At 72.8% G+C, this 113052-nt stretch carries 101 protein-coding genes and 2 tRNA genes (2 of these 103 cut by a window edge); 50 read left to right on the forward strand and 53 right to left on the reverse strand.

All coding sequences use genetic code 11. The features are described 5' to 3' along the window. Window positions 1-682: the 5' portion of an aldo/keto reductase gene (locus tag FGD68_RS14080; RefSeq protein WP_119372383.1), read on the reverse strand. It extends 1352 nt beyond the left edge of the window; 682 of the gene's 2034 nt are visible here — the first part of the coding sequence; it begins with the start codon at window positions 680-682; its stop codon lies beyond the left edge, outside the window. 254 nt (window positions 683-936) lie between these two features. On the opposite strand from FGD68_RS14080, the gene FGD68_RS14085 reads away from it, so the two are divergent. Continuing rightward, on the forward strand, window positions 937-1413 hold the full coding sequence (locus FGD68_RS14085) for an OsmC family protein (protein WP_119372380.1): 477 nt from the start codon (window positions 937-939) through the stop codon (window positions 1411-1413). A 54-nt stretch (window positions 1414-1467) separates the two neighbouring features. Here the strand turns inward: FGD68_RS14085 and FGD68_RS14090 are convergent, their stop codons facing one another. Beyond that, a complete protein-coding gene (locus FGD68_RS14090) occupies window positions 1468-1974 on the reverse strand; it encodes a MarR family winged helix-turn-helix transcriptional regulator (RefSeq protein WP_119372379.1) in 507 nt (168 codons plus the stop codon). Between the two features lie 108 nt (window positions 1975-2082). On the opposite strand from FGD68_RS14090, the gene FGD68_RS14095 reads away from it, so the two are divergent. Next, complete coding sequence (locus FGD68_RS14095) at window positions 2083-2580, forward strand: general stress protein (protein ID WP_104235009.1); 498 nt, start codon at window positions 2083-2085, stop codon at window positions 2578-2580. 52 nt (window positions 2581-2632) lie between these two features. Here the strand turns inward: FGD68_RS14095 and FGD68_RS14100 are convergent, their stop codons facing one another. The 5 genes from FGD68_RS14100 to FGD68_RS14120 form a co-directional block, all read right to left on the reverse strand. Beyond that, complete coding sequence (locus tag FGD68_RS14100; RefSeq protein WP_119372378.1) at window positions 2633-3244, reverse strand: GNAT family N-acetyltransferase; 612 nt, start codon at window positions 3242-3244, stop codon at window positions 2633-2635. Window positions 3245-3384: 140 nt separating this feature from the next. After that, window positions 3385-4845 carry a hypothetical protein gene (locus FGD68_RS14105; protein ID WP_220452700.1) on the reverse strand — a complete coding sequence of 487 codons (1461 nt, stop codon included), beginning with the start codon at window positions 4843-4845 and terminating at the stop codon, window positions 3385-3387. Beyond that, window positions 4838-5812 carry a hypothetical protein gene (locus FGD68_RS14110; RefSeq protein ID WP_220452699.1) on the reverse strand — a complete coding sequence of 325 codons (975 nt, stop codon included), beginning with the start codon at window positions 5810-5812 and terminating at the stop codon, window positions 4838-4840. The genes FGD68_RS14105 and FGD68_RS14110 overlap by 8 nt, the downstream gene beginning before the upstream one ends. 110 nt (window positions 5813-5922) lie before the next feature. Continuing rightward, entirely contained in the window at window positions 5923-6756 is an 834-nt protein-coding gene (locus FGD68_RS14115; protein WP_220452698.1) for a nucleotidyltransferase family protein, read from the reverse strand. Then, window positions 6729-7778: a ThiF family adenylyltransferase gene (locus FGD68_RS14120; RefSeq protein ID WP_237609586.1), complete on the reverse strand. Its 1050-nt coding sequence runs from the start codon at window positions 7776-7778 to the stop codon at window positions 6729-6731. The genes FGD68_RS14115 and FGD68_RS14120 overlap by 28 nt, the downstream gene beginning before the upstream one ends. 136 nt (window positions 7779-7914) lie before the next feature. Here FGD68_RS14120 and FGD68_RS14125 point away from each other — a divergent pair, with 136 nt between their 5' ends. Continuing rightward, window positions 7915-9621, forward strand: coding sequence for a glycosyltransferase family 39 protein (locus FGD68_RS14125; RefSeq protein WP_119372375.1), 1707 nt, complete (start codon window positions 7915-7917; stop codon window positions 9619-9621). A 12-nt stretch (window positions 9622-9633) separates the two neighbouring features. Here the strand turns inward: FGD68_RS14125 and FGD68_RS14130 are convergent, their stop codons facing one another. Further along, window positions 9634-10527 (reverse strand): alpha/beta fold hydrolase, encoded by an 894-nt coding sequence (locus tag FGD68_RS14130; protein ID WP_119372374.1) that lies wholly within the window; start codon window positions 10525-10527, stop codon window positions 9634-9636. An 87-nt stretch (window positions 10528-10614) separates the two neighbouring features. Here FGD68_RS14130 and FGD68_RS14135 point away from each other — a divergent pair, with 87 nt between their 5' ends. Continuing rightward, window positions 10615-11118, forward strand: coding sequence for a CGNR zinc finger domain-containing protein (locus FGD68_RS14135; RefSeq protein WP_119372373.1), 504 nt, complete (start codon window positions 10615-10617; stop codon window positions 11116-11118). 50 nt (window positions 11119-11168) lie between these two features. Here FGD68_RS14135 and FGD68_RS14140 read toward each other — a convergent pair whose 3' ends face one another. The 6 genes from FGD68_RS14140 to FGD68_RS14165 all read right to left on the reverse strand — a co-directional run bounded on the left by FGD68_RS14140 (window position 11169) and on the right by FGD68_RS14165 (window position 17769). Beyond that, window positions 11169-12047, reverse strand: a complete 879-nt coding sequence (locus tag FGD68_RS14140) for a DMT family transporter (RefSeq protein WP_237609587.1) — start codon at window positions 12045-12047, stop codon at window positions 11169-11171. A gap of 27 nt (window positions 12048-12074) precedes the next feature. Then, window positions 12075-13013, reverse strand: coding sequence for a 4-(cytidine 5'-diphospho)-2-C-methyl-D-erythritol kinase (locus FGD68_RS14145; RefSeq protein WP_012039056.1), 939 nt, complete (start codon window positions 13011-13013; stop codon window positions 12075-12077). 10 nt (window positions 13014-13023) lie between these two features. Then, the gene (gene rsmA, locus FGD68_RS14150) at window positions 13024-13938 is read right to left on the reverse strand and encodes a 16S rRNA (adenine(1518)-N(6)/adenine(1519)-N(6))-dimethyltransferase RsmA (protein WP_119372371.1); all 915 of its coding nucleotides are present in this window, start codon (window positions 13936-13938) and stop codon (window positions 13024-13026) included. Beyond that, complete coding sequence (locus FGD68_RS14155; RefSeq protein WP_119372370.1) at window positions 13935-14885, reverse strand: TatD family hydrolase; 951 nt, start codon at window positions 14883-14885, stop codon at window positions 13935-13937. The genes rsmA and FGD68_RS14155 overlap by 4 nt, the downstream gene beginning before the upstream one ends. Window positions 14886-14977: 92 nt before the next feature. Next, on the reverse strand, window positions 14978-16555 hold the full coding sequence (gene metG, locus FGD68_RS14160) for a methionine--tRNA ligase (protein WP_119372369.1): 1578 nt from the start codon (window positions 16553-16555) through the stop codon (window positions 14978-14980). Between the two features lie 62 nt (window positions 16556-16617). Then, window positions 16618-17769, reverse strand: coding sequence for a bifunctional 2-methylcitrate synthase/citrate synthase (locus FGD68_RS14165; RefSeq protein ID WP_119372368.1), 1152 nt, complete (start codon window positions 17767-17769; stop codon window positions 16618-16620). 255 nt (window positions 17770-18024) lie between these two features. Between FGD68_RS14165 and FGD68_RS14170 the strand changes: the two genes are divergently transcribed. The 3 genes from FGD68_RS14170 (at window position 18025) to FGD68_RS14180 (ending at window position 21492) form a co-directional block, all read left to right on the forward strand. Next, window positions 18025-19488 (forward strand): dihydrolipoyl dehydrogenase family protein, encoded by a 1464-nt coding sequence (locus FGD68_RS14170; RefSeq protein ID WP_237609588.1) that lies wholly within the window; start codon window positions 18025-18027, stop codon window positions 19486-19488. A 148-nt stretch (window positions 19489-19636) separates the two neighbouring features. After that, the gene (locus tag FGD68_RS14175; protein WP_147361716.1) at window positions 19637-20746 is read left to right on the forward strand and encodes a PIN domain-containing protein; all 1110 of its coding nucleotides are present in this window, start codon (window positions 19637-19639) and stop codon (window positions 20744-20746) included. 137 nt (window positions 20747-20883) lie between these two features. Beyond that, on the forward strand, window positions 20884-21492 hold the full coding sequence (locus FGD68_RS14180; protein ID WP_119373543.1) for an NAD(P)H-dependent oxidoreductase: 609 nt from the start codon (window positions 20884-20886) through the stop codon (window positions 21490-21492). Window positions 21493-21512: 20 nt separating this feature from the next. On the opposite strand, the gene FGD68_RS14185 is transcribed toward FGD68_RS14180, so the two are convergent. Next, window positions 21513-22556: an NAD(P)-dependent alcohol dehydrogenase gene (locus FGD68_RS14185; protein WP_237609589.1), complete on the reverse strand. Its 1044-nt coding sequence runs from the start codon at window positions 22554-22556 to the stop codon at window positions 21513-21515. A 44-nt stretch (window positions 22557-22600) separates the two neighbouring features. On the opposite strand from FGD68_RS14185, the gene FGD68_RS14190 reads away from it, so the two are divergent. Beyond that, on the forward strand, window positions 22601-23191 hold the full coding sequence (locus FGD68_RS14190; RefSeq protein WP_237609590.1) for a TetR family transcriptional regulator: 591 nt from the start codon (window positions 22601-22603) through the stop codon (window positions 23189-23191). A 23-nt stretch (window positions 23192-23214) separates the two neighbouring features. Here the strand turns inward: FGD68_RS14190 and FGD68_RS14195 are convergent, their stop codons facing one another. After that, entirely contained in the window at window positions 23215-23682 is a 468-nt protein-coding gene (locus FGD68_RS14195; RefSeq protein ID WP_237609591.1) for a DUF3021 domain-containing protein, read from the reverse strand. Window positions 23683-23834: 152 nt separating this feature from the next. Between FGD68_RS14195 and FGD68_RS14200 the strand changes: the two genes are divergently transcribed. The 3 genes from FGD68_RS14200 to FGD68_RS14210 are packed head-to-tail and all read left to right on the forward strand — an operon-like array spanning window position 23835 to window position 28104. Continuing rightward, window positions 23835-25232 (forward strand): 3' terminal RNA ribose 2'-O-methyltransferase Hen1, encoded by a 1398-nt coding sequence (locus FGD68_RS14200; RefSeq protein ID WP_119372933.1) that lies wholly within the window; start codon window positions 23835-23837, stop codon window positions 25230-25232. Next, on the forward strand, window positions 25229-27823 hold the full coding sequence (locus tag FGD68_RS14205) for a polynucleotide kinase-phosphatase (RefSeq protein ID WP_119372932.1): 2595 nt from the start codon (window positions 25229-25231) through the stop codon (window positions 27821-27823). The genes FGD68_RS14200 and FGD68_RS14205 overlap by 4 nt, the downstream gene beginning before the upstream one ends. Window positions 27824-27882: 59 nt before the next feature. Then, window positions 27883-28104 carry a hypothetical protein gene (locus tag FGD68_RS14210; RefSeq protein ID WP_147361648.1) on the forward strand — a complete coding sequence of 74 codons (222 nt, stop codon included), beginning with the start codon at window positions 27883-27885 and terminating at the stop codon, window positions 28102-28104. Here FGD68_RS14210 and prpB read toward each other — a convergent pair. Continuing rightward, window positions 28041-28955 carry a methylisocitrate lyase gene (gene prpB, locus FGD68_RS14215; protein ID WP_119372931.1) on the reverse strand — a complete coding sequence of 305 codons (915 nt, stop codon included), beginning with the start codon at window positions 28953-28955 and terminating at the stop codon, window positions 28041-28043. The genes FGD68_RS14210 and prpB overlap by 64 nt on opposite strands. Then, a complete protein-coding gene (locus tag FGD68_RS14220; RefSeq protein WP_119372930.1) occupies window positions 28955-30505 on the reverse strand; it encodes an MmgE/PrpD family protein in 1551 nt (516 codons plus the stop codon). The genes prpB and FGD68_RS14220 overlap by 1 nt, the downstream gene beginning before the upstream one ends. A gap of 101 nt (window positions 30506-30606) precedes the next feature. Here FGD68_RS14220 and FGD68_RS15565 point away from each other — a divergent pair, with 101 nt between their 5' ends. Next, a complete protein-coding gene (locus tag FGD68_RS15565; RefSeq protein WP_119372929.1) occupies window positions 30607-31515 on the forward strand; it encodes a GNAT family N-acetyltransferase in 909 nt (302 codons plus the stop codon). Window positions 31516-31523: 8 nt separating this feature from the next. On the opposite strand, the gene FGD68_RS14235 is transcribed toward FGD68_RS15565, so the two are convergent. Then, entirely contained in the window at window positions 31524-31979 is a 456-nt protein-coding gene (locus FGD68_RS14235) for a VOC family protein (protein ID WP_182480910.1), read from the reverse strand. 393 nt (window positions 31980-32372) lie between these two features. On the opposite strand from FGD68_RS14235, the gene FGD68_RS14240 reads away from it, so the two are divergent. From FGD68_RS14240 to FGD68_RS14250, 3 genes are all read left to right on the forward strand, one after another. Continuing rightward, window positions 32373-33905 (forward strand): tyrosine-protein phosphatase, encoded by a 1533-nt coding sequence (locus FGD68_RS14240; RefSeq protein ID WP_237609592.1) that lies wholly within the window; start codon window positions 32373-32375, stop codon window positions 33903-33905. Next, window positions 33902-34549 (forward strand): class F sortase, encoded by a 648-nt coding sequence (locus FGD68_RS14245; protein ID WP_237609593.1) that lies wholly within the window; start codon window positions 33902-33904, stop codon window positions 34547-34549. The genes FGD68_RS14240 and FGD68_RS14245 overlap by 4 nt, the downstream gene beginning before the upstream one ends. 63 nt (window positions 34550-34612) lie before the next feature. After that, window positions 34613-35716: an FUSC family protein gene (locus FGD68_RS14250; protein WP_104290041.1), complete on the forward strand. Its 1104-nt coding sequence runs from the start codon at window positions 34613-34615 to the stop codon at window positions 35714-35716. A gap of 62 nt (window positions 35717-35778) precedes the next feature. Here FGD68_RS14250 and FGD68_RS14255 read toward each other — a convergent pair whose 3' ends face one another. Together FGD68_RS14255 and FGD68_RS14260 are read right to left on the reverse strand one after the other, a co-directional pair. After that, window positions 35779-36531 carry a class I SAM-dependent methyltransferase gene (locus tag FGD68_RS14255; protein ID WP_104235035.1) on the reverse strand — a complete coding sequence of 251 codons (753 nt, stop codon included), beginning with the start codon at window positions 36529-36531 and terminating at the stop codon, window positions 35779-35781. Between the two features lie 135 nt (window positions 36532-36666). Then, window positions 36667-37632, reverse strand: coding sequence for an EamA family transporter (locus FGD68_RS14260; protein ID WP_237609594.1), 966 nt, complete (start codon window positions 37630-37632; stop codon window positions 36667-36669). Between the two features lie 73 nt (window positions 37633-37705). On the opposite strand from FGD68_RS14260, the gene FGD68_RS14265 reads away from it, so the two are divergent. After that, entirely contained in the window at window positions 37706-38266 is a 561-nt protein-coding gene (locus tag FGD68_RS14265) for a CGNR zinc finger domain-containing protein (protein WP_181036624.1), read from the forward strand. Between the two features lie 19 nt (window positions 38267-38285). Here FGD68_RS14265 and rsmI read toward each other — a convergent pair whose 3' ends face one another. Further along, on the reverse strand, window positions 38286-39101 hold the full coding sequence (rsmI, locus tag FGD68_RS14270; RefSeq protein ID WP_119373355.1) for a 16S rRNA (cytidine(1402)-2'-O)-methyltransferase: 816 nt from the start codon (window positions 39099-39101) through the stop codon (window positions 38286-38288). Beyond that, the gene (locus FGD68_RS14275) at window positions 39098-39424 is read right to left on the reverse strand and encodes a hypothetical protein (RefSeq protein ID WP_119373354.1); all 327 of its coding nucleotides are present in this window, start codon (window positions 39422-39424) and stop codon (window positions 39098-39100) included. Before FGD68_RS14275 ends, rsmI begins: the two co-directional genes overlap by 4 nt. 205 nt (window positions 39425-39629) lie before the next feature. On the opposite strand from FGD68_RS14275, the gene treS reads away from it, so the two are divergent. Further along, window positions 39630-41876: a maltose alpha-D-glucosyltransferase gene (treS, locus tag FGD68_RS14280; RefSeq protein ID WP_104235040.1), complete on the forward strand. Its 2247-nt coding sequence runs from the start codon at window positions 39630-39632 to the stop codon at window positions 41874-41876. 40 nt (window positions 41877-41916) lie between these two features. Here treS and FGD68_RS14285 read toward each other — a convergent pair whose 3' ends face one another. Both FGD68_RS14285 and FGD68_RS14290 read right to left on the reverse strand, forming a co-directional pair. Further along, entirely contained in the window at window positions 41917-42453 is a 537-nt protein-coding gene (locus tag FGD68_RS14285; protein WP_237609595.1) for a hypothetical protein, read from the reverse strand. A 1-nt stretch (window position 42454) separates the two neighbouring features. After that, complete coding sequence (locus FGD68_RS14290) at window positions 42455-43006, reverse strand: hypothetical protein (RefSeq protein WP_237609596.1); 552 nt, start codon at window positions 43004-43006, stop codon at window positions 42455-42457. Between the two features lie 230 nt (window positions 43007-43236). Between FGD68_RS14290 and FGD68_RS14295 the strand changes: the two genes are divergently transcribed. The 4 genes from FGD68_RS14295 to FGD68_RS14310 all read left to right on the forward strand — a co-directional run bounded on the left by FGD68_RS14295 (window position 43237) and on the right by FGD68_RS14310 (window position 48141). Further along, window positions 43237-44979, forward strand: coding sequence for a dolichyl-phosphate-mannose--protein mannosyltransferase (locus tag FGD68_RS14295; protein WP_237609597.1), 1743 nt, complete (start codon window positions 43237-43239; stop codon window positions 44977-44979). Then, entirely contained in the window at window positions 44979-45983 is a 1005-nt protein-coding gene (locus tag FGD68_RS14300; RefSeq protein WP_237609598.1) for a YeiH family protein, read from the forward strand. Before FGD68_RS14295 ends, FGD68_RS14300 begins: the two co-directional genes overlap by 1 nt. Before the next feature lie 98 nt (window positions 45984-46081). Beyond that, window positions 46082-47377, forward strand: coding sequence for an O-acetylhomoserine aminocarboxypropyltransferase/cysteine synthase family protein (locus FGD68_RS14305; RefSeq protein ID WP_119372496.1), 1296 nt, complete (start codon window positions 46082-46084; stop codon window positions 47375-47377). Between the two features lie 245 nt (window positions 47378-47622). Then, complete coding sequence (locus FGD68_RS14310; protein ID WP_181036633.1) at window positions 47623-48141, forward strand: CoA-binding protein; 519 nt, start codon at window positions 47623-47625, stop codon at window positions 48139-48141. Window positions 48142-48159: 18 nt separating this feature from the next. Here FGD68_RS14310 and FGD68_RS14315 read toward each other — a convergent pair whose 3' ends face one another. Continuing rightward, window positions 48160-48669, reverse strand: a complete 510-nt coding sequence (locus tag FGD68_RS14315) for a DUF427 domain-containing protein (RefSeq protein ID WP_104235046.1) — start codon at window positions 48667-48669, stop codon at window positions 48160-48162. A 186-nt stretch (window positions 48670-48855) separates the two neighbouring features. Between FGD68_RS14315 and FGD68_RS14320 the strand changes: the two genes are divergently transcribed. The 5 genes from FGD68_RS14320 (at window position 48856) to FGD68_RS14340 (ending at window position 52205) form a co-directional block, all read left to right on the forward strand. Next, on the forward strand, window positions 48856-49116 hold the full coding sequence (locus FGD68_RS14320; RefSeq protein ID WP_043583378.1) for a GlsB/YeaQ/YmgE family stress response membrane protein: 261 nt from the start codon (window positions 48856-48858) through the stop codon (window positions 49114-49116). A 174-nt stretch (window positions 49117-49290) separates the two neighbouring features. Then, window positions 49291-49959, forward strand: a complete 669-nt coding sequence (locus tag FGD68_RS14325) for a hypothetical protein (RefSeq protein ID WP_119372497.1) — start codon at window positions 49291-49293, stop codon at window positions 49957-49959. 9 nt (window positions 49960-49968) lie between these two features. Then, a complete protein-coding gene (locus FGD68_RS14330; protein ID WP_119372498.1) occupies window positions 49969-51336 on the forward strand; it encodes an L-serine ammonia-lyase in 1368 nt (455 codons plus the stop codon). A gap of 37 nt (window positions 51337-51373) precedes the next feature. Beyond that, entirely contained in the window at window positions 51374-51769 is a 396-nt protein-coding gene (locus tag FGD68_RS14335) for an SdpI family protein (protein WP_104235049.1), read from the forward strand. A gap of 64 nt (window positions 51770-51833) precedes the next feature. Further along, on the forward strand, window positions 51834-52205 hold the full coding sequence (locus tag FGD68_RS14340) for a hypothetical protein (protein ID WP_119372499.1): 372 nt from the start codon (window positions 51834-51836) through the stop codon (window positions 52203-52205). Window positions 52206-52339: 134 nt separating this feature from the next. Here the strand turns inward: FGD68_RS14340 and FGD68_RS14345 are convergent, their stop codons facing one another. Both FGD68_RS14345 and FGD68_RS14355 read right to left on the reverse strand, forming a co-directional pair. After that, window positions 52340-53785, reverse strand: a complete 1446-nt coding sequence (locus tag FGD68_RS14345) for a glycoside hydrolase family 43 protein (RefSeq protein WP_119372500.1) — start codon at window positions 53783-53785, stop codon at window positions 52340-52342. Window positions 53786-55006: 1221 nt separating this feature from the next. Then, entirely contained in the window at window positions 55007-55162 is a 156-nt protein-coding gene (locus FGD68_RS14355) for a hypothetical protein (protein WP_182480882.1), read from the reverse strand. A 364-nt stretch (window positions 55163-55526) separates the two neighbouring features. Here FGD68_RS14355 and FGD68_RS14360 point away from each other — a divergent pair, with 364 nt between their 5' ends. Beyond that, window positions 55527-57716 (forward strand): discoidin domain-containing protein, encoded by a 2190-nt coding sequence (locus FGD68_RS14360; RefSeq protein WP_119372502.1) that lies wholly within the window; start codon window positions 55527-55529, stop codon window positions 57714-57716. A 201-nt stretch (window positions 57717-57917) separates the two neighbouring features. On the opposite strand, the gene FGD68_RS14365 is transcribed toward FGD68_RS14360, so the two are convergent. Then, the gene (locus FGD68_RS14365; RefSeq protein WP_104235054.1) at window positions 57918-58514 is read right to left on the reverse strand and encodes a hypothetical protein; all 597 of its coding nucleotides are present in this window, start codon (window positions 58512-58514) and stop codon (window positions 57918-57920) included. 411 nt (window positions 58515-58925) lie between these two features. Between FGD68_RS14365 and FGD68_RS14370 the strand changes: the two genes are divergently transcribed. From FGD68_RS14370 to FGD68_RS14380, 3 genes are all read left to right on the forward strand, one after another. Beyond that, on the forward strand, window positions 58926-59246 hold the full coding sequence (locus FGD68_RS14370) for a hypothetical protein (RefSeq protein WP_119372503.1): 321 nt from the start codon (window positions 58926-58928) through the stop codon (window positions 59244-59246). 178 nt (window positions 59247-59424) lie between these two features. Beyond that, a complete protein-coding gene (locus FGD68_RS14375) occupies window positions 59425-60360 on the forward strand; it encodes a hypothetical protein (RefSeq protein ID WP_119372504.1) in 936 nt (311 codons plus the stop codon). 22 nt (window positions 60361-60382) lie between these two features. Then, window positions 60383-60739 carry a GntR family transcriptional regulator gene (locus FGD68_RS14380; RefSeq protein WP_181036629.1) on the forward strand — a complete coding sequence of 119 codons (357 nt, stop codon included), beginning with the start codon at window positions 60383-60385 and terminating at the stop codon, window positions 60737-60739. A gap of 668 nt (window positions 60740-61407) precedes the next feature. Here the strand turns inward: FGD68_RS14380 and FGD68_RS14385 are convergent. The 4 genes from FGD68_RS14385 to FGD68_RS14400 are packed head-to-tail and all read right to left on the reverse strand — an operon-like array spanning window position 61408 to window position 67005. Next, window positions 61408-63309: a thioredoxin domain-containing protein gene (locus FGD68_RS14385; RefSeq protein WP_237609599.1), complete on the reverse strand. Its 1902-nt coding sequence runs from the start codon at window positions 63307-63309 to the stop codon at window positions 61408-61410. A gap of 56 nt (window positions 63310-63365) precedes the next feature. Beyond that, entirely contained in the window at window positions 63366-64532 is a 1167-nt protein-coding gene (locus FGD68_RS14390; protein WP_104235069.1) for a magnesium and cobalt transport protein CorA, read from the reverse strand. Between the two features lie 47 nt (window positions 64533-64579). Next, the gene (locus tag FGD68_RS14395) at window positions 64580-65422 is read right to left on the reverse strand and encodes an aldo/keto reductase (protein ID WP_119372800.1); all 843 of its coding nucleotides are present in this window, start codon (window positions 65420-65422) and stop codon (window positions 64580-64582) included. After that, window positions 65419-67005, reverse strand: coding sequence for a long-chain-fatty-acid--CoA ligase (locus tag FGD68_RS14400; RefSeq protein WP_119372799.1), 1587 nt, complete (start codon window positions 67003-67005; stop codon window positions 65419-65421). The genes FGD68_RS14395 and FGD68_RS14400 overlap by 4 nt, the downstream gene beginning before the upstream one ends. Before the next feature lie 140 nt (window positions 67006-67145). Between FGD68_RS14400 and hrpA the strand changes: the two genes are divergently transcribed. The 6 genes from hrpA (at window position 67146) to FGD68_RS14430 (ending at window position 77255) form a co-directional block, all read left to right on the forward strand. Then, window positions 67146-70964 carry an ATP-dependent RNA helicase HrpA gene (hrpA, locus tag FGD68_RS14405; protein ID WP_119372798.1) on the forward strand — a complete coding sequence of 1273 codons (3819 nt, stop codon included), beginning with the start codon at window positions 67146-67148 and terminating at the stop codon, window positions 70962-70964. A 122-nt stretch (window positions 70965-71086) separates the two neighbouring features. Continuing rightward, entirely contained in the window at window positions 71087-72256 is a 1170-nt protein-coding gene (locus FGD68_RS14410; RefSeq protein WP_119372797.1) for a PP2C family protein-serine/threonine phosphatase, read from the forward strand. Window positions 72257-72407: 151 nt separating this feature from the next. Further along, window positions 72408-73934, forward strand: coding sequence for an ABC transporter substrate-binding protein (locus FGD68_RS14415; protein WP_119372796.1), 1527 nt, complete (start codon window positions 72408-72410; stop codon window positions 73932-73934). Continuing rightward, complete coding sequence (locus tag FGD68_RS14420) at window positions 73931-74905, forward strand: ABC transporter permease (RefSeq protein ID WP_237609600.1); 975 nt, start codon at window positions 73931-73933, stop codon at window positions 74903-74905. The genes FGD68_RS14415 and FGD68_RS14420 overlap by 4 nt, the downstream gene beginning before the upstream one ends. Further along, window positions 74902-75816: an ABC transporter permease subunit gene (locus tag FGD68_RS14425; protein WP_237609601.1), complete on the forward strand. Its 915-nt coding sequence runs from the start codon at window positions 74902-74904 to the stop codon at window positions 75814-75816. Before FGD68_RS14420 ends, FGD68_RS14425 begins: the two co-directional genes overlap by 4 nt. Further along, window positions 75813-77255 (forward strand): ABC transporter ATP-binding protein, encoded by a 1443-nt coding sequence (locus FGD68_RS14430; RefSeq protein WP_237609602.1) that lies wholly within the window; start codon window positions 75813-75815, stop codon window positions 77253-77255. Before FGD68_RS14425 ends, FGD68_RS14430 begins: the two co-directional genes overlap by 4 nt. Before the next feature lie 7 nt (window positions 77256-77262). Here FGD68_RS14430 and FGD68_RS14435 read toward each other — a convergent pair whose 3' ends face one another. The 4 genes from FGD68_RS14435 to FGD68_RS14450 all read right to left on the reverse strand — a co-directional run bounded on the left by FGD68_RS14435 (window position 77263) and on the right by FGD68_RS14450 (window position 82465). Continuing rightward, on the reverse strand, window positions 77263-78108 hold the full coding sequence (locus FGD68_RS14435; protein ID WP_237609603.1) for a sulfurtransferase: 846 nt from the start codon (window positions 78106-78108) through the stop codon (window positions 77263-77265). Between the two features lie 28 nt (window positions 78109-78136). Next, window positions 78137-78670, reverse strand: a complete 534-nt coding sequence (locus FGD68_RS14440) for a GNAT family N-acetyltransferase (RefSeq protein ID WP_119373129.1) — start codon at window positions 78668-78670, stop codon at window positions 78137-78139. 134 nt (window positions 78671-78804) lie between these two features. Then, window positions 78805-79800, reverse strand: coding sequence for a ribonucleotide-diphosphate reductase subunit beta (locus tag FGD68_RS14445; RefSeq protein WP_012039117.1), 996 nt, complete (start codon window positions 79798-79800; stop codon window positions 78805-78807). 160 nt (window positions 79801-79960) lie between these two features. Continuing rightward, a complete protein-coding gene (locus tag FGD68_RS14450) occupies window positions 79961-82465 on the reverse strand; it encodes a ribonucleoside-diphosphate reductase subunit alpha (protein WP_119373130.1) in 2505 nt (834 codons plus the stop codon). 375 nt (window positions 82466-82840) lie between these two features. On the opposite strand from FGD68_RS14450, the gene FGD68_RS14455 reads away from it, so the two are divergent. Together FGD68_RS14455 and FGD68_RS14460 are read left to right on the forward strand one after the other, a co-directional pair. Then, window positions 82841-84052, forward strand: a complete 1212-nt coding sequence (locus FGD68_RS14455) for an MFS transporter (protein WP_012039119.1) — start codon at window positions 82841-82843, stop codon at window positions 84050-84052. A gap of 69 nt (window positions 84053-84121) precedes the next feature. Then, the gene (locus tag FGD68_RS14460) at window positions 84122-84601 is read left to right on the forward strand and encodes a hypothetical protein (protein WP_237609604.1); all 480 of its coding nucleotides are present in this window, start codon (window positions 84122-84124) and stop codon (window positions 84599-84601) included. A 66-nt stretch (window positions 84602-84667) separates the two neighbouring features. Here FGD68_RS14460 and FGD68_RS14465 read toward each other — a convergent pair whose 3' ends face one another. Together FGD68_RS14465 and FGD68_RS14470 are read right to left on the reverse strand one after the other, a co-directional pair. Beyond that, the gene (locus tag FGD68_RS14465) at window positions 84668-85660 is read right to left on the reverse strand and encodes an aldo/keto reductase (RefSeq protein WP_119373750.1); all 993 of its coding nucleotides are present in this window, start codon (window positions 85658-85660) and stop codon (window positions 84668-84670) included. 9 nt (window positions 85661-85669) lie between these two features. Further along, complete coding sequence (locus FGD68_RS14470) at window positions 85670-86182, reverse strand: hypothetical protein (protein ID WP_237609605.1); 513 nt, start codon at window positions 86180-86182, stop codon at window positions 85670-85672. A gap of 135 nt (window positions 86183-86317) precedes the next feature. Here FGD68_RS14470 and FGD68_RS14475 point away from each other — a divergent pair, with 135 nt between their 5' ends. After that, on the forward strand, window positions 86318-87952 hold the full coding sequence (locus FGD68_RS14475; protein WP_237609606.1) for a S1C family serine protease: 1635 nt from the start codon (window positions 86318-86320) through the stop codon (window positions 87950-87952). A gap of 65 nt (window positions 87953-88017) precedes the next feature. Here the strand turns inward: FGD68_RS14475 and arfA are convergent, their stop codons facing one another. The 5 genes from arfA to FGD68_RS14500 form a co-directional block, all read right to left on the reverse strand. Beyond that, window positions 88018-89556 carry an arabinosylfuranosidase ArfA gene (gene arfA, locus FGD68_RS14480; RefSeq protein WP_119372869.1) on the reverse strand — a complete coding sequence of 513 codons (1539 nt, stop codon included), beginning with the start codon at window positions 89554-89556 and terminating at the stop codon, window positions 88018-88020. A gap of 82 nt (window positions 89557-89638) precedes the next feature. Continuing rightward, entirely contained in the window at window positions 89639-90559 is a 921-nt protein-coding gene (locus FGD68_RS14485; RefSeq protein ID WP_119372868.1) for a carbohydrate ABC transporter permease, read from the reverse strand. Then, a complete protein-coding gene (locus FGD68_RS14490; RefSeq protein WP_104235084.1) occupies window positions 90556-91500 on the reverse strand; it encodes a carbohydrate ABC transporter permease in 945 nt (314 codons plus the stop codon). The genes FGD68_RS14485 and FGD68_RS14490 overlap by 4 nt, the downstream gene beginning before the upstream one ends. Before the next feature lie 95 nt (window positions 91501-91595). Next, the gene (locus FGD68_RS14495) at window positions 91596-92945 is read right to left on the reverse strand and encodes an extracellular solute-binding protein (protein ID WP_119372867.1); all 1350 of its coding nucleotides are present in this window, start codon (window positions 92943-92945) and stop codon (window positions 91596-91598) included. 103 nt (window positions 92946-93048) lie between these two features. Further along, window positions 93049-94050, reverse strand: coding sequence for a LacI family DNA-binding transcriptional regulator (locus tag FGD68_RS14500; RefSeq protein WP_119372866.1), 1002 nt, complete (start codon window positions 94048-94050; stop codon window positions 93049-93051). Between the two features lie 120 nt (window positions 94051-94170). Here FGD68_RS14500 and FGD68_RS14505 point away from each other — a divergent pair, with 120 nt between their 5' ends. Beyond that, entirely contained in the window at window positions 94171-94608 is a 438-nt protein-coding gene (locus tag FGD68_RS14505) for a pilus assembly protein CpaE (protein WP_119372865.1), read from the forward strand. A gap of 19 nt (window positions 94609-94627) precedes the next feature. Here FGD68_RS14505 and FGD68_RS14510 read toward each other — a convergent pair whose 3' ends face one another. From FGD68_RS14510 to galU, 6 genes are all read right to left on the reverse strand, one after another. Then, window positions 94628-95023, reverse strand: a complete 396-nt coding sequence (locus FGD68_RS14510) for a DUF3054 domain-containing protein (RefSeq protein ID WP_119372864.1) — start codon at window positions 95021-95023, stop codon at window positions 94628-94630. Window positions 95024-95032: 9 nt separating this feature from the next. Then, on the reverse strand, window positions 95033-96658 hold the full coding sequence (locus FGD68_RS14515; RefSeq protein WP_237609607.1) for a DUF7059 domain-containing protein: 1626 nt from the start codon (window positions 96656-96658) through the stop codon (window positions 95033-95035). An 89-nt stretch (window positions 96659-96747) separates the two neighbouring features. Next, window positions 96748-96820: transfer RNA gene (locus FGD68_RS14520), tRNA-Ala, on the reverse strand. Window positions 96821-97071: 251 nt separating this feature from the next. Next, window positions 97072-98037 (reverse strand): hypothetical protein, encoded by a 966-nt coding sequence (locus tag FGD68_RS14525; protein WP_104235090.1) that lies wholly within the window; start codon window positions 98035-98037, stop codon window positions 97072-97074. A gap of 98 nt (window positions 98038-98135) precedes the next feature. Then, a complete protein-coding gene (locus FGD68_RS14530; RefSeq protein ID WP_079534860.1) occupies window positions 98136-98804 on the reverse strand; it encodes a GNAT family N-acetyltransferase in 669 nt (222 codons plus the stop codon). 57 nt (window positions 98805-98861) lie between these two features. Next, on the reverse strand, window positions 98862-99758 hold the full coding sequence (gene galU / locus FGD68_RS14535) for a UTP--glucose-1-phosphate uridylyltransferase GalU (protein WP_045529068.1): 897 nt from the start codon (window positions 99756-99758) through the stop codon (window positions 98862-98864). A 40-nt stretch (window positions 99759-99798) separates the two neighbouring features. Between galU and FGD68_RS14540 the strand changes: the two genes are divergently transcribed. The 3 genes from FGD68_RS14540 to mscL are packed head-to-tail and all read left to right on the forward strand — an operon-like array spanning window position 99799 to window position 101311. Next, the gene (locus FGD68_RS14540) at window positions 99799-100374 is read left to right on the forward strand and encodes a 5-formyltetrahydrofolate cyclo-ligase (RefSeq protein ID WP_094116487.1); all 576 of its coding nucleotides are present in this window, start codon (window positions 99799-99801) and stop codon (window positions 100372-100374) included. Window positions 100375-100380: 6 nt separating this feature from the next. Further along, complete coding sequence (locus tag FGD68_RS14545; RefSeq protein WP_119373494.1) at window positions 100381-100800, forward strand: FmdB family zinc ribbon protein; 420 nt, start codon at window positions 100381-100383, stop codon at window positions 100798-100800. Between the two features lie 28 nt (window positions 100801-100828). Next, window positions 100829-101311, forward strand: a complete 483-nt coding sequence (gene mscL, locus FGD68_RS14550) for a large conductance mechanosensitive channel protein MscL (protein ID WP_119373495.1) — start codon at window positions 100829-100831, stop codon at window positions 101309-101311. Window positions 101312-101357: 46 nt separating this feature from the next. On the opposite strand, the gene FGD68_RS14555 is transcribed toward mscL, so the two are convergent. Together FGD68_RS14555 and FGD68_RS14560 are read right to left on the reverse strand one after the other, a co-directional pair. After that, window positions 101358-101606 (reverse strand): hypothetical protein, encoded by a 249-nt coding sequence (locus FGD68_RS14555; RefSeq protein ID WP_237609608.1) that lies wholly within the window; start codon window positions 101604-101606, stop codon window positions 101358-101360. After that, window positions 101606-105412 (reverse strand): DUF4011 domain-containing protein, encoded by a 3807-nt coding sequence (locus FGD68_RS14560; RefSeq protein ID WP_394803884.1) that lies wholly within the window; start codon window positions 105410-105412, stop codon window positions 101606-101608. Before FGD68_RS14560 ends, FGD68_RS14555 begins: the two co-directional genes overlap by 1 nt. A gap of 153 nt (window positions 105413-105565) precedes the next feature. On the opposite strand from FGD68_RS14560, the gene FGD68_RS14565 reads away from it, so the two are divergent. From FGD68_RS14565 to FGD68_RS14580, 3 genes are all read left to right on the forward strand, one after another. Beyond that, window positions 105566-105637 (forward strand) — tRNA-Arg (locus FGD68_RS14565). Window positions 105638-106049: 412 nt separating this feature from the next. Further along, window positions 106050-106334, forward strand: coding sequence for a HepT-like ribonuclease domain-containing protein (locus FGD68_RS14575; protein ID WP_182480987.1), 285 nt, complete (start codon window positions 106050-106052; stop codon window positions 106332-106334). 206 nt (window positions 106335-106540) lie between these two features. Further along, window positions 106541-107692, forward strand: a complete 1152-nt coding sequence (locus tag FGD68_RS14580; protein ID WP_119373801.1) for an LLM class flavin-dependent oxidoreductase — start codon at window positions 106541-106543, stop codon at window positions 107690-107692. Here the strand turns inward: FGD68_RS14580 and FGD68_RS14585 are convergent. Further along, entirely contained in the window at window positions 107650-108987 is a 1338-nt protein-coding gene (locus FGD68_RS14585) for a DUF4041 domain-containing protein (RefSeq protein WP_237609609.1), read from the reverse strand. The two genes, FGD68_RS14580 and FGD68_RS14585, sit on opposite strands and share 43 nt — an antisense overlap. Window positions 108988-109197: 210 nt before the next feature. On the opposite strand from FGD68_RS14585, the gene FGD68_RS14590 reads away from it, so the two are divergent. From FGD68_RS14590 to FGD68_RS14605, 4 genes are all read left to right on the forward strand, one after another. Further along, a complete protein-coding gene (locus FGD68_RS14590; protein ID WP_119373807.1) occupies window positions 109198-109980 on the forward strand; it encodes an L-threonylcarbamoyladenylate synthase in 783 nt (260 codons plus the stop codon). 353 nt (window positions 109981-110333) lie between these two features. Then, entirely contained in the window at window positions 110334-110684 is a 351-nt protein-coding gene (locus FGD68_RS14595; protein WP_104235106.1) for a histone-like nucleoid-structuring protein Lsr2, read from the forward strand. A 220-nt stretch (window positions 110685-110904) separates the two neighbouring features. Continuing rightward, complete coding sequence (locus FGD68_RS14600; RefSeq protein ID WP_237609610.1) at window positions 110905-112314, forward strand: hypothetical protein; 1410 nt, start codon at window positions 110905-110907, stop codon at window positions 112312-112314. A 233-nt stretch (window positions 112315-112547) separates the two neighbouring features. Continuing rightward, a protein-coding gene (locus FGD68_RS14605) for an AfsR/SARP family transcriptional regulator (RefSeq protein WP_104235107.1) crosses the window boundary here: on the forward strand, window positions 112548-113052 show its 5' portion. 260 nt of this gene lie beyond the right edge of the window; 505 of the gene's 765 nt are visible here — the first part of the coding sequence; its start codon is at window positions 112548-112550; the stop codon falls past the right edge of the window.

Below are 113052 nucleotides of genomic sequence, written 5' to 3' on the forward strand. Positions count from 1 at the left end.
CGACGCCGGTCGGGCCGACCGTTCCGTCCACCTCCAGGGTGAGCGGCTCGGCGACGGCGATCCCGGTCGCGGCCTGCACCACGGCGGCCGCGGCGGTGACCGTGTAGCCGCCGACGTCGAGGATCCCGCCGCCCGCGGTCGCGGTGTCGTAGAGGCGCCCGGTGCGGGATCCGGTGCGGAAGGAGAAGGACGCGTCGACGTGGGCGACGTCGCCGATCACGCCCTCGCGCAGCAGGTCGAGGAGCGCCGCGGTCTGCGGGTGGAAGCGGTACATGTACGCCTCGACGAGCGGGACGCCCGCCGTGCGGGCCGCGTCGACGAGCGCCATCGCGGTGCCGTGGTTGACGGCGAGCGGCTTCTCGCAGAGGACGGCCTTGCCGGCCTCGAGCGCGCGGATGACGAGGTCGGCGTGGCCGGTGTGCACGGTGGAGATGTAGACGGCGTCGACGGCCGGATCCGCGAGGACGGCGTCGTAGTCGGCGCCCGTGACGTCGGCGAAGCCGTGGTCGGCCGCCTCCGCCGCGAAGGCGCCGGCGCGCTCGACGCTCGAGCTGCCGGCGGCGACGAGGCGGGCGGCGCGCTCGCTCGCGGGGAGCTGGGAGAGGAAGCGGCGGGCGATGCTGCCCGGGCCGAGGACCGCCCAGCCGGGTGCGGTCGTGGTGGTCGGGGTGGGATCGGTCATGGTGGAGCCCTTCGCGGCGTCATCGGCGTGAACGTTCACGACGACGCTACGGGCGGGGATCCGGTCACGTCAAGAGCGGCCGACCATCGGGCACGTGAACGTTCACGGTCACCTCATCGACCGTTCCCGCCGGAGATGCCGCCGCCGTCGCGTCACGTTCCGTCACGCGGGCCCCGGATCGCAGCCGGGCTGCCTATCGTCGAGCACACCACGGCCCGCCGGCCGACCCGACCCGCACGACGAAGGAGCGCACCATGCCGCAGCACCCCAAGGGATCCGTCCTCGAGTTCGACCTCCTCGGGACGGGATCCGGCGTCCTCCAGGAGGTGTCCATCGCGGGAAGCGAGCACACCGTCCGCGCCGAGGGCCACCCCGCGTTCGGCGGCACGGACAGCGCGCCCAGCCCGCTCGACCTCGTGCTCTCCGCGTACGTCTCGTGCAACCAGGTGACGGCGACGATCATCGCGCTCGGCCAGGGCATCACCCTCGGCGCCTTCGAGGGCCGCGTGCAGGCCGAGCTCGACAACTCCGTCCTCGTCTTCGGCGCCGAGGGCGACGGCACGTTCCAGCGCCTGACCCTCACGGTCGACCTCGAGACCGAGCTCGACGACGCCGCCTTCGACGCGTTCGTCGCCGAGGTCGCGCGCCGCTGCCCGCTCACGCAGCTCTTCGAGCGGGCCGGGGTGCAGATCACGAACGCCTGGACGAACCGGGCGCTCGCGCGGGTCTGATCACCCCACCGGAGACGGCCTGCGGCGGAGGCGTCCGCCGCCGGACCGCGCTGCTCACCGGGCGGCGCGGTCCGCGGCATCGGCCGTACGACCTCCGCCCGCCTCCTCGATCTCGTCGACGAGCCGCCCGAGCAGCCGGGTCAGCTCGGTGCGCTCCCGGGCCGTCCACTCCCCCACGAGCTCGCCGAGGAGCGCGCGGGCCGTGGCGGAGTTCCGGTCGAGCACCCGCTCGGCCTCGGGCGTCGCGCGCACGAGGACGGCGCGACGGTCATCGGGGTCGGGCTCGCGGATCACGAGGCCCCGCTCCTCGAGGCGCCGCACGTGCGCGGTCATCGTCGACTTGTCGACGCCCTGCCAGTCGGCGAGCACGCGCATCCGGGTCGCGCCGCACTCGGCGAGGTGGGCGAGGAGCCACGTGTCGGTGGACGAGAACGCCCCGCCCTCGTCCGCGAGCATCCCGCGGCGCACGTCGGGCCGCGAGGCCCAGCGGGTGATCGCGAGGACCGCCCGCTCCATCGCCGCACCGACGGATGCGCCGTCCTCGCCTGGGAGCTCGCTCACCGTTGGATCCCCGTCCCCTCCGTGCTCGCCGATCGTTGGTATCCTCAAACCATATCGTCCGTACCCGGACGGAACGCACGCCCCGCACGATCCGAGAGGAAGCACCCCATGTCCACCCCGAGCACCGACCCCCGCGCGCACGCCGTCCCGGCCACGCCCCGCGAGGTGATCGCGAGCTACACCGAGTACGCCGACGCGCAGGCCGCCGTCGACACGCTGTCCGACAAGGAGTTCCCGGTCGCCTCGACGCAGATCGTGGGCCACGACGTCCGCACCGTCGAGACCGTCACCGGCCGGGTCACAAACGGCAGCGCCGCTGTGCGCGGAGCCGCGGGCGGCGCCTGGTTCGGACTCATGCTCGGCGTGCTGTTCGGGATCTTCACCCCCGGCGTCGCGTTCCTCGGCGTCCTCCTCGTAGCCGTCGGCATCGGCGCGCTCTGGGGCGCGCTGTTCGGCTTCGTCGGCCACTACGCCACGCGTGGCAAGCGCGACTTCGCCTCGATCCAGACGCTGACCGCCGGCCGCTACGACGTGCTGGTCGACAGCGCGCGGGCCGCCGAGGCGTCGCGGATCCTGTTCGACACGACGGGCGCGCCGCGCGCCTGACCCGACGCATCACCCCGACGCGGACGGGCGGCCCAGCCGCCCGTCCGCGTCGTCATGTCCGGGGTGCGACCTGCGGGGCCTCGAGCGTGAGCCACTCCTCGTCGATGCGGTAGCCGAGCGCCGCGCCGGCCGCGATGATGGCCGCGTTCTCGCTCGATCCGCCGGTGCGGAACGACGTCACGCCCGCCCCGAGGAGCGCCAGCACGCAGGCCGCCTTCACGGCCGCGCCGAGGCCGCGACCGCGGTGGGCGGCCTCGACGACCGTCACGTCGGTCTCCGCGGCGCGGCCCGTGGGATCCAGGTCGACGAACGTCATCGCGAGGAGCGCACCCGCGACGTCGAAGGCGCCGTAGCCGCGGCGGCCGGGCGCCGGGACGCGGGCCGAGACCGGCGTGAGACCAGCGTGCCGCGTGGCGGGGCCGCCCGGGTAGTCGTCGAGCGTGGCGGCGTCGAGCGCGAGGATCCGCGGGACGTCCTCCGGGGCGAGCTCCCGGAGCACCGCGTCCGGGCCGACGCGGTCGATGAGCGCCCGCAACCTGGCCGGATCCGCGTCGGCCGCGTCGAGCTGCGCGCCCCACGACCGGGCGTTCACGATCCAGCCCTCCTCCCGGAGGCGGGCGACCCGCGGGTCGTCGGATCGGGCGATGACGGGCTCAGCGCTCATCCCGCGAGCCTGGCATGGCACGGCCGCCCAGGACAGGCAGCCGACCCGCGCCGCCGACCGCAGCACGGAGAGCCACGGGATGCTGCGGCTGTTCGCGGTGGTCGGGCGCGGCGGCGGAGTGAGGTGCCCCGCGGTCCTCGTCAGCCGAGGAAGTAGTCGCGGACCTTCTCGTCGGAGTCCAGGATCCGCTCCGTCTCCACCCCGACCGAGCGCGCGAGGTCGACCGACCCCAGGAGGGCCGCCTCGACGTCCGGCGAGAAGGCCCTCTCGAGCACCTCGAGGCAGGTGGCCATGCTCGCGTCGAGCTCGTCGATCAGCGCCTGGTCCTCGGCGGCGAGCTGCTCGTCCAGCTCGCGCTGGTCGCGCAGGTAGCCCTCGACGAGGGCTGCCTCCCGCCGGGAGAGCGCGTCCGAGACGGCCGAGTGCATGATCATGCCCACCGTGTTCCCGATGACCGCCCCGAGCACCGGTACCGGGATGAGCGCCTGGCCCACGAAGGACGACAGCGCGCCGACGGCCGCCTCCAGGCAGACCAGCTCGGCGTTCTCGAGGAACTCCGCCTCGGCGATCTCGCCCGTCCGGAGCCGGTGCGCCTGCTCAGCGACGCCGAACGCCGCGGTCACCATGGCGCTTGCCACGGCTGCGGACGTGGCGGTGAAGTTGGTGAGCGCGTAGATGCTGAGGCCGCGGATCCCGCCCGTCAGGAAGCCTCGGCCGGAGTCGCCCGCGATCTCGGTCCAGTCCTCCTCGGTGAAGTCCTGGAGCCGCGTGCCGGCACGGCGCTTCCGCACCACGGCGAGCACGAATGCCGTCGCCCCCTCGACCCCCGCGGCGACCAGGGTCGCCTTCGCGCCCTCCCGGGCCGTCGGCCTGCTCGCGCGGTGGGCATCGTCCCGGCGGCCCTGGTCGGTCGCGCGCAGCGAGTCCTTCTCCCCCTCCAGCGTCGCCTCGTACACGCCGCGCTGCACCTCGTCGTAGCGGAGGTGCGAGGCCTCGAGCGACTCGATCCCCAGGTCGCGGGTCGCGAAGAAGGTCTGGACGGCCTTCCAGTCGCGGAAGGACGGGCCATCGCCCCCGCGGGTGAGCAGGCGGCCCGCCTCCTCGCGACTCATGCCGTGCAGCGCCTGGATCACCTCGAAGTGGTCGCTCGGGATCTGGTACCTGCCGCCGCCGCTCACGAAGTCCGGGTACCTCTCGAGGTGCTCGGCGATGGCACCGAGCCCGAATCGACCGCCCGCCGCTACGAACTTCTGCTGGATCTCGACGCCGCCGCGCATCAGGTCGACCGGTCCGTTGTCGTTCACCCACTCGTAGACCCGCCCCGCGCCCAGGATCTGGCTCCGCGCGTCCCCGATCCCGCTCTCGGCCGCCTCGGCGATGAAGCCGTGCATCCCCTTCGTCCCGCCCCGGTTGCGCCCGACCACCTCGAGGTCGATGGTGCGGATGGCCGCGTCGACCCGTGCCAATGCGTCGCGGAGGTTCCCGTCCTGGCGCCGGAGCGCGGCGAGCAGCCCGTCGAGGCGCACCTGGTTGAGGTGGTTCACCCATGCCGCGACCGCCTGCTCCTGGTTGCGCGCGGCGAGCTCCGGCACGTCAACCACGGTCGGCGTCCCCCTCGACCCGCTCGCTCAGCAGCGCCGCGCAGGCTTGCGTGCTGTTGACCAGAGCGGCCAGGCGCGACCGGTCGCTCGCAGGGAGAGCCGCGAAGTCGGCGCCGAAGGAGCGCATCGCCTCGCGGTAGCTCGTCGTGAGCGATATCCGGAGCTCGTCAGTGCGTCGGAGGAGGGCGTCGACCCTGGTGGCCAGCTCCTCCACGCGGGCGGTGTTGCGCATGACCGCGCCGAGAGCCTCCTGCTTCTCCTCGCGGGTCTCGCCCTTCTTCCACGCGAACAGGGCGACCGAGGTGAGGATCGCCGCTCCCGCGACGCTCCAGCCCACCGGACCGGACAGGGCGAGGATGGCCCCGCCCATGGCCGTCCCGCCGCCGCCGGCCGCCAGAGCGCCGCCGCCGAGCCAGGCGAGGGCCGCGTTCGTGGCCGCAGCGCCGGACAGGGCGGAGATCGCCGTGCCGGTCGACGCGGCGCCGAAGGTGGTCGCGACCCACATGGCCGCGCTCGGCGCCACGCTCGCGACCGCGGCCCCGGCGGCGAACCCGGCACCGCCTCCGGCCGCGGACCGCCGGACGGCCTCGAGGTCCCGCCGGGCGAACTCCTCGACGTCCAGGAACTCCGCCTTGTCGACGTCGATCCGGCCGATGGCCGCGTCGAAGGACTTCGGGGTGTTGGCGATGCTGTTGACCAGCGCCTCCACGTGCTCGATCAGGTCGGTCGACCGCTCGCGCTGGCGCAGGAGCGCGAGTCCCGCGTCGTTCATCCTCGTGTACGCGATGTTGTACGCGGCGACGGCGTCCTCGTAGGGATCCGGCTTCCTGGCAGCGAGCTTCTCGACGGTCTCCTTCGTCGTGTCCCGGAGATCCCCCACGCGCTCGCCCACCTGCGTGGACGCGGCGCGCGCCATCCGGGCAGCCTCGTCCATCGCCTTCGCGATGCCGTCCCTGGCTTTGCCCAACCCGCGCTGCTCGTCCATCGCACGCCACCGATCCCCGTCGAAGTCATTTCCTCACTGGAGGATATAGACGACCGGCGACGTCGTCGCGGGAGGCGGATGCACCACCGCGGTCACACCCCGCCCGCGACCCCCTCCCGCCGCATCGCCTCGACGAGAAGGACCTCGACCGCGTCGACCGCGCGCACCAGCTCCGCGGGCTCGGCACCCATGCGCCCCACGACCGCGTCGACCCCGCGGAGCCCCGCGCGCGTCAGGAGCTGCTTCTCGTTCGTGATCCACTCGCCGCGGTGGGCGAGGATCGCGTGCGCCGCGGAGCACGCGGCCTCGGAGAGGAGCCCGGCGCACTGCGCGACCCGGCCGTGGCGGGCGTGGCCCTCGCGGGCGTAGTGCAGCGTCAGCTCGGCGCGCTGCCACCAGATCCCGGGCGCGGACTCACGGAGGGCCGGCGGGTACGCGAACTCCGGCACCTCGCCGCGGAGGGTGCGATTCACGCCCACCTCGGCCAGCAGGATCGTGCTCGGCAGGCCCGCCTGATGGAAGAGGAGCGTCTCGATGGTGAAGCGGCCGGCGAGCGCCTCCTCGTGGACGGCCTCGATCGCGTCGAGGTCGCGGTAGTGGACGTCGACCGTGCGGCCGTCGACGTGGAGCGCACCGCCGCCGTCGAAGACCGGGCCCCAGCCGCCGCGCGGGCTGAGCCCGCCGGGCCAGCCGAGCGCGCGCAGGTCGTCGGGTTCGAATGCCCCGCGGTAGTAGACGGCCACGTCCCAGTCGCTGTCGGGCCGGGCGACACCCTGGGCGCGGGATCCGCCGAGCGCGACGCCGCGCACGCCGGGCACGGACGCCAGCGCGTCGGCGGCCAACTCGAGGAACGCGTCGTCGTCGAGCCCGAGGATCGGACCCGCGTCGACGCCGCCCGTCACGCCCGCCCCGCCACGCTCCGCCACGACTGGATCCCGCCGCGGAGGCTCACCGCATCCCGGCCCGCCTCGCGCAGGGCCGCCGCGGCAGCCCGCGAGCGCACGCCCGAGGCGCAGTAGACGATCACGCGGTCGGTGATCTCGCCGGGCACCGCGCCCGGATCCACCGTGACGATGCGCACGGGCACCGCGACGTGGCCGGGGATGGAGTCGGCCAGGCGCTCGTCGGGCTCGCGCACGTCGAGGAGCACGACGGACTCGTCCGAGGCGAGGATCCGCTCCACGGCCTCCGCGTCGAGCTCGGTGCCGTCGCTGGCCGCGCCCACGCCGCAGAACAGGTCGTAGTCGGCGAGCGCCGTGACCCGCTGGCGGCCCTTCGCGCGCTTCACGCCGATGGTGCGGCTGGTGCCGGCGAGCGCGTCGAGCACGACGACCCGGCCGATCAGCGGCGTCCCCGCGCCCGTCACGAGCTTGATGACCTCGGTCGCCATGAGCGCACCGACCGTGCCGCACACCGCGCCGAACACGCCCGCCTCCTCGCAGGAGAGGACGGCGCCGTCGGCGGGCGGCTCGGGGAACACGTCGCGGTAGTCGATGCCGCGGCCGTCGGGCGCCGCGTCCCAGAAGACGGTGACCTGCGCGTCCCACCGGTACACGGATCCCCACACGCACGGCACGCCGACCAGGGCCGCCGCGTCGCTGATGAGGTAGCGGGTGGCGAAGTTGTCGGTGGCGTCGACGACCACGTCGTATCCGCTGAGGATCCGGATGGCGTTGTCGTCCGTCAGCCGCTCGGCGTGCTCCACGACCTCGACGCCGGGGTCGGTGCGGTGCACGGAATCCGCCGCTGACGTGGTCTTCGGCCGGCCGACGTCCGGCGTGCCGTGGATGGTCTGGCGCTGGAGGTTGGAGAGGTCCACAGCATCGTCGTCTACGATTCCGAGGGTCCCGATCCCCGCCGCGGCCAGGTACTGCAGCACGGGGGAACCGAGGCCGCCCGCGCCGATCACGAGCACGCGCGCCTGGTCGATGCGGGACTGACCCCCCATCCCGATGCCGGGAAGGGCGAGGTGCCGGGAGTGGCGTTCGCGCCTCTCGTGCGCATCCTGCCCGGAGCCATGACCACCGAGGCCCCGCCCCCCGGGGTGCGTGCCGTCCAGATCGACGAGCGGCAGAGACGACCCCATGACAGACCTCCGTACGGACGGCGGACGCGGACGCGCGTCGACCGGACCCAGCGTACGACGGCCCGCCGACGGTCCCCGCGGCGGCCGCCCGTCCGGTCCCCTCGGCCGGTTCCACCACCGTCGCTGGGGCGACGCCTGGCTCATCGGCCTCCTCGGCTTCCTGCTCGCGCTCCCCCTCGCGGGCGCCCCGTCGGTCTGGTACGACGAGGCCGCCACCGTGATCTCGGCCACGCGCGGCTGGGACGATCTCCTCCGCGAGCTCAGCACGGTCGACGCCGTCCACGGCCTCTACTACGCGGGCATGAAGGTGTGGTTCGAGCTGGTCGGCTACTCCCCCACGTCGCTGCGCTTCCCGAGCGCGGTGTTCATCGGCCTGGCCGCCGCGGGCGTCGTGCTGCTCACCCGCACGATCTCCACGCGCGCGACCGGCATCGTCGCGGGGCTGGTCTTCGTCGTGATCCCCCGCTCGGCGTGGATGGGCACGGAAGGACGCTCGTTCGCGCTCGGCACCCTCATCGCGGTCGCGCTCACCGTCGCGTTCGTGCTCGCAGCCCGCCGCGCCGGAACCCGCTGGCAGGTGCAGGCCAGGTGGTGGGCGCTGTACGGGCTGCTCGCGTGGCTCGGCGCATCCACCTTCGTGTACCTCGCGTTGCTCGTGGGTGCGCACGGGGTCGTGATCCTGTGGGCCATCGCGTCCGCGCGCGTCGGCCGCCGCAGCCGCCGGCCCATGGTCGTGTCGCTGCTCGGCTGGGCCCTCGCCTCCATCACGGCGGGGCTCCTGTCCCTGCCGCTCGTGCGCGTGGTGACGGAGCAGTCGGGCCAGGTCGGCTGGATCAAGCCCATCGGCCCGAACACGATCACGCAGGTGATCTCGACGCAGCTCTTCTACCAGAACGACGTCTTCGGCTTCCTCGCCTGGGCGCTCGCGCTCGTGGGCCTCGCGCTGCTGGTGCGCCGCGGGATCCGCCTGGTGCGCGCCCGCCGCGCGTCACGCCTCGAGCCCGAGGGCGCCCTCGCCGAGTTCGAGTCGGCGTACCTGCACGCCGGGTGGTCGCCGACGATCCTGCAGCTCGCGGTCGTGTGGTTCGCCGTGCCGACGCTGCTGCTCATCGGCGCGTCCACCCTCATGTCGCCGCTCTACTCGCCGCGCTACATGGCGTACACGGCGCCCGCGTTCGCGATGCTCATGGCGGTCGGGATCCTCGCGCTGAAGTGGAAGCCGCTCGTCGCCGCGGTGACGGCCGTGCTGGTGGCGCTGTCGCTCATGCAGCTCGTGCACGACCGCACGACCACCGTGAAGGCCGACTCCGACTGGGCCGCCATCGCGCGCATCGTCTCCGAGGAGCGCGCGCAGGAGACCCCCGGCACGAGCGAGGCCGTGATCTTCGGCCCGGTCCGGCGCCACCCGAAGGCGACCTCGCGCATCGTCGCGTACTCGTACCCGGACGCCTTCCGCGGCATGGACGACATCCTGCTGCGCACCCCGCCGGGCGACACCGACGGCCTCTGGGAGGAGACCTACCCGCTCGCCGACCGGGTCGACGAGGTCGACGGCGCCGACGTCGTGTGGCTGGTCACGAGCGACAAGCAGGACATCCGCGACGACGTGGCCGAGGCGCTCACCCCGCGCGGCTTCGCCAAGACCGACGACTGGCACGTGATGAACGCGAACGTCGAGCGCTACGAGCGGGTCGCGGCAGGCTGATCCCGCGGCACCTCACGCGACGGGGTGCCACTCCCCGATCGCCGCCACGACGCGGTCGAGGTGCGACTCGAGCAGGAAGTGCCCGCCGTCGACGAGCTCGATCCGCGCATGCGGGGCGTCGCGGCGGAAGGCCTCGGCACCGGCCGCCGCGAAGATCTCGTCGTTCCCTCCCCAGATCGCGAGCACCGGCACGCGGGACTCGCGGAGCCAGGCGTGCACCGCCGGGTACAGCTCGCGGTTGGTGGCGTAGTCGCGGAAGAGCGCGAGCTGCACGTCGTCCTGGCCGGGGCGAGCGAGGAGCGCGAGGTCGTGCTCCCAGGCGTCCGGATCTACGACCGACGGATCCGCCACGCCGTGCGTGTACTGCCACTCCACGGCCTCGCGACCGAGGGCCGGGCGGAGGGCGTCGCGCGTGGCGGCGGTGCGTTCGGCGGCGTCGGCCCAGATCGGATCCCAGAACGACGGCACGAACCCCTCCTCGTAGGCGTTGCCGTTCTGCGTGATGACGCCCGTGACCGCGGACGGGTCGGCGAGCGCCAGGCGCCATCCGACGGGTGCGCCGTAGTCCTGCACGTAGATCGCGTAGCGCTCGACCCCGATCGCGGCGAGGAAGCGGGCGGTCACCTCGGCGAGCGCGGCGAACGTGTAGTCGAACTCGTCGACCGACGGCGCGGACGACCGGCCGAAGCCGACGAGGTCCGGCGCGATGACGCGGAAGCGGCCCGCGAGCGCGGGGATCAGGTGCCGGAACATGTGCGAGCTCGACGGGTACCCGTGGAGCAGCAGGAGCACGGGGGCGTCGGCGGGCCCGGCCTCGCGCCAGAAGACGTCGAGGCCGTCGAGGCCGTCGAGCCCGTCGAGCCCGTCGATGGAGACCGAGACGGTGCGGTGATGGACGGTGACCATGGCTAACCCCTTTGAGTTGTCTTACCGGTTAGCAGGACGGTAGCATGGATCCATCGCGCCACCCGAGCGCGCAGGAGGCGAGGACCCATGGACCCGGACGAGGAGCTGCTGCTGGCACTGCTGAACAGCGCGCCCGTGGTCGACGGCCGTCGGGACGACCGGCTCGCCGGCGCATCCGGCCGCCAGCTCGCCCGCACGTGGGGCGGCACCGGCACCACGGCCGAGCTCGAGCGCCTCCGCCGCACCCGCGACGCCCTGCACACCGTGATCCGCGGCGATGCCGCAGCGCCCGCCGCCGTCGCGGAGCTCGCGGCCGTGGTCGACGGCGCGGTGCGCACGCCGCGCGTCACCGCCGACGGCATCGTGTGGGAGCTGCGCGTGCCGCGCGACGACCGTCTCCCGGTGGACGCCGTGCTCGCCTGGTCGACCGTCTCGGCGCGGCTCCCCGGCCGCCTCCGCCCGTGCGCCAACGCCGAGTGCGAGCTCTTCCTCGTCGACCACAGCCGCCCGGGCACCGCCAAGTGGTGCTCCATGGCGACCTGCGGCAACCGGATGAAGGCCCGCGCCCACGCGCAGCGGGTGCGCGACTGAGGCGACCCCGAGGACCTGATCCGCCACCTCCGCGCGACGGGAGCTGTGCGCTAGACGGGCTCCCGCGCCGGCCGCGGCCTCAGCTCGCTGACGAGCGTGCCCGCGACGATGAGCGCCGCGCCGAGGATCGCGAGCGCCGGCAGCCGCTCCCCCGCCACGCGCCCGACGACGCCCGCCCACACCGGCTCGCCCGCGTAGATGATGGTGGCGCGCGTCGGTGAGACGGAACGCTGCGCCCAGTTCATCGTGAGCTGGATGAGGCAGCTGCTCGCCCCGAGCGCCACCGCTGCCACGAGCCACACCCACGAGAACGCGGGGATCGCCTCCCCGGCCAGCGGCATGCACGCGAGCGAGAGCGCCCCGGCGACGAGCAGCTGCACGACGGTCACCCGGCCGACGTCCACGCGCCCGGCGAACAGCCCGATCAGGATGATCTCGGCGGCGATCGGCAGAGTGCTCACGAGCGTCGCCAGCTCCCCCGCGCCGAGCGCCACGCCCTCCTGGGGGCCGGCGACGAGCAGCAGCCCGACGAACGCGAGCGCGACCCCGACCAGGGCGAGCGCGCTCGGCCGCCTCCGGAACGCGGCCCACTGGAGGAGCGGCACCAGCGGCACGTAGAGCGCGGTGATGAAGGCGGACGTGCTGCTCGGGATGGTCTGCAGCCCGTACGTCTGGAGGCCGTAGCCGAGGAAGATCATGACGCCGATCGCCGACCCGGCCGCGAGGTCGATCCGGCGCATCCCGCGCAGGGCCCGGCGGAACAGGACCGCGCTGATCAGCCCCGCCGCGAGGAATCGGAGCCCGACGAAGAAGAGCGGCCCGCTGTGCTCCATCGCCACGTGCACCGCGAGGAACGTGCCGCCCCAGATCGCCGTGATGCCGATGAGCGCCCACTCCGGGCGGGACGGCCGGATGGCGCGGGGCAGCATCGTTCGCATGGTGCGGAGCGGCCCGCGTCAGCCCGTGATGATGCGGGCGCCGTGCACGGGCCCGGTCGCCCGGATGACCGTGAGGCGAGCGGCGCTCAGCGCGATCTGCAGCTCGAGCGCGCTGTCGAGGTCCGCCGCGAGGAACGCGACAGTGGGGCCGGATCCGGAGACGATGCCCGCGAGCGCGCCGTTCTCCTCGCCGAGCTGCAGCACCTCGCCGAGGCCGGGCGCGAGGTGGAGCGCCGGCGCCTGCAGGTCGTTGTGGAGGACCTCGGCGAGCATGTGCGGATCCCCCGCCCGCAGCGCCTGCAGCACGCCCGAGTCGACCTGCGGGATCTGCTGCGCCGGGAAGATGTCCTGCGCGTGGCGCTCGCGGTGCTTGTCGAGCTCGCCGTAGACGTCGGGCGTGGAGACGCCGAACTCGGCGATGGCGAGCACCCACTGGAACGTGCCCTTGGCGAGCGCGGGGCTGAGGCGGTCGCCGCGGCCGGTGCCGATGGCGGTGCCGCCGGCGAGCGCGAACGGCACGTCGGCGCCGAGCTCCGCGCCGAGGGCGAGCAGCTGGTCGCGTGTGCGCTCGGTGCCCCACAGGGTGTCGCAGGCGAGGAGGGTGGCCGCGGCGTCCGCGGATCCGCCGCCCATGCCGCCCGCGATCGGCACGTTCTTCTCGATGCGCAGGTGCACGCCGCCGCGGTAGCCGGTGCTCCGGGCGAGGAGCCGCGCCGCGCGCACGGCGAGGTTGTCGGCGCCGGTGGTGAGGTGCGACGTGTCGATCGATCCGCCGAACTCGACCGAGAACCCGTCGGCCTTCGTGGCCCACACGTCCTCGTAGAGGCCCACGGCCTGGTAGGCGGTGGCGACGTCGTGGTAGCCGTCCTCCTGGAGGGCGCCCACCGTGAGCGAGACGTTGATCTTGCCCGGGGCCCGCGCGTGCACCACATCTGAGGTGGTGGCCGCGGAGGTCATGTGATCCAACCTAGCGGAGGCTGGGAGGCACTCCGTCCGCCTCGCGATCCGCCCAGGCATGGGCTACGCGGAGGTAGTCGTGGACGCTCAGCTCCTCGCCCCGCGAAGTGGGGGCGACGCCTCCGGCCTCGAGGAGCGCCGATGCGGCCTCGCTCCCGCCGAGCAGCTCGGCGAGCGCCTGGCGGAGCATCTTGCGGCGCTGCTGGAAGGCCGCGTCGACGATCGTGAACGTGCGCTTCCGCAGCTCCTCCGAGGCGAAGGGCTCCGAGTGCCGCTCGAACGCGACGAGCACGGAGTCGACGTTCGGCACCGGCCAGAACACCTGGCGGCTGACCTGGCCGGCCGTCCGCCACGCGCCGTACCAGGCGGCCTTGACGCTCGGGGATCCGTACACCTTGGATCCCGGCGCCGCGGCGATGCGGTGCCCCACCTCGGCCTGCACCATGACGACGCCCGTGCGGATCGCCGGGAAGTGCTCGAGCAGGTGCAGCAGCACGGGGACGGAGACGTTGTAGGGCAGGTTGGCGACGAGCGCGGTCGGATCCCCGGGCAGCTCGGCGACGCGGAGCGCGTCCTCGTGCACGACGGTGAGCGCGGCGTCGGGCTGGTAGAGCGCGACCGTGATCGGCAGCTGCTCGGCGAGCCGGCCGTCGATCTCCACCGCGACGACGCTCGCGCCCGTCTCGAGGAGGCCGAGGGTGAGGGATCCGAGGCCCGGCCCGACCTCCACGACGTGGGTGCCGGACTCGACGCGCGCGACGCGGACGATGCGGCGAACGGTGTTCGCGTCGATGACGAAGTTCTGACCGAGCTTCTTGGTGGGCGCGACGCCGAGAAGCTCCGCGAGGTCGCGGATCTCCGCGGGGCCGAGGAGCGTCGGAGCGGCGGCGGGCGCGGGCGCGGCGGGTGCCGTCTCGTCGCTCACGCGCGGCCCGCCGGGTCGATCTCGGCGGGGTCCTTGGCCGGCGACGTCACGGGCTCGTCATCCCAGTGCCCGTAGACGAGCTCGGTGTTGGAGGAGATCTGCGCGGCGAGCATCGACACGTCGGTGCCGAGGTGCGCGGCCATGGCGCGCAGCGTGTGCGGGATGAGGTACGGCGCGTTCGGCCGGCCGCGGAACGGCACGGGCGTGAGGAACGGCGCGTCCGTCTCCACCAGGAGCAGCGAGCGCGGGGCGAAGGCGAGCGCCTCGCGGAGGTCGCCCGCGTTCTTGAAGGTGACCGTGCCGGAGAACGACATGTACCAGCCGTTCTCGGCGCAGATCCGGGCGAGGTCCTCGTCGCCGGAGAAGCAGTGGAAGACGGTGCGCTCGGGGGCGCCGACGCGCAGGAGGGTCGCGACGACCTCGTCGTGCGCGTCGCGGTCGTGGATCTGGAGGGCGATGCCGCGCTCCTTGGCGATGCGGATGTGCTCCTCGAACGAGCGCTGCTGGGCGGCACGCCCTTCCTCGCCCGTGCGGAAGAAGTCGAGGCCGGTCTCGCCGACGGCGCGCACGCGCGGGCGTCCGGCGAGCTCGTGGATCTCGGCGAGCGCGTCGTCGAGCGTGCCCGCCTCCTCGTAGGCCGGGGCCTCGTTCGGGTGGATCGCGACGGCCGCGAGCATGCGCGGCTCGTGCGCCGCGGTCTCCGCCGACCAGCGGGAGGTCTCGAGGTCGCCGCCGACCTGGATCACGCCGCGGACGCCGACGGAGCTCGCCCGGTCGAGGTGCTCGGTGAAGTCGATGGGCGACTCGCCGTCCGCGATCTCGAGGTGCGTGTGGTTGTCGTAGACGGGGACCGTGAGCGCCTCGGGCAGCGGCGGGTACGTGAGGTCGCGCGTCTGGCCGTGGGCCGAGGAGGTGTCGCGCTGGCGCACGTAGTTGGAGTCGGACATCGCGCTCACTCTACCGACGGGCTGGTGCTGCGCCCGGCGGGGCGCGGCGTCCGCGCCGGGTGGGTGCGGCGTCCGCGCCGGGTGGGTGCGGATCAGGCGACGGGCGTCGCCGGCTCCTGCTCGATGCGCGGGAACAGCGGCGCCTCGAGCGGGGTGACGGTGCCGGATCCGGTCCACTCGTCGGCGAGGTCGATGCGCTGCTGGCCGACCGTGCCGGTGCCGCCGAGCGCGGTCCAGAGCTTGGCGGTGGCGCCGGGCAGCACGGGCGCGAGCAGAACGGCGAGCGTGCCGAGGCCGCGCACCGCGGTGTGCAGCACGGTCTCGAGGCGCGCGCGGCCGTCCTCCTTCTTCGCGAGGGCCCACGGCTCCTGGCTCGTGATGTAGCCGTTGAGCTCGTCGACCAGGGTCCACACGGCGGCGAGCGCCTCGTGGATCGCGAGCCGCTCGATGGCCTCGTCCGCGGTGGACGCCGCGGCGCGCGCGACGGACAGCACCCGCTCGTCGGCCTCGGTGCGCTCGTTCGCCTCGGGGACCCGGCCGTCGAAGTAGCGGCCGACCATGGCGATCACGCGGGAGGAGAGGTTGCCGAAGCCGTTCGCGAGCTCGGCCTGGTAGCGCGCGCTGAGGTCCTCCCAGCTGAACGAGCCGTCCTGCCCGAAGGCGAAGGCGCGCATGAAGTGGTAGCGGAACGCGTCGATGCCGAAGGTGTCGGTGATGGTCTGCGGCACGATGCCGGTGAGCTTCGACTTCGACATCTTCTCGCCGCCGACGAGCAGCCAGCCGTGGCCGAAGACGCGGCGGGGCGGCTCCTCGCCGAGCGCCATGAGCATGGCGGGCCAGATGACGGCGTGGAAGCGGAGGATGTCCTTGCCCACGAGGTGCGTGGCGGGCCAGCGGCGGCGGAACTGCTCGTCGTCGACGCCGTAGCCGATGGCGGTGACGTAGTTCATCAGCGCCTCGAACCACACGTAGACGACGTGGCTCTCGTCCCACGGGATGGGGATGCCCCAGTCGAAGCTGGAGCGCGAGATCGACAGGTCCTCCAGGCCCCGGCGGACGAACGACAGGATCTCGTTGCGCGCGCTCTCGGGCTGGATGAAGTCGGGGCGCTCCTCGTAGAACGCGAGGAGCCGCTCGCCGAAGTCGCTCATGCGGAAGAAGTAGTTCTTCTCCTCGAGCAGCTCGACGGGCTTCGAGTGGATGGCGCACACGAGCTGGCCCTCGAACGGACCCGTGCCCTCGAGGAGGTCGGAGGGCTGCTTGTACTCCTCACAGCCGACGCAGTAGTAGCCCTTGTACTCGCCGGTGTAGATGTACCCGGCGTCGTGGAGGCGCTGGAGGAAGACCTTGACGGACTCCTCGTGGCGGGCGTCTGTGGTGCGGATGAAGTCGTCGTTGGAGATGTCGACGGCCTCGAGCAGCGGCTGCCAGCTCTCGGTGACGAGGCGGTCGGCCCAGGCCTGCGGGGTGGTGTCGTGCGCCGTCGCCGTGCGGAGGATCTTCTGCCCGTGCTCGTCGGTGCCCGTGAGGAACCAGGTGTCGTCGCCGCGCTGGCGGTGCCAGCGGGCGAGCACGTCGGCGGCGACCTCGGTGTACGCGTGCCCGATGTGCGGGACGTCGTTCACGTAGAAGATCGGCGTGGTGATGTAGAAGGGCTCGCCGCGGGACATGGGCTCCATCCTAACGATCGGCGGGAGCGCTCCCGGCCGTGTGACCGGGGCTCCGGAGGCGGTCAGGACAGGTGGCGCTCGGCGGGTCCGTCGTACTCGGAGAGCGGCCGGATGAGCGAGTTGGACGCCCGCTGCTCCACGATGTGCGCGGTCCAGCCGACCACGCGCGCGGCGACGAACAGCGGGGTGAAGGCACGGGTCTCGAAGCCGAGGAGCGCGTAGGCCGGGCCGGAGGGGTAGTCGAGGTTCGGGAGGATCCCCGTGCGGTCGGCCATGCCGCGCTCGAGCGCGGCATACAGGTCCATGGTGCGCCGGGCGGACTCCCCCGCCTCGCCGCCCGACTCGGCCCGCACCGCGACGAGGTCGTCGAGCGCGTGCTTCATGGTGGGCACGCGCGAGTCGCCCGCGCGGTAGACGCGGTGGCCGAAGCCCATGACCTTGCGCTTCGCGGCGAGAGCCTCGTCGAGCCAGGCCTCCACCCGCGATGCGTCGCCGATCTCGTGGAGGGTCTCGAGCACGGCCTCGTTGGCGCCGCCGTGCAGCGGGCCCTTGAGCGCGCCGATGGCTCCCGTGACCGCGGAGTGCAGGTCGGCGAGGGTCGAGGTGATGACGCGGGCCGTGAACGTGGAGGCGTTGAAGGAGTGCTCGGCGTAGAGGATCAGCGACACCTCCATGGCCTTCGCGTCGGCCTCGGTGGGGCGCGCGCCGTGGACCATGAGGAGCAGGTTCTCGGCGAGGCCGAGGTCGTCGCGCGGCTCGACGGGGGCGAGGCCCTGGCGGCGGCGCTGGTCGTAGGCGATGAGCACCGGGATCTGCGCGAGCAGCCGCACGGACCGCTCGAGGTCGGCGTCGGCCGAGTGGTCGTCGGGCGCGGGATCCGCGGCGCCGATCGCGCTCACCGCGGTACGCAGGACGTCCATCGGGTGGGCGTCGACGGGCAGCGCGTCGATGATGCCGAGCACGGCCGCGGACGGCTGCCGCTCCGCGCGCTCCTGGTTCTCGAAGTGCGCGAGCTCCTCGTCGTTCGGCAGCTCGCCGTGCCAGAGGAGGTACGCGACCTGCTCGAAGGAGCAGTGCGCCGCGAGCTCCTGCACGGGGTACCCGCGGTAGAGGAGGGAGTTGGTGGCCGGCTCGACCTTGCTGATGCGGGTCGTGTCGACGACGACCCCGGCGAGGCCCTTGCGGATGTCGGCCATGGTGCTCCTTCGCGTCATGCCGCACCCGCGTGGTCGGGCGGATCGGGTCGCCTCCGGGTGCGTTCGTCACTGTATCGGGGCGCGTGGCGCGGCGGCGAGGTCCGCGGACGTCGATGCGGTGGACGCACGGCGGCGGGCTGGGGAGGAGGCCCGCGACGCCCGCACGATGACGGGCGGCTCCGCACCCGGGCCGCCGGTGGATCCGCTCGGTAGCCTCACGAGCAGGCGCACCCGAGGCGCCGCCCGCGCAGCCGCGCCGACCCGGAGGACGCCATGCCCGAGAGCACCGACCACGCCGATCCCACCGCTGACGCCCCGAGCGACGCCGCGACCGGGCCCGAGCGCTACGACGTCGCCGTCATCGGCGCCGGACCGGCCGGCACCGCCGCAGCCCTCCGCGCCGCCGAGCTCGGCGCGTCCGTCGTCGTGCTGGAGGCCGGCCGCGTCGGCGGCACGTGCGTCAACACCGGGTGCGTGCCCACGCGCGTGCTCGCGAAGACCGCTCGGCTCGTGCGCGAGGTGCGCTCCGCGGGCGAGAACGGGATCGGCGTGGGCGAGCCCGCGCCGCACTGGCCGTCGATCGTCGCGCGCGTGCATGCGCAGGTCGACCGGGTGCGCTCCCTCAAGGACGAGGCCGCCCGGTTCGAGGCGGCGGGCGTGACGCTGATCCACGAGGGCCGCGCGCGGTTCGTCGACGACCGCACGCTCCAGCTCGACAGCGGCAGGCGCATCACCGCGGGCTCGATCATCGTGTGCGTCGGCGGCCACTCGCGGCGCCTGCCCGTGCCCGGCGCAGAGCTCGCGACCGTGCCCGAGGACGTGCTCGCGCTGCCGGGGATCCCCCGCCGACTCGCCGTCATCGGGGCCGGGAACACGGGCGCGCAGCTCGTCACGGTCTTCCGCTCGTTCGGCTCCGAGGTCACGCTGCTCGACGTCGCGCCGCGCGTGCTCACGGCATCCGACGAGGCGATCTCCGAGGCCGTCGCCGACGCGTTCACCGCGCAGGGCGTGCGCGTGCGCACCGGCATCGACACCGTGACGGGCCTCACGAAGACGGGTGACGGATCCATCACCCTGCTCTGGCGCGCGGGCGACCGCCCGCAGTCCTCCAGCTTCGACGCGGTGATCATGGCCACCGGCTGGCCCGCCGATGTCGACGACCTGGGGCTCGAGGACGCGGGCGTCGAGGTGGCGCGCTCGGCGATCCCCGTCGACCGGTACCTCCGCACGCGCGTGCCGCACATCCTCGCGGTGGGCGACGCCAACGGGAAGGACATGCTCGTGCAGGCGGCCCAGTCCGAGGGCGAGGCCGCGGCCGAGAACGCGGTGCTGGGGGTCAACCGGCGGATCCCGCTGCAGCTCCTCCCGGCCGGCGGCTTCACCGACCCCGACTACGCGGGCGTCGGCCTCACGCAGGCGGAGGCCCGCGAGCGCGACAGCGCGTGCGTGGTCGCGCGGGTCCCGTTCGCCGAGGTCGACCGCGCCGTGATCGACGACCGCGAGGCCGGCTTCCTGCTGCTCATCGCCGACCGCCGCCGCGAGCTGATCCTCGGGGCGCATGCCGTGGGCGAGAACGCGGTCGAGGTGATCCAGTCGGTCACCACCGCGATGGCCGCGGGCGTCGACGTCGCGACCCTCGCACACGTGCGATTCGCGTACCCGACGTACAGCGCGATCATCGGGATCGCGGCGCGGCGGCTGCTGCAGGAGGACGAGCGGGCGGGCGAGCTGGACTGAGAGCCGGGAAAGCAACGGCAGGCATCTAAATAAACGGCGTGAGACAAGCGAAGGAATGCGATTCATCCACTCCGAGGGCTCGATCACTTTGACCCCAATTAAAACACGTCGTCCGTAAAGCACAGCTCGCGAGAAGTGATATGGAATCATGATTATCCATTTATATCCAGATTCGAACGCGTTTTACTCCGACCGCTTTCTAAAGCGCGAATACAGCACACACTTTATCGCGTTACTGGACGCCGAAGCAATCCAAGTCACTATCTCACCGATTGTAGTTCTTGAAAGCAAAAGACATGCCCTTGAGGAAGCGCAAGAAGCTATCAGGGCTATGAATCGCGCGATACGAACACTCGAGCATGAGACACAGATTGACGGCTCAATACTAAGGCACTCCATCGACGGCCTAGCATCGTCCATCGAGGACCACGCCGAGACGGCCCTGAACCCAGTCCTGGCCCACAACTCAACGCACGCCTTGCCCATGCCTGTTATATCAGTAGGAGATTTGGCACATAGAGAACTCGATAGGAAGCGTCCGTTTCTAGATAAGCCCGTCGGTACTATAGGGCTTCGAGACATGCTCATCTGGCAGAATCTTCTTGAGGCCGTCGATCCCGACTCCGACGACGTCTTCCTCTTTATTACAAAAGACAAAGGATTTCTCGACGAAAGTCAGACTCGCCTCCACGACGATCTTATTGCGGACTTGGACGAAATTGGAGTCCAATCAAATAAGGTCCGCGTGATTCCTGATATTGCACGAGCGACGGTGGAGGCGCGCCGCCTGGCGGACCTCGTGTCAGAACGAAACGCGCAACTAGAAGAGTGGATGATCTCCTATGCAGGCGAGCTGCACCAGTATCAATGGGGAACACACTTCGATGCTCAAGACGGCGGTCTAGTTGAAGGTGAAACTCAGCCCGCGACGCTTCCCCAGTACCTCGAAGATCCCCTTGTGGCGTCCGCAGAGTATCTACAGACCATTAGCATTGGAGAGGGAACGGTAGCTGAGTGCGTCGCCCTTTATGTAATCGAGTTTGATGCCCAAATGTCGACTCAAGAGTACTTTTCTGGTAGCTACCCTGACATTGAATGGTGGCACGGAGATGTAGATGATCACTATATTGGTGTCCACACCACGCGGAAGGTCCTAATTACACTACATATCGAGTACGACACAGAAGCGCAAATAGGAAGTGTTGAGGACATGCAATTTGAGTGGGCTCAAACCGACGCCCCGGAAGGCCTGAACTAAATTGTTCATCTATCCGCAGAAATTGATTCAAGCCATCTTGCATAGTTCTCATCACTAGCCTGTCGCAGCATGACTAATCACATAGCTACTCATCACCAAAATGAGCAGACGCACTCTGACGCTAAGGCCGGCAACGCATGACCGCGCTCATCGTCACGGCCCATCCCGATCCCGACTCCCTGACCCACGAGGTCGCCCGCCGGCTCGAGGCCGCGCTCGGCGCGTCCGACGGCCCCGGCGCGTCCCGTGTCACGACCGCGCACCTCGCGCAGGAGGGCTTCGACCCGGTGTTCGGCATGGCCGACCGCGGCGCGTACGCCGGCGACGCCTCCGCGCCCGCGGACGTCGTGGCCGAGCAGGCGCGCCTCGACGCCGTGGACCACGTCGTGCTCGTCTTCCCCGTGTGGTGGTGGTCGATGCCCGCGCTGCTCAAGGGCTGGATCGACCGCACCTTCATCGGCGGCTGGGCGTTCGACATCGACGATGACGGCCGCGTCCACACGCACCTGGAGCGCCTCACCGTGCACCTCCTGCCCGTGGCCGGCTTCGGTCGCGCGTCCTTCGCCCGGCACGGCTACCTCGCGTCGTTCCAGACGCAGATCGGCCACGGGATCCTGGACTACTGCGGCGCGCGCCGCGGCGTCCTGGCGTTCGTGCACGACTCCGAGTCGGGAGACCGCGACGCCGTGGGCGCCGAGGTCGAGCGGGCCGTGGCCGAGGTCGTCGCGGCGGTCGGCACCGCCTGACCGGGCCCCCGCCGCGGGGATCAGACGCCGTCGTCGATCCCCGTCATGTCGATCACGAAGCGGTACCGCACGTCGTTGCGGCGGAGCCGGTCGATCGCGGTCGCGACCTCGGCCGCGGGCAGCACCTCCACCTCCGCTGTGATGTCGTGCTCGCCGCAGAAGTCGAGCAGGTCCTGCGTCGCGGGTCGTCCGGCACTGCCCGAGGAGGCGAGCCGACGCCGGCCGCCGAGCAGGTCCATCGCCTGGACCCCGAGCGGGCCGAGGAAGCCGAGGACGCACAGCGTGCCGTCGAGGTCGAGCACGCGCAGGTAGGGACCGAGGTCGTGGGTGGCCGAGACGGTGTCGAGCACGAGGTCGAGGCTCGAGGCGGCGGCCGCCATCGCGGCGGGGTCGGTGGAGACGACCACGCGGCTCGCGCCGAGCCGCTCGGCGTCCGCCGCCTTGGCCGCGCTCGTGGTGAACACCGTCACCTCCGCGCCGAGGGCGCTCCCCAACCGCACCGCGAGGTGGCCGAGGCCGCCGAGGCCGACGACCCCGAGGCGCGCGCCCGGGCCGACGCCCGCGGCCCGCAGCGGCTCCCATACCGTGACGCCCGCGCACATGAGCGGGGCGACGGCGGCGGGATCCAGCGACGCCGGCCGGCGGTAGACGAAGGACTCGCGGACCACGTAGCGGCCGGACCAGCCGCCGCGGGTCGTGGATCCGTCGACGCGGTCGCGGCCGCCGTAGGTGAGCGTCGGGAACTCGACGCACATGTTCTCGTGGCCGCCGCGGCACATCGCGCAGACGCCGCACGAGTCGACGATGTTGCCGACCGCGACCGGGTCGCCGGGCGCGAAGGCCGTGACGGCGGATCCGACGGCCACCACCTCCCCGACGAACTCGTGGCCGGGGACGAGCGCGTCCTCCCGGCCGTGCTGGTCGAGCGCGTGCAGGTCGGAGAAGCAGACGCCGCAGTGGGTGACGCGGACGTCGACGTCGTCGGGACGGAGGTCGCGGCGCGCGATCTCGGTGGGGCGGAGCGGCAGGCCGGCCGCGGGAGACAGGAGGGCTGTGGTTCTCATGCCCTCACTCTACCTACTAGTTGGTAGCTCCCTATGCTCGACGGATGACCTCGAACGCCGACCGCACGCGCCAGCGCATCCTCGACGCCGCGACGGAGGAGTTCGCCGCCCGCGGCATCGCCGGGGCGCGCGTCGACCGGATAGCCCAGGCGTCCGGCATGAGCAAGCCGATGCTGTACTCGCACTTCGGCGGCAAGGACCGGCTGTTCGACGCGGTGTTCGCCGAGCACGTGATCGCGAACGGCGACCGCGTCCCCTTCACGGCCGACGACCTGCCCGGCTACGCGGGCCGCCTCTACGACGACTACCTCGCCGATCCCGCGCTCGCCCGCCTCGTGATGTGGAAGCGGCTCGAACGCGACGGCGCCGGGTACCTCTACCCGGGCCTCGAGGGGCACGACGCGGAGCACCGGCGCGACATCGTCGCGGCCCAGGCCTCCGGCCGGATCCGCGCGGACCTCGATCCCGACGACGTCTGGACCCTGCTCATCGCGACGGCGGCGAGCTGGGCACAGGTCTCCATCACGACGGTCGCGACGGCGGACGACCCGGCGGCCCTCCACGCCCGGCGTCGCGCGGCCCTCGCGGCGCACGTGCGCGACGGGCTCTGCGCGGGCGGAGCGACGACGGGCTGATCCGGTCCCGCGGATCCGCGCTGCTACGGGCCGGCGACCGATCGCCGCGCGCGACCCCGCTCGACCGCCGTCATCACAAAGAAGAGCGTCGTCCAGAGCACGAGGCCGGCGGCGAGGAAGATCCCGACGACCGCGAGCACGCCGCCCGCGGTGTCCGTCGGGAACCAGCCGCTGAGGAGGAGCGCGGGCAGGACGGTCACGAGCATGAGCGCGAAGTGGGCGACGGACTGCCGCGGGAGGCTCCAGCCGGGCACCTGGTAGAGGAGCGAGCCGGCGGCGGTCGCGGCGACGATGACGCCCACCGCGAGTGTCGAGCGGCCATTCGCGACCTGCCCGGAGGCGAGCAGGTGCGCGCCGATCGCCGACATGGCGACGAGCGGGATCCCGCCGAGGAGCGCGGCGCGCAGGAGCAGGCGGGGGCGGGGTGCGGCCGATGGATCCGCGGGATCGAGCATCGGCGGCGCGACCTCTCGTGCTCGTGCTCGTCGCATGGGCCCTCCGAGGACCAGTCGACCACGGGCCGCGCACGGGACGGAACTCCCGGTGAGGGGGCCGTGTCACGCAGCCCTGCGGGGATCGCCCGATCGCTACGGTGGGCATCGGCCTCCGCACCGGGTCGCATCCGCCCACCAGGGAGTCCGCCGTGCTCATCACCCTCACCTCGACCGCGCCCTCGGCGTCGGACCTCAGCCACCTGCTCCGCAAGCACCCGGCCAAGGCGCAGTCCTTCGACCTCGCGGTCGGCACCGCGCACGTCCTCTACCCGGAGGCGACCGACGATAGGTGCACGGTGGCGCTGCTGCTGGAGGTGGATCCGATCGCGCTCGTCCGCTCCACGCGCTTCCGGAGCTCGGGCGCGTCGAGCATCGCGCACTACGTGAACGACCGGCCGTACGCGTCGTCGTCGATGCTCGCGGTGGCGCTCGGGCACGTGTTCCGCACGGCGATGGGCGGCCGCAGCGAGACCTTCCCCGAGCTGGCGGCGGGCACCCTGCCGCTCCGCATCACGGTCGCCGCCCTGCCCGCGCAGGGCGGCGCCGACCTCGTGCGCGAGCTGTTCGCGCCGCTCGGCTGGCGGGTGGAGGCGACGCCCGTGCCGCTGGATCCCGCCTTCCCCGCCTGGGGCGACTCCCGCTACGTCGACCTCGTGCTCACGGGCGAGGTCCGCCTCGCCGACGCGCTCCGCCACCTCTATGTGCTGCTGCCCGTGCTCGACGACGGGAAGCACTACTGGGTGTCCGACGACGAGGTCGGCAAGCTGATGCGCGCCGGCGACGGCTGGCTCGCCGAGCACCCGTCGCGCGACCTCATCACCAGCCGCTACCTCGCGCACCAGCGTGACCTCGTGGGCGAGGCGGACGAGCTGCTCGATGCGGGGTCCGATGCGCCCACGGACGCCGCTCCCGCCACGGATCCCCCCGCGCCGCGCTCCCCCTCGCTCGCCCGCCTGCGCGCCGAGGCGGTCCATGCCGTGCTCACGGAGCTCGATGCCCGCACGGTCGCGGACGTGGGCTGCGGGTCCGGCGCGCTGCTGCGGCACCTGGTGGCCGATCCCGCGTTCACGACGATCATCGGCACCGACGTCTCCGCGTCCGACCTCGAGGCCGCGGCCCGCCGGCTCGACCTCCGCGAGGCGAGCGACCGGGTGCGCGAGCGGATCCGGCTGCTGCAGTCGTCCGCGACCTACGAGGATCCGCGCATCGCCGGCCTCGACGCGATCGTGCTCATGGAGGTCATCGAGCACGTGGATCCCGACCGCCACGCGGCCCTCGAGGCGAGCGTGTTCGGATCCGCGTCGCCCGCCGCCGTGATCGTCACGACCCCGAACGCGGAGCACAACGCGCTCTACCCGGGCCTCGCCGCCGGTGCCCTCCGCCACCCCGACCACCGCTTCGAGTGGACCCGCGCGGAGTTCGCCGCGTGGGCGGACCGCGTCGCCGGCCGCCACGGCTACCGCGTGGAGATCCGGCCCGTCGGCGACGCGGATCCCGTCCACGGCTCCCCCACCCAGCTCGCCCTGTTCCGGAAGGCCACGCGATGACCGACTCGACCGCCCCGGATCCGCTCCCCATCCCGCGCATGTCGCTCGTGCTGCTCGTCGGCGCGAGCGGATCCGGCAAGTCCACCTTCGCCCGCACCCACTTCGGCCCCTACGAGGTGCTGTCGAGCGACGTGTTCCGCGGCCTCGTCTCGAACGACGAGAACGACCAGAGCGCGACGTCGGCCGCCTTCGAGGCGCTCCGGCACGTCGCCGCGCACCGCCTCCGCCGCGGGCTGATGACCGTGATCGACGCCACGAACGTGCAGCCCGAGTCGCGGCGGTCCCTCGTGCAGCTCGCCCGCGACCACGACGTGCTGCCCGTCGCGATCGTGCTCGACGTGCCGGTCGGCGTGTGCGTGGAGCGGAACGCCGCCCGCACGGATCGCTCGTTCGGCGCCTCCGTCGTGAAGCGGCAGCACGACCAGCTCCAGCGGTCGCTGAAGGGCCTCGGCCGCGAGGGCTTCCGGAAGGTGCACGTGCTCCGCGGCGTGGACGAGATCGCCGCGGCGCGCTTCACGGTCGCTCCGCTCCTCAACGACCTCCGCCACGAGCGCGGTCCCTTCGACGCCATCGGCGACGTGCACGGCTGCCGCGCGGAGCTCGAGACGCTGCTCGGGGAGCTGGGCTACGAGATCCAGCGCGACGAGCGGGGCCGACCCGTCGACGCCGCGCACCCCGAGGGCCGGCGGGCGGTGTTCCTCGGCGACCTCGTGGATCGCGGACCCGACACCCCCGGGGTGCTCCGCCTCGCGATGGGCATGGTGCGCGCCGGCCACGCGTTCGCGGTGCCCGGCAACCACGAGGACAAGCTCGTGAAGGCGCTGCAGGGGAAGAAGGTGCAGGTCGCGCACGGCCTGGCCGAATCGCTGGCGCAGCTCGCCGAGGAGGACGAGGCGTTCCGCACGGACGTCGAGCGCTTCTGCCGCGAGCTCGTCTCGCACCTGGTGCTCGACGGCGGCGACCTCGTCGTCGCGCACGCCGGCCTCATCGTGGCGTACCAGGGCCGCGCGTCCGGTCGCGTGCGCGCGTTCGCGCTCTGGGGCGATGCCACGATCGGCGAGACCGACGAGCACGGCCTGCCCGTGCGCCGCGACTGGGCGCTCGACTACCGCGGATCCGCGACCGTGCTCTACGGGCACGTCGCGGGGGTCGGCACCGAGTGGGTCAACGGCACCATGTGCCTCGACACCGGATGCGTCTTCGGCGGCGAGCTCAGCGCCCTCCGCTGGCCCGAGCGCGAGGTCGTCGCCGTGCCCGCCGAGCGCGTCTGGTCGGAGCCGACCGTGCCGCTCGGCCGCCGGTACGCCTCGCCCTCCGCCGCCGCATCCGGTTCGGGATCCGCCGCGGCCGACGCGCGCGCCCCCGGCCTGCTCCGCATCGACGACGTGCTCGGGAAGCAGGTGGTGGAGACGCGCGCCTTCGGCCGGGTCGGGATCCGCGAGGACGCCGCCGCCGGCGCCCTCGAGACCATGAGCCGCTTCGCCGTCGACCCGCGGCACCTCCTGTACCTGCCGCCGACGATGAGCCCGCCCGCGACCTCGTCCCGCGACGACGTGCTCGAGCACCCGGCCGAGGCGTTCGAGGCGTACCGCCGCGACGGCCTGGAGCGGGTGATCTGCGAGGAGAAGCACATGGGATCCCGCGCGGTCGTGCTCCTCACCCGCGACCCCGCCCGCTTCGGCGCACCCGCGGGCTGGCGCGGCGTCGTGCACACGCGCACGGGCCGCCCGTTCTTCGACGCAGACGACACGGACGCCCTGCTCGCCCGGCTCGACGCCGCCGTGGAGACCGCCGGCCTCTGGGCGGAGCTCGACACGTCGTGGCTGCTCCTCGACGCGGAGCTGCTGCCGTGGTCGGTGAAGGCGGGGCCGCTGATCCGCGACCAGTACGCGTCCGTCGGCGCCGCCGCGACGGCCGCGCTGCCCGCGGCCGTCCGCACGCTCGAGCAGGCAGCCGCCGCCGGGATCGACGTGGCCGACCTCCTCGACCGCACGCGCGCACGCGCCGCAGACGCGGAGGCGTACGTCGCCGCGTACCGGCGGCACGCCGCGCCCTCGGCCGGCCTCGACGACGTGCGCCTCGCGCCGTTCCAGCTCCTCGCCACCGAGGGCGCGACCCACATCGCTCGCGAGCACGCGTGGCACCTGGCTCTCGCGCGGCGGCTGGCGGACGCGGATCCGGGCCTCGTCATCCCCACGCGGTCCGTCGAGGTCGACCTCGCCGACCCGGAATCGGAGGCGGCCGCGACCCGCTGGTGGCAGGAGCTGACGGACGCCGGCGGCGAGGGCATGGTCGTCAAGCCCGTCGCCGGGCTCGTCCGCGGGCGGAAGGCGCTCGCCCAGCCGGGCATCAAGGTCCGCGGGCGCGAGTACCTCCGCATCGTCTACGGCCCCGACTACACGGAGCCCGCGAACCTCCTCCGCCTCCGCGACCGCGACGTCGGCCACAAGCGGTCGATGGCGCTCCGCGAGTACGCGCTCGGCGTCGAGGCGGTCGAGCGCTTCGTCGCGGGCGAGCCGACGTGGCGCGTGCACCAGGCGGTCTTCGGCGTGCTCGCGATGGAGTCCGAGGCGGTGGATCCACGGCTGTGATCCCCGCTGCGTGTGGATGCTCCGGCGCCGGGCGGGACGCCCGCCGCTAGCCTCGCCGGGTGCCCGCCCCTGCCGCCGCCCGATCCGGCGCGGGGCGGGCTTTCACGCGCGCGGGCCACGTGCTCTCGTCGATCGCGATGGGGCTCCTGCTGGCCGTCCTCGCCCTCGGCCTCGCGCTCGACGGGTCGCTCCGCCGCCTCGACGAGCACGGCGGGCATCACGCCCCGCCGCGGTTCCCCTCCAGCGTGAAGGTGAAGACGTCCTCGTCGAACGCGCTGTAGCCCGCGTAGTCGAGCAGCTCGTAGAGGCGGGCGCGCGTCTGCATCTCGGGCACCTGGCCGGCGAGCGTGCCCTCCTCGAGGATCGCGTCGAGGCCGCGCTCAGCGGCGCCCATCGCGAGGCGCAGGAGCGACACCGGGTAGATGACGATGTTCACGCCCACGTCCGCGAGCTGCTGCGTCGTGAACAGCTCGCTCTTCCCGAACTCGGTCATGTTGGCGAGGATCGGCACGTCCACCGCCTGGCGCATCGCCTCGAACTCGGCGAGGTCCGCCATCGCCTCGGGGAAGATCGCATCGGCGCCCGCGTCCACGAGCGCGCGCGCCCGGTCGACCGCCGCGGCCATGCCGTCCACTCCGCGCACGTCGGTGCGGGCCATGACCAGCAGGTCGGGGTCGCGGCGGGCGTCGACGGCCGCGCGGATCCGCTTCAGCGCCGTCGACTCGTCCACCACCTGCTTGCCGTCGAGGTGGCCGCAGCGCTTGGGGTTCACCTGGTCCTCGATGTGGAGGCCCGCGACGCCGGCGTCCTCCAGCATCTGCACGGTGCGCGCGACGTTCATCGGCTCGCCGAAGCCCGTGTCCGCGTCGACGAGGCACGGCAGGTCGGTGACGCGCGCGATCTGCTGCGAGCGCCCGGCCACCTCGGTGAGCGTCGTGAGGCCGATGTCCGGGAGGCCGAGGTCCGCCGAGAGCACGGCGCCGGAGATGTAGACGCCGTCCATGCCCTTGTCCTGGATGAGGCGGGCCGAGAGCGGGTTGAACGCACCGGGCATCCGGAGCAGCTCACCTGACGCGAGCCGCTCGCGGAACGCGCGGCGCTTGGCGGCCGAGGTGAGGGTGGAATGCAGCACTAGAGGAGTCCCTTCGGGGAGCCGGCGCCGTCGAGGAGGCCGGGTCGTGCAGTCACGGTGAGGCCGGCGAGCTCGTCGGCGGTGAGCTCGGGCAGGCGCTCGACGAGCGCGAGGAACCGGTCGACCTCGGTCTCCTCGAGCACGCCGTCGGCGAGCGTGCGGAGCTTGGCGACGTAGTCGGCGCGCGCGAACGGCCGGGCGCCGAGCGGGTGCGCGTCGGCGACGGCGATCTCGTCGACGATGGTCGAGCCGTCCGTCAGGCGGATCTCCACGCGGCCGCCGAACGCCTTCTCCGCCGGATCCATGGAGTGGTACCTACGGGTCCACTCCGGGTCCTCGGTGGTCGTGACGCGGCGCCACAGGTCCACCGTGTCGGGGCGGCCGGCGCGCTCCGGCGCGTACGAGTCGACGTGGTGCCACGCGCCGTCCTGCAGCGCGACGGTGAAGATATACGGGATCGAGTGGTCGAGCGTCTCGCGGCTGGCGCGCGGGTCGTACTTCTGCGGGTCGTTCGCGCCGGATCCGATGACGACGTGCGTGTGGTGCGACGAGTGGATGAGGACCCGGTCGATCGCATCCGCGTCGGCGAGCACCGGGTGCGCGTGGTGCAGGCGACGCGCCAGGTCGATCCACGCCTGCGCCTGGTACTCGGCCGAGTGCTCCTTCGTGTACGTGTCCAGGATCGCCCGCTTGGCCTCGCCGCGCGCGGGCAGCGGGACGTCGTAGGAGGCGTCGGGGCCGTCGAGCAGCCACGCGATCACGCCGTCCTCGCCCTCGTAGATGGGGGTGGGGCTCGTCTGGCCGCGCATCGCCCGGTCGATCGCCTCGACGGCCATCTTCCCGGCGAAGGCCGGCGCGTGCGCCTTCCACGTGCTGATGGCGCCCTTGCGCGATTGGCGCGTCGCGGTCGTGGTGTGCAGGGCCTGGCCGATCGCCTGGAACACGGTGCCCTCGTCGAGGCCGAGGAGCGTGCCGATGCCGGCGGCGGCCGACGGGCCGAGGTGCGCGACGTGGTCGATCTTGTGCGCGTGCAGGCTGATGGCCTTCACGAGGTCCACCTGGATCTCGTAGCCGGTCGCGATGCCGCGGATCACGTCGGCGCCGGTGAGCGCGCGGCCGTCGGGGCGTCCGGCCGCGGCGGCGTGCTGCGCGGCGGCGAGGATCGGCGGGATGTTGTCGCCCGGGTGCGAGTACTCGGCGGCGAGGAACGTGTCGTGGTAGTCGAGCTCGCGCACGGCCACGCCGTTCGCCCAGGCCGCCCACTCGGCGCTGACGCGGGTGGCGGGATCCGCACCCACGACGGTCGCGCCAGCGCCGCCCGTGGACGGCCCGTGCGCGAGGGCCTGCGCGCGCGCCGCGACGACGGGCGCGCGGGTGAGCGATGCGGTCGCGACGGCCGCGTTGTCGATGATGCGGTTGACGATCATCTCGGTGACCTCGGCGTCGACCTCGACCGGGTCCGCGGCGACGGCGGCGATGCGCCCCGCCAGCTGCTCCCCGGGAGGCAGGGCCTCGTCGCTGCGGTGGACGCGGACGCGGTGGATCTGCATGCTCTTCCTCACGGTCGGGGCACCGGCGCGGAGGGCTCGGGGCCTCGTCCGCGTGGCACCGGTCCAGCGTATCCATCGCCGGGCCCGTCCTAACCTGGGGCGTGCTCACCGTCGCCCCGGAGTCCCCCCGCCAGGACGACGTGCTGCCGCTGCTGCGGCAGGCCGACGAGTTCGCCCTCGCCCTCTACCCGGCCGAGAACTACCACGCGCTCGACGTGGCCGACCTCGAGCGGCCGGACGTCACGTTCCTCGTGGCACGCGACGCGGGCCGCGCGCTCGGCACGGCGGCCGTCGTCGACGGCGGCGATGGATCCGCGGAGCTGAAGCGCGTGTTCGTCACGGATGCGGCGCGCGGCCTCGGCGTGGGGCGCGCGCTGCTGGCCGCCGCCGAGGAACGCGCACGCGCGATCGGCGCCACCCTCATGCGCCTCGAGACCGGACTGCCGCAGACCGCCGCCATCGCACTGTACGAGCGCGGCGGCTACCGGCACGTGCCGCGGTTCGGGCCGTACGCGGCGGATCCCACGAGCGTCTGCATGCAGCGCGACCTGCGGACCGCGCCCGGGCCGCTCCCCCGCTGGATCCTCCGCCCCGCCCTCGCCGACGACGCGACGTGGATGGCCGAGCTGCGCGCCGTCGCGCTCCGGCCCGACCTCGAGCGCCTCGGCCGGTGGGATCCGGTGCGGGTCCGCCGCCGCTTCCTCGACGGCTGGGCACCCGAGCGCTCCTCGGTCATCCGCGTCGGCGGCCGCGACGTCGGCCTCATCGCCTGCCGCGAGGAGCCCGACGCGCGCTGGATCGAGCACTTCTACCTGGATCCCGCGGTGCAGGGCCGCTGCATCGGCGGCGAGGTGCTGCGCGATCTGATGCAGCGCCACGACGACGGGCGACCGTTCCGGCTCGACGTCCTGCAGGGCAGCCCCGCGCGGCGCCTCTGCGAGCGGGCCGGCTTCCGGGTCGAGCGCGAGGACGCGGTGGACGCGTGGCTGGTGGCGATGCGCGGCCGGTGATGCACGGACTACGGGAGCTGTGGGGGCGCGATCAGTTCGAGGAACCCGCCGAGGGCACCTTCGAGGTAGATGATGCGCGTGCCGGCTCGGGCGCCACTAGCCATGCGGTGAGGTGTCCCGACTGGTCTCCAGCCGTGTCCAGCGCAGAGCTCGATCACCCGATCGAGGTCGGAGACCGTGAGCGCGATGTGCACCACGCCGACCTGTGCGGGCGAGGCTGCGGACTCGAGCAGTCGCGGCGGGTCGTACTGCAGCAGCTCCACCCGGTGGGGGCCGAGTGCCACCGTCGCTGCGCGGATCACCGCTCCACGGACGCCGGTGGTCGCCGCCGTGACCTCCGCGTCGAGCGTGAAGGTGCGCTCGAGCACGAACCCCAGACCGGAGCACCACAGCACCAGCGCGTCGTCGAGGTCGGCCACGCTGAGGCCGGAGTGGGCGACGTCGGACACGAGCGGTGATGCCATGACATCAGTATCGAGCTCCGACGCGGCTGCCTGAGGGAAGAGGGTCCCCGCGCCCGATCCCCGATCCCCTATCCCCGATCCCCGATCGGAGACGCCAGTGCCCCGGGTCCGGGTCGCCTCCGGGCGGGACGAGGGCGACGGCCGACGCGATCCCCTGCCGGAGCTGACGACGTTCGACCCGTCCGTCGGGCGGCTCCACCGCACGCTCAGCGACATCGTCGACCCGGCCGTCCGATCACGGGCAGGGACCCGCGCGGAGGAGTTCACCGAAGCAGAACATCCCGTTCATGCACGGGGTCGCGCCGCACCCCATGCTCCTGATGCCGAGCTCACGCGCGCCTGCGCGGCCGGCCTGCGCGACCCCGCGCGCATCCCCACCACAGAAGGACGAACGTGAAGATCCCCCCTGCCCGCCGTGCCGCCCCCGCGCGCATCGGCGCCCTCACCGCGGCAGCCGCCGCGGTGGTGCTCTCCGTCGGCATCGGCGCGCCCGCCGCGCACGCCGCCGCCGACCCCGCGCTCCAGCCCGCGCCCACCGCGAGCGACCACCTCATCACCGACGTGCCCGGCCTCGTCAACGGCCGCGAGCTCGGTGCGTTCACGGGCCTCGACGGGCGCACGGTCGCCGCGAGCCGGCTGATCCGCACGGAGTCGCTCGACAAGATCACCGCGGCCGGCGCCGCGACGCTCGCGACCGCGCACCACGTCGACCTCGTGATCGACCTGCGCACGCCCGGCCAGATCCAGGCGAAGCCCGACGTGCCGATCCCCGGCGCGAAGAACGTCGCGATCTCGCTGTTCGGCGCCGACGGCGACTACCCGGACGACACGGTCATGTACCGCGACCTCGTCGACAAGGGCCACGTCGACGCCGCCCACCCGGGCGTCATGATCAGCGCGTACCGCCAGGTGCTGCGGGCCATCGCGTCGCACACCGGGGACGGGACGATCCTCATCCACTGCTCGCACGGCATGGACCGCACGGGCACCGTCATCGACCTGCTCGACCGGATCCTCGGCGTCGGCAGCTCCGACATCCTCCACGACTACCTGCTCTCCAACACGCAGCTCGGCGTCGACTGGGCGAAGCCCGCGCTCCTCCAGGGCACCTTCGAGGCGGGCATCGCGTCGCGCTACGCGGGGATGGACTCCTACATCCGCACCACGCTCGGCGTCGACGACCAGGAGATCAGCGCCCTCCGCGCGCAGCTCCTCGTCTCGGACGACGCGGCAGCCGCCTCCATCACCGTGGGCGGCGTCACCGTGCCGCTCGGCGACGCGGCCGGATCCGCCGGTGCCGCCCTTCCCGTCGGCCTCCCCGCCCTCACGGCCGCCGACGTCCGGGTCACCACCGGGGACGGCGCCGCCACGTCATCCGTCGCGGTCGACGGCCGAACGGTCACCGTCACGGTCACCGCGGCGGACGGGCGCACGACGCGCACGTACCGGATCACGGCCGGGCTCGCGGAGATCGCGCTGCCGACGGGATCCGCGCCGACCGCGGGCGGCACCGTCGCGTTCCGCGCCGCCGGCCTCACCCCGGGCGCGACGTACCGCGTGGTCCTGCACTCCACGCCGACCGACGTCGGATCCGTCACCGCGGCCGCCGACGGAACCGCGGCCGGCACCGTCACGATCCCGGCGGGCACCGACCCCGGCACGCACACGCTGACCCTCGTGGACGCGCAGGGGCAGGCGGTCTCGGATCCCGCGACCATCACCGTGAGCGCGGCATCGGTCTCCGCCATCACGGCGACCGCGACCGGCGCGCACCACGCGGGCCCCGCGGTCGCGACCGGCGGCACGTCCGTCGGCGCCGACCCGTGGCCGGGCCTCGCCCTCGCCGTCCTCGGCCTCGCGGGCCTCGCCGCGATCGCGGGCCGCACGGTCGGCGCGCGACGTCGCGCCGCTCCGCGCCGGCCGTGACGACCGATCCCCAGGCGACCCGGCGGCGGATCCTCACCGCCGCCGGGGTGGTCGCCGCCTCCGCGGCCGTCGTCGCGGGTGCGCTGTCCGCGGTCGGGGCGTGGCCGGTCGCGTCCGACCTCCCCCGCGACCTCGCGGGCGCCCCGGTGCAGGCCGACGTCCCGGCGCCCGCGGCGGGAGCCGACGCGACCACGTCGGTCGACTCCGGCCTCGGCCGGTTCCGCGCCCCCTCCGTCGGGCTCGACGTGCCGCTCGGCGCGGTCGACATGATCGGCGGCGTCGTGGATCCCCCGGGCTTCTCCTCCGCGTACCGCGTGCGCGACCTCGGCGTCGCGCCCGAGGACGCGGGCGCCGGCACGGTCTTCGTCGTGATGCACTCCGTGCGCGGCGGCGGTACCGGCCCCGGCGACCTGCTGATCGACGACCGGACGGGGAGCGCGCGCATCGCCCCCGGCGCGGTGATCGAGGTCGCGGGCGTCGACTACGCGGTCGGATCCCGCCGCGCCGTGCCCAAGGGCGACCTCCCCGACGACGCGGAGGTCTGGGCGGACACCCCCGGCCGGCTCGTCATCATCACGTGCCTCCAGCGGCCGGACGGCAGCCCGTCGCGCGACGACATGGTCATCGAGGCCACCCGCGCCTGATCCCGGCGGGAGCGCGCGACGGCCGCCGCGGTCGCGCGCTCCCCGCCTCGCTAGCCTCGGATCATGGGGATGGACAGCGCACGGCACGAGGTGGCGCGCGCCTGGCACGCGGCCGTCTCCCCCGCCCGGCTCCTCCTCGCCGCGAAGACCGCGCTCGCGGTCGGCATCGCGTGGGCCGTCGCGCCGTTCGTGCCGGGCGTCGCCAACGAGTACCCCTACTACGCGCCGCTCGGGGCGCTCGTGAGCATGTACCCGACCCTCATGGGATCCGCGCGCACCGGCCTCCAGACCCTCCTCGGCCTCGCGGCGGGCATCGCCCTCGCGACCGCCGTGATCCTCACGACCGGCCCGTCGTGGTGGTCGATCCCCGTGATCGTCGGCATCGGCGTGATCCTCTCCGGCTCCGGCTGGTTCGGCGCGGGACGCGAGTACGTGCCCATGGCGGCGCTGTTCGTGCTCATCATCGGCGGGCAGGACGCCGACCAGTACTCGCTCGGCTACCTCGTGCAGATGGCGGTCGGCGTGGTGACGGGCCTCCTCATCAACGTGCTCGTCGCGCCGCAGCTGTCGAGCGGGGCCGCGGGCGCGCGGATCAGCGCGTTCCAGCGCGAGGTGGCCGACCGGCTGCGGGACGTCGGCGACGCGGTCGAGGCCGACTCCCCGCCCGCGCACGCCGAATGGATCCGCGCGAGCGAGGACCTCGCGGGGACGGCACGTGCCGTGCGGGCCGAGCTCGCGGAGGCCGACGAGAGCCGCAAGGGCAACCCCCGCGCGCTCGTCGACAAGCGGGACGTGCGCATCGACCACGCCCGGCTCGAGGCGATGGACCAGATCGTGTTCCACGTCCGCGACGTGTCCGCGGCGCTCGCGGACACCATCTGGCAGGAGCGGGGCGCCCTCGGCCTCGACCACGAGGTCACGGGCCCCATCCGCGACGCGTGCCACGCCGTCGCGGGCGTGCTCGACCTCGACGACCCCGACTCCCCCGAGCGCCACCGCGCGATGGGACACGCCGCGCGGCAGGTGCGCCTGCTCGTGGAGGCGGTCGACCGGCGGTCCCAGGAGCTCGGCCGGGCGATGGGCCCTGGCGTCCTCACGGCCATGCACCTCAGGCGCGTGCTGCACCACCTCGAGCCGGTGGACGCGGCGGAGTCACCGGCGCCGTAGCGCGGGCTCCGACGCGGACGCGGACGCGGCGCGCGTCTCCCCCGCGCCGGCGTCGCCGCCCGTCATGCCGGCGTCAGGTGGACGGTGAACTCCTCCCCGGACGCGCTCCCGGCGGATCCGGACGGCAGCTCGACCTCCTGGACGGCGAGTCCCGCTCGCGCCGCGGCCGAGGTGATGGACTCGAGGGTCTGCCAGTGGATGACCCAGGTCCGCTCGATGCTCTGCACCGGGCCCGTCCGGGGCACCCGCTCGTACCGGACGGTGGTCGCCCGGGTGCGCGTTGCGGGATCGTGCACCTCGGACAGCGGGGTGTAGCGGAGCATGTCCCCCGCCGCGTCCACCGACTCGCGAGCCGTCCCCAGCTGCTCCGCCGGGGTCGGCGGCGCGATCCAGAGGGGGATCATCACCGTCCCGCCCGGCGCGAGGTGACGCCGGAAGGCCGCCAGGGCACGGACGGCGACCGCGTCGTCGGGCAGGAGCTCGAACGACGGGCCGGCCAGGTAGATCGCCCCGTAGCGGCGCCCGAGGCTCATGTCCTCCATGCGCCCGACGTGGAGCGACACGCGCAGCCCGCGCCGACGTGCCTCCTGCCGCGCGCGGTCGACCATGTCGGCGGACGAGTCGATCCCGTCGACCTCGAGGCCGTCCGCCACGAGATCCAGCAGGGGTTCGCCCGCACCGCAGGCCACCTCGAGCGCGGGTGCCGCGTGCGCCCGGACGAAGGCGGCGTACCTCGCGGGGTCGAACTCCTCGGACCTCAGCGCCGAGTAGGCCTCGGCGACGAGGCCGGTGTAGAAGTCGGCGGGATCGGTCATGCGCCTGTGCCTCTCGGGCTCGGGGTAAAGAACTCCAGGAGACCACGGCGCCTCCGGATCCGCGACCCCGGATGCGCCGCGGTCCTCACCCGTGCGGCCCGCGCCTCCCCGGCCGGAGGACGGCGCGGTCCGAGGTCAGCTGGCGCCGGCGCCGACGCAGGTGCCGCGTGGAGCGACCGCGCCGGGCACGAGCTCCGCCCGCGCGTCGAACCGCACCGCGACGATGCCCGCGACGATCAGCACCCCGCCCACCAGCTGCAGCGCAGTCAGCTCCTCGCCGAGCAGCAGCCACGCCCAGGCGCCGGCCGCCGCGACCTCGAGCAGACCCGTGAACGACGCGAGGCGGGATCCGAGCATGCCGCCCGCGGTGATCCCCGCCCCGTACGCGAGCGCCGTCGCGACGACGCCGACCACGAGCATCGGCACCCACCACGGCACGACGCTGCCCAGCATCACCACGTCGGCGACGGATCCGGTGAACGGCAGGATCCCCGTCATGCCCACGAGCGCCAGCAGCACCGCCGCGACGAGCAGCCCCGCGGCCGCGAGCGCCACCGGCGGCAGGCCGTCGGCGCCGCGGGCCGCGATCGCGAAGTAGCCGGCGCAGCCGACCATCGCTCCGAGCGCGAACAGGAGGCCGAGGGGATCCAGCGCCCCGCCGCCCGACGGCGACACCACGAGCGCGAGCCCGCCCGCCGCCGCGACGGATCCGACGAGCACCGGCACCGCGGGCCGTCGGCGGCTCATCGCCCACGCCACCGCCACGAGCAGCAGCGGCGCCATGAACTCGATGAGGATCGCCGTGCCGACGGGGATCCTCTCGATGGCGGCGAAGTACATGACCTGCGCGCCCGCGACGCCCACGAGGGCCATGCCGAGCACGCGCCGCCATGCCCGCAGCACGGGTCGCAGATCGCCGCGCAGCTGCACGAGCGCGACGGGCGCGAGGACCAGCCCGCCGACGAGCGCCCGCAGCGCGACCGCGGCGACCGGGCTCCACCCGGCCTCGAGCAGCGGCTTCACGAACGCGCCCGAAAGGCCGAATGAGCAGGCGGCCACGACCGCGAGGACGAGTCCGGTGGTCAGGTGGCGTCGTTCCATGGTGCGCTCGTCTCGTCAGGGGCCATGCGGCCTACGGTCCTGACGTTAGACTCGTCGCGGATAAGGAGTCAACTTGCTTTTCACCCCTGACACCGAGGACGTGCTGACGTTCGACGCCGTGATCCTCAACACGGCCCCGCGTGCCACCCGCTCCGGCGACGACCTGCTGGCGACCCCCGAGCAGCTCGCCGACCTGATGACCCGCAGCGGCTTCTCCGGCCGCTTCGACCGCGACGAGCGCGAGCTGCGCGAGGTGCACCGCGCCCGTGCGCGCCTCCGGGAGCTCTGGGGCCTCGACCGCGACGCCATGGTGGATCCCGTCAACGAGCTGCTCGCCCGTCACCACGCGGCACCGCGGCTCGTCCGGCACGACGCCCTTGACTGGCACCTGCACGCGACGCCGGAGGACGCGCCGCTCGCCGACCGGATCCTCGTGGAGGCCGCCATGGCCCTCGTCGACGTCGTGCGATCCGATGCCACCGACCGCCTGCGCGCGTGCGCCGCCGACGACTGCGACGGCGTGCTCGTCGACCTCTCCCGCAACGGCTCGAAGCGGTTCTGCAGCGTGCGCTGCGGCAACCGGATGAACATGGTCGCGTTCCGGGAGCGCCGCGCGGCGGATCCCGTCGGCTAGGCGCGGGCCCGGGCCTGCGTCACCTCGCCTGCAGCGCCGCCTGGTACAGGTCGCGCTTGCCGAGGCCGGTCGCCTCGGCGATGGTGCCGGCCGCGTCCTTCAGGCGCGCGCCGTCGTCCACGAGCTCGAGCACCTGGGTCACGCCGGTCGCGAGGTCGACCTCGAGCGCCGCGGCGCCCTCCGCGACCACGACGATCTCGCCGCGCACTCCCTCGGCGGCCCAGGCGGCGAGCTCGGCGGCGGATCCGCGGCGCACCTCCTCGTACAGCTTCGTGAGCTCCCGGCACACGACGAGCCGGCGATCCGGGCCCCACTCGGCGACGACGTCCTCGAGCGACGCCTGCAGCCGGTTCGGCGACTCGAAGAAGACCATGGTGCGGCGCTCGCGCACGAGCTCGCGGAGCACGCGGCGCCGGTCGCCGCCCTTGCGCGGCAGGAACCCCTCGAACGTGAAGCGGTCGGTGGGGAGGCCGGACACGGCGAGCGCGCTGAGCACGGCGCTCGGGCCGGGGATCACGGTGACGCGGACGCCCGCCGCGGCCGCCGCCTCCACCAGGTGGAAGCCGGGGTCGGAGATCGCCGGCATGCCGGCGTCGGAGAGCACGAGCACGTCGGTCTCGCGCGCGAGCTCGACGAGGTCGGCGGAGCGCTCCTGCTCGTTGTGGTCGTGCAGCGCGATGAGCCGCGGCCGGTTCTCGACGCCGAGCGCCGTGAGCAGGCGGATGGTGGTGCGGGTGTCCTCGGCGGCGACGACCGTGGCGGAGGACAGCGCCTCCACGAGCCGCCGCGACGCGTCGCCCAGGTTGCCGATGGGGGTCGCGCCGAGGATGATCACCGGTCGATCATCCCATCCGGGGCGGAGCGGTCCGGGCCGCTCCCGTCCGGGTCAGGCAGGCCGGAGCGGTCTCCGACGTGGGGAGGATCGTCGACCTCGGCATCGCCCGGGTCGCTCCAGCCGCGGATGGCGTTCGCGATCCCCATGCCGATCACGACGAGGCCGATGGGCACGCCCAGGAGGACGATCGTCGAACCGCGCCCGGCTGCGCTGATCTCGCCGAAGGCGCCCGTGAGGCCGAGCACCGAGACGACGCACAGGCCGACCCCCAGGATCACGAGCCCGAAGGTCTCGCGCCCGCGCGATCTGCTCCGCAGGAACATCCGACCTCCCCATGACGGCGGGGCAGCGCGACCGCGCCGACCACTCCCCCGAGTCAACCGCATCGCGACACTCCCGACGCGCGCCCGGCGCCCGCGGCGGTGGCCGCACGGCGCACCCGCATCCTGCGTACGCTCGTCACAGCGGCCCGGCGGGCCGACGCTGCCCGGATCGGGCACGACGCACCACCATCCCCGAGGAGCACCAGTGGACGACGCCATCGAGACGAACGCGATCCCCGAGCCGGAGCCCACGGAGATCACCTACGACGAGGAGCGCTTCCCGGCCCGCCCCGCCCGTCTCCGCGCCCGTCCGCAGCTGCGCGCGAGCGGGATCCGCCGCTCGTCGAACGACCCGCGCGCAGCGGACGCGTCGAACCCCTCCTACGTCGAGTGGCTCCGCCGCCAGTCGATGCTCGGCGACGCCGACGTGCTGAGCCGCGGCCTCTCCGGATCGCCCAGCATGTGGTCGAACCCGTACGCCCGGCCGGACGCGCGACGCGCCATCGACACCGCGTCCGTCTGGTTCACCGCCTACCCGATCTCGCTCATCACGAAGGAGGGCGAGTCGTACCTCGGCGCGCTCGGCGACCCGCAGCTGTGGGAGATCTTCCAGTCGATCGGCATCGAGGCAGTCCACACCGGCCCCGTGAAGCTCGCCGGCGGCATCACCGAGTGGTCGCAGACCGCGAGCGTCGACGGCCACTTCGACCGCATCAGCACCCAGATCGACGCCGCCTTCGGCACGGAGGACGAGTTCCGCCGCCTCACCGAGGTCGCCGACCAGCACGGCGGCAGCGTCATCGACGACATCGTGCCCGGCCACACCGGCAAGGGCGCCGACTTCCGCCTCGCGGAGATGGGCTACAAGGACTTCCCCGGGATCTACCACATGGTCGAGATCCCGGAGGAGGACTGGGGCCTCCTGCCCGACGTGCTCCCGGGGCGCGACGCCGTGAACCTCGACGTGGTCGCCGAGCAGGCGCTCGCCGACCAGGGCTACATCATCGGCCGCCTGCAGCGCGTGATCTTCTACGCGCCCGGCGTCAAGGAGACCAACTGGAGCGCGACCGCGCCCGTGCTCGGCGTCGACGGCCGCACCCGTCGCTGGGTCTACCTGCACTACTTCAAGCAGGGCCAGCCCTCCATCAACTGGCTCGACCCCACGTTCGCCGGCATGCGCATGGTCATCGGCGACGCGCTGCACTCGCTCGGCGACCTCGGCGCGAGCGCGCTGCGGCTCGACGCGAACGGCTTCCTCGGCGTGGAGAAGAGCGTCGAGGGTCCGGCCTGGTCCGAGGGCCACCCGCTCTCGGAGGCCGCGAACCACCTCATCGCGAGCATGGTGCGGAAGGTCGGCGGGTTCTCCTTCCAGGAGCTGAACCTCACGATGGAGGACATCCGCGACACCGGCCGCGTCGGCGCCGACCTCTCCTACGACTTCATCAACCGGCCCGCGTACCAGCACGCGCTCGCCACCGGCGACACCGAGTTCCTGCGCCTCACGCTCCGCACCTCGCTCGAGGTCGGCGTCGAGCCCGTGACCCTCGTGCACGCGCTGCAGAACCACGACGAGCTCACCTACGAGCTCGTGCACTGGGCGACCGAGCACTGCGCGGACGTGTTCCCGTTCCGCGGCGACGAGATGACCGGGGCGGACCTCGCGGAGACGATCCGCGGCGATCTGCTCGAGGAGCTCACGGGCGAGAGCGCCGACTACAACCACGTGTTCACGACGAACGGCATCGCCTGCACCACGGCGTCCGTCATCGCGGCCGCGCAGGGCTTCACCACGCTCGACGCGATCGGGGACGACGACGTGGCCGGCATCCGGGCCGCGCACCTCCTGCTCGCGAAGTTCAACGCGTGGCAGCCGGGCGTCTTCGCGCTCTCCGCGTGGGACCTGCTCGGCGTGCTGCCGCTGCAGGCGTCGCAGGTGGCCGACCTCATCGAGGGCGGCGACACCCGCTGGGTCCACCGCGGCGGGCACGACCTGCTCGACGCGGCGCCCGAGGCGACCGGATCCGGATCCGGCATGCCCCGCGGCCGCTCGCTCTACGGATCGCTGCCCGCGCAGGTCGGCGACCCGTCGTCGTTCGTCTCCGGGCTCCGCAGCGTGCTCGAGGTGCGCGAGCGCTTCGACGTCGCGCTCGGCACGCAGGTCGACGTCCCGGACGTGGGCCACCCCGGCATGCTCGTGATGGTGCACCGGCTCGACAACGGCGACCCGGAGGCCGACGCCCGCCTGCAGCTCACGGTGCTGAACTTCACGGGCGAGGCGATCCTCGCGACCGTCCGCTCCGAGGAGCTCCCCGCCCGCCGCGTCGTCCGCGACGCGACGACGGGCGAGGAGGTCGGCACGGTCGACGACCTGTCGAGCTTCCCCGTTCAGCTCGAGCCCTACGCGGGCCTGTTCCTGCTGCTCGACGAGGAGCAGGAGGCCGAGGAGGCCTAGGCCGCCCCGCCTCCGGGCCGCGCGACCGGCGGCCGGCGGATCAGCACCACGCTTCGAGGGCGACGTCGCGGATCCGCCGGTCGCGGATGTCCGCCCACTCCACGGCGATCCGCGGCGCCGCGATCGGGTGTCGCACGAGGTCGACGACGCGGTTCGTGAGGAGCCGCGGCGTCACGCAGCCGGACGCGAGGATCCCCGTCACGGCGACGTCCACGCCCCGCGTGCGCTCGAGCCCCGCGTGCGTGCGCACCACCCAGGCGTCGAGCGCACGGAGGTCGGGCCGGATCGCCCCGACGCGCCCGCCGACCACGACCACCAGGTGCCGCAGCTCCGGCAGGTGATCCGGCACCCTCACGGCACGCAGGCACCGGGCGGCGGCGTGGACCCCGCGGATCCCGCCGGCCTGGGCATCGACGCCCACGACGATCGCGCGGACGGGACGCGGATCCTCCTCGTCCCGGCCGTCGAGCGCGGCGCGCAGGTCGGCGAGCGCCGGGATGGCGTCGCCCGCGAATGCGATGCGCGGCGTCCGCGCCCGGCTGCCGCCGGCGGACGGGTCGACGAGCGGCGCGCGCATCTCAGTGCCTCCTCCGGCGACGCGGCGGCACGCGGCGCTCCCCCGCGCCGCGGCCGCCTCGGACGAGCCCCGTCCCCACGGGGCGCCCGCTCAGCCGCACGTCGTGCAGGGCGGGCGATCCCCCGCACGGCACGACGACGAGGTCCCCCGCGGCCAGGTCGTCGGGCAGCGCGACCGCGGCCGTCCCCGACGTCGGCGCGGCCGCGACGATCCGGGCCAGCGACCGGCCGCCGTCCGCCCGGCCGAGGACGCGCGTCTCCGCCCAGCGCGCGTCCACGCCGTCGAGGTGCCCGTCGACGCACACGACGCGCTCCCCGACGGGGCCCGCGAGGACGGCCGTCACCGCCACGACGACGAGCGCGCCGCAGCCGTCCCCGTCGCCACGGATCCCCACGGCATCGCCGGAGTGGACGCACGGGGTCCCGCACACCTCCACGAGCCGCCGCATCGAGACCCCGGCGACCACGACGTCGTCGAGCGCGGCGGGCGCGGCCGGCGCGGTCGCGGCCGGTGCATCCGCGCGCGGCGGCGCGACCGCCTCGAGGAGGCTCATCGCCGCACCCCCGCCGGGCGAGCGAGCACGGGAGGGACGGGGACGGGGACGGGAGGCACGCGGCACGGGAAGGGCATGCGCCCAGTCCACCGCCGCGCGGATCCCGGCCGCGAGCCCGCTCACGACACCCCTACGGCTCCCGCCGGGAACCTCACGGGGTCCCGACGCGACCGGGATCCCCGGAGCGTCCGCGGCCCGGGCGTCCGCGCACGTGCATGCGATGATGAGCCGTGCCCCACTCGCCCCACCGCCCCGCCGAGCACGTGGACGACGGCACGCAGGCGACCGGCACCCCGGCGACCGGCACCCCGGCTCCCCTGACCGCGGACACCGCCGTCGACTCGGACGCGACGCCGACCCGGGCGTCCCAGCGCGCCGGCGAGCGCGCGGTCACGGCCCGCGGATCCCGCCTCGACGACCTCTGGGCGCGCCTCGTCTCCACCCCCGCCCGCCGCCGCGCGCGGCACTGGGGCGGCCCGATAGCCATCACGCTGCTCGCCGCGATCCTCCGGATCCAGAGCCTCGGCCACCCGGCGACGCTCGTGTTCGACGAGACCTTCTACGTGAAGGACGCGTGGACCCTCCTCCACCTCGGCTACGAGGGCTCATGGCCCGACGATCCGAACCCCGACTTCATCGCGGGCCAGACCGACGGCTACCTGCAGGCGCCCGCGTTCGTGGCGCATCCGCCGCTCGGCAAGTGGATCATCGCGCTCGGCCTCGCGGTGTTCGGGGCGGCGGATCCGGTCGGCTGGCGCATCGCGACGGCCGTCGTCGGCACGCTCGCGGTCGTCCTCCTCATGCTCATCGCCCGCCGGCTCACGGGCTCCGCGGTCGTCGCGACGATGGCCGGGTTCCTCTTCGCGATCGACGGTCACGCCATCGTCATGAGCCGCATCGCCCTCCTCGACACCCACGTGATGTTCTTCGGCCTGCTCGGCTTCGGCGCGATCCTCCTCGACCGCACCTGGCATGAGCGCCGGTTCGAGCGGCTTCTCGCCCTCCGCCGCGCCGCCCGCCCCGACGACGCGCGGCCGCTGGAGTTCGGCCCGGTCATCCTCTGGCGTCCGTGGCTCATCGCGGCGGGCCTCGCGTTCGGCGCGACCTCCTCCGTCAAGTGGTCCGGCATCTTCTTCCTCGCGGGCTTCGGCCTCTACGTGGTGCTCACCGACATGCTGCTGCGCCGCCGCCACGGGCTCGCCGCGTGGTTCACGGCGGGCGCCGCGGTCCAGGGTCCGGTCTCCTTCCTCCTCCTCGTCCCGCCCGCGATCGCCGCGTTCCTCGCCTCCTACGCGGGCTGGTTCGCGACCTCGAACGGGTACTTCCGCAACTGGGCGGCCGAGGGCGCGAACGCCTGGCAGGGCGGGCTCGCGTGGGTGCCGCTGCCCCTCCAGAGCCTCTGGCACTACCTCGCGCAGCAGTACGCGTTCAACGTGGGCCTCGACGTCACGCACCCGTACCGGGCGGATCCCCGGCTCTGGCTGCTCCTCTACCGGCCGACGCAGTTCTACTACGAGGGCTACGGGTACGGGGAGTCGGGTTGCACGATCGACGCGTGCTCCGCGTCCATCACCTCGATCGCGAACCCCATCATCTGGTGGCTCTCGGTGGTCGCGATGCTCTACCTCGTCTACCGGCTGGCCGCCCGCCGCGAGTGGCGCGTGGGCCTCGTGCTCATGGGCATGGTCGTCGGGTACCTGCCGTGGCTGCTCTACGTGAACCGCACGGTCTTCCAGTTCTACTCGATCGCCTTCGAGCCGTACCTGATCCTGTGCCTGGCGATGGTGCTGGGCATGATCCTGGGCGACCGCGGCGATCCCCGTCCTCGGCGCACGCGCGGCATCGTGATCGTCGCCGCGGTCCTCGTCGTGTGCGCGCTCGTGAGCGCGTTCTTCTACCCGCTCTGGGTGGGGCAGCTCGTGCCGACCTGGTTCTGGCGGCTGCACGCGTGGATCCCGTCGGGGTGGATCTGATGGCCGCCACCGCCTCCCGCCTCCACCCCGCGCTCCCCGGCCTCGCCGCGGCGGCCGCCGCAGCGCTCGTGGCGTGGGCCGTGCACGCGCTCGTGCCGGCGATCCCGCTGCTCACGGTCGCGGTCGCGCTCGGGATAGTCGCCGCGCAGATCCCTGCCGCGCGGCCCGCGCTCACCGGCCCGCTGCAGCCCGGCCTCACGCTCGCGTCGAAGCGGCTGATGCGGGTCGGCGTGGTGCTCCTCGGCCTGCAGCTCGGCCTCTCCGACATCGTGGGCCTCGGCTGGCGCGCCGTGCTCCTCGTGGTGGCGGTCGTCGTGCTCGCGTTCGCGGGCACGTACGCCATCGCCCGCGCCCTCCGCATGCCGGGCCAGCAGCCGCTCCTCCTCGCCACGGGTTTCTCCATCTGCGGCGCGAGCGCGATCGGCGCGATGGCCGCCGTCACGCGCGCGAAGCCCGCCGACCAGGGCGCGCCCGTCGGGCTCGTCACCCTCTGCGGCACCCTCGCGATCGCCGCGCTGCCGCCGCTCGCCGGGCCGCTCGGCCTCGACGACGTCGCGTTCGGGCACTGGGTCGGCGCGGGCGTGCACGACGTGGGGCAGGTCGTCGCGACGGCGCAGATCGCCGGATCCGCCGCCCTCACCATCGCGATCGCCGTGAAGCTCACGCGCGTGCTGCTGCTCGCGCCCGTGGTCGCGATCGCGGGCGTCGTCATGCGCCGCCGCGAGGGTCGCGTCGAGGGCGCCGCGCGTCCGCCGATCGTGCCGCTGTTCGTGCTCGGATTCCTCGCCGCCGTGCTGGTCCGCACCTTCGTGCCGCTGCCCGCCGGCGTGCTCGACGCCGCGCAGGTCGTGCAGACGGCGACGCTGGCGATCGCGCTCGTGGCGCTCGGGTCCGCGGTGCGCTTCCGCGAGCTCGTCGGCCAGGGCGGATCCGCGCTCGCCGCCGGCCTCCTCTCCTGGGCGCTCATCGCGGGCCTCGCGCTCGCGGCGGTGCGCCTGGCCTGATCCGCCGGGCCGCCTCCGGCCGCCGGCCCCACCGGTCGCATGTCGCCGCATTACGCGCCGACCGGGGAACCGTCGGGAGCGCGGGCTAGCGTCGGGTCATGGTCGATCGCGAGTACGGGTTCAAGACGAGGGCGATCCACGCGGGCAACATCCCCGACGCCACCACGGGTGCGCGCGCCCTCCCCATCTACCAGTCGAGCGCGTTCGTCTTCGACGACACCGCCGACGCGGCCGCGCGCTTCGCGCTGCAGAAGTACGGCAACGTCTACTCGCGCCTGTCGAACCCCACCGTCGCCGCGTTCGAGGAGCGGGTCGCGAGCCTCGAGGGCGGCCTCGGCGCGGTCGCGACGTCGAGCGGGCTGAGCGCGCAGTACATCACCTTCGCCTCGCTCGCGGGCGCCGGCGACCACATCGTCGCCTCCGCCAACCTCTACGGCGGATCCATCACGCAGCTCGACGTGACCCTCCGCCGCTTCGGAGTCGAGACCACGTTCGTGCAGTCGAGCGACCCGGCCGACTACGCCGCCGCCATCACGGACCGCACCAAGCTCGTCTTCGCGGAGACGGTCGCGAACCCGTCGGGCGAGATCGCGGACATCGAGGGGCTCGCCGCCGTCGCGCACGCGGCCGGCGTCCCGCTCGTCATCGACTCCACCATCGCGACCCCGTACCTCAACCGGCCCATCGAGTGGGGCGCCGACATCGTCATCCACTCGGCCACCAAGTTCCTCGGCGGGCACGGCACCACGCTCGGCGGCGTCGTCGTGGAGTCCGGCCTCTTCGACTGGGAGAGCGCGCGCTTCCCGCTCCTCGACCAGCCCGTGCCGAGCTACGGCGGCCTCAACTGGACCGGCAACTTCGGCGAGTACGCGTTCCTCACGCGGCTCCGCGCCGAGCAGCTCCGCGACATCGGGCCGGTGCTCGCGCCGCACTCCGCGTTCCTGCTCGCGCAGGGCGTCGAGACGCTGCCGTACCGGATGCAGGCGCACATCGACAACGCGCGGGCGGTCGCCGAGTGGCTGGATGCGGATCCGCGCATCACCGCCGTCAACTGGGCCGGCCTCCCCGCGCACCCGCACCACGAGCGGGCGCGCAAGTACCTGCCGACGGGACCCGGATCCGTGTTCACGTTCGAGGTCGCGGGCGGCCGCGCGGTGGGCCAGCGCTTCATCGAGTCGGTCGAGCTCGCGAGCCACCTCGCCAACATCGGCGACGCCAAGACGCTCGTCATCCACCCGGCGTCCACGACCCACGCGCAGCTGAGCGAGGCGCAGCTGGTGGACGCGGGCGTGCTGCCCGGGATCGTCCGCATCAGCGTCGGCATCGAGGACGTCGCCGACATCATCCACGACCTGGACCAGGCGCTGACCGCCGCCACGGAGGGAGCGAAGTGAGCTTCGACACCGGCGGCGTGCCGCCCGAGAAGACCGGATCCGCGCCCCATCCCGCCGCCGGTGCCGCGGGCCTCGACCCGCTCGCCCCTGCCGAGGAGGCCGCGGACCGCGCAGCCGGCGATGCCGCCGAGGCGCACGCCGCCGACGCGGATGCATCCGCACCCGTCGAGCCCGTCGTGCCCGTCGCGGACCCTGACGCCGACGGCACCCAGACCACGCAGCTCCAGAACGGCCTCACCTGCGCGATCCCCCGCTCCAGCCCGCTCGCCGCGCTCCTCCGCAGCGAGCGCACGTGGACGGGCCCGAGCGCCAAGGAGCGCCAGGCGATCCTCCGCCGCGCCAAGTCCATCGCCATCGTCGGCGCCTCGCCGAACCCGGCCCGGTCCAGCTACTTCGTCGGCACGTACCTGCAGCAGTCGAGCGACTACCGCGTGTACTTCGTGAACCCGAACGCCACCGAGATCCTCGGCCAGAAGGCGTACCCGGACCTCGCCTCGCTGCCCGAGGTTCCCGACATCGTCGACGTCTTCCGGAAGGCGAGCGACATCCCGTCCGTCGTGGACGACGTGGTCGCGATCGGCGCGCCCGTCATCTGGGTGCAGCTCGGCATCTGGAACCAGGAGGCGGCGGTCGACGCTGAGGCCCGCGGACTCACGGTCGTGATGGACCGGTGCATCAAGGTCGAGCACGCGCGCTTCCACGGCGGCCTGCACCTGCTCGGCTTCGACACGGGCGTCATCAGCTCGCGGAAGGCCGCGGTCTAGCGGGGACGCCCGCCCGCATCACCAGCCGAGCGTGCCCGGCGCGCCCTTGAACGGGCCGACCACGCGCGGCGTGATCCACCCGCCGTAGAAGTCACCCTCCTGGGCCTCGACCTCGACGCCGTCGACCGTGATGCGGTCCATCCGAGACGGGTACACGGCGATCTTGTCGGCGAGCACCTCGAAGCCGCGCGTGGGGGACGGGTACCACCAGGCCGCGCGGTCGGCCGTGGCGCCGCCCGCGGTGATGGTGAGGTACGACGCCTCCCCCTTGTACTCGCACCACGAACGGCCGGCCGCAGACGAGAGCACGCCCGCGGCGAAGTCGGCGGAGGGCAGGTAGTAGACCGGCGGGTGGCTGGTCTCGAGCACCCGCACCGCGGATCGGCTCTCGGCCACGACGCGTCCGCCGAGCTCGATCACGATGCGCTCGGACGACGGATCCACGCGCGGCGGTCGCGGATAGTCCCACACGGACTCCTGCCCCTCGCCGGGGATCTCGCGGGGACGTCGGGCGGGTGGGATGCGCATGCGCCGACGGTACCGCGGGCTCCTGAGCGCCCCGGGTCCCCCGCCGGGACGGGCCTCGCGCCCCCGTCCGGTAAAGACGTATCCACTAAACGTTTTTGCACGAATGGTCCTCCGGGTGCTTGACTGGGGCACGTCCACCCGCATTCGGGTGTCAACACAGCACGAAATCTTCGAGGAGTAACGCACATGGGCATCATCGGTTTTCTGGTTCTGGGTCTGATCGCCGGAGCGCTCGCCAAGCTGATCCTCCCGGGCAAGCAGGGTGGCGGAATCATCGTCACGCTGATCCTGGGCGTCGTCGGGGCCTTCCTCGGCGGCTTCATCGGCAGCGCGCTCTTCAACAAGCCGGTCGACGGCTTCGACCTCGGCTCGCTCGCGCTCGCCATCGTCGGCGCGATCATCGTCCTGCTGGTCTACGGCGCGATCGTCGGCCGCAAGAAGGCCTAGTCCTTCCTGCTCCGCGGAGCCCTCGTCGCCTGATCCGGACCGGATCGGCGGCGGGGGCTCTCGTCATGCCGTGAGCGGCCGCCTCCCGTGGTCGGCGGCGCGCAGGTCGGCCATCGTCATGTCGGGATCCTGATCCGGGCGGGTCGCGCCGCGGGGTCTGCCTACGATGACCGCATGCCCGACGCCGCCGCCCCGTCCTCCCCCTCGCCCTCCCGCTCCCGCACAGCCGCCGTCCTCGTCGCCGTCGCGCTCCCGCCGCTGGCCCTCGCCGCCGCGGGCCTGTCGCACCCGAGCTCGCTCACCGACGACACCGCGATGCACTGGCGCGACCTGCACATCGCGCTCCTGCCCGTCTTCCCGCTGCTCGCCATCGCGCCGATCATCGTCACGCGCCGCCACGACCGACGCCTCGGGATCCTCGCGGTCGTCCTCGGCTTCGCCTACGCCGTCTGCTACCAGGCGCTCGACATCCTCGCGGGCATCGCGGCCGGCGCCCTCAAGCTCGAGGGCGGGCAGGGCGTGACCACCATGTACGCGCTCGCGGACGGGATCGTCGTCACCGGCGTGTGGTCGTACGTCGCGGTCACCGTGCTCGCGAGCGCGCTCGTGATCCGGCACGCGGGACCGCGGGCGCTGCCGGGAGCGGCGATCGCCGTGGTCGCGGCCGTCTCGTTCGTCGACAGCCACATCTTCTTCCCGCGCGGCGTGATCACCATGCTCGGCCTCGCGATCGGCTGGACCTGGCTGGCGCTCGCCTCGCGCGGGCCCGCCCGCCGGCCGTCCGGCGCATCCGCGGATCCCGCGAGCGCCCCCGCCGCCGACCGCGCTGAAACGGCGGCATAGTCTGACGGGATGACAGCGTACGTCTCGGCACTCGACCTCTTCTCCATCGGGATCGGGCCGTCGAGCTCGCACACCGTCGGCCCCATGCGGGCCGCCCTGCTCTTCGCCCGGGAGTGCGAGGCGTCGCCCCGGTTCACAGGGATCACGCGCGTCACCGTGCGCCTGTTCGGCTCGCTCGGCGCCACCGGCCTCGGGCACGGCACGCCCGACGCGGTCGTCGCGGGGCTCGCCGGGCTCGCGCCCGAGACGTGCGACCCGGACGAGGTGCGCGGCCGCTGGTCCGGGCTCGGCGAGGGCGTCGACGTGCCGCTCGCCGGCATCCACCCGGTGCGCATGGTGGGCCGCGACCTGACGTTCGAGCCATTCACGCGGCTCCCCCGCCACCCCAACGCCATGCACCTCGCCGCGCTCGACGCCGACGGAGGCACCGTGCTCGAGAGCACATGGTTCTCGGTCGGCGGCGGCTTCGTGCTGCGCGAGGACCAGGCGCCCTCGGCCGTGCTGCCCACCGGGCTCCCGCACTCCTTCTCCAACGCCGACGAGCTGATCGAGCTCGCCGAGTCGACGGGGCGCTCCATCGCCGACGTGGCGCGAGACACCGAGGAGTCGATCCACGGATCCCTCCGCGCGGTCGCGGGCCTCGACGCGATCTGGGACGCCATGGCCGCGTGCGTGACCGCGGGATTGGGCGGCCAGGGCACGCTGCCGGGCGGGCTCGACGTGCGGCGGCGGGCGGCGCGGGTCGCGTCGCAGCTCGCGACCATCGACGCGGAGGGCGCGCGCGACACCTCGCACGAGTGGCTGCACGCGTTCGCGCTCGCGGTCAACGAGGAGAACGCGTCCGGCGGGCGCGTGGTCACGGCGCCCACGAACGGCGCGGCCGGCATCATCCCCGCGGTCGGCTCCTACTACCTGCGCTTCGTGCCGGGCGCCGACCGCGACGGGATCCGCGACTTCCTGCTCACCGCGACCGCGATCGGCTCGCTCGTGAAGGCCAACGCATCCATCTCGGGCGCGGAGGCCGGCTGCCAGGGCGAGGTCGGTACGGCGTGCGCGATGGCGGCCGGCGCCCTGTGCGCGGTGCTCGGCGGATCCCCGCGGCAGGTCGAGAACGCCGCCGAGATCGCGATGGAGCACCACCTCGGGCTCACGTGCGACCCCGTGGGCGGGCTCGTGCAGATCCCGTGCATCGAGCGGAACGCGATCGCCGCGTCCACCGCCGTGAACGCCGCGCGCATGGCGCTGCACGGCGACGGCACGCACCTCGTCTCGCTCGACACGGTGATCGAGACCATGCGGCAGACGGGCCTCGACATGTCCACCAAGTACAAGGAGACGTCCACCGGGGGCCTCGCGGTCAACGTCATCGAGTGCTGAGCGCCCCGGCGGCGGCCGGCCGTGTCAGGCTGGGCCCATGGGAGTCCCCGCGCTGCTGCTCGCCGTCGCGGCGTTGCTGATCCTCGGCACCACGCAGCTCGCGGCCTGGGGGCTCCTCAAGCGCAACGGCTGGATCGGGATCCGCACGCGCCCCCTCATGGCGAGCGACGAGGCCTGGCGGGCCGGGCACGTCGCTGCCCTCCCCGCGCTCCGCAGCACGTGCCTGCCCGTCGCGATCGGCGGCGTCATCGGCGGGATCGCGGCGGGCGCCGGCATGAACAGCGTCGCGAGCTGGGGCGGGCTGCTGCTGGTGGGCGGGATCGTCTGGAGCACGTTCCGCGCGGGGCAGGCGGCCAAGCGGGTCGCCCGCCGGCAGGAGGCCGAGCGTCAGGACGCCGAGCGGTACGGACCGCCGCGGATCCGGCGCGACTAGCCCGGCCCTCCAGCACATCTCGCAGCTCATCGGCGCCTACGACCGCGAGACGACCTCGGCGAGCATGAGCAAGGGCGTCCGTTCCACGTCGACGGCGCTCAAGCGCGAGAGCATCCTCGAGGTCGCCGAGCTCGTGGATCTCCCCCGTGGCCGCGCGGTCATGCTGTCCTCCGGAATCCGCGCGGCGCTGCTCCGCACGGCGCCGTGGTTCCAGGGCCCGAAGGAGCAGGTCGCCGGCATCCAGGCGTCGATCGCCGCGCACGACCCCGCCTCGCAGACCGCGTCACCCGCCGACGTCCCACCGCCGCCATCGACGGACGTCCTCGACGGCCTGACGGCCGCGGCGCCGGCGCCGGCGCCGGCCGTGGAGCGATCGGCGCTGAGCGCGCTGCTCGCCAGCTCCGAGCACGAGCCCCGCATCGACGCCGACCTCTGAGGATCCGACCACGACTGCACAGGACCCGCTCGACGACCTGGACCTCGACGAGCCCGTGGACCTCGACGAAGACGAAAGCCGCCCCCTGAAGGGCGGCTTTCGCCTGTCTCGTGGAGCTCAGCAGACGCGGAGACTCAGGGGACGAGCCGGAAGGTTGCATCTCCGTACTCGGCACTGGACACTGGGTCGATCCGCAGCGAGAAGTCCCTGTGTCTCAGGTATCTGGTGGGGTAGTTGTAGCTCTGGAACGAAGACCAGGACGAGTCAGAAAGACCGGCGACCTTCTTGAACGTCGCGTCCGCTGCGAAGCCGGCGCTTCCGTCATTGGCCCTGAGAACGACGGCGAAGTTCGAGTGCCTGAGGTACTGTCCGGGGAAGTTGACCGACTCGAAGGAGACGGCGTTCGCGTCGGCCAGACCGGGAACGATCTTCCACTGCGAGTCCTGCTGGGGATCGAAGGGAAGCGGATCGATGCGCGCTGCCCCGCCCTGGTGGCGTACGTACCGGTCAGGGAAGTTGGACGATTTGAGTCGCGTCGAGTTGCTCACGCCGTACTTGCCGATCAACCCGGTGTACTCCGTCGACGTGATGGGCTGGATGCTGTTGTGCTTGGAGCCGAGTGGAGCCGTGAAGTTCCGCTGGCTGAGCGGCGTCCACGATCCGGTCGTGACGCTCCCCTGCCAGACGTTGAACTTGTTGTTCGGGCAGTAGTTGTCGCCCCACAGCCACCACGCATTGGGGTCCGCCAACGAACGGACGACTGTGGGCGCTTCAACACAGCCACCCTGGTAGAGGCCGCTCGTGTAGGTAGTGAACGAGCCGGGGGTGAGTGAGGACGAGCGGGCGCCCATGAGGCCGGTCTCGTTGGGAGCGGGGGAACGGTAGTACAGGTAGTTCACTCCGTTGATGTCCGTCTGCACGTCAGAGTCGATGACACCACCTTGGCCGTTGTTGTCGAAGAACGTCACGGGTGTCGTCGTTGTGACGAAGTCCGACGTGTAGGCGACGAGGATCGTTCCGAACGGACCGCCCGTGGGGTTGGCGCTGAATGTGATGCCGTACTTCGCGCGTGCTGGGTCCCAGAAGATAGAGGGGGCCCACGTGAAGGAGTTGGGGTTTGCGCTGTTGATGTTGAGCAGCCGGTCGCCTGACCAGTTGATCAGGTCGGGTGAGGTCCAGATGTGAAGCGAGGGGTTGGCCGCTGTGAAGTTCTCGTTCTTGAGGTCAGTCGCCATCATCACCCAGCTGCCGTCCTGGAGCCGATAGACGAATGGGTCCCGGATTCCCTTCGTGCCGAGTGTCGGAACGAGGATCGGGTTGTTGTCGTTGAGTGCCGTCCATTCGAGCGCATCCTTGCTCACGGCGAGGTGGACGTTGTAGGAGTTGCCGGAGCCGTTGGGGCTCTCTTTGAAGTAGGCCATGACGTAGGCGCTGTTCGCCGCGGCCGCTTCTGCCGGCGCCGACTGGGGTACCGCCGCAACGAAGGCTCCCAGCAGGGCGACCGATGCCGCGATGGTTGCCAGGCGGCGTCGCCAGGAGCTCCGGCCGGGGCCGGTAGTGGAGTTCGATCTGGATATCATCGTTCGCTTTCGTGAGTAGGTGATGTTGTCGCGGTGTGACAGCCGGACGTCTCTGCGTCCGGGCGAGCCGGTGCAGTGTGCCGGCGAAGCCGAGATGGCAGCCGGCGAGGACCGTAAGTCGGCCACCGGACTAGAACCTGCGGCTGAGCGCCCCTGTGTTCGGGAGTTCGGGCACCGTGGGTCAGCGCATCGACTCGTCGGCGGAGCACGGACGTGACGGTGTCGGCTGGCATGGCCAGGGACCTGGGGATGAGGCCTGTCGACCTTCGTGGGGATGGGGTGGCGACGTCATCGTCGACGTTCCTCTCAAGTTCTTCTTCGAACCGGTGGATCGGGGCGAGTCGGCTGGATCGTGTCCTGCTCGACCTCTGCTCGGTCACCGTATCAGTCCTGTTACCGTGAACAAACCAGATGTCGGCGAGTGGGGGCGCGGGAGGATAGGGAAACGAACGGGGCTGATCGCCAGGCCGACCCTGCTCTTCTAGGGGCTACTCGCAACGAGCTGCCAGGTAGGTGACGGAGATCGGTGTGCTCTCGCCTCTAGCTGCCACCGTCCTGACGAGTCTCCCGTGGGGCTCGCACCTCGCCATGTCGCACGCGGAGCAGAACATGCTGACCTCCTGGCAAGACCCGCCCGCGTGGGACTCCAGCACAGGCCAGGAAGCGGAGCCGCCCGGACGAGGCCGGTTCCCCACAAGGTCGGCGGCCGACCCGGGATGCCGATCCGGGTCGAGCTGACCGCCGCGGAGCTCGAGGTGAACGACACGAACAAGCTCCGGCACGCTGTCCTCCGGAACCCGCGCGGCGCTGTTCCGCGCGGTGCCGTGGTTCCAGGGCCCGAAGGAGCAGGTCGCCGCCATCCAGGAGTCGATCGCCGCGCACGACCCGGCCTCGCGGAAGGAGCCGGCTGGTGCGGCACCGGCCGCGGCACCGTCACCGGTCGTCCTCGAGCGACCGGTCGTCGCAGCACCGCGTTGGACTGAGCGCACGAACCGTGCGATCGTCCGCGCGACCGGAGCGAACGCAGGCCGGACCAGCCGGCGGCAGTCCGGCGAGACACCGTGCGACCACGTGGTTCCGAGGCCTCCCTCCTTCGGCCTTCCTGCGCTGGGACCAATCTGTTAGCGTGAACAATTCGGGCCGTGGCTAGCCGCTCTCCCCCGCAATGGTGCCGATCTAGGAGCAACAGTGACCGAGTTCGCACGGCCCGTCATCCTCGCCTCAGCCGTTGCGCTCGGCCTCGACGACGTACGTCCTCACCGCGGCCGACCGGAGCACCGTGGCGTCGGCGTCGGTGTCGGCGACGGCGACGGCGACGAAGCCCGGATGGTCCCCCGCCACCTCCACTGCGCAGAGCAGCACCGTCACCGCGTCCACGCGCTGACCTCGGGCAAGGTCGCTCTGACGGTCACCAGCCGCAACGCCCCCGGGTCAGGATCTCGGCCGACGCAGCCCGCGCGGTCCTGCGCGCGGAGGCGGACCTCGGGGGCCGCATCGTCACCGACGACGCACGGGGCGCCGGCGATCGTCCGCGCCCAGCGCTCACGTCACGGGCCGCGCCCGTGGTGGACCCCGTCGGTACGGGCCCTTCCTGGCGTCTCCGACCGGTGAGCCCCACCGATCCAGCAGCGCGAAGCCCGGGTCAGCGGCCCTGATGCCTTGACGCGACACAGGGGATGACGACACCCCACATCAGCTCCATGCACGGTCGGCGTCCGCCGGCACCGAGGAAAGGATCGCCATGCGATCGAGCTCCGTCCTGTCCGCTCTCGCTGCCACGGCCCTCGTGGCGGCCGTCATCACCGGAGGGAGCGCGGAAGCACACGCGGCCACTGCCGCCGGGGACACGGGCTTCACCGCTGTCGACATCCCCGCGCGCGCCGACATCGTCGTGCACCAGGTGACGATCGCCCTGGTCGCGCCCCAGGGGACCACCCCGTCGTTCGACGCCGCGGCAGCCCGTCGATCGGTCGAGCTCGTCGACCAGTTCTACGCGCGGGAGACCGGGGGCGCCATCCGGTTCCAGCTGGAGCGCATCATCGACTGGCAGGCCGTCGACGAACCCATCGACTGCTCGAACACGGGTGGCCTGCACGACTGGATCAAGCGCAAGACGGGCTGGCAGCCCGGCCCGGCACGGCATCTGGTCGCGATGGTCCCGCCGGGGCCGCCGTGCCCGAACTGGGCCAACGGCGAGCAGCGCGGAGATCCGGACGATGGCGGCCTCACGTTCCAGGGCGGTCCGGACGCGTACCTCCTCGCCCACGAGCTCGGCCACAACCTGTCGCTGCCCCACGCCTTCAGCGTCCAGTGCGCCACCACGTGGGACTACTCCCCCACCAGCGGCGACTGCCCCCGCCTCGAGTACGGCAACCGCACGGACGTGATGGGCGCCTCGTGGGCGTTCCTTCCCTTGTCCGCACCGAGCCTCGCGCGTCTGGGAACGCTGTCGGACACCCGCTCGCCCGTGTGCGGCGCTCCCCGCACCACGAGGCTGAAGTCCCTCGGGGCGGGGCCCGGGACGCAACGCGCCCTGCGGTGGACGGATCCCCAGGACTCCTCCGTCGCCTACTGGGTGCAGTACAACGACCGCGCCGACGCCACCTCCGACGGCGGCGCCTACACCAGCCCCTCCCGGGCCATTCGGAACGTCTCCGGCGTCCAGGTGCTCCGCTCCAACCCCATCCAGCCCTACGGCGGCGATCTGCTCGAGCGCCCCGGAGACGCGTCGGAGGCCAACGAGTTCGCCATCGCCGGCGAGACCGTGACCCTGAACTCAGGCATGTCGGTGCGGGTCGACGCGATCGACGAGGTCGCCCACGAGGCGACCGTCACGGTGACGGTGCCCTGCACCGAGTACACGGGTGACATCACCCGGTTCGCGGTGACCAGCGCATCGACCTCCTCGCCGTGGGCTGGCCCGCAGGGCGCCGTCGACGGGAACCCGAGCACCTACTGGGGCACCTGGCCGTCCGCCGGCACGCAGACCCTCGAGCTCCGGTGGCCCCAGACCGTGACGGTGGACCGGATCGCCTCGCAGTTCGCCGCCGACGCCGCCGACAGCCAGAACCAGGGCCTCATCCCGTCCCGATCCTGGCGCGCCGAGTCCTACGACGCCGCCTCCGGGACCTGGCGGGCCATCGCCGACACGACGCCCACGACGGCGACGCGGACGCGGGACACCCTGAACGCGATCACGTTCCCGGCTGTCACGACGGACAGGATCCGCCTGGTCTACGAGGCGTGGGGCACTCGGGACTACGCGGGCTCCACCGGCGTGTCCGCGGTCGAGGTGCGCGGCGTGGCACCGGTGGACGCCCTCGTCGCCAGCGGGACAGCTGCGACGATGACCGTGGGTTCGACGTCGGATCTCGTCCGAAGCGTCGACGTCATGGACCGCACCGGTCAGAAGCTCGCCGGACGGCGGGTGGCGTTCGACATCACGGGACCCGCGACCTTCGCGAACGGCGCACGAACCGCCTCCGCGGTGTCCGGTGCCACCGGTACGGCCGTGATGCCGCAGGTGACCGCCCAGTCGACACCTGGTCCGGTCGCCATCACCGCGTCCGTCGACGGAAGACGCACCTCCCTCGCGCCCATGTCCGTCGTCGCGACAGCCGCGACTCCTGCTCCTGCTCCGTCTCCGTCTCCGTCTCCGTCGACGGGTTCCGCGTCGACATCCGCGTCCGTGGCGGTGGTCGACGGCCGAGCCGTCCTGAAGGTCCGCGCGAGGAATGCCACCGCCAGCCCGGCGACCATCTCGATCGTGACGCCCTACGGCCGGACGACGGTCGTCGGCGTAGCTTCAGGAGCGTCTGTCGAGAGAGCCTTCTCCACGGGCCGGAAGACGGTCAAGAACGGCGTCGCGACCGTCACGACCATCACGGGGTCTGCGCGCACCACGACCTCCGTCCCGTTCGCCGGGGTCTGAAGCGCGGCGCCGAGGCGGAGCATCGGACTCCTGAGCCGCGGCAGGTCGGACCGGAACGCGCCGGCGCCGACCCCTCCCCCACCCGCGCATCTCGACCCCGGTACATAGCGGGCGTGGTGGTGGGGCTGGCGTCCAGGCGAGCATGGCTACCCGGACGTCAGGCGACCCTCCACCAGCAAGCACCTCTTCCTGCAGGCGGAGCTAGCGATCCTGCGCATCGCCGATCGATCGGAGGGCCGATGAGACCTGGACCACGCCCTCGCCGTACTTCGCGTCAGCCGCGTCCTGGACTCTGCCGTCGTCGAACACGATCGTGACCTTCAAGGGTCCGTCCCCGTACTCCATGAACACGGCTCGGTCGTCTCCCTGCCATGGCGGATCCTCGTCGTCGAATGCACGCTTCACCGACGCCGGGTCTGGCTCCTGACCTGCTGGTTCGGTCGTCGCATCCGGTCCTGGCGTCGGACCAGCCACGGTCGCGGGCTGCGTGAGCGTGAGAGCTGTCCCACCCCAGGTGCCCGTGACGTCGTACTCACCGAAAGTCACGCCGGCTGCCGTCTCCTCTTCGTCGACGGCGGACCAGTCCCACCCGTGCACCACCGGACCCGAGCACTTCGGAGGAAGGGACTGTTGGACGAACCCGAAGCACGCGTGCACCTGTGATCCCTGGCCGTCGTCGAGGACGAGAGCTACGCCCGTGAGCTCGTCGTCGGCGTCACGTGAGCCGGGATACCCGGCGCAGGCGCTCAGAGGGAGGACGACCGCTGCCGCGAGCACGAGAACTCGGAGGTAGCGCATGCGGCTCAGTCTGACCGGAAGCGCTGGCGATGGCCACGAGGAGCGGCCTCGGGTGCGACCCCAGAACGGGCCCAGAAAGGGCAAGCTGCGCATCGCCCCTCACGCCACGGGGCGGTCGGGTCCGTCCGGCAAGGAATCCCCTTCCGGACGCTAGACCGTGGCTCCCACGACTGGGGGTGCCATCGGTGAGTGTCAACGGGTACCTTGCCGACAACAAGATCGGACGGCTCGTCACGAGATGGCTCCGACGATCGACAACGCAGCGTCTCGCGACCCGAGACCGCTGAGCCCGAGGACTGGATGAGAACGACGCACCTGCACACTGCCGCCGCGGCCGGCGTGCTCTTGCTCGCATTCTCCGGCTGCGCAGGTTCAGCAACCAGCACACCAGCGACGACGTCGACACCGAAGATGAGCTACGACGACGGGCTTCTGACCTTCGAGATCAAGCGAGCCCCCGACGGCAGCTACGCCGCTTCGCTCCTCGGGGGCGAAGGTCTGCTGTCGTTCGAGGACGGATGCGTTCGAGTTGGTGGGTACCCACTCGCCGTGGCACGCCCCGCAAGCTGGGATGGCCAAACACTGACCGTCGGCGAGAGGAGCTTCGCCCTCGGCGACTCTCTCTCCATGGGTGGCACATATCGCACGGAACTCATACCCGGTCAGCCCGACGAATGCACCGGTGAGACGTTCTTCGCACACAGCGTCCAGCTTTCGTCCGACGTGCACTAAACGACGGTCGGGGACGGCGTCTCGGCCAAACGAAAGCCACCCAGCATCGCCTGGCAGCTAGGGTCCGGGAAGCCATCCCTCCCCGGACGCACCCTCACGGTATCGGCAGGTCTTGTACTACGCACTTGACACACAGATTCTCACCCTTGTACCGTCCAGGTGACACAGGAGGTGGGTCATGGTGGACCTGATAGCACTCGACTTACCGCTGCTCGCGGTCACTCTCATTCTCACGTGCGCGATCGCGGTTTTTGCTGCGTCGGCAAGACGACGGGCGGTGATTGCAGACGTAAATATTGACGCCATGCACATGTCGGCATTACGTAGAGCTCGCCAGAGAGCGGTCGCCGCGATCGGTGCCTCAGTCGTGGTCTTGGTCGTGATGTCGGCGCTGGGCTTGAGCGTCGCCCCGCTCCTGGGCCTTCCGCTCCTGTTAGCAGCACCGGTGTCTGCATCTGTCGGGCTACTGCTTTACAGCCTCATCCCTGCCGTGCGTCATGCCGTCTCGCCTTCCGCGGCGCGAAGCGCCTCACTCACCCCGCGAACTGTGGCGTCGTACCTCAGCGGCTCGCTGTCCCTGCCACCGATCATTGCCCTGATCTGTCTCGTGGCCTTCGTGATCGTCACGGGAGTCACGTCCTCGCCCGATGACCTCGGCCTGTCACGGGCGATCGCGTTCACCTCGCCGGACATCGTGTCTGCGTCCAGCCCGTACGCCGGATGGTTCTACGGTCTGCCCCTTCTGGGTACCTGCGTCGTGCTGATCGTCGTCACGATCTCGACCATGGCTCGCATCAGCGCGACTCCTGCGTTCCCCGACCCCGCTCTCGTGAGTCTGGATACGGCCTGGCGGCGCGAGTCCATGCGCATCGTCTCGGCGATCGCGGTCTTCTCTCTCACGCTGCCCTTCGGCGGCGCCGCAGCCGTTTCGGGACGGGCCCTGCTCTCCGCGGTCCTCCCGACCTCCCACCCAGGATGGACCGCGCTGGGCATCATGTTCGTGGCCATGGGACTAGTCAGCGTCGTTCTCTCTGGCGTCAGTCTCGCCTTCGCGACCCGTCAGGCTCTCGCACTCCCCCGCGCCAGCCTCCGTGCAGCCGGGCCGACTCGATGACGCGCACCACGGAAGGCCGACTGTGATCCGCATCGACCCGAGCAGCGCCCTGCCTCCTTACGAACAGATTCGTGTGCAGATCGCGGACCGCGTTCGGGCGGGCAAGTTACCTGCAAACCAGCGCCTGCCAACCGTCCGTCAGCTCGCAGCGGACCTGCAAGTCGCCCCCGGGACAGTCGGCAAGGCATACGCGCTCCTTGAGTCAGAAGGGCTCCTTGTCACCAACCGCTCGAAAGGCACGCGCGTGGCCGCTGGCCACCACCACGCCGCCACGGTCCAGGAAGCAGCGCAGCGATACGTCGCGACGGTCGCGGGAGTCGATCTAGAGCAAGCGCTCGGCGCGATCCGAGCCGCATGGGCAACACGATCAGATCCATAACCGCGCAAAGGCCTAAGCGCGAGAGACGTCCGACCCGTACTTCCTGTTTCAACAGGGGACCCCTCCCCGGACACCCGTTCTCTCACGGCGCGTGGGGCATCACGTGGGCAGGTGCCCATGCTCATAAGCCAGCGGACGCAGAGATGTGCTGGCCAGAAGCCGCTGTCTCAACAGACCGGTCCGGTGACGATTCCGGTGACGGGGGGCTACGTGAGACACCCTTCGTGTCCTTCCGGTCACAAGGGGACGAACCGCGGTCATGACCTGCCCGTCGGCGCCGGCTCGGACCCATGCGGGCGATCGCCCCCCCGGGACCACAACGCTGGCAACGGCTCCCATGTCATGGAGGACTCCAGCCCACCACGCGCCCCTGGTCGTGATGCAGACGCACGGCGCTGCCGTCCCCGGCCGTGACGGCTGAACGTCCCAGCGCTTCGCCGACCGCCTCCCCGGCGACCAGCGCAGCACGTCCGTGTTCGTGCTCGATTTCACCAGCAGCAGCCGATCGAACCACGACGGCTCCCCCGCCGACGCCCACGAGACAGCCGCCGTGGTCCGCTTCCCCGACGCATCCCTCGGCCGTGACCGGGCCGGATCGCTCCCACGGGTTCAGGACCATGGAGGGCGATGACCTGACTGTGGGACCACCGGTGCAGGTGCCTCGGCGGTCAGGCCGCGTCGGCCAGCTGCGCCCGCAGCGCGTCGGCCGTGGTCACCGGGAGGCGGCAGACGAAGTCGGCGCACAGGTAGGCGGTGGCGGTGGATCCCGCGGCGCGGTCCGCGAGCAGCTCGAAGCCCGCGGCGGCCCACGCGCGGGCCGCCGTCCCCGTGACGACGAGCGACACGCGCGGCGGGCGGATGCGGCCGCGCGCGAGGTCCGCGAGCGGGTCGCCCGCCGCGTCGGCGCCGTCCGGCACGACCACGACGAGCTGCCGCCCGCCCGCCTCGATCGCCGCCGCCTGCTCGAGCGCGCCGCCGAACGCGATCGGCCGGCTCGCGCCGCCCGCGGCGACCGTCGCGAGCGCGGCGCGAGCCGCCCGCTCGTAGCGCGGATCCGCTGTCAGCTGCCCGAGCACGCGCGCGGCCGACGCCGCCGCCGTGAGGCCCGAGGGGTAGGCGCCCTCGGAGGGGTCGGCCGCGAGGTCGAGGCCGAAGCCCGCGAGCACCGGATCCGCGCCCGTCGGCACCCGGAACCCCGCGGCGCCCGGCTGCGGGTGGGCGTCCGCCGTGGTGATCAGCGCGTCCACGATCCCTCGCGCCCGCACCGCGTAGCCGACCTCGCCCGTCGCGAGCGCCAGCGCGAGGAGCCCGTCGGCGAGCATCCCGTGGTCCTCGAGCGTCGCGACCGCGGGCGACATGCGACCGTCGATCGAGGCGCGCACGAGCGCCCCGTCGGCGCGCACGTGCTCCTGGAGCAGCATGTCGGCGGCGGCACGGGCCACGTGGATCCACTCCCCGCGTCCGAACGCGCGGCCCGCCCGGGCGAGCGCGCCGATCGCGAGCCCGTTCCAGCCGGTGAGCACCTTGCCGTCGACGGCCGGCGGCTCCTCGGCCGCGCGCCCGGCGGCGTCGAGCGCGTAGTACCCGCCCTCGACGCGACGCCCGCCGACCGTGCTCTCCGAGTCCTGCGCCGATGCGAACCCGCCGGACGCGCGCCGCAGGGTCCCCATGAGGAAGGCGACGATGCCCGCGGCGACCTCCTCGTCCCCGGCGCGCGCGTAGGCGTCGAGGAGCAGGGCGTTGTCGTAGAGCATCCGCTCGTAGTGCGGCTCGGACCAGTCTCGGCGCGTGGAGTAGCGGAAGAAGCCGCCCTCCACGGGATCGCGCAGGTCGGATCCGGCCATCGCCTCGAGCGTGCGGCGCACGAGCGCGGCGGTCGCCGTCGCGCGCTCGGGCGTGAGCGCGCCGGCGGTCGCGAGCGTGTCGAGCAGCAGCACCACGGGCGCGACGGGGAACTTGGGCGCGGATCCGAACCCGCCGTGCTCCGCGTCCTCGAACGAGGCGAGCTCGGCGGCGACCCGGTCGAGCGCGGCGGCGTCGGGCAGCGGCGACGCGACGGATCCGCGCTCGGAGGCCTCGCGGATCGCGGCGCTCAGCTGCCCCGCGCCATGCTCGACCTGGTCGCGCCGCGTGGTCCAGGCGTCGGCGACCGCGTCGAGCACCTGCCGGAACGAGGGGTGCCCGGCGCGCGGCTCGGGCGGCGAGTAGGTGCCCGCGTGGAACGTGCGGCCCTCGGGCGTCGTGAACACGTTGAGCGGCCAGCCGAGCTGATCCGTGAAGGCGCCGGCCGCCGTGATCAGCGCCGCATCGACCTCCGGATGCTCCTCGCGGTCGACCTTGATCGCGACGAACCCCTCGTTCAGACGCGAGGCGAGCGCCGGATCCGAGAACGTCTCGCGCGCCATGACGTGGCACCAGTGGCAGGTCGAGTAGCCGACCGAGACGAGCACCGGCACGTCGCGGCGGCGGGCCTCGGCGAACGCCTCTTCGCCCCACGGCCGCCATTCGACCGGGTTGTCCGCGTGGCTGAGGAGGTACGGGCTGACGGCGTCGGCGAGGCGGTTGGGCATGCGTCCACGCTACGCGCGGGGCGCGCGACGGGACCCGGCGGGCGTCGGGCCGGGCGTCAGATCCAGTCGCGCTTGCGGAAGATCCCGTAGAGCACGCCGCTGACGCCGAGCATCAGCACGAGGGAGAAGGGGTAGCCCCAGTCCCAGTGCAGCTCCGGCATGATGTCGAAGTTCATGCCGTAGACGCTCGAGACGAGCGTGGGCGCGAAGAGGATGGCCGCCCAGCCGGAGATCTTGCGGGTCTCCACGCTCTGCCGGTTGCTCGACTCGCTGAGCTCGCGCATCTCCTCGTTCTGGCGCTGGCCGACGAGCGTCGAGTTCACGGTGAGGATGTCGCGCAGCAGCACACGGAACTCCTCCACCCGCTCGTTCACGACGATGACGTGGTCGGCCACGTCGCGGAGCGCCTGCTGCAGGTCCTCGCTCACCTCGTACTTGCCGGATCCCGCCTGCAGCTGCTGCAGCATGCCGCCGAGCGGGCGCACCGCGCGCTGGAAGTCGATGACCTCGCGGGAGAGCTCGTAGATGCGGCGGGACACGGCCGGATCCCCGTCGAACACCTGGTCCTCGATCTCGTCGATGTCGTTGGCGAGGCCCGTGACGACGGGCGCGTACCCGTCGACGACCGCGTCGAGGATCGCGTACAGCACCGACTGCGGCCCGTGGGTGAGGAGCTCGGGCCGCTCCTGCATGCGCGTGCGGATGGCCGAGAGGTCGGGCGACTCGGCGTGCCGGACGGTGATCACGAAGTTGCGGCCGAGGAACACGTGCAGCTCGCCGAACTCCACCTCCTCGCGGTCGTCCACGTAGCGGGCCGCGCGCAGCACGGTGAAGAGCGTGGAGCTGTACCGCTCCGTCTTGGGGCGCTGGTGGGCCTGCACCGCGTCCTCCACCGCGAGCTCGTGCAGGTCGAACTCCTCGGCGAGCGCCTGCAGCTCCTCGACCGTGGGGCGGTAGAGGCCGATCCACGCCATCGCGTCGGGCCGCTCGTCGAGCTCGCGGAATGTGTCGGCGAGCGTGGCGGGCGATGCGACGCGGCAGCCGTCGACGTAGACGCCGTTGTCGACGAGGCTCGGGCGGCGCGCGCCCGACTGCTCCGCGGGATCCTCCCGCTCGGCCCGCGCCCGCGACGCGCCGCCCGCATGCCCACCGAGGGGCGCGACGCCCCGGGAGACCACGGACTTGAGGCGCGTGCGGATGCGGTGCTGGGACATGACGGACACCGTACCCGCCGGAGGTGACGCGTCCGTGCCGCTGGGGAGCGCCCGGCTCAGACCACCTGGTCGGGGTGGCTGCCGACGCGTCCGGCGGCCTCGAGCGCGGTGATCCCGGCCATCTCGTCGTCGGTCAGCGCGAAGTCGAAGACGTCCGCGTTCTCGACCAGCCGCTCGCGCCGCGTGGTCTTCGGGAAGACGATCGTGCCGCGCTGCACGTGCCATCGGAGCACGACCTGCGCGTCCGTGCGGTCGTGCGCGCGGGCCGCGTCGCGCACGACGGGCGCGTCGGCGACGGCGCCGCGCGCGAGCGGGCTCCAGGCCTGCACCGCGATCCCGTGCTCGGCGAGGTACTCGGTCGTCGCGCGCTGCTGGTGCCGCGGGTGCAGCTCGATCTGGTCCACCGCGGGCGCGGGCAGCCCGGCCGCGTCCAGCGCCTCGAGGTGCGGCACGAGGAAGTTGGAGACGCCGATGGAGCGGGTCAGCCCGTCCGCGCGCGCCGCGGCGAGCGCCTCCCACGTCTCGACGTACAGGCCGCGCTCGGCGGCGGGCCAGTGGATGAGGATCAGGTCGACCGCGGGCATGCCCAGCCGGTCGAGGCTGCGGCGCATCGCCTCGGCCGCCCGCTCGCGCCCGTGGTCGTCGTTCCAGACCTTGGTGGTGACGAACAGCTCGTCGCGCGGGATCCCGGAGGCGCGGATCGCCCGCCCGACGCCCTCCTCGTTGCCGTACATGGCCGCGGTGTCGATGTGCCGGTAGCCGACCTCGAGCGCGTCGGCGACGATCCGCTCGGCATCCCCGTCCGACACCTTGTACGTGCCCACGCCGAACTGCGGGATCGGGACGCCGTCGCCCATCGCGACCGAGGGGATGGAGGTGCGGAGGACCCCGCCGCTCACGCGCCGAACCGCTCGACGAGCGCCCGCTTGAGGATCTTGCCGCTCGGCCCGAGCGGCAGCGCCTCGACCACCTCGACCCGCCGCGGGTACTTGTAGGAGGCGATGCGCTCCTTCATGTACGCGACGACCTCCGCCGCGTCGACCGTGGCGTCCGCCTTCGGCACGATCGCCGCGACGATCTCCTGCCCGTGCTCCTCGTGCGGCACGCCGAACACGGCGCACTGCGCGACGGCCTCGTGCCGGGCGAGCACCTCCTCGACCTCGCGCGGGTACACGTTGTAGCCGTTGCGCAGGATCATGTCCTTCGTCCGGTCGACCACGCGGATGTAGCCGTCCTCGTCGATGGTGCCGAGGTCACCGGAGCGGAACCAGCCGTTGACGACCGCGCGGGCCGTGTCCTCGGGGCGGTGCAGGTAGCCGTTCATGAGGTTGTGGCCGCGGATCACGATCTCGCCGAGCACGCCCCGCTCCACGAGCTCCACGCGGTCCTCGTGCTCGGGGTCGGCGATCTCGATCTGCACGCCCCAGATCGGCTTCCCGACGGTGCCGGGCCGCGCCGGTACGCCGACGTGGTTGAACGACGCGACGGGCGAGGTCTCGGTGAGGCCGTAGCCCTCGTGGATCTCGGCGTCGAACTGCTCGCGGAACGCGTCGATGACGGCCACGGGGATCGCGGCGCCGCCCGAGATGGCGTAGCGGAGGACCGGGCGCGCGGGGTTCCTGGCGGCGGCCGCGAGCAGGGCGAAGTACATGGTGGGCACGCCCATGAACACCTGCGTCTCGTGCTCGACCATGAGCGCGAGGGCGGTGTCGCCGTCGAAGCGCGGCACCATCACGATCGTGGCGCCCGCCCGGAACGACGCGTTCATGGTGCAGGTCTGCCCGAAGGTGTGGAACAGGGGCAGGCAGCCGAGGATCCGGTCGCCGGCGCGCAGGTCGAAGGTGTCGAGGATGAGCACGTCGACCTGCATCACGAGCGCGAGGTGGCTGCCCTCCGCGCCCTTCGGCTGGCCGGTGGTGCCGGACGTGTAGAGGATCGTCGCGGTGTCGGACGGCCGACGCGGCACGTAGGTGCGGATGGGCGTCGCGGCCTGCGCGAGCTCCTCCAGCCGGTCGGGCCCGCCCTCGGTGGCGGCCGGCACGAGCACGCTGATCACCGGCACCTCGGCGAGCGCCGCGCCCTTCGCGCCCTGCTCGAGCAGAGGGCCGGCGCAGACGAGGAGGGCGGATCCGGAGTCGCGCAGCACGTACGCGATCTCCTCGCTCTTCAGCAGCGCATGCACGGGCACGACCACGCCGCCGAGCGCGAGCACCGCGTAGTACACGCGCGGGAAGTCGGCGACGTTCGGGATGAGCATCGCGACGCGCGTGCCCTCCCCCACACCGCGCGCGGCGAGGGCGCCCGCGTAGGCGCGCGTCTGGTCCCAGAGCTCGCGGTAGGTGGTGGGGACGTCGCCGACGACCACGGCGACGCGATCGGCGTGCCGCTCAGCCGACTCGGCGAGGATCGCGGCGACCGAGACCGAGGCGAACCCGGTGGTCGTCGGGTGGTCGTCGGCGAGGAGGGGCGTGTCGGAGCTCATGGGTGGATCCCGTCGGTCGTCGTCGACTCGGGCGGCGACTGCGACCCGCGCGCCGTGGTGTCCCGGCGCCTTTCCCCGACGTTACCTCCGGGCCGCGGCCACGGGGAGGGGCGGCGCCCCGCGGATAGACTCAAACCAGCATGGAATCCAGCATCGCGTACCCGCCCGAGCTCCCCGTCAGCCGGATGCGGGACGAGATCGCCGACGCCATCCGCGACAACCAGGTCGTCATCGTCGCGGGCGCGACGGGATCCGGCAAGACCACGCAGCTGCCGAAGATCTGCCTCGAGCTCGGCCGCGAGAGCATCGGCCACACGCAGCCCCGACGGCTCGCCGCGCGCACCATCTCGGAGCGCATCGCGGAGGAGCTCGGCGGCGAGGTCGGCCAGCTCGTGGGCTACCAGGTGCGGTTCACCGACAAGGTCTCGGCCGACACCCGCATCAAGCTCATGACCGACGGGATCCTGCTCAACGAGCTGCAGCGCGACCGGCTGCTCAAGAAGTACGACACGATCATCATCGACGAGGCCCACGAGCGCAGCCTCAACATCGACTTCCTGCTCGGCTACCTCAAGCAGCTGCTGCCGCGCCGGCCCGACCTCAAGCTCATCATCACGTCGGCCACCATCGACCCGCAGAGCTTCTCGAAGCACTTCGGCGACGCGCCCATCGTGGAGGTGTCCGGGCGCACGTACCCCGTGGAGATCCGCTACCGCCCGCTCGTGGCCGAGGCCGCCGTCGCGGGCGAGGACGACGACCTCGCCGACGCCCCGCTCGAGCGCCCGGCCGACGATCGCGACTTCCTCGAGGGGATCAACGCGGCCCTCGACGAGCTCGCCGCCGAGTCGTCGGGCGACGTGCTCGTGTTCCTCAGCGGCGAGAACGAGATCCGTGACGCCGAGGACGCGATCCGCAGCCGGGACCTCCCGCACACCGAGGTGCTCCCGCTCTACGGCCGGCTCTCGTCCGCGGACCAGCACCGCGTCTTCCAGCCGTCGACGCAGGCGGGCGTGCGCCGCCGCATCGTGCTGGCCACCAACGTCGCCGAGACGAGCCTCACGGTGCCCGGCATCAAGTACGTCATCGACGCCGGCACCGCCCGCATCTCCCGCTACTCCGTGCGCTCCAAGGTGCAGCGCCTCCCCATCGAGGCGATCTCGCAGGCGTCCGCCAACCAGCGCTCGGGCCGCTCCGGCCGCACGAGCGACGGCATCGCGATCCGCCTGTACTCCGAGGAGGACTTCGCCCGCCGGCCCGAGTTCACCGAGCCGGAGATCCTGCGCACGAACCTCGCGGCCGTCATCCTGCAGATGGTGTCGCTCGGCCTCGGCGACATCGCCGCGTTCCCGTTCCTCCAGCCGCCGGACTCGCGCGGCATCAAGGACGGCGTCGACCTGCTCACGGAGCTCGGCGCGGTCGTCCGCTCCCCCGACGGGACGCCGGCCCTCACCAAGGTGGGCCGCGACCTGTCGCGCCTCCCGATCGACCCGCGGTTCGCGCGCATGGTCGTCGAGTCCCGGAAGCACGGCGTGAGCCGCGAGGTCATGATCATCGTGGCCGGCCTCACCATCCAGGACGTGCGCGAGCGCCCGCTCGAGAAGCGCCCGCAGGCCGACCAGCAGCACGCGCGGTTCGTGGATCCGTCGAGCGACTTCATCACCCTCCTCAACCTCTGGAACCACCTGGAGGAGAAGGAGGCCGAGCTCTCCTCGAGCGCGTTCCGCCGCATGTGCAAGGCCGAGTTCCTCAACTACGTGCGCGTGCGCGAGTGGAAGGACGTCTTCCGCCAGCTGCGCCAGCTCGCGCGCCCGCTCGACCTGCAGATGAACGAGCCGAAGGCCGACCCGGACGGGATCCACAAGTCGCTGCTCGCGGGCCTCCTCAGCCACATCGGGCTGAAGGACGCGCAGAAGAAGGACTACGTCGGCGCGCGGCAGTCGCGCTTCGTGGTCTTCCCGGGGTCGGCGCTCGCGAAGAAGCAGCCCGACGCGATCATGAGCGCCGAGCTCGTGGAGACGAGCCGCCTGTTCGCGCGCACCAACGCGGCCATCGACCCGGCCTGGGCCGAGCCGATCGCGGGCGCGCTCGTGAAGCGCACCCACAGCGAGCCGCACTGGGAGAAGAAGCAGGGCGCGACCGTGGCATGGGAGCGCGTCACGCTGTACGGCGTGCCGATCGTGCTCAAGCGCCGCGTGCAGTTCTCCCGCATCGATCCCGCGTACGCGCGCGAGCTCTTCATCCGGCACGCGCTCGTCGAGGGCGACTGGGAGTCGCAGCAGGCGTTCGACCGCGCCAACCGGAAGCTGCGCGAGGAGCTCGCCGAGGTCGAGGAGCGCACGCGCCGCCGCGACATCCTCAACGACGACGAGGCCGTGTTCGAGTTCTACGACAAGCGCATCCCGCGCGACGTCGCCTCCACGCGCGCCTTCGAGGGCTGGTGGAAGAAGCAGCGGCAGGAGACGCCGGAGCTCCTCACCATGACCGCCGAGGAGCTCCTCGCCGAGGACGCGGTCGACGTCGACGAGGCCGCGTTCCCTCCCACCTGGCAGCAGGGCGACCAGCGCCTCTCCCTCACCTACCGCTTCGAGCCGGGCGCGCCCGACGACGGCGTGACCGTGCAGGTGCCGCTCGCGCTGCTCGCGCGCCTCAGCCCCGCCGGCTTCGACTGGCAGGTGCCGGGCATGCGGCGCGATCTCGTGACCGCCATGATCAAGGCCCTCCCCAAGGCGCTGCGCAAGAACGTGGTGCCCGCCGCGGACTGGGCCGACCGGCTCCTCGAGGGGCTGCCCGAGCCGGATCCGCAGCACCCCGTGGCCTTCACCACCACCATCGCGGGCCTCATCATGCGGAAGGCGCACGTGCGCGTGGCCGACGACGACTTCGACCTCGACCGGATCCCCGCGCACCTGCGCATGGCGTTCCGCGTGGTCGACGAGCGCGGCCGCGAGGTCGCCGCCGGTCGCGACCTCACGCAGCTCCAGGCACGCCTGTCCAGCCGTGCGCGCGACAGCGTCGCCCGCGCCACCGCGCGCCCGGTCGAGCGCGTCGCCGGCGCATCCGGACCCGCGACCCGCGGCATGGAGCGCACCGGCCTCACCACGTGGGACCTCGACGAGCTGCCGCGCTTCGTCGACACCGCGCAGGGCGGCACGGGCGACAGCCGGCACGTCATCCGCGCGTACCCCGCGCTCGTCGACGAGGGATCCACCGTCGCGATCCGCCTCATGGCGACCGCCGAGGACCAGGCGCGCGCCATGCCCGGCGGCGTGCGGCGCCTGCTCGTGCTCGCCATCGCGAACCCCTCCGCCTACGTGAAGCAGCACCTCACGAGCCAGGAGAAGCTGATGCTCGCGACGAGCCCGTACCCGAACGTGCAGGCGCTCTTCGACGACTGCCTGCTGGCCGCGATCGACCAGGTGCTCGAGCGCGTGGCCCCCGGCGGCGCGATCTACTCCAAGGAGCTGTTCGAGACGGCGCGCGACCGCGTCTCGGGCGTCGTCATGGACTCCATGTTCGACACGGTGGCGCTCGTGAACCGGATCCTCACGGGGTACCGCGACGCCGAGCGCGCCATCAAGCAGGCGACGAGCATGCAGCTCATCGGCGCTCTCACCGACGCGCGCGAGCAGCTCGCCGGGCTCGTGCACCCGGGCTTCGTCTCGGCCACCGGACTCGCGCGCCTCCAGCGCCTGCCCGCCTACCTCTCCGGCCTCACCCACCGCGTGCAGCGCCTGCCCGACCAGCCCGCGCGCGACCGCGCGTGGATGACCGAGGTGCAGAAGGCGACCGACCTCTACCGCGAGGCCGGCGGCGTCATCCCGTCGGCGGCGCACGCGCCCGAGTCGCTCGTGCACGCCCGCTGGATGCTCGAGGAGCTGCGCCTCAGCCTCTTCGCCCAGCACCTGCCGACGGCCGAGCCGGTGTCGCTGCAGCGGATCCGCAAGGTGCTCGCGGGCTGACGGGCGGCGGGTCGGCGTTTCCTCACGCGCGTAGACTCGATCCATCCCGCACGACCGGCCGCACCGGCGGCGTGAGGGTGCGCGGATCGGGGGATCCGCCGCGAGAGCTAAGGGGGACGCGCATGGACACCGACCTCCGGGAGCGCCAGCGACTCGAGTCGCTGGAGGCGCTGCATGTCTTCGGCACGGCGCCCGAGACGCGCTTCGACCGCATCACGGTGATGATCGCCGAGTTCTACCGCGTGCCCATGGCGGCCGTCGGGGTGGTCGGCGCCGACGCCATCTGGATGAAGTCGGCCACCGGCCTGCCCTCCGCGCGCTGGCCGCGGAACGGCACCTTCAGCGACGCGGCGCTGGCGGCCGAGGGCGGCATGCTCGTCGTCGAGGATGCCCTGCTCGACCCGCGCCTCGCCACCTCCCCCAGCGTCACCGGCCCGCTCGGGATCCGCTTCTACGCCGCGCAGCAGCTGCGCGCGCCCGACGGCAACGTGATCGGCGTCTTCCTCGTCGCCGACACCGCGCCGCGGTCCTTCGGCCCCACCGACCGCGCCCGCCTCTCCCTCATCGGCGACTTCTTCTCCGAGGAGCTCGCCCGCGAGACCGACAGCCACCGCGCCGCCGAGGTCGCCCGGGCACTCAGCCCGCAGGCCGCACCGCACCTGGACGGCTACGAGGTCGCGGGCACGAGCGTGCCCGCCCAGGTCGTCGGGGGCGACGTGCACGACTGGTTCCTCGAGGACGGCGACCTGCGCCTCACCCTCGCCGACGTGATGGGCAAGGGCGTCGGCGCCGCCATCCTCGCCGCGGGCGTCCGCGCCACCATCCGCCTCGCGTCCCGCGCGCACGGGGTGCGCGACACGATGGTGCACGCGGCGGCCGCGCTCGTCGACGACCTCTCGACCGCCGGATCCTTCTCCACCCTGTTCCACGCGCGCCTCCAGCTCGCCACGGGCATCCTCACCTACGTCGACGCCGGGCACGGGCTCGCGCTCGTCATCCGGGCGGACGGCGCGATGCTGCGCCTCCGCGGCCACCACCTCCCGCTCGGGCTCGAGGCGGAGGACGCGTGGCAGGAGCAGTCCGTGCGGCTGGATCCGGGCGACGGCCTCGTGGTGTTCAGCGACGGGCTGCTCGACTTCTTCCCCGACGAGGAGGCGGCGTACGCCTACCTCGCGGGCCTCCTGGCGCGGCACGGATCCGCGCGGCGCTTCATCGACGCCCTCGTGGCCCTCACCCCGGCGGGGCAGGCGGACGACTGCACGATCATCGCCGTGCGGCGCGCGGGGGCCTGACCGCCGCTCCCGAACGGATGCAACGGGTCTCGCTGCCCGGGCGACGCCGGACGCGTGTGGAATCCGTTGAGAATCATTCTCGATAAGCCGGTAGTCTGCGCCTCGTCCCGCGCCGCCGTGCGGGGCCCACGCAGCTGCACGGAGGATCCCCATGACCACGCTCCCCAGGAGGCATCCCGCGACCACCGCGGCGCTCGTCGCCATCGCGATGACCGCGGCGGTGTCCGGCTGCGCCTCGTCCCCCGCGAGCTCCGCGGACGCCACCACGGGCGGCACGCTCCGCGCGGCCTTCCCCGGCGGCGGCGCGGCCGAGACGCTCGACTACCTCGTCGGCCCGACCGCTCTCGACTACGTGCGCGCGCGGCTGGTGCACGCGCCCTTCTGCGAGATCGACGCGTCAGCTCCGGACGGCGTCTCCTACGGCGCCCTCTCCTCCATCGACGTGAGCGCCGACCTCTCGACCTACACGCTGCACGTGCGGCCCGACGTGCCGTTCACCGACGGATCCACGCTCACGGCCGCGGACGTCATCTACTCGCTACGCGCTCCCGGGCTGCTGCACGGCCTGCCGTTCACGCAGATCGTCGCGCGCGACCTCGACGTCGACGCCGCCACGGCCGTCGACGACCTCACCGTCACGCTGCCGACGCGCCACCCGGTCGCCGACGGGCGCCAGCTCATCTGCCAGAGCATGCTCGCCATCAAGGACGGCACCACGGAGTTCACACCGACGACGCCGTCCTCCGGCCCCTTCACCATCAGCGGATTCGAGCCCGGGCAGAGCACGGCCCTCACCCGGAACCCGACGTTCTACGGGAACGCCCTCGGCACCGGACCGACGCTCGACTCCATCGAGCTGCTGTCCATCTCCGACCAGACCGCCCGCGAGGACGCCCTGCGCCAGGGCCAGGTCGACTACGCGAGCGGGCTCGCCCCGGCGCAGGCCCAGGAGCTCACGGGAGCGTCCGGGATCACCGTCTCCACCAGCGAGCTGCCCTACGCCTCCTCCCTGCAGTTCCTGATGAACCCGTCCTTCGCGCCCTTCGCCGACGAGCGCGTGCGCGAGGCGTTCAAGCTCGCGATCGACCGCCAGCAGATCGTCGACACCGTCTACTACGGCCACGCGTTCGCGGGCGACGACGTGCCCGGGCTCGGCTTCCCGAGCTACGACACGACGCTGCCGCAGCGCGAGCACGACCCGGACCGGGCGAGGGCGCTCCTCGCCGAGGCCGGACAGAGCGGCATGGCCGTGACGCTCACGGCGGGCCCTGAGCTGCCCGGCATGGTCGAGACCGCGACGCTCGTCGTGCAGGACCTCCGCGCGATCGGCGTGGACGCGACCCTCTCCCAGCTGCCGGCCGGCCAGCTCTACGCCGACTACGCGGCCTACCAGAAGCTGCCGTTCGCGGCCGGGTACACGCCTCCGGCGCTCTTCGAGCCGAACCACGTGCCGGGAGCGCTGCCCGAGGCGGACGCGCTCGTCGCCCAGGCGCGCAGCGCCGCCACCCCGGAGGCCCGGCTCGCCGCGTCGCACCAGGCCCAGCAGATCATCTGGGCGAAGGGCTACACGATCCAGCCGGTGTTCGTGCCCTCGATCAGCGCGCAGTCCGACGGCGTCGCGGGCGTCCGGGAGCTGCAGTTCCCCGACCTGTCGCGGGCGACGGTCGCGGCCAGGTGAGCTCCGCGGCGCCGCTCGGCCGGTGGATCGCCGGGCGGTGCGGCGCCGCGCTCATCACCCTCGTGGCGCTCTCGGCCGTCGTGTTCGCGAGCGCGTCCGCGCTGCCCGGCGACGCCGCGGGCGCCCTCGCGGGCAGCGGCGCGACCGCGGCGGAGCACGACGCCCTGCGCACGGACCTCGGCCTCGACCGCCCGGTGGTGGAGAGGTACCTGGCCTGGGCCGCCGGCGCCCTGCACGGCGACCTCGGCAGATCCCTCGTCTCCGGCCGCGAGATCGCGCCGCTGGTCGCCGAGCGCCTCGCCGACACGCTCACGATCACGGCGCTCGCGGTCGCGGTGATCGCGGTGATCGCGACCGGCCTCGGCCTCGCGTCGGGTATGCGGGAGGGCAGCGCGGCCGACCGATGGCTCACCTCCCTCACGGTGGTCATGATGGCGACCCCGGACTTCCTCGTCGCCATCGCGCTCCTCGTGCTGTTCACCTCGCTCGTGCCGGTGCTCCCCGCCGTCGCGCTCCTGCCGCTGGGCGACGCCGCGTGGCAGCACCCGGAGGTGCTCGTGCTGCCGGTCGCGACGCTCGCCCTCGCCGGCGCGGGCCCGGCCGCGCGGATGCTGCGCGCGGCCGTCGTCGACGTGATGCGCGCCCCGTTCATCGAGCACGCACGGCTGAACGGGATCCGCGGCCTCCGCCTCGCGCTCGTCCACGTGCTGCCGAACGCGGCGGCGCCCGCGCTGCAGTCGCTCGCGCTGGTGGCCGCCGGGCTGCTCGGGGGCGGGATCGTCGTGGAGACGCTGTTCGGCGTCCCCGGCATCGGCCTGGAGCTCACGCGCGCGGTGTCCGCGCGGGACGTGCCGATGGTGCAGGCGGTGGCGCTGACGCTCGGGGGCACGGCCCTCGCGATCCTGCTGGTCGGCGACATCGGCGCGGCCCTCCTCCGTCGCCGCCGGGGTGCCGAGCAGGTGCGCGGATGAGCGAGGCGCGCGGCGGATCCCGCACGCCCGGCGGACCCCGCACGTTCGGCGGGTGCCGCGTGCTCGGCGGGTGCCGGGTGCTCGGCGGGTTCCGGGTGCTCGGCGGGTGCCGGGTGCCCGGCAGGTTCCGGGCGCTCGCCCTGCTCCTCGCCGCGGGCGTCGTCGCCGCCGCCCTCCTCGGGCCCCTGCTGCCGCTCGGCTCGCCGGACGAGGTCGTCGGGCGGCCGTTCGCGGGTCCGGACGCCGCGCATCCGCTCGGCACGGAGCTGCTGGGGCGCGACCTGCTCGCGCGCGTGGCGGCGGGCGGGCAGGGTCTCGTGCTCGAGGCCCTCGCCGCGACCCTGATAGCGAGCGCCGTGGGGCTCGCGATCGGGATCCGGGCGGGGCTGCGCCCGTCTCGGGTGTCGGATGCGGCCGTGCGCGTCGTCGACGCGGTGGCCGCCCTGCCCGCGCTGCTGGTGCTGCTCGTCCTCGCGGCGGGCGCCCCGGGCCAGCCCGCGGCGATCGTCGCCGCCATCGCCCTCGTGAGCGCGCCGTTCTCCGTGCGGGTCATCCGCCAGCAGACGCGCATCGTCGCGGCGGCCGACCACGTCGTCATCGCCCGGGCGCGCGGCGACGGGATCGGCAGCAGGCTCCGGCACGACATCCTCCCCGGGATCCGCTCGGTCGCCCTGGCGGACGCGGGCCTCCGCTTCATCGCCGCGCTCCAGCTCGCCGCCGCGGCCGGGTTCCTCGGGGTCGGCGCCAGCGCGCCCGCGGCCGACTGGGGGCGGATGGTCCGGGAGGACGTGGTCGGGATCCGCTCCAACCCGCTCGCGACCCTCGTGCCGGCGGGGCTCCTCGTGGCGGTCGCGCTCGGCGTCACGCTCGCGGTGGATGCGACGAGCAGACGTCAGGGAGGCGGCAGGTGATCCCCGCCATCGAGGTCCGGGGCCTCACCATCCGTGCCGCGACAGACGCGACCGACGCGACCGCCCCCGGCGCGGCGCTGCTCCACGGGATCGACCTCCGCGTCGCGCCCGGCGAGGTCGTCGGGCTCTCCGGGCCGTCCGGCAGCGGGAAGTCGACCCTCCTGCACGCGCTGCTCGGCCACCTCTCCCCCGGCAGCAGGGTCGCCGCGGGCACCGTCCGCGTCCACGGCGTGGATCCCCTCACCCCGGCCGGCCGCCGCCTCCTCCGCGGGCAGGTCGTGGGGCACGTGCCGCAGGATCCGGCGAGCGCCCTCGATCCCGCGCGCACCGCGCTGCACCACATCCGCCAGGCGGCGCGACGGTCCGCGGGCCGCACCTCACGCGCGGAGCTCGGCCGGGTCGTGCTCGAGGCCGCGCACGACGCGCGCCTCGACCCCACGCTGCTGCGGCGGCGCGGATCCGAGCTCTCGGGCGGCCAGGCGCAGCGCGTGATCCTCGCGGCCCTCCTCGCGGCGCAGCCTGCGGTGGTCCTCCTCGACGAGCCCACGAGCGCGCTGGACGCCGAGACCGCCGACCTCGTCGCGCGCCACGTCGCGCGCCTCCCGTGGCTCCCGGCAGTGGTCCTCGCCAGCCACGATCCCGATGTGCTGGCGCGCACGAGCGGGCGCGTCGTCACCCTGCGCGACGGAGCCCATGCACCCGGCGGGACCCGGGACGCTGCGCCGCCTCCGCGTGCTGCGGCGACGGCGACGGCTGCGTCCCGCACGGCCGCACCGGCCCTCCCCGCCGTCGACGTGTCCGGCCTCCGCATCCGCTTCGGCGCGCACCGGGTGGTCGAGGAGGCCTCCCTCCGCATCCCAGCCGGCGGGATCGTCGCGATCCGCGGCCGGTCCGGCTCCGGGAAGACCAGCGTCGGCCGCGCGATCGCCGGCCTGCTCGTGCCGGAGGCGGGCGTGCTCGAGGTGGCCGGCGCCCGCATCCCGTGGCCGGGCGACGACCGCTCCACGTACCAGAAGCCGCTCGTGGGGCTGGTGCTCCAGGACTCCCGCGCCGCCCTGCACCCGGGCGAGACGGTGCTGGCGACCCTCGCGCGCGCGGGTCGCGCCGCGGTGCGCCAGGGCTCCCCGGCCGTCGATCCCGCCGAGCTGCTCGGGCGCCTCGGGCTGGATCCGCGCCTCGTCGACCGCCGGCCGCACGAGCTGAGCGGCGGTCAGCGCCAGCGCGTCGCGATCGCCCGGGCGCTGGCCGCGGCCCCGGCCCTCCTGGTGTGCGACGAGATCACCGCGTCCCTCGACGCGACGGCCGAGCGGACGGTGCTCGACGCCCTCGACGAGGCACGCGCGCGCACGGGCGTCGCGATCCTGCTCATCACGCACAGCGCGACGGCGGCCGAGCGCGCCGACCGGGTGCTCACGCTCGCCGACGGCCGCCTCGGCTGACGGGTCGTCAGTGGCCGCCGGGCGCCCCGCCCGTCGCGGCCGGCAGCTCCGGCCGGTTCGCCCACGCCGACCAGGATCCCGGGTACAGCGCCGCGTCGATCCCCGCGATGGCGAGCGCCGCGATCTCGTGCGCGGCCGTGACGCCCGAGCCGCAGTAGACGCCCACCCGGTCGCCCGCCCGGATGCCGAGGTCCGCGAACCGCGCCCGGAGGGCGTCGGCCGGGAGGAACGCGCCGTCCTCGGCGAGGTTCCCGGCGGTCGGCGCGCTCACGGCGCCGGGGATGTGGCCCGCGCGCAGATCCACGGGCTCGACCTCGCCGCGGTACCGCTCCCCCGCACGCGCGTCGAGCAGGACGCCGGTACGCGCCACGTCCGCGGCGGCGGCCTCGTCGAGCGTCGCCAGCGCGCCCCGGGTGAGCGTCACGTCGCCGGGCTCGGGCGCGGTGGATCCCGTCTCCAGCGGCAGCCCCGCCGCGACCCACGCGGGCAGCGCGCCGTCGAGGATCCGCACGTCCGCGATGCCCGCGTCGCGCAGCAGCCACCACGCCCGCGCGGCGGCCGTGTTGCCGCCGTCGTCGTGCACGACGATCGCGTCGCCCTGCCGGATCCCCCAGCCGCGCGCCGCCCGCTCGAGGTCGGCGGTCGCGGGCAGCGGGTGCCGCCCCTCCTCGGGCGCACCGTGCCCTGCGAGCTCCGTGTCGAGATCCGCGTACACAGCGCCAGGGATGTGCCCGGCCTCGTGCAGCGGCCGGCCGGGAGGTCCGCCGAGCGACCAGCGCACGTCGATCACGCGCACGTCGTCGCGGGTCCGGAGGGCGTGGTCGAGCGCGGTGGGGGCGATGAGGATCTCCATCACCCCATGCTCGCAGCGCCGCGCGGGATCAGACGAGCGGCTTCTCGAAGCAGACCGAGTTCGTGACGGGGATGTACGGCGGGTACACGTCGATGGGCAGCCAGCCCGCGGTCGCGTAGAGCTGGATGGCGTCCGGCTGCCGGTCGCCCGTCTGCAGGATCAGCCGTCGCGCGCCGCGCTCCCGGGCCACGCGCTCCAGCTCGGCCATGAGCACGCGGGAGAGCCCTGTGCCGCGATGCCCCGGATCCACGACGACCTTCTTCAGCTCCAGGTCGTCGCCGAGGTGCCGGATGACGCCGTGCGCCGCCGCATCCCGGTCGTCGCCCTCGAGGACGAGCAGCACGACGGCCTCGACGTCCGCCGGGTCGAACGCGAACGCGACCGCGGCCTTCGCGGGCCAGTCGGGGTCGTCGTCGTGCCGGCCCTCGTACCGCACGTCCATCTCGGCCTCCATGGCCTTCCGGATCCGCGCCCCGCGCGGGTCCTCCCAGCCGACCACCTCGGTGCGGTACACCCGTCCGTCGCGCGCGACGTGCCGGGTCCCGGGCTGCTCCTCGGTCATGCTCCCTCTCCCTCCGGGCCCGACCGGATGCCGGCGCGGGCATGACGACGCCCGCACCGGCATCCGGGTGGATGCGCGGCGCGGGCGGCGTCGATGGTGCGGTGCCGCGGTCTCCCGCGGCGGGTGTTCCGGTGCTACTTGGCGCCGACGGTGGCCGACGCGTTCGACTCGTACGACGTGTTGGTCGACTCGAAGAAGTTGACGAGCTGCAGCGTGTCGTTCGCCGTCGCCATCCACTTCGCCGGGTTGGAGACCTTGTACTCGGCCTCGAAGCCGAGCTCCTCCAGGCGGCGGTCGGCCAGGTACTTCACGTACTGGTTGATGTAGTTCGCGTTCAGCCCGAGGATGCCGTTCGGCAGGAGGTCGCGGTTGTACTGCTCCTCCATCTCGACGGCGTCGAGGATCATCTGCTTGATCTCGGCGGCGAACTCCTCCGTCTGCAGGTCGGGGTTCTCCTCGAGCACCGTGAGGATGAGGTTGATCCCGAACTTCAGGTGCAGCGACTCGTCGCGCACGATCCAGTCCATGAGCGAGCCGAAGTTGCGCAGCAGGTTCCGCTGGCGGAACGACAGCGACACCATGAAGCCCGAGTAGAACCAGATGCCCTCGAGGATGACGTTGTACGCGACGAGGTTCCGGACGAAGTCCTTCTTGCCCTCGGTGGTGGTGATGTCGAGGGTCTGCTCGGTCATGCGCTTGATGAACTTGACCTCGAACTCCTCCTTGCGCGCCATCGACGGGATGTCGACGTGGGAGTTGTACGCGGCCTCGCGGTCGATCGGGAACGTCTCCAGGACGTACTCGAACGACATGCAGTGGTTCGCCTCCTCCCACATCTGCTTCGCCAGGTAGAGGTGGCACTCCGGCGCGTTGATGTAGGGGTAGACGCCGAACGCGAGCGCCTTGTTCACGAGGAGCTCGTTCGGGTTGAAGTAGCTCATGAGGAACGTGATCGCGTGGCGCTCCTCGTCCGTCATCTTCTTGAAGTCCGCGATGTCCTCGCCGAGCTGGATCTCGTTGGGGAACCACGTGTTGGCGACGGCCTGGTCGTACAGGTCCATGGCCCACTGGTAGTTGACGGGCTTGAGGAGGAGGCCCTCCTGGATTCCCGTGCCGAGGATCTTCGACATTGGTGTCTCTACTTTCGCGCTGCGTTACGGGTCGTGCGGTGGGGCGGCCGGTCGGGCCGGGAGGAGCTAGGAGCGATGCCCGCCTACTGGCAGGAGTCGCACTGGAGCTCGTCCATGGGGTCCATGGGGACGACGTAGTCGCCGAACGTGTCGTCGTTCATCAGCGTGCACCTCCCACTCCGCCGAAGCCGAAGCCCTTGCGGGGCGCCGGGGCGGACTGCGGGGCCGGGGCCTCCGCGGTCGCGCTGGATGCGGGAGCGGCCGACGCGGGGACGGCCGCGGGTGCGCCGCCGCCGAATCCGCCGAAGCCCTTGCGCTTGGTGCCGTCGGCGTCCTGCGACTTGTCGACCTTGACGGTCGACTGCTCGGCCGTGTGACGCGGCTTCATGTGCAGGTAGTACGTGGTCTTGACCCCGCGCTCCCAGCCGGCGAAGTAGATGTCCATCATGTCGCCGAGGTCGCGCGTCTCGAGGTACATGTTGCGGCTGATGGCCTGGTCGATCCACTTCTGCGCACGTGCCGCGACCTCGAGGAACGCGTACGGCGAGAGCTGGAAGCTCGTGCGGTACGTGGCCTTGACCGAGTCCGGGATGGCGGCGATGTTCTGGATGTCGCCCTGGCTGCGCAGGATGTTCTCGCGCACGGCCTCCCAGATGCCGAGCTCCTGCAGGTCCTTCACGAGGTTCCTGTTGACCTCGAGGAACTTGCCCGAGGAGGTGGAGCGGCTGAAGATCTGCGAGAACTGCGGGTCGAGGCCGGGCGTGGTGCCCGCGACGAGGCCGATGGACGCGGTGGGCGCGATCGCCATGAGCGTCGCGTTGCGCATGCCGCCCTTGACCTTGGCGCGCAGCGCGTCCCAGTCGAGGCGCGTGGTGCGGTTGACCTTGACGGGCACGCCGCGGTCGGCCTCCATGAGCGCGATGGAGTCGAGCGGCACGAGGCCCTCCGACCAGCGCGAGCCCTCGAAGTTCGGGTACGCGCCGCGCTCCTTCGCGAGATCCGCCGACTCGTCGATGGCCGCGTAGGAGACGTGCTCCATGATCTCGTCGATCAGGTCGTACGACTCCTCCGACTCGTAGGAGTAGCCGAGCTTCTCCACGATGTCGGTGAAGCCCATGACGCCGAGGCCCACCGCGCGGTTCTGCTGGTTGGAGAAGTCCGCCTCCTTCACGCTGGAGCGCGTGATGTCGATGAGGTTGTCGAGCTGACGCACCGCGAGACGCGCGCTCTGCTCGATCTTGGCGAAGTCGACCTTGCCGTCGGCGAAGTGCTGCGACAGGTTGATGGACGCCAGGTTGCAGACGGAGACGTTGTCCTCGTCCTGCGGCAGCGTGATCTCGGTGCAGAGGTTCGAGAGGTGGATCGTGCCCGTGTTGTTGTTCAGGGCGCGGTTGTTGATCGTGTCCTTCCAGGTCAGCCACGGGTGGCTGGTGGTCTGGAGCGAGATGAGGATCGACTTGAACTGCTCGCGCGCCTTGATGCGCTTGAACATCCGGATGCGACCGGCCTCGGCCTCGCCGACGTAGAACGCGTAGCGCTCCGAGAAGGCCTTGCCGTAGAGCTCGTTGAGGTCGGAGACCTCCAGCGGGTCGAAGAGGTACCAGTCGTCGTCGTTCTGGACGCGCTTCATGAACTCGTCGCTGATCCACACGGCCGTGTTGGCGGTGCGGGTGCGGCGGTACGGGTCGCCCGAGTTCTGGCGCAGGTCGAGGAACTCCGGGAAGTCGAGGTGCCAGTTCTCCATGTAGAAGCACAGGGCGCCGAACTTCTTGCCGCCGCGGCTGACCGCGCGGAGCACCGAGTCGATGGTGTGCATGAACGGGATCGGGCCCGTGGAGGTGGTGTTGTTCGAGCGGATGGGCGAGCCCTGCGCGCGCAGCTTCGAGACGGAGAGGCCGATGCCGCCCGTGCCCTTGGTGAGCCACATGACGTCGCGCGTGGTCTTCGCGATGTGCTCGATGTCGTCCTGCATCTCCATGACGAAGCAGTTCGCGAGCTGCGGGTAGATGGTGCCCGCGTTGACGAGGGTGGAGCCGGCCGCGAGGTACTCGAGCTTCGACATCTTCTCGTAGAAGGCGATGGCGGTCTCGGTGGGGTCCTGCTCGTTGAGCGTGAGGCCCATCGCGATGCGCATCCAGAAGTACTGGGGCACCTCGAGGGCGTCGCCGTTGCGGCCCTTGATGCCGTAGCGGTTGTTCAGCGTGACGACGCCGATGTACTTGAGCAGCTCGTCGTGCGCGGGCTCGAGGGCCTGGGCGAGGCGCTCCAGGTCGAACAGCTGCACGAGGCGCGAGTCGAGGAGCATCTCGTCGACGCCGCGCTGGATGTTGCGGGCGAAGTGCTCCGCGTGAAGGCGCTTGAGCTCCTCGGGCGACGAGTAGTCGCCGAGGACGCGCTTGTAGATGGTCTTGAGGAGGAGGCGCGCGGCGACGGTGTCGAACGCCGGGTCGTCCTTCACGTTCTGGAGCGCGACCTGGATGACGGCCTCATCCAGCTGCTGCGTGGTGATCCCGTCGAAGAGGGTGATCTCGAGCTCGGAGGCGATCTGCGTGACCCAGCCGATGTTCTCGTCGAGGCCCTGCGTCGCGTCCTCGATGGCCAGGTTGATGCGGTTCGCGTCGTACGGCTCCCGCGTGCCGTCGCGCTTCACTACGGTGATGGACACTCTGCTCCTCGTCGTCTTCATCGTCCGCGCTGATCGGCGGCGGACTGTCCTGCGGTCGGCGGTGACGCGGTGCGGGACGTGCCCGTCGCCTGCGTCTCACCAGCCCTGGTCCTCACCAGGGGAAATGCTCGGCGAGCCCTCGTCCGCCCTGCTCCGCGGAGCCAGGACGATGGGGTTGCCCGCCGTCACATCACTATATATGCGGGCACCCGGCCGAGCCCAACCCCATATGTAGTGGGCGTGTCGTCCACAGGTGTGGACAACTCCGCGGACTTGTCCACAGGTTCCACAGGCTACGGAGCTCCCCCGACATCGCCGTCCGGTGGCGCCGGGGGCTGCGGGAGGAGGCCTCCCGGCCGGTAGGATCTGACCCTCGTGAGCACGTACGGAAGCCTCCTCAAGACCCGCGGCGTGGGCCGGATCATCGCCGCCCAGCTCGTGGCGCGCTTCCCGGGCGGCATGCTCTCGCTGGCGTTCCTCATGCACGTCGAGCGGATCCACGAGTCGTACGGTGCGGCCGGCCTCGTGCTCGCGGCGACGAGCATCGGCCAGGCCGTCGCCGGCCCGCTCACGAGCCGCTGGATGGGGGTCTGGGGGATGCGCCCGGTGCTCATCCTCACGTCGGTCGTCTGCACGGTCGCCGTCGTCGCGGTGGCGCTCGGCGACGAGAGCACGTCCGTCCCCGTGTTCATGGTGCTCGGCCTCGTCGCGGGTCTCGCGAACCCGCCCGTGCAGCCGGCCGTCCGCACCATCTACCCGAAGATGGTCAACTCCAAGCAGCTCACGCCGCTGTTCTCCCTCGACGCGTCGGCGCAGGAGATCATCTGGGTGCTCGGGCCCGTCATCGCGACGTTCCTCGCGATCCAGGTGGACACGAGCGCCGGGATCCTCGTGGCGGCCGCTTTCCTCGTCGGCGGCGGCGCGTGGTTCATCTCCTCGCCCGAGCTCGGCCGGGTGCGCATCCCGCGCAGCAAGCGCCGCTTCGGCGTGGTGCTCGGGCGCCCGCCCGTGCTGCTCAGCACCGTCGTCGGGTTCCTGCTCATCGCCGCGTGCTCCGCCATCGAGGCGGGCGTCGTCGCGGTCTACGGGCACGGCGGCCCGGAGGCGGGCTTCGTGCTCGCGATCTTCGCGGTCGGCTCGCTCATCGGCGGCCTCTCGCTCGGGCACATCCCGATCAGCCCGTGGGCGATGGCCCGGCGGCTCACGATCATCCTGGTCGGCACCGCCCTGGCCGCCGTGTGGATGCAGTTCGCCTGGCTCTCCGTCTTCCTCTTCCTGGCGGGCGTCGGCATCGCGCCGGCGCTGGCCGTGCTGTTCGCCGTGGTCTCGTCGTCGGTGCGCTTCAGCGACACCGCCGAGGCCTACGGCTGGGTCGGCACCGGGCAGCTCATCGGCGCCGCGCTCGGATCAGCCGCGGCCGGCTTCGTCATCGACGCGCAGGGGGCGCAGGGCGCGTTCGTCGTCGCTGCGGCGCTGCTCGCGGCCGGCACGGCCATCGCCGCCGTCTTCCACCGGCACAGCCCGGACCTCCGCGGCCGCGACGCCGGACCCATCCCGGACACGGAGCCCGTCCCGGTCATGACCTGACGGGCGCATCCACGCCCCAGAGTCTCCGCCCCCGCGGAAACCCGTTCGGCCGCTGGATAGTGTGAGTGCATGACCTCTCCGCAGACCCCTCTGACCACGCGCCGCCTGCGCGCCGGGATCGCCGGGCTGGGCCTCGTGCTCGGCCTCGCGCTCGCCGGGTGCAGCTCGCCGGCCGCAGACGACGCCGCGACGCCCGCGCCGTCCGCCTCCGCTTCCGCTTCCGCATCAGCCGAGGCAGCGAGCCCCACGCCGGAGGCGAGCGCGGACGCCGGATCTGGCGACGCCGCCGCGCCCGGATCCCGCGAGGCCATCGCCGCGAAGACCCGCGACATCGCGTGCGGCCTGAAGGACAAGTCCACGCTCGAGGAGTCGGACGTGCAGGCGTTCCGCGACCTCGGCACCGAGATCTCCGCCTCCACCGAGAGCGGCGCTGCGGCGGCCGGCCAGCAGATCACGGCCCTCGCCGACCAGATCGCGCCCGGCGTCGGCCAGCCCATCAGCGACGAGCTGAAGACGCAGATGTCGACCGCCTGCGACTCGCTGCAGTAGGGCATCCACGCGTACGACGGCCCCGGTCAGCATCGCTGACCGGGGCCGTCGCACGTCCGGGTGGGACTACCAGCGCGGGTGGACCGCGGCGCGGAAGTACCGGTCGTAGACGTCCGCGACCTGGCGCTCGAAGACCTCGCCGAGGGCGGGTGCGTCGCCGGCGCGCGCGTTGGCCTGGGCCTGCTCCGCGTTGCGGGCGCCGGGGATCACCGCGGAGACCCCCTCGCGCTGCACGATCCAGGCGAGCGCGACCTGCGCGGGCGTGAGGTCCGGCGCGGCCTCGTGGGCGGCGGCCGCGAACTCGCGGGCCGCGGCGACGCCGTCGTCGTAGTCGACGCCCGAGAAGGTCTCCCCCACGTCGAACGCGGCGCCGCCGCGGTTGAAGTTGCGGTGGTCGGTCTCGGCGAAGGTCGTGTCCGCGGTGTAGCGGCCGCTGAGGAGGCCGGAGGCGAGCGGGACGCGGGCGATGATCCCGACGCCCGCCTCCACGGCGGCCGGCAGCACGCGGTCGAGCGGCTTGAGGCGGAACGCGTTGAGGATGATCTGCACGCTCGCCACGCCGGGACGCGCGATGGCGAGGAGGGCCTCGTCGGTCGTCTCGACGCTGACGCCGTAGGACGCGATCGCGCCGTCGGCGACGAGCTCGTCGAGGGCGTCGTAGACGCGGTCGCTCGAGAGGACGGGCGTGGGCGGGCAGTGCAGCTGCACCAGGTCGAGCGTGTCGACGCCGAGGTTCCGGCGGGACCGGTCGGTCCACTCGCGGAAGCGGTCGAGGGTGAAGTTGGCGGGGTCCTGCGCGTCGCGGCGACCCATCTTCGTGGCGACCGTGACGCTGGCGTCCGGGTGCGCGCGCAGCCAGGATCCGATGATGGTCTCGCTGCGGCCGTCGCCGTAGACGTCGGCCGTGTCGAAGAAGGTGATGCCCGCGTCGGCCGCCGCGTCCAGCACCGCGAGCGCGTCGTCCTCGGCCACGTCACCCCAGTCCCCGCCGAGCTGCCAGGTCCCGAGTCCGATGACCGAGACGTTCCGATGGGTCCTGCCGAGGCTTCTCTGCTCCATGCGTCGAGCCTACGCGCGGGGGACGCCCGCCTCGCGGTCGTCGGTCGAGGCTCGGACGGGCCGGCGGCGCAGGGCGTGCACGGCGAGCGCGGCGATCACCGCCATCGGGCCGCCCGCGACGACGCCCGGCGCGAGGGTCACGAGCAGGGGCACGGCGTCGAGGAGCCAGCGCTCGCCCAGCGGGTCGCCGAAGCTCGAGTACGGCATGGAGGTCGCGATGCGGGCGGCGAGCGCACGCAGGCCCAGGCCCGCGGCGGGGAAGACGACGGCGAGGATCCAGAGCGTCGGGGCGAGCCAGCCCGCGAGGGCGGGGCGGTCGGCCGCTCGGGGGACGGATGGCGCCGGCGTCCCGCGCGTCTGCGGGTCCCCGGTGGGCGTCGACGGACCGGGAGCCTCGGCGCCCGCCTGCGGATCCGTCCGCGGATGCGGCGCCGGAGCTGGACCCAGGGCCCGCTGGAACGCCGGGTCGAACCGCGGATCCACGCCGGCAGGCTCGCCGTCCCCGTCCGACCTCCGCGTCATGACGGTCAGGCTACGCCCGGGTCCGGCCCAGGATCCTTGGCGGACGCTAGTGCTCGTCATGGGGTGCTCATAGGGTCGCCGGGTGTGATCTCCTCATGGCCCCCACCGGGCCACCCGAGACACGAAGGACCCGTCATGAACGAGACACCCCAGGAGCCGACCGGACGTCCGGACGAGGCCCCCATCGACGACACCCGCTCGACCGACGCGCACGCTCCGGCCGCGACCCCGGCCGCGACCGCGCCCGAGACCGAGGCCGCGCAGCCCGCCTGGCCGGCGCCCGCCGGTCCCGCGGCCGACGGCCCCGCCGCACCCGAGGCACCCCGCGCACCCGCCGCGCCCGCGGCGTGGACCGCCCCGACCGACGCGCACGCCGCCGCCGGACCCTCGGTCGGCGCCGGCGCCCCCACCGCGCAGCAGCCGACGGCGCAGCAGCCCGCCGCCCAGCAGCCCACCGCCGCATACGCCACCGCGATGCCCGCCGGCGCCCATCCCGCCGGAACGCCGTGGCCCGCCCCCGCCACCGACGCCTTCGGACGCCCGTACGCCGTGGACGCGGCCGGCAACCCCGTCCCGCCGAAGCGCATGCGCCGCGGCCTCCGCACGGGCCTCATCGCCGGGGCGTCCGCCCTCGCGCTCCTCCTCTCCTTCGGCAGCGGCACGGCCGTGGGCTTCATGGCCGACCTCGGCCGTTCGAGCTCGCAGGCCGGGAGCGTGCAGATCCAGGACCCGGGCTCCTTCACGCCGGGCCAGGGCTTCGGCCGCGGCACGATCACGGTGCCCGGGCAGGGATCCGGCAGCGGCTCCGGCTCGGGATCCGGCACGCAGTCCGGCACCGGGCGGGGCGCCTCGGTCACCTCCCCCGAGGCGACCACCGCGCAGGAGGTCGGCGTCGTCACGATCGACTCCGCGCTCACCTACGAGAACGCAGCCGGTGCGGGCACGGGCATCATCCTGTCGTCCGACGGCACGATCCTCACCAACAACCACGTCGTCAGCGGCGCCACCAGCATCCGTGTCACGGTCGAGTCGACCGGCAAGGCATACGTCGGGAAGGTCGTCGGCACCGACGCCACGAACGACGTCGCGGTCCTCAAGCTCGAGGGCGCGTCGGGACTCACGCCGGCGAAGCTCGACACGGACGGCGCCCAGGTCGGCGAGGCCGTCACGGGCGTCGGCAACGCGGGCGGCACGGGCACGCTCACCGCGGCGACCGGCCAGGTCACCGCGCTCGGCCAGACCATCACCACGCAGTCCGAGGGCACGGCCGCGGGTGAGACGCTCACCGACCTGATCCAGACGGACGCGGCGATCGTCTCCGGCGACTCCGGCGGGCCGCTCGTGGACGCGGAGGGCGAGGTCGTCGGCATCGACACCGCAGCCTCCTCGGGCTCCGAGCAGATCGCCGGGTTCGCCATCCCGATCGACAAGGCCGTGTCCATCGCGAAGCAGATCGAGAGCGGCGTCGAGTCCGGCACCGTCAAGATCGGCTACCCGGCGTTCCTCGGCGTGCTGCTCGCGAACGGCGCGGGCACCGTGGCGGGCGCTCCCGTGCAGGGCGTCGTCGACGGATCCGGCGCTGCCAAGGCGGGCCTCGCCCAGGGCGACGTCGTCACCTCGGTCGACGGGAAGGCCGTCGCCTCGGCGTCCGAGCTCAGCGCCGCGATCTCCGCGCACAAGCCCGGCGAGTCGGTGGAGCTCGGCTGGACCACCGCGGCCGGCGAAGCGAAGACCGGCACCGTGACCCTCACCGAGGGCCCCGTGAGCTGATCCGTCCCTCCCCCACGACGACGGCCCGTCCCGCATCGCGCGGGGCGGGCCGTCGTCGTCGTGCGTCAGCTCCGGGTCACGTCCAGCACCACGACCGCCCAGGACAGCGCCGGGAGCGTGAGCGTCAGGCGGCCGCCCTCGGCGTGCACGCCCTCGAGCGGCACGAGGCCGACCTGCTCGCCCGACTCGAGCGTGTTGCTCGTGTGCCGGTCGCCGCCGTCGGGCACGCGCAGGACCTCGGCGCGGAGGATCCGCCCGGCGTCCAGCCCGCGCAGCGCGACCTCGGTCGACGCGTCCTCCTCGAGGCCGCGGTTGGCGAGGAAGAGCGACACGGTGCCGGCCTCGTCGTCCCAGGTCGCGCTCACGTCGACCACGTCGGCGGTGCCGAACCTGTCGTTGTCGTAGCGGTCGCTGTCGACCTCGACCTGGAGGATCCGGCCCGTCGCGAGCTGCGCCATCCGGGCGAACGGCCAGAAGATCGACTGCCGCCAGGCGGGCCCGGCCTCCTCGCTGCGGATCGGCGCGATCACGTTGACGAGCTGCGCCTGGTTCGCGATCTTCACCCGGTCGCCGTGCCGTAGCAGCGAGTTGAGCAGCGTGCCGACGACCACCGCGTCGGTGACGCTGTACTCGTCCTCGATGACCCGCGGGTGCTCGCGCCAGCCCGCCTTCTCGATGCGGTGCGGCTGGTCCTCGCCGTCCAGCCCGCGCTGGTACCAGACGTTCCACTCGTCGAACGAGAGGTCGATGCGCTTGCGGTTCTTCAGGCGCGCGCCGGTCGCGTCCGCGGTGGCGACCACCGACTCGATGAAGAAGTCCATGTCGACGGCGCTCGCGAGGAAGCTTCGCACGTCGCCCTCATGCTCCTGGTAGTAGGCGTGCAGCGAGACGTAGTCGACGACGTCGTAGGTGTGGCCGAGCACGGTCTGCTCCCACTGGCCGAAGGTCGGCATGCCCGAGTTGGAGCTGCCGCACGCGACCAGCTCGATGCTCGGATCCACCAGCCGCATGGCCTTGCCGGCCTCCTGCGCGAGGCGGCCGTACTCGTCGGGCGTCTTGTGCCCGATCTGCCACGGGCCGTCCATCTCGTTGCCGAGGCACCACAGCTTGATGTCGAACGGCTCCTCGGCGCCGTTCCTGCGCCGCATGTCGGAGTACTTCGATCCGCCGGGATGGTTCGCGTACTCCACGAGCGAGCGGGCCGCGTCGACGCCGCGCGTGCCGAGGTTGATGGCCTCCATCACCTCGACGCCCGCGGCCTTCGACCAGCCCACGAACTCGTGCAGGCCGAACGCGTTGGTCTCCACGGTGTGCCACGCGCCGTCGAGGCGACGCGGCCGGTCCTCGAGCGGGCCCACGCCGTCCTCCCAGTCGTAGCCCGAGACGAAGTTGCCGCCGGGGTACCGGACGACCGTGGCGCCGAGCTCCTTCGTGAGGTCCAGCACGTCCTGCCGGTAGCCCTCGGGCGTCGCGGTCGGGTGGCCGGGCTCGTAGATGCCGCTGTAGACGCACCGGCCCATGTGCTCGACGAACGAGCCGAAGAGCCGGCGGGGCACGTCGCCGATGGTGAAGTCGCGGTCGATGGTGATGCGGGCGCGGGTCATGGGCGTCCTCCTTCACGAGCGGCCCGGGCGCGTGCGTCCCGGGCGGGATGGGTGGTGCGGGTCGGGGTGTCGTCGCGCGGCATCACTGCCCGCCGAACCCGGTGGTCGATATGCCCTTGATGATCTGCCGCTGGAAGAAGAGGAACACCAGGATCAGCGGCAGCGCGGCGAGCACGGCCGAGGCCATGTTCTGCGCGTACTGGATCCCGTAGGCGTTCTTCACCGTCTGCAGGCCGACCGGCAGGGTCATGAGCGTGGCGTCGTTCGTGGCGATGAAGGGCCACAGGAAGTTGTTCCACGCGCCGATGAAGACGAAGATCGCGACCGCCGAGAGGATGGGGCGCGACAGCGGCATCACGATCTGCAGGAACACGCGCACGCGTCCCGCGCCGTCGACGCGCGCGGCGTCCTCGAGCTCGATCGGGATCTGGTCGAAGAACGCCTTCAGGATGAAGACCATGGCGGGCTGCACGATCTGCGGCAGGATCACGGCCCAGAGGGTGTCCACGAGGTTGAACGACAGCATCTGGTAGAAGAGCGGGACGATGAGGATCTGCGGCGGGATGATGATCGACGCCACGATCGCCCCCATCAGCAGCTTGCGGCCGCGGAAGTCGATGCGGCTGAGCGCGTAGCCGGCGAGCGCCGAGAACACGACCGCGACCACGGTGATCACCGTGCTCGTCAGCAGGCTGTTCCACGTCCACAGCGGGATCGTGCCGCCGTTCAGCACCGACGCGTAGGCGTCGAGCGTGAACCCGCCGGCCGGGAGGATCGTCACCGGGAACGCCGCGGCGTCGGTCTCCGACTTGAACGACGTGAGCACCGCCCACAGGAAGGGCAGCAGCCACGCGGCGGCGAGGACGATGAGGATCAGGAGCGCGGCGATGCGCGACGGCTGGAACCGTGGCGTGCCCGTGCGGCCCTGACGGGCGGCGACGCTGGTCGCGGGCCTCCGGGCGAGCGTGCCGGAGGAGAAGGCGGGACGGGTCGCGGTGGTCATGACTTCCTCCGGGTGGCGGTGAACTGGATGACCGAGATGACCACGATCAGGGCGAAGAAGATGTAGGAGATGGCGGCCGAGTAGCCGAAGCGGAAGCCGGTGAACCCGGTCTCGAAGACGTACTGCACGATGGGCCGCGTCGATCCGCCCGGCCCACCGGCGGTCATCTGGTAGATCTGGTCGAAGACCTTGAGCGACGCGAGCACCTGCAGGATCGCGAGGAGCGCGGTGGTCGGGGCGAGCTGCGGGATCGTGATGGAGAACAGCTGCCGCCACTTGCCCGCGCCGTCGAGCGCGGCCGCCTCGTACTGCTGGTCGGGGATGTTCTGCAGCGCCGCCAGGTAGATGAGGAAGTTGAACCCGACGGTCCACCACACGGTGGTGATGACGACGCTCGTCATGGCGAGGTTCGAGTCCTGCAGCCATGCGGGCTGCGGGAGGCCGAACGCCCCGGCGATCGCGTTCACGACGCCGAGCTGCGGGTTGTACATCCAGAGCCAGAACAGCGACACGACGGTGGACGCGAGGAGGAACGGCAGGAAGAACGCGAGCCGCCAGAGCCACTGGCCCGGGAGGCCGAGGTTCACGAGCAGCGCGAGCACGAGGCCGACCACGAGGAGGGGGATGGTGCTCGCGATCGTGAACACCACGGTGTTGCCGAGCGAGCGCCACATCTGGCTGTCGCCGAACGCCTCGAAGTAGTTCGCGAAGCCGATGAGCTCGCTGTTGGCGCCCGTCAGGCTCTGCCCGGTGAGGCTCTGGTAGAAGCCGTAGAGCACCGGCCAGACCAGGAACACCAGGAAGGTGATGAGGAACGGGGCGATGAAGAGCAGGCCCTGGGTCTGCTCCTTGGCCTTGACCTTGGGCTGGCCGACCGCGGGTCGCGGGGAGGCCGGCCCGGCCGCGGGGGCGACCGGGGTGGGTGGTGCTGCTGTCGTCACGAGTGGACTCCTTCGTCGTTTCGCTGGGAAGAGGGTGCGGCTCCGCGCACGGGCGGCGACCGCGAGGTCGATCGGGCGCTGCGTGGGGGTTCGCGCTACAGGGGGTTGGGCTTGGCGAGCAGCGCGTCGATCTGCCGGATGAAGGCGTCGAGGCCGACGCCCGCCTCCTGTCGCCCGAGGAACACGTTCTGCACGTTCTCGGCGAAGTACGTCTGGAAGTCCGAGCCGGATCCGGTGAAGTACGCCACCGGGTCGTACTCGATCTGCGCGGCCGCGTCCGCGTAGTGCGCCTGCGGCAGGAGCTCCGCGTACTCGGGGCTGTCGACGATGGGCTTGTACGCCGGGATGTGCCCTGCGCCCGCCCACTGCAGCGAGTTCTTCAGCAGGTCGCTCACGAACGCGTACGTCCTCTCGCGCTTGACCGGATCCGGCGAGCTCTGGTGCGGAAGCACGAACGCGTGCGAGTCGGCGAACGTCGCGGGCGTCCCGAACAGGTTCGGGATGGGCATCGCGTCGAACGGCACCTTCGCCGTCTGGAAGGTGGGGAGCTCCCACACGCCCGTGACGATGGCGCCGCTCTTGGCGCCCGCGAACTCGGCGATCGCGGTGCCCGCGTCGCCGCTCGGGGTCGCGATCGTGCCGTCGAGCAGGGTCTGGATGTACTCGAGCGACGCGACGGCCTTGTCGCGGTCGTAGACGACCTGGCCGCCCGTGGGCAGCTCCATGTCGCCGCCCATCTGCTTGTAGAACGTGTAGAAGAGACGCCACATCTGGGCGCCGTCGCCGAGGTACCCGTAGCTGAGAGCGTGCTCGCCGGTGACGGCCTGCATCGCGCGCATGACCTCGAGGAACCGGTCGGGGGATGTGATCTCCTCGAGCTGGCCGTCGCCGCCCAGCACGCCCGCCTGGGCCGCGATGTCCGTGTTGTACATGAGGATGAACGGGTGGCTGTCGAGGGCGATGGAGTACAGCTTCCCGTCGACGACGCCCTTGTCCCAGACGCGCGGCTCGAAGTCGGCCTGGGTGACGCCGAGCTCGGCGAGCCTGTCGGTGTCCCACGGATCGAGCAGGCCACCGGGCGCGAAGCCGGGCACGCGGGCCGCGTGCATGATGGCGACGTCGGGGGCGCGGCCGCCGACCGACGCCATGGCGAGCTTCGTGTAGTACGGCTGGCCCCATGCGAGGACGGTGGCGGTGACGTCGAATCCGTCGCCGGATTCGTTCGCCTCCTTCACCATCTCCGTCATCCGGATGCCGTCGCCGCCGGACAGCAGGTGCCAGTACTTCAGGTCGACGATGCCGCCGGCCGACGCCACCTGGGGCGCGCAGCCGGAGAGACCGCCGACCAGGAACGCGCCGCCCAGGGCCGCCGCTCCGCCCATGAGGATCTGACGCCTCGACCATGCCGAGGGACGTCCCCCGGCCTTTCCCGTAACAGGATCCATTGACCACTCCTTCGTGATGCGATGATCTTTACATCGTTGTAATGCGGAGCGCAACGTTTCCCCGTGCCGATCCGTCGGAGGTTCGCCGTCGGGTCGGGCGAGGTCAGGCGGTCGGGCGCGTGCTGCCGCGGACGACGATGCGGTGCGGGATCACGAGCTGCACGGGCGGGCCGTCGCGCTCCTCGATCCGGCGCACCAGCTGGCCGACGGCCGCCTCCGCGTAGGCGCGGATGTCGAAGTGCACGGAGGTGAGGGTGGGGATCGAGAAGCGCGACTGGTCGACGTCGTCGAAGCCCGCGACCTGGATGTCCTCGGGGACGCGGATGCCGTGGTCGGCGAGCGCGCGCAGGGCGCCGAACGCGAGGCCGTCGGTGAAGCAGAACAGGGCGTCCGGCACGGGATTGCCGTCGGCCAGCCAGGCGTCGACGGCCTCGGCCCCCGACGCGCTGTTCCAGCCCGTGCGGTCGATCTCCACGGGCACCTCGCCCGCCTCCTCCATCGCGCGCCGGTAGCCGATGCGGCGGAGGTCGCCCGCCGCGGACTCCTCGCGCGTGGCCGTGCCGAGCGCGGCGATGCGCCGGGCGCCCGTGCCGAGGAGGTAGCGCGTCATGTCGTACGCCGCCCGGACGCTGTCGACGAGCACCCGGTCGACGATCTCCTGCTCGACCTCGCCGATCACCACGACGGGCGGCAGCGACTCGGCGCGCGAGATGGCGCTCCGTGAGAGGAGGACGGGATTGAGGATCAGGCCGTCGACCAGGTGCTCGCGCGCCCGGGACATGAGGTCGCGCTCGCGGTCGGGCCGCGAGCCCGTCTCCTCCATCTGGATGCTGTAGCCGGCCTCGTGCGCCACCTCCACCAGGTGGTGCGCGAGCTCAGCGGAGTAGGCGGTGCCCAGGTCGGGCAGGGCGACCGCGATGACGCCCGTGCGCCCGTTGCGGAGGCCGCGCGCGGAGAGGTTCGGCACGTAGTCGAGGTCGGCGACCGCCCGCTCGACGCGCTCGCGGGTCGTGGGGCTCACGGCGACGCGCCCGGTGATGACGTTCGACACCGTCTTCGGGGAGACCCCGGCGCGCGCGGCGACGTCCTTCACTGTCGCGCGCATGGTCCTCCCCTTGTCCGACCGTCGGCGTCGTCTGCCGCACGCGGTGCCCTGCGAATCTAATGCACACGCATTCCCTCGCCCGCGGAGGCGACGCCAGGGAGCGCCCGGCATACTGCACGGATGATCTCCACCGCGCATGCCACGACCCTCCTGGAGCTCGGCCTCGAGTGGAGCCCCGAGCCCGGGGACCGGTTCCGGATCCGCGGCCAGGGCTTCGAGTCCGACGTCTTCACGATCAGCGAGCTCACGATCGAGGCGCACGAGCACGCGACCGGCACCGTGCTCGGCTTCAACGGCACGACCGAGTGGGCGCTCGATTCGGTGGCGCTCGAGGACAGCCTGTGGCTGCCGCGCGAGGACCAGCTCCGAGCGCTGCTCGGCGGGACCTTCCGGTCGCTCAGGCGCGAGATCGGCGGCGCGGAGGACGGCGCGCACGTGGTGCTCGTCGAGATCGACGGCCAGGAGGTCGAGCACCGGGACCTCGAGGCCGAGGAGGCCTACGCCAAGGCGCTCATCGCCGTGATGGAGGCCGCTGCCCCCACGCCGCCCGCCGCCTGACGCGGGGTCGCCGCCGGGCTCAGGCCCGCGAGCGCCGACGGACGACGAGGGCCGAGATCGCGCGCCAGCCGAGCATCAGGAGCGCCAGGATGATCGCGGTCGTGATGACGAACGGGATCACGACGCCCTCGCCGCTGAGCGCGCGCAGCACCATGCCGACCACGAGCGTCACGCCCCACACCAGGAGGCCGGTGGGCACGACGCGCGACGGGCTGCGCCAGGCACGGGCGACGATCCAGCCGACGAGCCCGCCTGCGAGGAACGGCCACGCGGTCCCGAGGACGCCCGACGGCGCGAGGTCCTCGCCATGGCTCGCCCGCCCGATCAGGACGAACACGACGATGAGCGCGGCGTCGAGGACGACGGCGCGGACGATCTCGGGACGGGCGGCGCGGCGGGCGGTTCGGGGAGTCACCCCGCGATCCTAGGCGTCGCGCGCTGGGCGGTCGGCGAGCCCGTCGTCGTCGGGCACCGTCGTGCCCGGCAGCGCGAGGAACCCGTCGGCGACGAGCGCGCGGATCCGCGGGAGCAGCTCGGCGCGCAGCGCATCGGGGTCCACCGCGGTGAGCTGCGCGACCGCGTCGACGATGGCGCCGACCGCGAGCTCCCCGTCGCACGCGCCGACGAGCGCCGCGAGCCCGGTGTCGAGCGGCACCTCGCGGCCGAAGCCCGCGCCCTGGCGGAGCATCATGACCGTGGGATCCTCTGCGCCCGGCCAGTAGTGCCGCTCCTCCGTGACGTCGCCGGCCAGCACGAGCGCAAGCCCGGCGAGCGCGTGGTCGTCGACGGCGGCGAGTGCGTCGTGCGCGGCGAGGGAGGCCTGGAGGTGGTCGCCGAGGCCGGTCGGGTTGTGGCCGAGGCCGCCGTGCAGCCGCTCGAGGCGGCGGAGCGTCGGCGTCCCCGATGGCGGCCGGCGGAGGGTGAGGTAGCCGAAGCCGACCGCGTCCACCCCGCGCGCGGCGAAGTCGTCGAGCCAGGCGCCCATGAGGGCCTCCGACTCGGGGGTGCCCGCGCGGGTGCCGCCGTCGCGGATCCACGTCTCGGCGTAGAGCGCGGCGTCCTGCACCTCGCGCTCGACGACCCACGCGTCGAGGCCGGATCCGGTGCGCGCCGCCGCCCGGTCCAGCCAGCCCGCGACGCGCTCGAGGCCGGGCTCCCCGGCGCGGTGCTCCCAGTTGCCGAGCAGCTGCGCGACGCCTCCGGGCGCGAGGTGGTCGGCGAGGTCGGAGACGACGCCCTCCACGAGCGCGTCGCCGACGAGACCCGCGTCGCGGTACTCGTAGGCCGGCACGCCCTCCGCGCGCGGGGTGATCACGAACGGCGGGTTCGAGACGATGTGGTCGAACCGCTCCCCCTCGACCGGCTCGAACAGGCTGCCGAGCCGGAGCTCGATGGTCGTGATCCCGTTGAGGGCCGCGTTGAGCGCCGCGAACGCGAGGGCGCGCGCGGAGATGTCGGTCGCCACGACGCGGTCGGCGTGGCGGGAGGCGTGCAGCGCCTGGATCCCGCAGCCGGTCCCCAGGTCGAGCGCGCTGACGACGGGCGCGGAGATCATGAGGCCGCTGAGGGTGGCGGACGCGCCGCCGACGCCGAGCACGTGGTCCTCGTCGAGCGCGCCGCCAGTGGCCAGCTCGCCCAGGTCGGAGGCGATCCACCACTCGCCGACGCCGTGCGCGTCGATGAAGCCGTAGGGGCGGAGGTCGACCGCCGGGCGCACCCGCTCGCCGTCGACCTCGATGAGGCCGAGTCGCCGGGCACCGTCGAGGCCGAGCGACGGCAGGGCGGCGCGGAGGTCGTCCGCCTCGACCGGGTCGCCGAGCACGAACAGGGCCGCGAGCGCGGCGGCTGCCGGGAGGCCGTCGGCGGTGCGCGCTGCCTCGACGGCGCGACGGGCCGGGATCCGGTTCCCGCGGTGCAGCGCCTGCCCGGCCGCGTCGCCCCACACGTCGAGCGCCGACGCCAGCGTGAAGGGCGCCCCCTCGAGGTCGGCGCGCAGCGCCCGCACCTCCGGGGTCGCGACGGTCACGGGCGGGATCGCGGGGCGGGGCACCGGTCGATCTTAACCGGGACGGGAGGCGGCCGGCTCACCGGCGGCGTCGCAAAGGAGAAAGCAAAAACCCCGCCGGAGCGGGGTTCTTGTGGACCTAAGGAGATTCGAACTCCTGACCTCCTCGATGCGAACGAGGCGCGCTACCAACTGCGCCATAGGCCCTGACAACTCCACGAGACTACCACGTCGCGCGGAGCCCTTCGAACCGCCGAGGCGGCCGTGGACCCAGCAGGCCGACCGCCCTGCGGCGTCCCTCCGACGGACGGACCGGCGAGCTAGCCGACCGCCCTGCGGCGTCCCTCCGACGGACGGACCGGCGAGCTAGCCGACCGCCCTGCGGCGTCCCTCCGACGGACGGACCAGCGAGCTAGCCGACCGCCCTGCGGCGTCCCTCCGATGGACGAACCGGCGCGCTAGCCGACCGCCCTGCGGCGTCGAAGCACCTCGTCGAGGTCGCCCATGCCGGGCTCCGCGTCGTCGACGATGCCCATGCGCGAGAAGCGGCTGACCGGAGCTGTGCGGGCGGCGGGCGCGACCGGAGCGGCGGATGCGGCAGGCGCGGCCTCCTCCTCGGCGGCCATGCGGGCGACCTCGGGCTCGAGGTGCGCGCGGCGCAGCGTCGCCTCGGACTCGGCGGCGGCGCGGCGCATCTCCTCGACGGGCGAGAGCGGCGTGCGGGGCGCGTTCCCGGCGCCAGGGCGCGGGCCGGGCGCCTGCGAGCGGGAGAGGTAGAGCGGCTTCGGAACGGGTACGGGGGTCCAGGACTCGCCCTCCTCGCGCTCCGCGACGGGCTCGGCGGGCTGCGCGGCCTGCTCGTGGAAGTCGGTGAAGCCGGTGCGCGGCTTCGGGCGGGCCTCCGGCGCCTGGAGGCGGCGCGCGGCGGCGACCTGCGACATGCGCTGCAGGAAGGCGAGCGACGCGAACGTGGCGAGCGAGGAGATGACCAGGAGCGTCCACGCGCCGGCACCGGCGACCTGGGCGATCCCGGCGATCACGCCGACGAGGGCGAGGGCGAGGATCGCGGTGGCGGCGAGACGGCTGCGACGGAGGCGCGTGGCGGCGGAGGGCGACGTTGCGGACACGGGGGCCACTTTCGGTAGGGCGCGCTGGGCGGCGGCGTCTCGCGCACGCGCGGCGGCTTCGGCTTCTTCGGCGGCCCGGCGGAGGGCGCGCTGCTGCTCGACGACGCTGCGGGCGTTGGTCTCGGCGCGCACCGCGTCGGGGACCTCGGCCGTCTCGGCCAGGATCCGCAGGGTCTGCTGGAGGCGCACCGCGTTGCGCTCGGTCGCCATGTACTGGCGCCGGTGCAGCCACGTGGGCAGGAGGTAGGCGAGCCAGAGCACCGCGGAGAGCGCGATGATGATGCCGCCGGATTGCATGATCCCGAGGCTAGGAGGTCCGGCGGGCACGACGCGGGAAGCGCGCCGCGTGTCCACTGCCGGACCGGCGCATCCGCAGGTCCGCCGACGGGGCGAGGTCAGATCCGGCGCTGCACGGCCAGCGGCACGGCGGCCGCCTGGACGTCCGCGTCGGGTACGCGCGACCATTCGGGATCCACGCCGCCCTCCTTCCAGCGCGCGAGCACGCTGGTGGAGAGCTCCTCGACGACGAGGCCGAAGCAGAAGTGGTCGCGCCAGTCGCCGTTGATGTGGATGTAGCGGCGGCGCAGCCCCTCGTACCGGAAGCCGAGCTTCTGCACGACGCGGAGGCTGGGCGCGTTCTCCGGGCGGATGCAGATCTCCATCCGGTGCAGCCCGAGCGCGGTGAAGCAGTAGTCGGTCGCGAGCGCGACGGCCGTGGGCGTGACGTTCCGCCCGGCGAACTCCTGGCCCACCCAGTAGCCGATGGTCGCGCTCGAGAGCGAGCCGTAGGCGATGGAGGACACGTTGAGCTGCCCGGCGAACTCGTCGTCGTAGTCGATGACGAGCGGCACCCCGAGGCCGGCGCGCGCGTTGGCCTGCAGCGACCGGATGCTCGCGCGCGTGTCGAACGCCATCGGCGCGTACGGGCTCGTGGCCTCCCACTTGCGGAGCCAGGAGCGGTTGTCGAGCAGCGAGCGCTCGAGGGCCCGCGAGTCGCGGAGCCGGATGGGCCGGACGGAGATGCGCCCGTCCCGCATGGTGGGTACGGTCTGCGGCACGTCCACGAGCCTAGGCCTCAGCGGGAGCGCCGGTGCGACCGGACCGCGCGGCGCCGTCCCCGATCAGCGCTCGAGCGTCTTGACGAACTCGGGCAGCCACTCGCGCAGTCCCTCGCCGAGGTCCTCGTGGTCGACGCCGAGCTGGACGATGGCCTTCAGGTAGTCGAGCCGGTCCCCCGTGTCGTAGCGGCGGCCGCGGAAGACGACGCCGTAGACGCCGCCGGTCCACTCGGGCGCGGCGGCCATCTTCTCGAGCGCGTCGGTGAGCTGGATCTCGCCGCCCTTGCCGGGCTCCGTCTTGTGCAGCACGTCGAAGACCTCGGGTCGCAGCACGTAGCGGCCGATGATCGCGAGGTTGGAGGGCGCGGTGCCGGCGGCGGGCTTCTCGACCATGCCGGTGATGCGCACGACGTCGTCGTCGTCCGTCGCCTCGACCGTGGCGACGCCGTAGAGGTGCGTCTGGGAGGGATCCACCTCGAGGAGCGCGACGACGGAGCAGCCGCGCTGGAGCTGGACCTCGATCATGCGGGAGAGGAGCACGTCGCGCTTGTCGATGATGTCGTCGCCGAGCAGCACGGCGAACGGCTCGCGGCCTACGTGCATCTCGGCACGGAGCACCGCGTGGCCGAGGCCCTTGGGGTCGCCCTGGCGGACGTAGTGCATGTCGGCGAGGTCGGTGGACTCGTTGACCTTGCGGAGCTTCGCGTCGTCGCCCTTGAGCTGGAGGGTGGCCTCGAGCTCGGCGTTGCGGTCGAAGTGGTTCTCGAGGGCGGTCTTGTTGCGGCCCGTGATCATGAGGACGTCGTGCAGTCCCGCTCCCACGGCCTCCTCCACCACGTACTGGATGGCCGGGCGGTCGACGACCGGCAGCATCTCCTTGGGCATCGCCTTCGTCGCGGGGAGGAATCGCGTTCCGAGTCCCGCGGCGGGGATGACAGCCTTCGTGATGTGGGTGACCATGCGATCGAGCGTACCGGGCGAACATACCTAGACTCGAACCATGCCGAGCGATGTCGGGAACGAGAAGAGGGCCCTGCGCGCCCAGCTGCGGGAGCGTCGTCGGCAGATGACCTCGACCGAGCGCGACGAGGCCGCCCATGGCCTGACCAGCAGGTTGACGGAGCTCGTGGCGAACCACGACGCCCGGCGGGTGGCCTGCTACCTCTCCACCGTCGACGAGCCGACGACGCGTCCCTTCCTCCAGTGGCTGCACGCCGACGGGCGTCAGGTGCTCCTCCCGGTGTCCCGCAACGACGGCCTGCTCGACTGGGTCGTGAGCGACGGCACCGAGACCGAGGGCCTGTTCGGCCTGCCGGAGCCGGTGGGCGAGCTGCTCGGGCCGATCGCCATCAACGACGTCGACCTCATCGTGGTGCCCGCCGCCGCGGTCGACCAGGGCGGGATGCGCATGGGCTGGGGCCGCGGCTACTTCGACAAGACCCTCGGATCCATGGAGGCCTGCCCCCCGGTCTACGCTGTGGTGTTCGACGCAGAGTTCGTCGACGAGCTCCCGCGGGAGAAGCACGACATGCCGGTCGACGGCATCGTGACCCCGACCCTCATCCACTCCTTCTAGGGACACATGCCCACGTACTCCTACCGCTGCACGGTGTGCGGCAACGCCTTCGACATCGTCCAGGCGTTCACCGACGACTCCCTCACCGAGTGCCCCGTGTGCGGCGGCAAGCTCCGCAAGCTGTTCGCCGCGGTCGGCGTGAGCTTCACCGGCAGCGGCTTCTACCGCAACGACTCGCGCACCGAGGACGCGGCCAAGCGTTCGCGGTCGTCGTCCGGGTCGTCGTCGGCGAAGTCGGGCGACGCGTCGTCGTCGTCCTCCTCGTCCTCCGATTCCTCGTCGTCCTCGTCTTCGTCTTCCGGATCCTCGGACTCGTCCGGCGGGTCCGGCTCTGGCACCGTCGGCCAGGGCTCCGGTACCGTGACCCCCAGCACCCCCTCCGGTCCCGCGTCCTCGGGCTCCGGCTCGTCCTCGCCGTCCACCTGATCGGGCGGCCCGCCAGACAGGAGCACCCGTGAAGGGCTTCAAGGAATTCATCCTCCGCGGCAACGTCATCGACCTCGCGGTCGCGGTCGTCATCGGCGCCGCGTTCACCGCGATCGTGACGGCCATCGTCACGTCGGTCTTCAACCCTGTGATCGGCGCGCTGTTCGATGCGACGGATCTCGCGTCGGCGCTTCCCGTCAAGATCCCCACGGTGTCGGGCGGAGAGAACACCATCTACTTCGGCGCCGTCGTCGCCGCGGTCATCAACTTCCTGATCGTCGCCGCTGTGGTGTACTTCGCGCTCGTGCTTCCGGTGAACCACCTCAAGAAGGTCGCGTTCGCGAAGCAGAAGGCCGAGGAGGAGGCGACGCCGAAGGACGTGCCGCCGACCGAGACCGAGCTGCTCATCGAGATCCGCGACCTGCTCGCCGGGCGGCCGTCGCCCGAGGGCGCGCACACGATCCCGTCGTCCACCGGCCAGCACGTGGCCGAGCCGGGGAAGCCCGCCTAGCGCGACGCGCCCTCCCGCACGACCGACCGCCTCCAGCGTCGACCAGTCAGCCCCAGTGGGGCGGGCGGTCGAGGCGGAGGCGGTCGTCGTTCGCGTCCGATGCGGCGGGCGCGTCGCCCCAGCCCTGGGGGGCGTCCTCGGCGGCGGGCACCGCAGGCGCGCGGGCGGCGGCCTGCGGCGTGGGGTCGGATCCGGGTACGGGCGGCGTCGACGCGCGACGCGAGCGGCGGGCCGGGCGCCGTTCCCCCGCGGCGTCGGTCGCAGGTCCGGTGTCCGACGCGTCGCGCTCCGGCATCAGTCCGCCCGGTGCGCGCCGGCCTGGACCTGCACGGGGGCGGTCACCGGATGCGCATCCGAGATCGCGCCGAGGGCGGTGGCGATGCGGCGGGCGACGGCGTCCGGATCCGCGAACAGCTCGAAGGAGTGCACGCGCAGGTAGTGCCAGCCGAGGCGCTTGAGCATCTCGGGCCGGAGGCGCAGCGACTCGCGGAGGCTCGTCTGGTTGACGACCGGATCCGTCTCGATCGCGATGGCCCGACCGCCGTAGGACGCGACGAGCCCGAGCTTGTCGCGGTGCCCGAGGGCGGGCGCGAGGCCGAGGCCCTCGAGGCGGCGGGCGAGGTCGACGAGCATCGCGTCGCCGTCGTCCGGGATCGGGTCCTCCTTGAAGCGGGCCTCCGCCTCCGAGAGGATCTGGGCGAGCGCGACGATGCCGTGCTTCATCCGGTCCTGGTCGATGTCCGAGGGCTGGAAGCAGGAGACGACCACCATCGAGCGACGCGCGCGCGTCATGGCGACGGCGAGCAGGCGCTCCCCGCCGGGCGCCGCGAGGGCGCCGAAGTTAGACAGCACGCGGCCATGCGGGGTGCGGCCGTAGCCGACCGAGAAGATCACGCGGTCGCGGCTCTGCGCGACGCACTGCTCGAGCGTCGCGACCATGAACGGCTCGGCGCGGTCGCCGATGAAGAACTCGGTGACGTCGCTGCGCTTGGCGGCCGCGTGGAGCACGGCCTGCTGCACGCGCACGGCGTGACGGGCGCTCGCGGTGATGACCATGAGCGACTCGCGCGGGCGGTGGCTCGCATGGTCGAGCACGAGCTCCACCACGCGGATCACCTCGGCGTCGACGCTCTCGACGGCGCCGGTGTCCTCGTCGGGCATGCCGTGGCCGTCGGCGACGAAGTCGAGCGACAGGCTGCCGTGGCCGAGGAACGTGCCCGCCCACGGCAGGGACTGGATCCGGCCGCCGTAGAAGCGGCGGTTCACGAGCTCGGCCAGGTCCTCGCCGCCCGCGCGGTAGCTGCGCGTGAGGGAGAGGGTGGGCAGCAGCTCGCCGAGGCGCGCGAGCGCGGAGTCGGCGTGGCGCTCCTCGAGCGTGGAGTCGTCGTCCGCGAGCTGCGGTGTGGAGCGCTCCGGCTGCGGGACGACCGCGATGGTGAACGGCGACGGCGTCTGAGTGACGGGATCCCCGAACACGACGGTCTGCTTGCCGCGCCGGATGCCGCCGAGCGCCTCCGCGAGCGTCATGGCGCCGGCGTCGACGAGGAACACGGCGTCGAACGGCATCTCGTCGGTGATCGCCGGCACCTCGTAGGGCGACGCGAGCCAGACCGGCGCGATGGTGCGGGAGAGATGGGGCGCGGAGTGGTGGAGGGCCGCGGCGTCGACGGGGGCGGATCCGCCGAGCAGCTGGCGCAGGTGGTGCGCCTCCTCGGGCCAGTCGACCACGCCGATCTTCCACGTCTCGGCGAGCTGCCAGGCCAGCAGGCCCGCGCTGGCGGTGGCGTGCGCCTCGTCGACGAGTCGGAAGTCGGACTCCAGGCGGTCGAGCACGCTCGTGTTCGCGTTGAGGAGCGCCTTGTCGCCCGCGAGCATCTGCTCCAGCACGGACTGCCACCAGGCGAGCTCGAGCTCCGCGGCTACGGCCTCCTGCGGCACGTGCCGGTCGGAGAGGTCGCGGAGCAGCGGATCCAGGTCGAGACGGCGGAGCTCGGCCAGGAGGGAGGTGCGCTCCTGCAGGTTCTGGAGCACCTCGCTGTCCTCGGCGAGCTGGGCGACCTTCACGCGCAGCTCGTCGACGGGCAGCTTGCCGAGCGGGGTGGGACGGGTGAGCATGCTCAGCGGCTCGTCGAGCACCTTGAGGTCGGCGGCGACCTCCTGGTAGCGCGCGTGGACGTCGGAGATGCCGCGCGGGACCTCGGGGGTGGAGCCGACCGCGACGTAGCGCTGCCACAGGATCCGCTGCTTCTGGATGGCCTTGAGGCTCTCGTGCATGTCGGAGATGTGGACGCCGGGGCGCACGTACTCGCGCGCGAGCTTGCGGAGGCGACGGCGCGTGATGCTCGTCATCTCGGGGGCGTCGCGGCGGGATCCGGTGGCCGCGATGATCTCGCTGAGCGACCGGTCGAACACCACGGGCTGGAACTTGTCGAGCGTCTCGCGCACGTCGAGGAGGAGGCGCAGGTACACGCCGAGCTCGTCGATCGACGTGTAGGCGCGCATGCGCGTCTGGCCGATGAGCTCGTCGGCGCGCTCGAGCAGCCGCGGCAGGCCGTCGGCGGAGAGCGACTTCGCGAGGTCGTGCGCGTGGGTCGCGGCGGCGCTCGTGGCGAACGTGGCGCCGTACCAGGGCGAGTCGCCCGGACCGTAGCGGAACTCGCCGAGGCTCGCGGCCTTGACGAGGGAGGCCGCTGCGCTCGCGCGGTCGTGCGCGATGGCGACGACCGCGTCGCGGGTGAGGCGCGCGGTGGTGGCCGGCGGATCCGGCAGCAGGGCAAGGCGCGACAGCTCGCCGAGCGCGTCGAGCACGGAGACGCCGAGCTCCCTGTCGGGGCGGCCGAGCGCGAAGCGGTAGTCGAGCAGGACGTGGCGGAGGCGGACGAGCGCGTCGTCGACCTCGGCGGTCTGCGCGGGCGCGGCCTTCTCGTTGCGGACGATGGACTGGACCACGTCGCGCTTGAGCGACTTCGGCGCGACCGCGAGGCCGGGCAGGCCCACGTCGGCGAGGCGCTGGCCGATGCCCTTGAGCGAGGAGGCGCGGGGGCTCACGACGAGCACGCGCTTGTTCTGCGCGACGAGGCAGCCGATGGAGTTGACGATGGTCTGCGTGCCGCCGGTGCCCGGGAGCGTGGTCACCACGAGCGAGTTGCCCGCGTTGATCTGCGCGATGACGTACTCCTGCTCGGGATCCGCGTCGAGCAGCAGGGTGTCGGTGACGGGCGGGCGCTGGTCCTGCGGGATCGGGTCGACGGGCGCGTACGCCTCGCCCACGCCCCACTTGGCGGTGGGGTTGCCGGCGATGGCGTCGATGACGAGGTGGTCGAGGTGGTCGGCGTCCTCGGCGAGCGCCCGGCCGACCTCGGCGAACGAGGAGACGACGAGGCGCGGCTGCACGGCGAACGCGGGCAGGTGCGAGGTGAGTCCGCGCAGGCGGTCGATGACGGGCTGCGGCTTGAACGCGCCGTTCTGCACGGCGAGCGCGACGAACGAGTCGGCGTCGAGCGTGATCTGGAACTGCTCCTCGAGGGCGCGCGCGAGCGCCGGGTTGAGGAACGGCTGGCCCTTGAGGCGCACCTCGTAGTCGCTGCCGTGGCGGCGGATCGCGAGCGGGCGCAGCAGCACGGGCGCGCGGAACTGCTCGTCGGCGAAGCGCCATTCGGCGAGGCCGATGGCCAGGTGGATCGACTCGATGCCCCGGGCCGAGACCAGCTCGATGCCCTTCTGGGTGATGCGGTTCGCCGCCTTGCGGGCGCTGCGGAGCGCGAGCTCGTCGCGGATGAGCGACGACAGCAGCGTCGTCTTGCCCGTGATGAACTGCGCGAGGCCACCTGGGTGCGTGGTGCTCAGCTCGATGCGCGAGCCGGGCGCGTCCACGAAGTGGAGGAGAGGAGAGGTGCCGCCGATGCCGGCCAGCTGCTCGCGCCACTCGCGCCAGCGGGGCTCGGCCACGTTGCCGCTCCCCAGGTGCACGTCGCCGACGCGGAGGTCGTGGGGGCTGGTGCTGTTGTGGGAAGCATTCACGTGGGGGTCCTCAAGATGCTCGGCGGCGAACCCGGAGAGCAGGTCGTCGTCGTCGTCGGATCGTTCATTGGCACGCCACACCCGGCAACAGTACGACGCGTCGGGTGGGGAAACCGGCAGGCGGAGCCGGGCGGGGCCGGATCTGCGGGGCGCGGCGGCGGTCGGGCTCGGGCTCGTCCTGGGAGGGCTCGACCTCGGCGGGAGCGCGCCGCTGCCGCTACCATGGGCCGGTCAGCCTCTGTAGCTCAATGGAAGAGCAGTTCCGTCCTAAGGAAAGGGTTGGGGGTTCGAGTCCCTCCAGGGGCACCGTCCTCCTCGCGATGTCGGCCCGCTGTCATCGCGGTCGTGCGCGAGGCGTCCGTCGCTGAGGAGCTGCGTCGGCTGCGCCGCGGGGTGGCGCTGCCGCAGGGCGAGCTCGCGGCCCGCACGGGGGTCCCGTCGCTCGGGCGCGTGCGTGCGTCGCGGGAGCGGAGCCTCGAGGTCGCGACCCGCCGACGCGTGAGCGACGTCCGCCTGTCCGGGTCCGTCGCCCGCGGGGAGGCCACGGCCGGATCCGACGTGGACCTCCTGGTGCATCTCGGCCCGGACGCGTCCCCTTCGACCTCGCGGGATTCATGGCCGAGATCGCCGAGCTGCTGGGCCTCGATGTCGACGTGGTGTCCGACAGGGGGACGGGCCCCGTCATGGACCGCATCCGAGCCGAGGCCGTGGCCCTCTGATGTTCGACGGCGAACGCGTGCCGGCGCTGCTGGAGGACGTCGCACGGTTCGCGGTCTCCGCTCGACGGGTGGCGGCGCGGGGTCACGCGCGCTTCGTCGACCTCTCGACCGCCGCCGACCACCTCCCCTCCTCTTTCCGGGAGGCCCGTCCCGACATCGACTGGAGCGGGATCCGCCCGGTGCGGGACTTCGTCGCCCACGACCACGACGGGACGGACACGGAGGTGCTGTGGCGCGTCATCGCGGTGGAGTTCCCGCGGATCGCGGCGGCACGCGCGAAGTGAGGCGCAAGCCGAAGGTCACCTCGTCGCCCCCTCCGGTGGACAACCGGATCGCCTCGGGCCCCCCTCCCCGCACACTGAGGCGGTCCCGAGCGCGCCGCGACGATGCGCCCCACGGATCGCCTCGACGGCGCAGCTCCGGGCAGCAGCCATCGTCCCGGCGAGCGTCGCCGGGCAGGCCCGCGCCGCCGATCCGAGGAGCACCGCCCATGACCCCTGCGAGCGACCGGACCGACTCCCGCACGCGCGCCCCGCTCTCCGTGCTCAACCTCGTCCCCGTCTCCGCCGGGTCGTCGTCCGCCGAGGCGCTCCGCGACAGCGTCGACCTGTCCGTGCGCGCGGAGGCGGCCGGCTACGCGCGGTACTGGCTCGCCGAGCACCACATGAACCCCGGGCTCGCGGGATCCAGCCCGCACGCGATGCTGGCGGCGGTCGCCGCGGCGACCCGCTCCATCCGGGTCGGCTCGGCGGCGACCCTCATCGGCAACCACAGCGCGCTGCAGGTGGCGGAGGCGTTCGGCACCGTCACCGGCCTGTACGGGCCGCGGTTCGACCTCGGGCTCGGCCGCTCGCCGATGCCGCCGAAGCAGCCGGCGGGCACGGGAGCCGCCGCTCCCGCCGCCCCCGAGGCCCGCGTCGTCGACGGGCTCCTCGTGCCCGCACGCGCCCTGATGTTCCGGGACCGGTCGAGGGCGCAGCTGCAGGCCCGGCTCCTCCGACGCGGCGCCACTGAGGTCGCGCCCTTCGACGAGACGGTGGACGACCTGCTCGCCTTCCTCGACGGGACGTACGCGGATCCCGAGATCGGGTCCATCGCGGCGCCGCCGGCGGACGGGTCTGCCGTCGAGGTCTGGATCCACGGGTCGTCCGCCGGCGAGAGCGCCCGCGTCGCCGGATCCCGCGGCCTCCCCTTCGGCGCCAACTACCACTCGACGCCGTGGGGCGTCCTCGACGCCGTCGCGGCGTACCGCGAGCACTTCGTCCCGGGCGTGCTCGCGGCCCCGCACGTGATCGTCTCGGCCGACGTGCTCGTGGCCGACACCGACGCGGAGGCCCGACGCCTCGCCTCAGGGTTCGCGCGCTGGGTGCTCTCGATCCGCTCGGGTCGCGGTGCGATCGCCTACCCCGCCCCCGACGACGAGGCCGCCGCGCCGCTCGACGTCGCGGAGCTCGCGCAGGTGCAGGACCGCCTCGACACGCGCATCGTGGGGGATCCCGCGACGGTCGTGCAGAAGCTGGAGACGCTCCGGCGCGTGACGGGCGCGGACGAGCTGCTGGTCACGACGACGACCCACGACCACGCGGCCCGGGTCCGCTCCTACGAGCTGCTCGCAGAGGCATGGGGGCCGCGCGGCCTCTGAGCGGTCACGCGCCGAGGCGACGCATCAGCGCGGGTCCCCGTCCCCTCCCGCCTCCCGGCGCTTCCGCTCGATGGCATCGCGGTACTTCTGCATGGTCCGCTCCCCACGAGCGCGCGGTCGACGTCCTCGATGCGATCCCGCATTCGCGCCGCGCCCTCGGCGTCGCCCTTGCTCTCCAGCGCCGCCAGCGTCGCGGCATAGTGCGCGCGCTCCTTGTCGAGGCGGTCGTGCTCGGCCTGCAGCTCCGCGGACGCCTTGGCCTGCTCGCGGAGCTCCGCCCGGCGCTCCCGCTCCATCTCCTTCTCCGCCTGCAGCACGCGCAGGTGCGCGCTCGCGAGCTGCAGCTCCTCGAGCCGCAGCTCGTGGTATCGGTCCTGGATCCGCAGGTCGATCATCGTGCCGCTCCGGGCGATCTGCTCCGCCGCCTTGGTCAGCCGGTTCCGGGCGACGTGGAGGTTGCCCGCCTTCGTGGCCTTCACGGCGTTCTCCGCCTCGGCGTTGTAGGCGCGCAGCAGCACCTTCGACATGTCGCTCACGAACCGCCGGCCCTGCGCCTCGGATCCGTTGAACGTGAAGCCGGACGTGGCGGTCACCGCCCTCTTGTCGCGGACGGCGTTCTTGATCGTGTAACGCAGCGCCTCCAGGCGCGACGCGAGCTCGGCCGACGACTCCGCCGGGTGGTCGTAGTCGAACAGGCCGACGCCCTGCAGCTCGGCCGTGGTGGTCACGTCCACGAGCTCGGCGCGGGCGGCCGTCAGCTCGGCGTCGAGGGCGCGCCGCGTCTCGATCCGCTCGTGCACCGCCGCGTCGACCGCCTGCAGCTCCGCCTCGGCCCGCCGACGCACGGCACCCGCCTCCTCCTCGGCGCGGAGGCGCACCGCTCCCGCCTCCTGCTCGGCCCGCAGGCGCTCGGCCGCCGCCTCCGCCAGGATCCGGTCCCGCTCCGCGCTGGCCGCGGCGACCAGCGCGGATGCCGCATTGGCGCCCGTCCGTCGCGCCGCTTCCGCCTCCGCCTCCGCGCGCGCCCGGTAGTCGTCCAGCTCGGCGAAGTCGCGCATGCCGTGCCGCCTGATCAGGTCCTCCAGCTGCGCGATGTGCGCCTCGGCCGCCGCGGCGCGCTCCCGGGCCTCGCGCTTGGAGAGCCGGTCGACGGGCTCGGCCGCCGGCGCGATCGGCTCGGGCTCCTGCGGCGCCGCCTCGGGCCTCGGCTGCACGTGCTCGGTCCACCGCTCGCCGTCCCACCAGCGGACGTAGCGGGGATCCTGGTCGTCGTACCAGCCGGCGGCAGCGCTCATCCCCTCAGGCTAGGCAGCCGCCCCCGCCGCCATGAGCCCCCGTTCGAGGCGGCCGGCGATCCTTTGCTGTGCACGCTCACCCGCTCCACCCGGCAACCGCGCTACCGTCGACATCACCGCCCATCCGCCGCACGCGCGGCTGCGCGCACCCGGGCCCGACGCAGGTGCGCCCGGCGGCTCCACTCCGACACGCACGAGAGGCACGCGCCCATGACCGACACCACCCGCACGATCCCCTGGGACGGCACGCTCGACGAGCGCGCCGCCCAGGCCCTCGAGACCCCGGGAGGCCTCGTCGTCGCCGCCACCAAGGTCGGCTACATCCTCATGACGACGGACGGCGCCGGCCTCGAGCGCAAGTTCGACGCCAAGCAGCGCAAGCGCGACAAGCCGGGCGTGGTGCTCTGCACGAGCATCGCCCAGCTGCAGGAGCTCGCCGTGCTGAACGACGAGATCCTCGCCTTCTACCAGGAGCACTGGGACGCCGACGTGCTGCTCGGCTGCATCCTCCCGTGGCGCGAGGACGCGAAGCACCTCATCCCCGACGAGGTCGCCGGCCAGCTCGCCATGGACGGCCGGGGCACGAGCTGCTTCGTGATCCGCTTCGGCCGCCCCGCCGAGCAGCTCGCCGAGCGCCTGTGGGAGAGCGGCCGCCTGTCGTTCGCGAGCTCCGCCAACCCGTCCGGCAAGGGCAACCGCGGTCGCGTCGAGGGCATCGGCGAGCGCATCGAGCAGCAGGCCGACGCCATCGTCGCCGCCGACGACTACGTCGCGTCCATCCAGCCCGGCCTCGACGAGACGAGCCGGCACGAGCAGGGCGTCATGGTCTCCATGGTCGACGCGTCCGGCGCGCTCATCCCCGAGCAGCGCGGCGAGCGCTCGGTCACCCCGAACCCGACGCTCATCCGCCGAGGCCTCGCGGTCGACGTCATCATGTCGGCGCTCGCCCGGTCGTTCCCGTCGTGGGACTACCGCCACGGCGAGTACTACTGATCCCGCCGGGATCAGCACATACGAGGGCCCGCGGAGCACGTCTCCGCGGGCCCTCCGCATCCCCGCGGCGTGGGCCCATATTTATTCCTCGAGTGGGGAGAGCGCGGGGCATTCCCCGGCGATATGCCTGCCGCACCGCGCGATGGCGCGCGGGAAAGGCCCGCGATACCGCGCCCCCGCGTGGGCGGAATGCGGTCGCAGCGCCCATGGAGACGTATCGCGAGGTCATCTCCCCACGAATCGGACATGAATTCCTCCTTGATTCACGCGCGGTGTCGGATTTCCCGGGGAGAACGGGTATCGTGGCGCTCGCCGCATCATCTGATGCACCATCTGCAATGAGAGGAACAGACGTGGCTCGCAAGGTTGTCACCACGCTCGTCGACGACATCGACGGCGTCGTCATCGAAGAGGGAAAGGGCGAGACCGTTCCGTTCGCGCTCGACGGCGTGAATTACGAGATCGACCTGAGCGACGCCAACGCCGCGAAGCTGCGTGAGGCGCTCGACACCTACGTCGACCGCGCGCGCCGCGTCGGCCGCGCCTCCACCGGCCGCTCGGCCGGCGCGCGCCGCTCGTCCTCGAGCGCCCCCAAGGAGGACCTCGGCGCCGCCCGCGAGTGGCTGCGCGAGCACGGCCACAAGGTCTCCGAGCGCGGGCGCATCTCCGCCGACCTGCTCGAGGAGTACCGCGCCAACAAGTAGGAGACACGACGCGCGCACCGCGCGCAGCACGTGCGAAGAGGGCCGATCCGCCACAGGATCGGCCCTCTTCGTCGTCCCGCGGGTTCCCCGTAATGAATCACGCAGCCCCGGATTGCCGGGACACGGGAGGCGCGGCGCGCCGGGCGACACGCGCGCGTCACGCCCGCGTCGCGGATCCGTCGCGGGGGCGCGAGCACGCTTGCCCAGAAGAAGGAGCACCGTGCCGAAACACCTCGCATCACCCGGGACCGCAATTCCCGCCCGCCGCCCGGGTCGCCGCATCCGCGCTCGCGTCCTCGCATCCGCGGGCGCAGCGCTCATCGCGCTCGTCGCCGTCGTCGGCCTGACCGGTCAGATGCAGTCCGCATCCGCCGCCGTCTCCCCCACGACGACGAGCCAGTGCAACGACACCCCCAATGGCGGTGGCGACCAGGTCGAATGCGACGTGACCGTCGTCAACGAATTGGACGTCGCGACGCAGACCGGATCATCGACGGTCACCACCCGCGTGTGCGCCGGCGCCGCGGGAGCGGCTCCCCTCTGCACCACGACGGTGTCGCAGCGCGACGGGATCATCATCACCGCGGTCGAGCAGTGCAACGGCGTCGCCAACGGCGGCGGCAGCAATGTCATCTGCAACGTGGACATCACGAACAACATCGTCGGCGAGAGCACCACCACGCCCGCCACCGTGAACCAGTGCATCGGCTCCGCGACCGACGGCGCCGCGGGCGGCACCGCCTGTTCGCCCGTCTCCAACACGACCGGCGCCGACGTCACCCAGTGCAACGGCTCCGGCAACGGCGGCGGCGCAGCGGGTCGCGTGACCTGCACGGTCCCGACGTCCACCGAGACCTCCGCGCTCCTCGTCTCGGTGAACCAGTGCAACGGCTCCGGCAACGGCGGCGGCGCGACCGTCACCTGCGCCACGAACATCAGCAACTTCGTCACCGCGGTCGTGACTCCGACGCCGACGGCGACGGCGACGCCCACCGCGACCCCCACGGTCGAGCCGACCACGCCCGCGCCGACGCCCACGCCGACGGCGCCCACCCCCACCCCCACGGTCCCGACGCCGACCCCGACGCCCACCGCGCCGACCCCGACGCCGACCGCCCCGACTCCCACGCCGACGGCGCCGACCCCGACGCCCACGGCGCCGACCCCGACGCCCACCGCGCCGACGCCCACCCCGACGGTCCCGACGCCGACGGCCACCGTGCCGACGCCGACGCCCACCGCGCCGACGCCCACCCCGACGGTCCCGACGCCGACCGCCACCGTGCCGAAGCCGACGCCCACCGCGCCGACGCCCACCCCGACGGTCCCGACGCCGACGCCCACCGCGCCGACGCCCACCCCGACGGTCCCGACTCCCACGCCGACGGTCGGCACGCCGACCCCGGGCACGCCCACCCCCACGGCGGGCACGCCGACGCCGACTGCCGGGACGCCCACCCCGACGAGCACCACCGCGATCCCGATCATCCCCGGGGGCACGACGCCCGGCGGATCGCTGCCGGTGACGGGCTACGACCCCACGCCGACGATCGGCTGGGGCCTCGCCGCCCTGGTCCTGGGCGCGCTCGGACTGGGCTGGAACGCTCGACGCAGGTCCGCCCAGCGGTAGCCGCCCCGCGGATCCGCCGAGGGAGCGCCCGACGAACCGTCGTCGGGCGCTCCCTCGCGCGTAGCCCCAAAAGCACGCCCATGGTGGGCTTTCGTGTCCGAACGGATACGGTGGCCGCGATGGGGGTGCCTGATGCATCAGCGAGTCGACGGCGGATCCGTCCGCTGGACGCGCCGCCCACCCGCCTCCGCTCGACTCCTCGCCGCCCGTGCGATCCGCGACGGAGCGCCCTCGTGATCCGCGTCGACGTGCTCGGCGGCTTCCGCGTCGCGGGCCTCGGCACCGATGCCTCGTCCGCCTCCCCCGGCCCGGATCCGACCGGAGCCGCGCTCTCCGAGGGCACCAAACGGCTCATCGCCGCGCTCGCGATCCGCGCCCGCCCCGCCGACCGCGGCACCCTCGCCAGCGAGCTGTGGCCCGACGCGCTGGACGGCCGCGCGGCGTCGAGCCTCCGCTCCGCCATCGCCCGCCTCGGTGACGGCGGCCGCGAGATCGTCGGCTCCGCATCCGGCGGGCTCGTGCTGCACGACACGGTCGACGTCGACCTCCGGACGGCCCGCGCGACGGCCGCCCGCCTGCTCGAGCCTCGTCACGGGGAACCAGACGAGGCGGACATCTCGCCGACCGCGGTGGCCCTCTTCAGCGCGGACCTCCTGCCCGACTGGTTCGAGGCCTGGCTGGAGCCCGCGGCGGAGGAGTGGCGGCACCTGCGCGTGAACGTGCTCGAGGCCCAGTCCC

It is taken from the genome of Clavibacter californiensis (assembly GCF_021952865.1).
GTDB lineage: Bacteria > Actinomycetota > Actinomycetes > Actinomycetales > Microbacteriaceae > Clavibacter > Clavibacter californiensis.

Coding starts and splice junctions, on each gene's coding strand:
- FGD68_RS14205 (WP_119372932.1), top strand. CDS start 25,229: ATGACCGACTCGACCGCCCCGGATCCGCTCCCCATCCCGCGCATGTCG.
- arfA (WP_119372869.1), bottom strand. CDS start 89,556: ATGACCCGCGCCCGCATCACCATCGACCGCGACTTCACCATCGGCGAC.
- FGD68_RS14470 (WP_237609605.1), bottom strand. CDS start 86,182: ATGACGCGGAGGTCGGACGGGGACGGCGAGCCTGCCGGCGTGGATCCG.
- FGD68_RS14385 (WP_237609599.1), bottom strand. CDS start 63,309: ATGCCCAACCGCCTCGCCGACGCCGTCAGCCCGTACCTCCTCAGCCAC.
- FGD68_RS14500 (WP_119372866.1), bottom strand. CDS start 94,050: ATGCGCGCGACAGTGAAGGACGTCGCCGCGCGCGCCGGGGTCTCCCCG.
- FGD68_RS14315 (WP_104235046.1), bottom strand. CDS start 48,669: ATGCGCATCCCACCCGCCCGACGTCCCCGCGAGATCCCCGGCGAGGGG.
- FGD68_RS14190 (WP_237609590.1), top strand. CDS start 22,601: ATGACCTCGAACGCCGACCGCACGCGCCAGCGCATCCTCGACGCCGCG.
- FGD68_RS14100 (WP_119372378.1), bottom strand. CDS start 3,244: ATGAGCGCTGAGCCCGTCATCGCCCGATCCGACGACCCGCGGGTCGCC.
- FGD68_RS14495 (WP_119372867.1), bottom strand. CDS start 92,945: ATGGATCCTGTTACGGGAAAGGCCGGGGGACGTCCCTCGGCATGGTCG.
- FGD68_RS14580 (WP_119373801.1), top strand. CDS start 106,541: ATGACCCCTGCGAGCGACCGGACCGACTCCCGCACGCGCGCCCCGCTC.
- FGD68_RS14300 (WP_237609598.1), top strand. CDS start 44,979: ATGGCCGCCACCGCCTCCCGCCTCCACCCCGCGCTCCCCGGCCTCGCC.
- FGD68_RS14585 (WP_237609609.1), bottom strand. CDS start 108,987: ATGAGCGCTGCCGCCGGCTGGTACGACGACCAGGATCCCCGCTACGTC.
- FGD68_RS14195 (WP_237609591.1), bottom strand. CDS start 23,682: ATGCGACGAGCACGAGCACGAGAGGTCGCGCCGCCGATGCTCGATCCC.
- FGD68_RS14305 (WP_119372496.1), top strand. CDS start 46,082: ATGGTCGATCGCGAGTACGGGTTCAAGACGAGGGCGATCCACGCGGGC.
- FGD68_RS14260 (WP_237609594.1), bottom strand. CDS start 37,632: ATGGAACGACGCCACCTGACCACCGGACTCGTCCTCGCGGTCGTGGCC.
- FGD68_RS14400 (WP_119372799.1), bottom strand. CDS start 67,005: ATGAGCTCCGACACGCCCCTCCTCGCCGACGACCACCCGACGACCACC.
- FGD68_RS14140 (WP_237609587.1), bottom strand. CDS start 12,047: ATGCTGCCCCGCGCCATCCGGCCGTCCCGCCCGGAGTGGGCGCTCATC.
- FGD68_RS14145 (WP_012039056.1), bottom strand. CDS start 13,013: ATGACCTCCGCGGCCACCACCTCAGATGTGGTGCACGCGCGGGCCCCG.
- FGD68_RS14375 (WP_119372504.1), top strand. CDS start 59,425: ATGGTGGACCTGATAGCACTCGACTTACCGCTGCTCGCGGTCACTCTC.
- FGD68_RS14415 (WP_119372796.1), top strand. CDS start 72,408: ATGACCACGCTCCCCAGGAGGCATCCCGCGACCACCGCGGCGCTCGTC.
- FGD68_RS14275 (WP_119373354.1), bottom strand. CDS start 39,424: ATGTTCCTGCGGAGCAGATCGCGCGGGCGCGAGACCTTCGGGCTCGTG.
- FGD68_RS14335 (WP_104235049.1), top strand. CDS start 51,374: ATGGGAGTCCCCGCGCTGCTGCTCGCCGTCGCGGCGTTGCTGATCCTC.
- FGD68_RS14220 (WP_119372930.1), bottom strand. CDS start 30,505: ATGCAGATCCACCGCGTCCGCGTCCACCGCAGCGACGAGGCCCTGCCT.
- FGD68_RS14285 (WP_237609595.1), bottom strand. CDS start 42,453: ATGCGCGCGCCGCTCGTCGACCCGTCCGCCGGCGGCAGCCGGGCGCGG.
- FGD68_RS14545 (WP_119373494.1), top strand. CDS start 100,381: ATGCCCACGTACTCCTACCGCTGCACGGTGTGCGGCAACGCCTTCGAC.
- FGD68_RS14155 (WP_119372370.1), bottom strand. CDS start 14,885: ATGTCCGACTCCAACTACGTGCGCCAGCGCGACACCTCCTCGGCCCAC.
- FGD68_RS14540 (WP_094116487.1), top strand. CDS start 99,799: ATGCCGAGCGATGTCGGGAACGAGAAGAGGGCCCTGCGCGCCCAGCTG.
- FGD68_RS14165 (WP_119372368.1), bottom strand. CDS start 17,769: ATGACGCGAAGGAGCACCATGGCCGACATCCGCAAGGGCCTCGCCGGG.
- FGD68_RS14290 (WP_237609596.1), bottom strand. CDS start 43,006: ATGAGCCTCCTCGAGGCGGTCGCGCCGCCGCGCGCGGATGCACCGGCC.
- FGD68_RS14445 (WP_012039117.1), bottom strand. CDS start 79,800: ATGTCGAAGATCCTCGGCACGGGAATCCAGGAGGGCCTCCTCCTCAAG.
- FGD68_RS14340 (WP_119372499.1), top strand. CDS start 51,834: ATGAGCAAGGGCGTCCGTTCCACGTCGACGGCGCTCAAGCGCGAGAGC.
- FGD68_RS14440 (WP_119373129.1), bottom strand. CDS start 78,670: ATGACCGAGGAGCAGCCCGGGACCCGGCACGTCGCGCGCGACGGACGG.
- FGD68_RS14460 (WP_237609604.1), top strand. CDS start 84,122: ATGACCTCTCCGCAGACCCCTCTGACCACGCGCCGCCTGCGCGCCGGG.
- FGD68_RS14135 (WP_119372373.1), top strand. CDS start 10,615: ATGGACCCGGACGAGGAGCTGCTGCTGGCACTGCTGAACAGCGCGCCC.
- FGD68_RS14130 (WP_119372374.1), bottom strand. CDS start 10,527: ATGGTCACCGTCCATCACCGCACCGTCTCGGTCTCCATCGACGGGCTC.
- FGD68_RS14125 (WP_119372375.1), top strand. CDS start 7,915: ATGACAGACCTCCGTACGGACGGCGGACGCGGACGCGCGTCGACCGGA.
- FGD68_RS14575 (WP_182480987.1), top strand. CDS start 106,050: ATGTTCGACGGCGAACGCGTGCCGGCGCTGCTGGAGGACGTCGCACGG.
- FGD68_RS14095 (WP_104235009.1), top strand. CDS start 2,083: ATGTCCACCCCGAGCACCGACCCCCGCGCGCACGCCGTCCCGGCCACG.
- FGD68_RS14370 (WP_119372503.1), top strand. CDS start 58,926: ATGAGCTACGACGACGGGCTTCTGACCTTCGAGATCAAGCGAGCCCCC.
- FGD68_RS14255 (WP_104235035.1), bottom strand. CDS start 36,531: ATGACCGATCCCGCCGACTTCTACACCGGCCTCGTCGCCGAGGCCTAC.
- FGD68_RS14180 (WP_119373543.1), top strand. CDS start 20,884: ATGACCGCGCTCATCGTCACGGCCCATCCCGATCCCGACTCCCTGACC.
- FGD68_RS14175 (WP_147361716.1), top strand. CDS start 19,637: ATGATTATCCATTTATATCCAGATTCGAACGCGTTTTACTCCGACCGC.
- FGD68_RS14345 (WP_119372500.1), bottom strand. CDS start 53,785: ATGATATCCAGATCGAACTCCACTACCGGCCCCGGCCGGAGCTCCTGG.
- FGD68_RS14435 (WP_237609603.1), bottom strand. CDS start 78,108: ATGGAGATCCTCATCGCCCCCACCGCGCTCGACCACGCCCTCCGGACC.
- FGD68_RS14425 (WP_237609601.1), top strand. CDS start 74,902: ATGAGCGAGGCGCGCGGCGGATCCCGCACGCCCGGCGGACCCCGCACG.
- FGD68_RS14250 (WP_104290041.1), top strand. CDS start 34,613: ATGGGGATGGACAGCGCACGGCACGAGGTGGCGCGCGCCTGGCACGCG.
- FGD68_RS14555 (WP_237609608.1), bottom strand. CDS start 101,606: ATGCCGGAGCGCGACGCGTCGGACACCGGACCTGCGACCGACGCCGCG.
- FGD68_RS14330 (WP_119372498.1), top strand. CDS start 49,969: ATGACAGCGTACGTCTCGGCACTCGACCTCTTCTCCATCGGGATCGGG.
- FGD68_RS14505 (WP_119372865.1), top strand. CDS start 94,171: ATGATCTCCACCGCGCATGCCACGACCCTCCTGGAGCTCGGCCTCGAG.
- FGD68_RS14320 (WP_043583378.1), top strand. CDS start 48,856: ATGGGCATCATCGGTTTTCTGGTTCTGGGTCTGATCGCCGGAGCGCTC.
- FGD68_RS14410 (WP_119372797.1), top strand. CDS start 71,087: ATGGACACCGACCTCCGGGAGCGCCAGCGACTCGAGTCGCTGGAGGCG.
- FGD68_RS14185 (WP_237609589.1), bottom strand. CDS start 22,556: ATGAGAACCACAGCCCTCCTGTCTCCCGCGGCCGGCCTGCCGCTCCGC.
- metG (WP_119372369.1), bottom strand. CDS start 16,555: ATGTCCCGCGGCGAGCCCTTCTACATCACCACGCCGATCTTCTACGTG.
- FGD68_RS14365 (WP_104235054.1), bottom strand. CDS start 58,514: ATGCGCTACCTCCGAGTTCTCGTGCTCGCGGCAGCGGTCGTCCTCCCT.
- hrpA (WP_119372798.1), top strand. CDS start 67,146: ATGGAATCCAGCATCGCGTACCCGCCCGAGCTCCCCGTCAGCCGGATG.
- FGD68_RS14085 (WP_119372380.1), top strand. CDS start 937: ATGCCGCAGCACCCCAAGGGATCCGTCCTCGAGTTCGACCTCCTCGGG.
- FGD68_RS14475 (WP_237609606.1), top strand. CDS start 86,318: ATGAACGAGACACCCCAGGAGCCGACCGGACGTCCGGACGAGGCCCCC.
- FGD68_RS14235 (WP_182480910.1), bottom strand. CDS start 31,979: ATGGCATCACCGCTCGTGTCCGACGTCGCCCACTCCGGCCTCAGCGTG.
- FGD68_RS14120 (WP_237609586.1), bottom strand. CDS start 7,778: ATGGGGGGTCAGTCCCGCATCGACCAGGCGCGCGTGCTCGTGATCGGC.
- FGD68_RS14525 (WP_104235090.1), bottom strand. CDS start 98,037: ATGCAATCCGGCGGCATCATCATCGCGCTCTCCGCGGTGCTCTGGCTC.
- FGD68_RS14325 (WP_119372497.1), top strand. CDS start 49,291: ATGCCCGACGCCGCCGCCCCGTCCTCCCCCTCGCCCTCCCGCTCCCGC.
- FGD68_RS14465 (WP_119373750.1), bottom strand. CDS start 85,660: ATGGAGCAGAGAAGCCTCGGCAGGACCCATCGGAACGTCTCGGTCATC.
- FGD68_RS14170 (WP_237609588.1), top strand. CDS start 18,025: ATGCCCGAGAGCACCGACCACGCCGATCCCACCGCTGACGCCCCGAGC.
- FGD68_RS14485 (WP_119372868.1), bottom strand. CDS start 90,559: ATGACCACCGCGACCCGTCCCGCCTTCTCCTCCGGCACGCTCGCCCGG.
- galU (WP_045529068.1), bottom strand. CDS start 99,758: ATGGTCACCCACATCACGAAGGCTGTCATCCCCGCCGCGGGACTCGGA.
- FGD68_RS14360 (WP_119372502.1), top strand. CDS start 55,527: ATGCGATCGAGCTCCGTCCTGTCCGCTCTCGCTGCCACGGCCCTCGTG.
- FGD68_RS14590 (WP_119373807.1), top strand. CDS start 109,198: ATGACCGACACCACCCGCACGATCCCCTGGGACGGCACGCTCGACGAG.